This is a genomic window from Pedobacter sp. GW821-FHT01D05, from assembly GCF_059422505.1.
Genome location: NZ_JBWKXA010000002.1, coordinates 378456 through 493798, shown reverse-complemented (window position 1 = coordinate 493798; position 115343 = coordinate 378456). Strand labels below are relative to the sequence as shown.

The 115343-nt window shown below is 38.5% G+C and carries 94 protein-coding genes, 3 tRNA genes and 1 pseudogene (2 of these 98 cut by a window edge); 35 read left to right on the top strand and 63 right to left on the bottom strand.

Translation table 11 applies throughout. The features are described from left to right. Nucleotides 1-702 carry the 5' portion of a prephenate dehydrogenase/arogenate dehydrogenase family protein gene (locus AC07VK_RS10200; RefSeq protein WP_492960237.1) on the bottom strand. It extends 555 nt beyond the left edge of the window, so 702 of the gene's 1257 nt are visible here — the first part of the coding sequence; it begins with the start codon at nucleotides 700-702; its stop codon lies beyond the left edge, outside the window. 171 nt (nucleotides 703-873) lie between these two features. Here AC07VK_RS10200 and AC07VK_RS10195 point away from each other — a divergent pair, with 171 nt between their 5' ends. After that, a complete protein-coding gene (locus AC07VK_RS10195) occupies nucleotides 874-1485 on the top strand; it encodes a hypothetical protein (RefSeq protein WP_478359262.1) in 612 nt (203 codons plus the stop codon). Nucleotides 1486-1855: 370 nt separating this feature from the next. Here AC07VK_RS10195 and AC07VK_RS10190 read toward each other — a convergent pair whose 3' ends face one another. From AC07VK_RS10190 to dgt, 4 genes are all read right to left on the bottom strand, one after another. Continuing rightward, nucleotides 1856-2734, bottom strand: a complete 879-nt coding sequence (locus tag AC07VK_RS10190) for a PorP/SprF family type IX secretion system membrane protein (protein WP_492960726.1) — start codon at nucleotides 2732-2734, stop codon at nucleotides 1856-1858. Nucleotides 2735-2747: 13 nt separating this feature from the next. Then, nucleotides 2748-3251 (bottom strand): T9SS type B sorting domain-containing protein, encoded by a 504-nt coding sequence (locus AC07VK_RS10185; protein WP_492960235.1) that lies wholly within the window; start codon nucleotides 3249-3251, stop codon nucleotides 2748-2750. Nucleotides 3252-3256: 5 nt separating this feature from the next. Continuing rightward, the gene (locus AC07VK_RS10180) at nucleotides 3257-5575 is read right to left on the bottom strand and encodes a beta strand repeat-containing protein (protein ID WP_492960233.1); all 2319 of its coding nucleotides are present in this window, start codon (nucleotides 5573-5575) and stop codon (nucleotides 3257-3259) included. Between the two features lie 280 nt (nucleotides 5576-5855). Next, complete coding sequence (gene dgt / locus AC07VK_RS10175; RefSeq protein WP_492960231.1) at nucleotides 5856-7199, bottom strand: dGTP triphosphohydrolase; 1344 nt, start codon at nucleotides 7197-7199, stop codon at nucleotides 5856-5858. A gap of 137 nt (nucleotides 7200-7336) precedes the next feature. On the opposite strand from dgt, the gene AC07VK_RS10170 reads away from it, so the two are divergent. The 3 genes from AC07VK_RS10170 (at nucleotide 7337) to AC07VK_RS10160 (ending at nucleotide 8661) form a co-directional block, all read left to right on the top strand. Further along, entirely contained in the window at nucleotides 7337-7984 is a 648-nt protein-coding gene (locus tag AC07VK_RS10170) for a hypothetical protein (protein ID WP_492954079.1), read from the top strand. Nucleotides 7985-8093: 109 nt separating this feature from the next. Beyond that, a complete protein-coding gene (locus AC07VK_RS10165) occupies nucleotides 8094-8456 on the top strand; it encodes a hypothetical protein (protein WP_492954080.1) in 363 nt (120 codons plus the stop codon). Nucleotides 8457-8466: 10 nt separating this feature from the next. Beyond that, a complete protein-coding gene (locus AC07VK_RS10160) occupies nucleotides 8467-8661 on the top strand; it encodes a hypothetical protein (RefSeq protein WP_057932164.1) in 195 nt (64 codons plus the stop codon). Nucleotides 8662-8935: 274 nt separating this feature from the next. On the opposite strand, the gene AC07VK_RS10155 is transcribed toward AC07VK_RS10160, so the two are convergent. The 8 genes from AC07VK_RS10155 to AC07VK_RS10120 all read right to left on the bottom strand — a co-directional run bounded on the left by AC07VK_RS10155 (nucleotide 8936) and on the right by AC07VK_RS10120 (nucleotide 14257). Continuing rightward, nucleotides 8936-9205 carry a hypothetical protein gene (locus AC07VK_RS10155; protein ID WP_492954081.1) on the bottom strand — a complete coding sequence of 90 codons (270 nt, stop codon included), beginning with the start codon at nucleotides 9203-9205 and terminating at the stop codon, nucleotides 8936-8938. Nucleotides 9206-9332: 127 nt separating this feature from the next. After that, nucleotides 9333-9626: a hypothetical protein gene (locus AC07VK_RS10150; protein WP_492960227.1), complete on the bottom strand. Its 294-nt coding sequence runs from the start codon at nucleotides 9624-9626 to the stop codon at nucleotides 9333-9335. A gap of 51 nt (nucleotides 9627-9677) precedes the next feature. Then, nucleotides 9678-9983, bottom strand: a complete 306-nt coding sequence (rpsJ, locus tag AC07VK_RS10145) for a 30S ribosomal protein S10 (protein WP_008244591.1) — start codon at nucleotides 9981-9983, stop codon at nucleotides 9678-9680. Nucleotides 9984-10119: 136 nt separating this feature from the next. After that, nucleotides 10120-12234, bottom strand: coding sequence for an elongation factor G (fusA, locus tag AC07VK_RS10140; RefSeq protein WP_086547756.1), 2115 nt, complete (start codon nucleotides 12232-12234; stop codon nucleotides 10120-10122). A gap of 129 nt (nucleotides 12235-12363) precedes the next feature. After that, nucleotides 12364-12831 carry a 30S ribosomal protein S7 gene (gene rpsG, locus AC07VK_RS10135; RefSeq protein WP_029278632.1) on the bottom strand — a complete coding sequence of 156 codons (468 nt, stop codon included), beginning with the start codon at nucleotides 12829-12831 and terminating at the stop codon, nucleotides 12364-12366. Between the two features lie 17 nt (nucleotides 12832-12848). Continuing rightward, nucleotides 12849-13262, bottom strand: coding sequence for a 30S ribosomal protein S12 (rpsL, locus tag AC07VK_RS10130; RefSeq protein ID WP_029278631.1), 414 nt, complete (start codon nucleotides 13260-13262; stop codon nucleotides 12849-12851). Nucleotides 13263-13602: 340 nt separating this feature from the next. Next, on the bottom strand, nucleotides 13603-13962 hold the full coding sequence (locus AC07VK_RS10125) for a helix-turn-helix domain-containing protein (protein WP_492954083.1): 360 nt from the start codon (nucleotides 13960-13962) through the stop codon (nucleotides 13603-13605). Continuing rightward, nucleotides 13946-14257 (bottom strand): type II toxin-antitoxin system HigB family toxin, encoded by a 312-nt coding sequence (locus tag AC07VK_RS10120; protein ID WP_492960225.1) that lies wholly within the window; start codon nucleotides 14255-14257, stop codon nucleotides 13946-13948. Before AC07VK_RS10120 ends, AC07VK_RS10125 begins: the two co-directional genes overlap by 17 nt. A gap of 177 nt (nucleotides 14258-14434) precedes the next feature. Here AC07VK_RS10120 and AC07VK_RS10115 point away from each other — a divergent pair, with 177 nt between their 5' ends. Next, entirely contained in the window at nucleotides 14435-15340 is a 906-nt protein-coding gene (locus AC07VK_RS10115; RefSeq protein WP_492954085.1) for a prohibitin family protein, read from the top strand. A gap of 17 nt (nucleotides 15341-15357) precedes the next feature. Beyond that, complete coding sequence (locus AC07VK_RS10110) at nucleotides 15358-15930, top strand: rhodanese-like domain-containing protein (RefSeq protein ID WP_492960223.1); 573 nt, start codon at nucleotides 15358-15360, stop codon at nucleotides 15928-15930. Nucleotides 15931-15942: 12 nt separating this feature from the next. On the opposite strand, the gene AC07VK_RS10105 is transcribed toward AC07VK_RS10110, so the two are convergent. The 9 genes from AC07VK_RS10105 to AC07VK_RS10065 form a co-directional block, all read right to left on the bottom strand. Next, entirely contained in the window at nucleotides 15943-16401 is a 459-nt protein-coding gene (locus tag AC07VK_RS10105) for a hypothetical protein (protein WP_492954087.1), read from the bottom strand. 145 nt (nucleotides 16402-16546) lie between these two features. Next, a complete protein-coding gene (locus tag AC07VK_RS10100; protein WP_492960221.1) occupies nucleotides 16547-19363 on the bottom strand; it encodes a TonB-dependent receptor in 2817 nt (938 codons plus the stop codon). A 114-nt stretch (nucleotides 19364-19477) separates the two neighbouring features. Next, nucleotides 19478-19876: a hypothetical protein gene (locus AC07VK_RS10095; protein ID WP_492954089.1), complete on the bottom strand. Its 399-nt coding sequence runs from the start codon at nucleotides 19874-19876 to the stop codon at nucleotides 19478-19480. 177 nt (nucleotides 19877-20053) lie between these two features. Further along, on the bottom strand, nucleotides 20054-20275 hold the full coding sequence (locus AC07VK_RS10090) for a VF530 family protein (protein WP_492960218.1): 222 nt from the start codon (nucleotides 20273-20275) through the stop codon (nucleotides 20054-20056). A gap of 23 nt (nucleotides 20276-20298) precedes the next feature. Continuing rightward, nucleotides 20299-20943 carry a class I SAM-dependent methyltransferase gene (locus AC07VK_RS10085; protein ID WP_492960216.1) on the bottom strand — a complete coding sequence of 215 codons (645 nt, stop codon included), beginning with the start codon at nucleotides 20941-20943 and terminating at the stop codon, nucleotides 20299-20301. After that, on the bottom strand, nucleotides 20924-21331 hold the full coding sequence (locus tag AC07VK_RS10080) for a RidA family protein (protein ID WP_492960214.1): 408 nt from the start codon (nucleotides 21329-21331) through the stop codon (nucleotides 20924-20926). Before AC07VK_RS10080 ends, AC07VK_RS10085 begins: the two co-directional genes overlap by 20 nt. Before the next feature lie 120 nt (nucleotides 21332-21451). Beyond that, nucleotides 21452-23437 carry a M1 family metallopeptidase gene (locus tag AC07VK_RS10075; RefSeq protein WP_492960212.1) on the bottom strand — a complete coding sequence of 662 codons (1986 nt, stop codon included), beginning with the start codon at nucleotides 23435-23437 and terminating at the stop codon, nucleotides 21452-21454. Nucleotides 23438-23760: 323 nt separating this feature from the next. Continuing rightward, nucleotides 23761-24501 (bottom strand): carboxypeptidase-like regulatory domain-containing protein, encoded by a 741-nt coding sequence (locus AC07VK_RS10070; RefSeq protein ID WP_492960210.1) that lies wholly within the window; start codon nucleotides 24499-24501, stop codon nucleotides 23761-23763. A gap of 68 nt (nucleotides 24502-24569) precedes the next feature. After that, nucleotides 24570-24917: a Spx/MgsR family RNA polymerase-binding regulatory protein gene (locus AC07VK_RS10065; protein WP_492954094.1), complete on the bottom strand. Its 348-nt coding sequence runs from the start codon at nucleotides 24915-24917 to the stop codon at nucleotides 24570-24572. A 485-nt stretch (nucleotides 24918-25402) separates the two neighbouring features. On the opposite strand from AC07VK_RS10065, the gene AC07VK_RS10060 reads away from it, so the two are divergent. The 3 genes from AC07VK_RS10060 (at nucleotide 25403) to AC07VK_RS10050 (ending at nucleotide 28198) form a co-directional block, all read left to right on the top strand. Continuing rightward, on the top strand, nucleotides 25403-26938 hold the full coding sequence (locus tag AC07VK_RS10060; protein ID WP_492954095.1) for a sensor histidine kinase: 1536 nt from the start codon (nucleotides 25403-25405) through the stop codon (nucleotides 26936-26938). A gap of 224 nt (nucleotides 26939-27162) precedes the next feature. Then, nucleotides 27163-27501: a GIY-YIG nuclease family protein gene (locus AC07VK_RS10055; RefSeq protein WP_492960208.1), complete on the top strand. Its 339-nt coding sequence runs from the start codon at nucleotides 27163-27165 to the stop codon at nucleotides 27499-27501. A gap of 22 nt (nucleotides 27502-27523) precedes the next feature. Beyond that, nucleotides 27524-28198 carry a LytR/AlgR family response regulator transcription factor gene (locus AC07VK_RS10050; RefSeq protein ID WP_492954097.1) on the top strand — a complete coding sequence of 225 codons (675 nt, stop codon included), beginning with the start codon at nucleotides 27524-27526 and terminating at the stop codon, nucleotides 28196-28198. A gap of 243 nt (nucleotides 28199-28441) precedes the next feature. On the opposite strand, the pseudogene AC07VK_RS10045 reads toward AC07VK_RS10050, so the two are convergent. Then, a pseudogene (locus AC07VK_RS10045) lies at nucleotides 28442-33186 on the bottom strand (alpha-2-macroglobulin family protein). Nucleotides 33187-34991: 1805 nt separating this feature from the next. Here AC07VK_RS10045 and ribH point away from each other — a divergent pair. Both ribH and ytxJ read left to right on the top strand, forming a co-directional pair. Further along, nucleotides 34992-35483, top strand: coding sequence for a 6,7-dimethyl-8-ribityllumazine synthase (ribH, locus tag AC07VK_RS10040; RefSeq protein WP_492954099.1), 492 nt, complete (start codon nucleotides 34992-34994; stop codon nucleotides 35481-35483). 330 nt (nucleotides 35484-35813) lie between these two features. Next, nucleotides 35814-36146, top strand: a complete 333-nt coding sequence (ytxJ, locus tag AC07VK_RS10035) for a bacillithiol system redox-active protein YtxJ (RefSeq protein WP_492954100.1) — start codon at nucleotides 35814-35816, stop codon at nucleotides 36144-36146. Between the two features lie 540 nt (nucleotides 36147-36686). Here ytxJ and AC07VK_RS10030 read toward each other — a convergent pair. Next, nucleotides 36687-38204, bottom strand: coding sequence for a malate:quinone oxidoreductase (locus tag AC07VK_RS10030; RefSeq protein WP_492954101.1), 1518 nt, complete (start codon nucleotides 38202-38204; stop codon nucleotides 36687-36689). 385 nt (nucleotides 38205-38589) lie between these two features. Between AC07VK_RS10030 and AC07VK_RS10025 the strand changes: the two genes are divergently transcribed. Continuing rightward, nucleotides 38590-39891, top strand: coding sequence for a hypothetical protein (locus AC07VK_RS10025; protein ID WP_492960205.1), 1302 nt, complete (start codon nucleotides 38590-38592; stop codon nucleotides 39889-39891). A gap of 156 nt (nucleotides 39892-40047) precedes the next feature. On the opposite strand, the gene AC07VK_RS10020 is transcribed toward AC07VK_RS10025, so the two are convergent. Beyond that, nucleotides 40048-40398 carry a VOC family protein gene (locus tag AC07VK_RS10020; RefSeq protein ID WP_492960203.1) on the bottom strand — a complete coding sequence of 117 codons (351 nt, stop codon included), beginning with the start codon at nucleotides 40396-40398 and terminating at the stop codon, nucleotides 40048-40050. 193 nt (nucleotides 40399-40591) lie between these two features. Further along, a complete protein-coding gene (msrA, locus tag AC07VK_RS10015; RefSeq protein ID WP_029279958.1) occupies nucleotides 40592-41191 on the bottom strand; it encodes a peptide-methionine (S)-S-oxide reductase MsrA in 600 nt (199 codons plus the stop codon). A gap of 270 nt (nucleotides 41192-41461) precedes the next feature. Between msrA and AC07VK_RS10010 the strand changes: the two genes are divergently transcribed. The 3 genes from AC07VK_RS10010 (at nucleotide 41462) to AC07VK_RS10000 (ending at nucleotide 44887) form a co-directional block, all read left to right on the top strand. Then, nucleotides 41462-42424 carry an isopenicillin N synthase family dioxygenase gene (locus AC07VK_RS10010; protein ID WP_057932189.1) on the top strand — a complete coding sequence of 321 codons (963 nt, stop codon included), beginning with the start codon at nucleotides 41462-41464 and terminating at the stop codon, nucleotides 42422-42424. A 111-nt stretch (nucleotides 42425-42535) separates the two neighbouring features. Beyond that, the gene (locus AC07VK_RS10005; protein WP_492960201.1) at nucleotides 42536-43378 is read left to right on the top strand and encodes a DUF6929 family protein; all 843 of its coding nucleotides are present in this window, start codon (nucleotides 42536-42538) and stop codon (nucleotides 43376-43378) included. A gap of 90 nt (nucleotides 43379-43468) precedes the next feature. Beyond that, nucleotides 43469-44887 (top strand): FAD-binding oxidoreductase, encoded by a 1419-nt coding sequence (locus AC07VK_RS10000; RefSeq protein WP_492960199.1) that lies wholly within the window; start codon nucleotides 43469-43471, stop codon nucleotides 44885-44887. Nucleotides 44888-44947: 60 nt separating this feature from the next. Here the strand turns inward: AC07VK_RS10000 and AC07VK_RS09995 are convergent, their stop codons facing one another. The 3 genes from AC07VK_RS09995 to AC07VK_RS09985 all read right to left on the bottom strand — a co-directional run bounded on the left by AC07VK_RS09995 (nucleotide 44948) and on the right by AC07VK_RS09985 (nucleotide 48983). Continuing rightward, nucleotides 44948-45469, bottom strand: a complete 522-nt coding sequence (locus tag AC07VK_RS09995; protein ID WP_492960197.1) for a hypothetical protein — start codon at nucleotides 45467-45469, stop codon at nucleotides 44948-44950. Between the two features lie 75 nt (nucleotides 45470-45544). Then, entirely contained in the window at nucleotides 45545-47302 is a 1758-nt protein-coding gene (locus AC07VK_RS09990) for a serine hydrolase domain-containing protein (protein ID WP_492960195.1), read from the bottom strand. A gap of 46 nt (nucleotides 47303-47348) precedes the next feature. Beyond that, nucleotides 47349-48983, bottom strand: a complete 1635-nt coding sequence (locus tag AC07VK_RS09985) for an amidohydrolase (RefSeq protein ID WP_492960193.1) — start codon at nucleotides 48981-48983, stop codon at nucleotides 47349-47351. Nucleotides 48984-49688: 705 nt separating this feature from the next. Between AC07VK_RS09985 and mutL the strand changes: the two genes are divergently transcribed. The 6 genes from mutL (at nucleotide 49689) to AC07VK_RS09955 (ending at nucleotide 58649) form a co-directional block, all read left to right on the top strand. Continuing rightward, nucleotides 49689-51527 carry a DNA mismatch repair endonuclease MutL gene (gene mutL, locus AC07VK_RS09980; RefSeq protein ID WP_492954109.1) on the top strand — a complete coding sequence of 613 codons (1839 nt, stop codon included), beginning with the start codon at nucleotides 49689-49691 and terminating at the stop codon, nucleotides 51525-51527. A gap of 191 nt (nucleotides 51528-51718) precedes the next feature. Further along, nucleotides 51719-52450, top strand: coding sequence for a rhomboid family intramembrane serine protease (locus AC07VK_RS09975; protein WP_492954110.1), 732 nt, complete (start codon nucleotides 51719-51721; stop codon nucleotides 52448-52450). Continuing rightward, nucleotides 52443-53297, top strand: a complete 855-nt coding sequence (locus tag AC07VK_RS09970; RefSeq protein WP_492960190.1) for a rhomboid family intramembrane serine protease — start codon at nucleotides 52443-52445, stop codon at nucleotides 53295-53297. The genes AC07VK_RS09975 and AC07VK_RS09970 overlap by 8 nt, the downstream gene beginning before the upstream one ends. Continuing rightward, nucleotides 53297-54409: an endonuclease/exonuclease/phosphatase family protein gene (locus tag AC07VK_RS09965; protein WP_492954112.1), complete on the top strand. Its 1113-nt coding sequence runs from the start codon at nucleotides 53297-53299 to the stop codon at nucleotides 54407-54409. Before AC07VK_RS09970 ends, AC07VK_RS09965 begins: the two co-directional genes overlap by 1 nt. Before the next feature lie 519 nt (nucleotides 54410-54928). After that, entirely contained in the window at nucleotides 54929-55561 is a 633-nt protein-coding gene (locus AC07VK_RS09960; protein WP_492954113.1) for a nitroreductase family protein, read from the top strand. A 361-nt stretch (nucleotides 55562-55922) separates the two neighbouring features. Continuing rightward, a complete protein-coding gene (locus AC07VK_RS09955; RefSeq protein WP_492960188.1) occupies nucleotides 55923-58649 on the top strand; it encodes a carboxypeptidase regulatory-like domain-containing protein in 2727 nt (908 codons plus the stop codon). 272 nt (nucleotides 58650-58921) lie between these two features. Here AC07VK_RS09955 and AC07VK_RS09950 read toward each other — a convergent pair whose 3' ends face one another. The 12 genes from AC07VK_RS09950 to AC07VK_RS09895 all read right to left on the bottom strand — a co-directional run bounded on the left by AC07VK_RS09950 (nucleotide 58922) and on the right by AC07VK_RS09895 (nucleotide 81049). Beyond that, complete coding sequence (locus tag AC07VK_RS09950) at nucleotides 58922-59881, bottom strand: 2-hydroxyacid dehydrogenase (protein ID WP_492960186.1); 960 nt, start codon at nucleotides 59879-59881, stop codon at nucleotides 58922-58924. 60 nt (nucleotides 59882-59941) lie between these two features. Then, nucleotides 59942-60751, bottom strand: coding sequence for a DUF4249 domain-containing protein (locus AC07VK_RS09945; protein WP_492960184.1), 810 nt, complete (start codon nucleotides 60749-60751; stop codon nucleotides 59942-59944). 4 nt (nucleotides 60752-60755) lie between these two features. Continuing rightward, a complete protein-coding gene (locus AC07VK_RS09940) occupies nucleotides 60756-63080 on the bottom strand; it encodes a TonB-dependent receptor (protein ID WP_492960182.1) in 2325 nt (774 codons plus the stop codon). A gap of 95 nt (nucleotides 63081-63175) precedes the next feature. Continuing rightward, on the bottom strand, nucleotides 63176-64375 hold the full coding sequence (locus AC07VK_RS09935) for a multiheme c-type cytochrome (protein WP_492954118.1): 1200 nt from the start codon (nucleotides 64373-64375) through the stop codon (nucleotides 63176-63178). Nucleotides 64376-64390: 15 nt separating this feature from the next. Beyond that, nucleotides 64391-66142, bottom strand: coding sequence for a cellulase family glycosylhydrolase (locus AC07VK_RS09930; RefSeq protein ID WP_492960180.1), 1752 nt, complete (start codon nucleotides 66140-66142; stop codon nucleotides 64391-64393). A 25-nt stretch (nucleotides 66143-66167) separates the two neighbouring features. After that, entirely contained in the window at nucleotides 66168-67574 is a 1407-nt protein-coding gene (locus AC07VK_RS09925; protein ID WP_492960178.1) for a glycoside hydrolase family 30 protein, read from the bottom strand. 94 nt (nucleotides 67575-67668) lie between these two features. Next, complete coding sequence (locus tag AC07VK_RS09920; RefSeq protein ID WP_492954121.1) at nucleotides 67669-69198, bottom strand: RagB/SusD family nutrient uptake outer membrane protein; 1530 nt, start codon at nucleotides 69196-69198, stop codon at nucleotides 67669-67671. Between the two features lie 13 nt (nucleotides 69199-69211). Further along, the gene (locus AC07VK_RS09915; RefSeq protein ID WP_492960176.1) at nucleotides 69212-72382 is read right to left on the bottom strand and encodes a SusC/RagA family TonB-linked outer membrane protein; all 3171 of its coding nucleotides are present in this window, start codon (nucleotides 72380-72382) and stop codon (nucleotides 69212-69214) included. Between the two features lie 259 nt (nucleotides 72383-72641). Further along, entirely contained in the window at nucleotides 72642-75560 is a 2919-nt protein-coding gene (locus AC07VK_RS09910; protein ID WP_492960174.1) for a ligand-binding sensor domain-containing protein, read from the bottom strand. A 609-nt stretch (nucleotides 75561-76169) separates the two neighbouring features. Then, a complete protein-coding gene (locus AC07VK_RS09905; protein ID WP_492960172.1) occupies nucleotides 76170-76829 on the bottom strand; it encodes a GDSL-type esterase/lipase family protein in 660 nt (219 codons plus the stop codon). Between the two features lie 1061 nt (nucleotides 76830-77890). Beyond that, entirely contained in the window at nucleotides 77891-79972 is a 2082-nt protein-coding gene (locus tag AC07VK_RS09900; RefSeq protein WP_492960170.1) for an FUSC family protein, read from the bottom strand. 630 nt (nucleotides 79973-80602) lie between these two features. Further along, entirely contained in the window at nucleotides 80603-81049 is a 447-nt protein-coding gene (locus AC07VK_RS09895) for a hypothetical protein (RefSeq protein ID WP_492960168.1), read from the bottom strand. Nucleotides 81050-81604: 555 nt separating this feature from the next. Here AC07VK_RS09895 and AC07VK_RS09890 point away from each other — a divergent pair. The 4 genes from AC07VK_RS09890 (at nucleotide 81605) to AC07VK_RS09875 (ending at nucleotide 83878) form a co-directional block, all read left to right on the top strand. Then, nucleotides 81605-81982 carry a nuclear transport factor 2 family protein gene (locus AC07VK_RS09890; protein WP_492960166.1) on the top strand — a complete coding sequence of 126 codons (378 nt, stop codon included), beginning with the start codon at nucleotides 81605-81607 and terminating at the stop codon, nucleotides 81980-81982. 524 nt (nucleotides 81983-82506) lie between these two features. Next, entirely contained in the window at nucleotides 82507-82698 is a 192-nt protein-coding gene (locus tag AC07VK_RS09885; RefSeq protein WP_492960164.1) for a hypothetical protein, read from the top strand. 199 nt (nucleotides 82699-82897) lie between these two features. Beyond that, entirely contained in the window at nucleotides 82898-83398 is a 501-nt protein-coding gene (locus tag AC07VK_RS09880) for a GNAT family N-acetyltransferase (protein WP_492960162.1), read from the top strand. Between the two features lie 18 nt (nucleotides 83399-83416). Continuing rightward, the gene (locus tag AC07VK_RS09875) at nucleotides 83417-83878 is read left to right on the top strand and encodes a MarR family winged helix-turn-helix transcriptional regulator (protein ID WP_492960160.1); all 462 of its coding nucleotides are present in this window, start codon (nucleotides 83417-83419) and stop codon (nucleotides 83876-83878) included. 53 nt (nucleotides 83879-83931) lie between these two features. Here AC07VK_RS09875 and AC07VK_RS09870 read toward each other — a convergent pair. Beyond that, nucleotides 83932-84004: transfer RNA gene (locus AC07VK_RS09870), tRNA-Lys, on the bottom strand. Nucleotides 84005-84148: 144 nt separating this feature from the next. Here AC07VK_RS09870 and AC07VK_RS09865 point away from each other — a divergent pair. The 4 genes from AC07VK_RS09865 to AC07VK_RS09850 all read left to right on the top strand — a co-directional run bounded on the left by AC07VK_RS09865 (nucleotide 84149) and on the right by AC07VK_RS09850 (nucleotide 89335). Further along, nucleotides 84149-84592 carry a DUF3805 domain-containing protein gene (locus AC07VK_RS09865; protein ID WP_492960158.1) on the top strand — a complete coding sequence of 148 codons (444 nt, stop codon included), beginning with the start codon at nucleotides 84149-84151 and terminating at the stop codon, nucleotides 84590-84592. A 57-nt stretch (nucleotides 84593-84649) separates the two neighbouring features. Continuing rightward, nucleotides 84650-85417 carry a DUF2310 family Zn-ribbon-containing protein gene (locus AC07VK_RS09860; RefSeq protein ID WP_492960156.1) on the top strand — a complete coding sequence of 256 codons (768 nt, stop codon included), beginning with the start codon at nucleotides 84650-84652 and terminating at the stop codon, nucleotides 85415-85417. A 733-nt stretch (nucleotides 85418-86150) separates the two neighbouring features. Continuing rightward, on the top strand, nucleotides 86151-87758 hold the full coding sequence (locus tag AC07VK_RS09855; RefSeq protein ID WP_492960154.1) for a hypothetical protein: 1608 nt from the start codon (nucleotides 86151-86153) through the stop codon (nucleotides 87756-87758). Between the two features lie 500 nt (nucleotides 87759-88258). Further along, nucleotides 88259-89335: an FISUMP domain-containing protein gene (locus AC07VK_RS09850; RefSeq protein ID WP_492960152.1), complete on the top strand. Its 1077-nt coding sequence runs from the start codon at nucleotides 88259-88261 to the stop codon at nucleotides 89333-89335. Nucleotides 89336-89561: 226 nt separating this feature from the next. On the opposite strand, the gene AC07VK_RS09845 is transcribed toward AC07VK_RS09850, so the two are convergent. Continuing rightward, on the bottom strand, nucleotides 89562-90137 hold the full coding sequence (locus tag AC07VK_RS09845) for a dihydrofolate reductase family protein (RefSeq protein ID WP_492960150.1): 576 nt from the start codon (nucleotides 90135-90137) through the stop codon (nucleotides 89562-89564). A gap of 449 nt (nucleotides 90138-90586) precedes the next feature. Here AC07VK_RS09845 and AC07VK_RS09840 point away from each other — a divergent pair, with 449 nt between their 5' ends. Further along, nucleotides 90587-91261: a hypothetical protein gene (locus AC07VK_RS09840; protein ID WP_493053015.1), complete on the top strand. Its 675-nt coding sequence runs from the start codon at nucleotides 90587-90589 to the stop codon at nucleotides 91259-91261. A gap of 135 nt (nucleotides 91262-91396) precedes the next feature. Here AC07VK_RS09840 and AC07VK_RS09835 read toward each other — a convergent pair whose 3' ends face one another. From AC07VK_RS09835 to AC07VK_RS09820, 4 genes are all read right to left on the bottom strand, one after another. Next, nucleotides 91397-91759: a hypothetical protein gene (locus AC07VK_RS09835; protein ID WP_492960148.1), complete on the bottom strand. Its 363-nt coding sequence runs from the start codon at nucleotides 91757-91759 to the stop codon at nucleotides 91397-91399. Between the two features lie 148 nt (nucleotides 91760-91907). Continuing rightward, complete coding sequence (locus AC07VK_RS09830; RefSeq protein ID WP_492960146.1) at nucleotides 91908-94355, bottom strand: TonB-dependent receptor domain-containing protein; 2448 nt, start codon at nucleotides 94353-94355, stop codon at nucleotides 91908-91910. Between the two features lie 180 nt (nucleotides 94356-94535). Continuing rightward, a complete protein-coding gene (locus AC07VK_RS09825; protein ID WP_492960144.1) occupies nucleotides 94536-96275 on the bottom strand; it encodes a PspC domain-containing protein in 1740 nt (579 codons plus the stop codon). Between the two features lie 14 nt (nucleotides 96276-96289). After that, nucleotides 96290-96625: a PadR family transcriptional regulator gene (locus tag AC07VK_RS09820; protein WP_492960142.1), complete on the bottom strand. Its 336-nt coding sequence runs from the start codon at nucleotides 96623-96625 to the stop codon at nucleotides 96290-96292. A gap of 1158 nt (nucleotides 96626-97783) precedes the next feature. Between AC07VK_RS09820 and AC07VK_RS09815 the strand changes: the two genes are divergently transcribed. Together AC07VK_RS09815 and AC07VK_RS09810 are read left to right on the top strand one after the other, a co-directional pair. Beyond that, the gene (locus AC07VK_RS09815; protein ID WP_492960140.1) at nucleotides 97784-99235 is read left to right on the top strand and encodes an amino acid permease; all 1452 of its coding nucleotides are present in this window, start codon (nucleotides 97784-97786) and stop codon (nucleotides 99233-99235) included. Nucleotides 99236-99444: 209 nt separating this feature from the next. Further along, the gene (locus AC07VK_RS09810; RefSeq protein WP_492954143.1) at nucleotides 99445-99609 is read left to right on the top strand and encodes a hypothetical protein; all 165 of its coding nucleotides are present in this window, start codon (nucleotides 99445-99447) and stop codon (nucleotides 99607-99609) included. Between the two features lie 15 nt (nucleotides 99610-99624). Here the strand turns inward: AC07VK_RS09810 and AC07VK_RS09805 are convergent, their stop codons facing one another. From AC07VK_RS09805 to AC07VK_RS09795, 3 genes are all read right to left on the bottom strand, one after another. Beyond that, complete coding sequence (locus tag AC07VK_RS09805) at nucleotides 99625-100521, bottom strand: NAD(P)/FAD-dependent oxidoreductase (protein WP_492960138.1); 897 nt, start codon at nucleotides 100519-100521, stop codon at nucleotides 99625-99627. Nucleotides 100522-100589: 68 nt separating this feature from the next. Continuing rightward, the gene (locus AC07VK_RS09800) at nucleotides 100590-101222 is read right to left on the bottom strand and encodes a class I SAM-dependent methyltransferase (protein WP_492960136.1); all 633 of its coding nucleotides are present in this window, start codon (nucleotides 101220-101222) and stop codon (nucleotides 100590-100592) included. 85 nt (nucleotides 101223-101307) lie between these two features. After that, on the bottom strand, nucleotides 101308-102219 hold the full coding sequence (locus AC07VK_RS09795; RefSeq protein WP_492954146.1) for a UbiA prenyltransferase family protein: 912 nt from the start codon (nucleotides 102217-102219) through the stop codon (nucleotides 101308-101310). Nucleotides 102220-102428: 209 nt separating this feature from the next. Here AC07VK_RS09795 and AC07VK_RS09790 point away from each other — a divergent pair, with 209 nt between their 5' ends. Next, on the top strand, nucleotides 102429-102848 hold the full coding sequence (locus AC07VK_RS09790) for a VOC family protein (protein WP_492954147.1): 420 nt from the start codon (nucleotides 102429-102431) through the stop codon (nucleotides 102846-102848). 306 nt (nucleotides 102849-103154) lie between these two features. Here AC07VK_RS09790 and AC07VK_RS09785 read toward each other — a convergent pair whose 3' ends face one another. From AC07VK_RS09785 to recO, 5 genes are all read right to left on the bottom strand, one after another. Further along, nucleotides 103155-103406, bottom strand: coding sequence for a GIY-YIG nuclease family protein (locus AC07VK_RS09785; protein ID WP_492960134.1), 252 nt, complete (start codon nucleotides 103404-103406; stop codon nucleotides 103155-103157). Between the two features lie 168 nt (nucleotides 103407-103574). Continuing rightward, the gene (locus AC07VK_RS09780; RefSeq protein WP_492960132.1) at nucleotides 103575-103826 is read right to left on the bottom strand and encodes a GIY-YIG nuclease family protein; all 252 of its coding nucleotides are present in this window, start codon (nucleotides 103824-103826) and stop codon (nucleotides 103575-103577) included. A 116-nt stretch (nucleotides 103827-103942) separates the two neighbouring features. Then, nucleotides 103943-104017 (bottom strand) — tRNA-Val (locus AC07VK_RS09775). 149 nt (nucleotides 104018-104166) lie between these two features. Beyond that, nucleotides 104167-104244: transfer RNA gene (locus AC07VK_RS09770), tRNA-Val, on the bottom strand. Nucleotides 104245-104337: 93 nt separating this feature from the next. Further along, nucleotides 104338-105063: a DNA repair protein RecO gene (gene recO / locus AC07VK_RS09765; RefSeq protein ID WP_492954148.1), complete on the bottom strand. Its 726-nt coding sequence runs from the start codon at nucleotides 105061-105063 to the stop codon at nucleotides 104338-104340. Between the two features lie 121 nt (nucleotides 105064-105184). On the opposite strand from recO, the gene AC07VK_RS09760 reads away from it, so the two are divergent. Further along, entirely contained in the window at nucleotides 105185-107536 is a 2352-nt protein-coding gene (locus AC07VK_RS09760) for an efflux RND transporter permease subunit (RefSeq protein ID WP_492954149.1), read from the top strand. A 102-nt stretch (nucleotides 107537-107638) separates the two neighbouring features. Here the strand turns inward: AC07VK_RS09760 and AC07VK_RS09755 are convergent, their stop codons facing one another. The 8 genes from AC07VK_RS09755 to AC07VK_RS09720 form a co-directional block, all read right to left on the bottom strand. Further along, nucleotides 107639-109495: an STN and carboxypeptidase regulatory-like domain-containing protein gene (locus AC07VK_RS09755; protein ID WP_492960130.1), complete on the bottom strand. Its 1857-nt coding sequence runs from the start codon at nucleotides 109493-109495 to the stop codon at nucleotides 107639-107641. 6 nt (nucleotides 109496-109501) lie between these two features. Continuing rightward, entirely contained in the window at nucleotides 109502-110452 is a 951-nt protein-coding gene (locus AC07VK_RS09750) for a FecR domain-containing protein (protein WP_492960128.1), read from the bottom strand. A gap of 4 nt (nucleotides 110453-110456) precedes the next feature. After that, nucleotides 110457-111056 carry an RNA polymerase sigma-70 factor gene (locus AC07VK_RS09745; protein WP_494939799.1) on the bottom strand — a complete coding sequence of 200 codons (600 nt, stop codon included), beginning with the start codon at nucleotides 111054-111056 and terminating at the stop codon, nucleotides 110457-110459. 157 nt (nucleotides 111057-111213) lie between these two features. Next, nucleotides 111214-112005: an SDR family NAD(P)-dependent oxidoreductase gene (locus tag AC07VK_RS09740; protein WP_492960124.1), complete on the bottom strand. Its 792-nt coding sequence runs from the start codon at nucleotides 112003-112005 to the stop codon at nucleotides 111214-111216. Between the two features lie 105 nt (nucleotides 112006-112110). Further along, nucleotides 112111-113115: an SDR family NAD(P)-dependent oxidoreductase gene (locus AC07VK_RS09735; protein WP_492954154.1), complete on the bottom strand. Its 1005-nt coding sequence runs from the start codon at nucleotides 113113-113115 to the stop codon at nucleotides 112111-112113. Nucleotide 113116: 1 nt separating this feature from the next. Then, a complete protein-coding gene (locus tag AC07VK_RS09730; RefSeq protein ID WP_492960122.1) occupies nucleotides 113117-113782 on the bottom strand; it encodes a DUF6134 family protein in 666 nt (221 codons plus the stop codon). A gap of 114 nt (nucleotides 113783-113896) precedes the next feature. Further along, nucleotides 113897-114169, bottom strand: a complete 273-nt coding sequence (locus tag AC07VK_RS09725) for an isoleucyl-tRNA synthetase (RefSeq protein ID WP_492954156.1) — start codon at nucleotides 114167-114169, stop codon at nucleotides 113897-113899. Further along, nucleotides 114166-114354 carry a hypothetical protein gene (locus AC07VK_RS09720; protein WP_131031924.1) on the bottom strand — a complete coding sequence of 63 codons (189 nt, stop codon included), beginning with the start codon at nucleotides 114352-114354 and terminating at the stop codon, nucleotides 114166-114168. Before AC07VK_RS09720 ends, AC07VK_RS09725 begins: the two co-directional genes overlap by 4 nt. Before the next feature lie 84 nt (nucleotides 114355-114438). Between AC07VK_RS09720 and ileS the strand changes: the two genes are divergently transcribed. Further along, nucleotides 114439-115343, top strand: the 5' portion of a protein-coding gene (gene ileS, locus AC07VK_RS09715) for an isoleucine--tRNA ligase (protein ID WP_492954157.1). Its footprint extends 2497 nt past the window's final position; the window shows 905 of its 3402 coding nt (coding positions 1-905); the start codon lies at nucleotides 114439-114441; the stop codon falls past the right edge of the window.

The following is a 115343-nucleotide window of genomic DNA, read 5'->3' as shown; positions in this document are numbered from 1 at the left end:
GGCATAAGGATTTAAAATAGCCAAACCCGCATAAATGTGCGATTTATAGCTAAAAATCCTCAGCGTGGTCAAAATTTTCACGTTGTCGATTCCACCCGCATATGCCGGATTATCCCAGGGAAAGAACCCTGCATTTTTCCATGCCGAGCCCATGCTTTCGAAACCCATATGTGTTACCGCCTGTGTATCGGCCACAATGCGATCATGTTCTCTATAATCGTCCATTTCAATAATGTTCGATTTTAAAGATTTATAAACTTCTAAAGCTTTGGCATAAACAGCATCGGTAGCACGGTGACGCACTACTACGAGCGTTTGCCCCTCCGGACTAAATGCCGGACCGTGCAAAGAATGGCAGGTTACAATCTGGGTATCTTCCGGAAGGTGTTTTTCGAAAGCAGCAATTTCAGGATGTTTAACCGAAGTTTGTCCGGCAACTATGGCGCCATATTTAGTTGAGCGTGCAAAAGTAGCCACCACTTCATCAATTTTTTCGGCTTCAACGCAATAGATAATAAAGTCTGATTTACGGGCAACCTCATGACCATCGATTAAAACCTCGATTCCTTTAGGTTCCAGCTCTTTTTTTAAATCTGTAAAACGTAAGGGCATATCTGCCCCACATACCTTATAACCAGTGTTTAAGAACGATAGCGCATACAATTTGCCCATATCGCCCAAACCAATAATTCCTATTTGCATGAAACAAATGTAACCTATCGCAAATAAATTTATAATAAAACTTAGATAAAATTGTTATTTAGAATGTTAAACCAGCACAATTTTATCGATTTACCAAAACCTTAAACAAATTTTATTAACCGGAAAATGGATAAAAATGTAGTTTTACATTCTAACACCTATATTTAAACTATGCAGAAAATTAAACACACCCTATTGTTTTTAGGCGCTATGCTATTTTTAAACGTTGCCTTTGGGCAAACTTTACCTGACACTACCAAAAATACCGACCCATCTCTAAATGGCCAGTATCAGTTCATGTTAAAGAAATCTAAAAGCTTCAACGGCGCAAGGCTGATCAATCCATCACGGTTATCATCTTTATGGAAAAGTGTTAGTGATACGCTAAGAAAAGAACGTAAACAGTTGCAGGAAGCCCGTCAGGAAATTAAAGCACAGGCCGATAACATTTCGAGCTTAAAAGGCGAAGTAAATGGAAAAGAAAGTTCGCTGGCCAATGCCAATGCAGCCGTTAACGAAATTAAATTTTTAGGCATATCTTTTAATAAAGGCACCTATAATACCATTGTTTGGGCCATTATTATTGTACTTGGGGTAGGTTTGGCCTTTGTCATTTTCCAATCGGGTAAATTAAGGCACGAAGCAAAATATAGAACAGAACTTTATCAGGAAGTGGCTGATGAATTTCAGGCGCACAAGGTAAAGGCAAAAGATAAGGAAATGAAACTTGCCCGTGAACTGCAAGACGAGCGTAATAAATGGGACGACGGCCGGGGAAGGTAGTCGAAGACCTTTTAATTAATTGAAAAAACTTACTTTTTTTTTAGAAAGCAGGGCTAGTTGTGCTTCGGTTCCGCTAGCCCCGCCATTCGCTTTACCTCACTGCGTTCAGTGTCCGCTACTGTCGGGTTTATTTGAATATGGGCTTGTACTTGATAGAAAATACCACACGCCTACAACACGAAACGTTCCTACGGAACGAAAAAAATAAAATACTTTTTTTTCTACCCACGAGTCGTCCCGACTGGACGAATAATCCATCAAAAGCTACTGGAACTGCTTTCCAAAAAAATAACTGTTTAAAAAACAAAGGTACACTTAACAATAGGTTTCTCCATTCCGTTATACTTCAGTCGAAATGACGATAACACGTTTAATTCTTAATACTATATTTCAAGCCCACTTCAAATTCGCCATTGCTATAACTCTGCATTTTTGAAGTATTGGTGGTGTACTGGAACAAAACCGAAAACTGGTTTTTGTAGTTTGCGCCAAAACCCGCGGTAAAACTATTGGTGCTATGATATATACCGTTCAACATCAATTTATTCTCTAAAAACTGAAGGTTTACGCCTGCATCAAAAATACCATCATAATTCTGTACGCCTCTATACACCAATTTTGGTTCAATACTGTTAATTACCTTATCCGTGTTAAATTTATAACCTGCGGCAATAAAATAAATCGATCGGTCTACGACGTTTCTCAGTACATCTCTTTTAAAAAACCGTTTAAGATTAGGTAAAGCTCCCTGCAATGTTAATTTATCGGTGCGGTAAGCTACCCCAAAATCGCCATCCAGATATAACCTGCGATCGTTAAAACTATTCAGCACATCGTCGTCTAAATCGCCTTTGGCTTTACCAAAGTCAATCCATTCATTCATTAGGCCAGCCGACAAACCAAAATCCAAAAAGTTATTCACGCCGTTTAAAGGTAAATGATAAGCATAAGTTACAGTTGCCCTTGTACGGTTAATGGCTCCAGCACCTTCATTGTAAAAAAGCACACCCAAACCTATTTTATTACCGGCCAAACCGTAATCACCAGTTAAATATTGAATCTTTGGCGCTCCGTCTACCCCGGTCCACTGTGTTTTAAATGCCGCATTTAAATTTAGTCCGGTTTCTAAACCAGCCATTGCCGGGTTGGCCAAAAACTGGTTCTGATAGTAGATGCTCCCCATGGGATTAAGTTGAGCAAACGCTGGTGCAACAAACAAAAACAACAGCCCCGCCATATAACATTTCATTTTTTTCACGCTGTTATTTTTTATATAAGATTGATATAAAACCTTTAATAGAACCATCTGCTCCCAAATCGAGCATATAATAATAGGTATCCTCTGTAAGTGGCTTTCCGTTAAAGTAGCCATCCCAGTTATTTTGATAACCTAGGGCAGTATAAATCAACCTTCCTCCCCTATCAAAAATGGATAATTTGTTGTTCGGATACTTTTCCAAGCCCTTAACTACAAAAAAATCATTTTTCCCGTCTCCGTTTGGGGTAAGGATATTATTTACAATGGCTAGGTCGGCTGTGGTCTGTATAATCAGAAAAGGCTGTAAAAACCCTTGGGTCAATGTAATGTTGGCAACCTGAAAAGTTTGTACCAGGGCCATTTCTCCAATACTGAAATCATATAATTGATTGTTAATCTTGCCGCTGCCACTCGCCGAATTAACTGCATAAGGCAAGCTTTGTGCGCTTACGCTTGTCCCGAAAAACATCAATAGCAAGAGAACAAACAAATAGGATATTTTTCTCATCGTGTTTAGTTTAAAGAAATCCATGCCGAACCATCGCTTTGAATAGTAAAAGTTTTTGCCCCGGTAATGGTGGTTACATTAGAATCATCATTCAACAAAATAGGATTGTTTAACGTAACATCACCTGATGATAAAGCCTTTACAATTACATAAATTCTTCCTTTACAGCTCGAGGCTGCTGGAAGATTAACATTTATCGCCGTACCAGCATTTTTTATCCGTACCGTGTAATGGCTGGCATCGAGCGTTAATGTGCCTGTAGCCGTATAGGTTAAAACACTTGCTGCAACAGAACCATTAATATTTAAAGTACTGGCATTTGCCGGGGCATAAACTACAGAAGATGCAGCGGCAGTTCCATTAATGGTTAATGCGCCACCATTCGCTGCAAAATCGCCAGCAATTAAAGGGTATGAGGTATTGGAGTTAGCAACCACCAGGGTATTATTTGCATTTGTGCTATTAGCGGCGGCATTGCTTCCGATAAAAACATTCCCTGACCCGTTGTTTTTCGAACCGGCGGCATAACCCAATGCTGTATTATTGTCGCTATTACTGGCTTCAAGTGCCAAACTTCCGATAGCCGTATTTGAGATACCAGTTCTATTCGCCATTAGGGTATGTGTACCAATTGCAGTGTTATTAGAGCCTACCGTATTAATGGCTAAGGCCTGCGAGCCAAAGCCGCTGTTGTTAATAGCACTAAAACTCCGCTGTAATACGAGGTAACCAAAAGCACTATTTTCGTAACCTGAAATGTTAACAGATAGTGCTTCGCGGCCAAATGCACTGTTGTAAAAGCCGGATACATTAGCAGTAAGTGTTTTATAACCATAAGAAATATTGCTTTCGGATGAGTTGCCTAAACGGCCAGATTTTAAACCGTTAACCAAAAAGTTAATGGCTACGTCATCAGTATTGCCCAGGAAATTATTATTTTGATCGGTACTACCCGTATTCCCTTTTAATGCCCAGGCATTGGCATTTGCAAATAATGTCCTGCTGATTAATTCGGGTTTACCGGTTGTTGCATTGGTGATATACACTTTGTTTGCATCGCTTACCCCATCAGTAGTTAATTTAGCCACTGTAACTGAAGCATCAGCAAGCTTTGGTGTAGTTACCGATCCATCGGCCAGTTGAAGCGTATTTACCGCCAAATCATCGATATTAATATTTTTAACTTCTTTGTTCCCGATTTTTATAGAGGTTACTGCAGCATCTGCAAGCTGTAGTGTATTAACAGCTGCATCGTTTATATTGATATTTTTAACTTCTTTGTTTCCAATTTTTACAGAGCTTACTGCAGCATCGGCTAATTTTGCCGTTGTTACTGCCCCATCTGCCAGTTTAAGCGTGCTAACCGCCCCTGCGTTGATATCAATTACTACATCTTTCAATAAAGCAGTAGCGCCATTAGCACTAATACTCAAATCAGTTGAAGTTAACGCCTTGGCGCCAGACAGTTGGCTTACATCCAATGTTACTGGTTTCCATGCAGCTCCATCGAATAGGAGCACCTGGTTATTGGCTGGCGAAGTGGCATTTAATGTTTTTCCCTGAAGATTAGCTAATGTAGGATTTGGATAATTCCCTGTTAAATCACCGCCAGCTACGCCTGTTGAAGGACCAACCGGGCCTACGTCACCTTTATCCCCCTTATCGCCTTTTACGCCAGGTATACCCTGCAAACCTTGTAATCCGGTAGCTCCTGTTGCACCTATATCTCCTTTCGCTCCCTGTGGACCTGTTGCACCCACTGCGCCTTGTGCACCTGCAGCACCAGTTAAGCCTATTGGCCCCTGAGGACCAGTTGCTCCTGTAGCTCCCGCCGGGCCCTGCGGACCTGCAATGCCTGCAATACCTTGTGCACCAGCAGGACCAGCTACACCCGGATCGCCTTTGGCTCCGGTTGGCCCATTAGCGGCGTAAAGTGCGTATGGAACACTTAGTAATTGTGCTGTACCAGCCAAACTAAAATTTGTACCGTTATCAGGATCAATTTCAACCTTAACAAACTTTAATCCACTTGCCCAGGTTACTCCAGCTATTGTGCCGTTAACCGAGCCTGCACCAGTAGCCCCAATTGCCAATGCGTATAAACCTAACGCATTGGTTGTTACATTTCTTACCTCCGAATATTGAACGGTTCCGGTTGAAGATCCATCTAAAATGCTAATCCGCAGGGCTATATTTTTATTGGCCAGTGGGGTACCATTGGCATTTCTTGCCGCTCCTTGATAGTTAAATTGTTGTGGGGCTTGCGCTTTAACAGCCAAGGTGAAGCCCATGCTTAACAAAGCAATTAGTAAAAGTTTTTTCATGAATCGGGATGAGATGTAAAGCGTTAGACTTAAAAAATAAGAGAGCCTAACGATCAAATCTAACAATTAGTGCAAGCCGCTCCATTCGCTTTACACGAAATACTAATTACAAATACTAAAACGATTTTAAAGAACTACAAATCAACTACTTAAATAAAATTTAATTTCATAATTTTACACAAACACCCAATTTAAGGCCGATTTAACCCTCAAAATCAGAAGAAAACAGGGGTGAACCAGCAATTAATCGAACATAAATAGTAAAAACCAGAATTTATCTTTAGGTTTCCGAAGGGAAGGATATACCCTTAATATTACGGTATAGATCAACTGCGTACAGATCGGTCATACCCGAAACGAAATCTAATACACTCTGTATGATAGAATATATATCAGTTAAATCGGTATGATATTGTTTAGGAATAAGTTTAACCAGTTTTTTGTAATAGTGTGTATTGTTGTGGATTAATGCAGGAACAAACTCTTCCAATAAACCGGCCATGATTTTATATCCAGCCACTTCTTTTTGTATTACCGATGAGAAATTGTAGATACGCTCAACAGAAATTTTTTCTACGGCTTTCCAGGCAGAAATATAAGGCTCGGGCAATAAACCAGTTAAACTTTGATTAAGCTCACCTTTCAATAATTTTTCTTGCTCCCTAAAAAATATACCTGCGCATTGGTTGGTTAATGTGTTAATTGCTTTTGCCCTTAGCAGACCGATTTTTGCATCGTCGTCTTCATAATCATTTTTTAGACGTTCTTCTATAGTGGTAGAGTTGGCAAAAGGCAACAGATAACTTTTTACTTCTTCGTAGGAAAGAATCTTTAAACGGTGTGCATCTTCCAAATCAATGATGCTGTAACAGATATCATCGGCAGCCTCCACCAGATAAACCAAGGGGTGGCGTTTGTAAATGAGGTATTCGCCTTCTTCTTTGTCCAAATTGAGTTCGGCCGCTATCTTTTTAAAAGTTTCTTCTTCTGATTGAAAGAAACCGTATTTCTTACGGTGTAGCACTCCCTTTTGTTTACCCGCAATTGAGGCGCAAGGGTATTTTGCAATCGAAGCCAAGGTAGAATAGGTTAACGCATAAGCATCATTACCTTTTCCTTTTAGCGGATGGGTAAGAATCCGGATGGCGTTTGCATTACCTTCAAAATTAATTAAATCGTGCCACTGCGATGCGTTCATTTCTTTCTGATAAACTTTCCCATCGCCATCGGTAAAATACCGTGAAATAGCGGCTTCACCTGAGTGCCCAAAAGCTGGGTTTCCCAGATCATGCGCCAGTGCAGCAGCAGCCACAATATTACCTACTTCATTAATTAATGGAACATCTTTAATCAGTTGCGGTTGTTGCTCTTCTACACTTTTTAAAAAAATATTAGCCATAGAGCGGGCTACACTGGCCACCTCTAAACTATGCGTTAACCGGTTATGTACAAAAACACTTCCTGGCAATGGGAAAACCTGGGTTTTATTCTGCAATCTTCTAAAAGGAGACGAAAAAATCAACCGATCATAATCACGCTGAAAATCTGACCGTGCCCGATCTGTGCTGGCACCATATTGTTCTTGTCCGTATCTCTTATTCGAAAGTAAATATTTCCACTCCATTTATCCCTTTGGCATTTAAAATTTGGCGCAAGTTAAACAAAACGCGAAAATGGTTAAGCATAAAGCCTCAGGTAAAATTTATATTATATCAATTAAAAGATATTTTTATATTCGCTACTAAATTAAACAAACAAATAATGAAGAAAATCTTATTAACGCTCGCTATCTTGTGCTGCTTTACGGTTTTAACCAAAGCGCAATTTGAAGGCTCGAAGCAAATTTTTGAAAGTCCAAAACTAAAGGAAACAATCAAAACACAAAAAACTGTAGCCATTTTACCTTTCGAGGTAAAAATTTCTTACCGGAAACAACCAAAAAACTTCAGTGCAGAAGGAAACAAAAGCCAGGAAGAGTCGATGGCAAGATCGATACAGGCCAGTATGTACACCTTTTTGTTAAGGAAAGCGTCTGACTATACCGTAACTTTCCAGGATGTTGACAAAACAAACATCTTATTAAAAAAAGCAGGCGTTTTAGGTAAGTTAGACGAAACAACTAAAGATGAATTGGCCAAAATACTTGGTGTTGATGCCGTTATCGGTGGACGTTTTGAAACTGAACAAACCAAATCTGAAGCTGGTGCAATCGCCTCAGCTGTTTTATTTGGTGGCTTTGGAGGAAAATCTGGAACAGGCACCATGTTCTTAACCATAAACAATGGAGCGGACGGAGAATTATTATGGCGTTTCTTTAAAACGATGGACGATTCCATTATGAGCTCTACTGATGATATGGTAGAACGGATGATGCGAAAAATATCACGGAATTTCCCATATAAAAGTTAAAACGAAGGCAGATAGAAATATCTGCCTTTTTTGTTATTACCTATTTTTTGATTTATCCCGATTCAAACTATTTAGTCTGCGTTCTGTTTATTCATAAAGCAATAATACTATGAAAACGAACATATATAACAAGGAAGAGCATATTGAAGGTTATGTAGGATCAGGTGATGAGCAATCAGAAAAATCTGATGTACAAAAAGCTTACGAAGAAGGTAACAACACCGACGTAGTAACCAGTTATGGCAAAGAACCGAGCGAACTGATTAAGGGAAATCCTTTAGCCAAAGATGGCAGGGATAATTCTGGCACACAAGGTAAAGATTCTCTCAGCGACGATGCCTACAACAGTTCAGATAAAAACCCAACCGTACAGAGCGCTGCAAGCCATACCGGAAGTTCTTCCGACGATTTTAAAACGAATACCAGCATTAATGAGGCTGATGAAAACCATGCTTTAAATACAGGAATATAAACAGATAATTATGGGACTATTAAAATATGCCATTTTAAGTGCAGCAGCAGTATATGGTTTTAAGTATGCCACAAAAAAGCGGGTAACTGACGGTAAATCGTTGATTGATGACTTTAAGGAAAAAGCTCCAGAATACGTAGATAAGATTAAGAATTATTCTGAAAAAATAAGACAGGATTATCGGCAAACAAGTGATTTATACTGACAATTAATCAAGTGTAGAAATACACATTAAATTGACATATATCAATATATTAATATCGAAAGTGTTGTAAATTGGCGATAAGTTCTTGAAATTTGCAGCCCTGTAGGATTCGCGACAAAGATTAACTAAAAAAATCAGAGACTAAAGATTTAAGGGCATTTGCTTCTTGATTAACGCATTTCAGTTGTGGAATCCTAATTAATTTCCATCTACCGGAAAATGCATAAATTTTATAAAGGGACTATTCTATATGGATAGTCTCTTTATAATTAGATCATAAATCTTTTCCGCTCAAACCTTTCTCGTTATTCTTGTTTCTGTTTCCAATGTCTTCACCCTGACTTAAATTCGAATTATTTAAATTTTCATTTACGGCATGTGTAGGATCATTTTCTGTTTTCAATAAATGCGCCTCATCTGGCTGATCTTTACGCTTAAAATCAGCTCGTTTATGCCCGTAAGTAGCCTCTCCATTATCCCATTCAATATCTTCCTCACTGCGGTTAATCTCCGAATTAGGATCGATATTTTTATTTTCATTCATTTCCATAGCATTATATTTTTTATAGATACTTCTTATTTAACAACAATTGGTACAATAAAAAAGTTTAATCGGGCATTGCTATATAAATCGCAGCCTTTTGCTTTTTTAACCAAATCCCACCATCAATTTACTTTACGCCTTTACTTTGGTCTATCGCTGTACTACTATCCAAATCATCTTTAGATGATCCATTTTCATCACGATGCTTTGGTGGATTTTCCATTCTACTTTCTTCCAGTTCAGAAAAATCACTATCTTTTTGATTGGCCACTTCGCCATGTGAGGAAGGTTTTTCTTTCAGTGCTTCTTTAGGATCTGCAAAATCCTGTCCTTCAACTGGTAATCCTTCGTGCTTTTTATCTTCCTTAGTCATATCAGTACAACCAGCCAGCGCTGCTTTTGTTTTAGGATTTGAAAGCATAAAAAAAGGCCCCGATTTGCATCGGGGCCTTTTCTGTTCTTTTAAAATCAATTAAACTTTGATTTCAACTTCAACACCGCTAGGTAATTCAAGTTTCATTAAAGCATCAACTGTTTTAGAGTTAGAGCTATAAATATCCAATAAACGTTTGTAAGCGCATAATTGGAACTGCTCTCTAGCTTTTTTGTTTACGTGTGGAGAACGTAAAACAGTAAAGATTTTTTTCTCTGTAGGAAGTGGAATTGGTCCACTTACAACTGCACCCGTAGGCTTAACAGTTTTTACGATTTTCTCAGCAGATTTATCTACTAAGTTGTAATCGTAAGATTTTAATTTAATTCTGATTCTTTGGCTCATCTTATTTTTAATTATGGTTTCCCGTTAGAGCTATTAACAACAGAAACCGGATTTATCTTTTTAGTAGCAAGTATTAGTATCGAGTATCAAGACTGATAATCGATCTTGATACTTGATACCTTTATCTTAATACTAATTAATCTTCAGATTTTACTCTTCCTTTAGATTTAGCAACTACTTCATCCTGTACGTTTTTAGGCGCAGCTTCATAGTGGTCAAATTCCATTGTAGAAGTTGCACGGCCTGAAGTGATTGTACGTAACTGCGTTACATAACCAAACATTTCAGAAAGCGGTACAGTAGCTTTAATTACTTGAGATCCATTACGGGTATCCATACCTAATAATTGACCACGACGACGGTTCATATCACCGATCACATCACCCATGTTTTCTTCAGGGGTTAAGATTTCGATTTTCATGATTGGCTCCATCAAAGTAGGTTTACATTTAGGTAAAGCTTCACGATATGCCATACGGGCAGCAAGCTCGAATGATAAAGCATCTGAATCGACTGCGTGGAATGAACCATCAATCAAACGTACTTTCATATCAGGAAGCGGATAACCAGCTAATACACCGTTAGCCATTGCAGCAGCAAATCCTTTTTCTACTGAAGGAATAAATTCACGTGGAATTGAACCTCCTGTAATTTCGTTTACGAACTGTAAACCACCTTTTTCGAAATCTGCATCAATTGGTGAAATAACAACCTGGATATCGGCAAATTTACCACGACCACCAGATTGTTTTTTATATGTTTCACGGTGTTGAGTACTACCAAAAATTGCTTCTTTGTAAGCTACTTGTGGCGCACCTTGGTTAACCTCTACTTTAAATTCGCGTTTTAAACGGTCAATTAAAATATCTAAGTGTAACTCACCCATACCAGAGATAACAGTTTGACCAGTTTCCTGATCAGTCTGAACCCTGAATGTAGGATCTTCTTCAGCTAATTTAGCTAAGCCCATACCTAATTTATCAACATCAGCTTGAGTTTTAGGCTCAATAGCTAAACCGATAACTGGCTCAGGGAAGTTCATAGACTCAAGAACGATTGGGTTTTTCTCTTCACAAAGTGTATCACCAGTTTTGATATCTTTAAATCCTACTACCGCAGCAATATCACCAGCAGCCACATTAGGCACAGGGTTTTGCTTGTTAGCGTGCATTTGGAAGATACGAGAAATACGCTCTTTACTTTCTGAACGTGTGTTATACACGTAAGAACCAGCTTCTAAGTTACCCGAATAAACGCGGATAAAACATAAACGGCCTACGAATGGGTCAGTTGCAATTTTAAATGCTAAAGCTGCAAATGGCTCATTGATACTTGGTTTTAATAAAACTTCAGCCCCTGTATCTGGGTTAGTACCTGTAACACCTTCTGAATCAAGAGGTGAAGGCAATAATTCCATCACATAATCCAACATGGTTTGAACACCTTTGTTTTTGAAAGATGAACCACAAACCATAGGAACGATTTTAGCATCTAAAACAGCTGCACGTAAAGCATCTAAAATTTCGCGTTCGGTGATTGAATTTGGATCTTCGAAGAATTTCTCCATTAAAGACTCATCATAATCAGCAACTGATTCTAGTAATTTCTCTCTCCACTCAGCAACTTCGTCCAACATATCTTCTGGAATTGGCACTTCAGTAAAGGTCATACCTTTATCATGCTCATTCCAAACGATACCACGGTTGTTGATCAAATCAACCACACCTTTAAAGTTATCTTCAGAACCGATAGGTAATTGTAATGGAACTGCATTACTACCTAACATATCTTTAACTTGTTTAACAACTTTTAAGAAGTCAGCTCCAGAACGGTCCATTTTGTTAACGAAACCGATACGGGCAACATTATAGTTGTTAGCCAACCGCCAGTTGGTTTCTGATTGAGGCTCAACACCATCAACTGCAGAAAACAAGAACACTAAACCATCTAATACACGTAACGAACGGTTTACCTCAACGGTAAAATCCACGTGTCCTGGTGTATCGATAATGTTCATGTGGTAAGCCTGACCTCTGTATTTCCACTCAACCGTAGTTGCAGCAGAAGTGATCGTGATACCACGCTCTTGCTCTTGTGCCATCCAGTCCATTGTTGCAGCACCTTCGTGCACTTCACCAATTTTATGACTTACACCAGCATAATAAAGAATACGCTCAGTTGTTGTAGTTTTACCCGCATCAATGTGAGCCGCGATTCCAATATTTCTTGTAAATTTTAAATCTCTTGCCATGTTATGTTTTTGATTTATCTGATTTTAAATGATTACACCGATTATGTTAAAACAAATCGGTGTAATTTATCTAATCAGTATAATCTTCTAATTAAATCTGTGTAATCTTACTAATCTGTTAATCCTAAATTAGAATCTGAAGTGAGAGAACGCTTTGTTAGCCTCAGCCATTTTGTGCGTATCTTCTTTCTTCTTAACAGCAGCCCCTTCACCTTTAGCAGCAGCTACGATTTCACCAGCTAATTTCTCTTTCATGGTTTTTTCGCCACGTTTACGAGCGTATAAAATTAACCATTTCATACCTAAAGCTGTTTTACGCTCTGGTCTAACCTCAGTTGGAACCTGGAAGTTAGCACCACCAACACGACGAGATTTAACCTCTACAGCTGGCATAATGTTAGTTAAAGCACGTTTAAAGATCTCTAAACCGTTTTCACCTGCTTTTTTCTCAGCAATTTCAACAGCATCGTAAAAAATTGAATAAGCGATAGATTTTTTTCCATCGTACATCATATTGTTTACAAAACGAGTTACCTGAACATCATTAAATTTTGGATCAGGAAGAATAATTCTCTTTTTTGGTTTTGACTTTCTCATTTCTTATTTCCTCCCGATTATTTCTTTTTACCTTTTGTTGGTGCTGCAACTACCTGTCCTGGTTTAGGACGTTTAGTACCATATTTAGAACGACGTTGGTTACGACCAGCTACACCTGATGTATCTAATGCACCACGGATGATGTGGTAACGTACACCTGGTAAATCTTTAACACGACCACCACGGATCAATACGATTGAGTGCTCCTGTAAGTTGTGACCTTCCCCAGGAATGTAAGCATTCACCTCTTTACCGTTCGTTAAACGAACACGGGCTACTTTACGCATTGCTGAGTTTGGTTTTTTAGGGGTAGTGGTGTACACACGTGTACATACACCTCTTCGCTGTGGACAGCTGTCCAACGCTGGAGACTTACTCTTGAACTCCAGTGCTACTCTACCTTTTCTAACTAATTGTTGAATGGTTGGCATTGTGCTTTTTTATGTTTTTTTATTAAAAAATTTACCGCTCCCCCGGCATCCTTGCAGATAGCCCATAAAACGGACTGCAAAAGTAGAACAATTCTTTTTAAAAATCAAGGGGTTAGCGTAAAAAGTTTTCAGTTGGCAATTATCAGTTTTCAATTGAAAATTAAGGAGTTGCAGTTCAGTTTGCAGTTTTGAGTTTTCAGCCAAAGGTTTTCTCCCCAAACTCTTTGGCGTGCTCGTCAAGCTGAACCTTTTTTAGTATCTAATTTAGGTGTTTAAATACTTTTTGGAAAGCAGTTGTAGCAATCTTGGCTTAGTTTGAGCGTTTTAGATAAAAAATAGCTTAATAAGCACTAATCAAACTACTGGCCGGAATATTCAAAATCTCATGTAATTTTCTAATCATACTTAAACTGAGTTTGCGCTTACCGCTCAATATTTCAGATTGGCGACTGCGGGCACCTAAAATTTTAGATAGCTCACTTGGCGCTTTACCCAATTGTTCTAACCTAAATTTGATGGCTTCAATTGGTGATGGAGGTGCAATTGGATAATGACTTTCTTCGTAATGTTCTATTAATAATGTTAACAAATCCAATTCATCAGCTTGCTCGGTATCTAAATCAAGATCTTTTTGCATCAACAAGTAGGCCCTTTCTAAAGCCAACTCATACTCATTCTCGGTTTTAATTACTTTTAACATATTTTACCTCCTCCACATTAATTTTATCATAATTAGCATGTGTGCCAATCCAAACTATAAAAACAATTTTTAATTTAAATTCTATATCGGCAACCAACCTATAATCGTTACCCTTAATGTTAAATACGAACCGTTTACCTGTTATTACATCTGCAGTTGCATACAACTTAATTACGTCTGCAGGCATATTCCAATCTTGCTCAACAACCTCACCGTACCAAGCCTCTAAACTAGCCTTGGCGGTGCTGTGTTTCTTGTAATATTCAACAAGTGTCTTTTTAGCAATAATCCGCATGCACAAATATATTACCAAAATGGTAACAAAAACAAATTTATTTCATTACCTCATAATTTCATGAGACTAATTAGACACTATCACAGAAGTTATATCTGTTAGTAATGGGTTAAATACATAACTGTTTTTTCACACCATTATATTAAATACTTTATCTTTAATAAAAATCTAAATTATATGTTCTTAAGTATCGTTGGAATTATTATCATTTTTATCGGCTATGCAGTATCAAGCCAAAATAATCTGGTTGGCCGTTACAGCAATATCACCAAAATTATCGGTGTAGTACTGGTCATCATCGGCTTATCTTTCTCTATGTTTAAAGTTATTGATGCTGGTGAAGTTGGCGTCAAAACCGTTTTCGGAAAGGTAGATAATGAAGTTTTATATAGCGGCCTAAATGTAATTAATCCTATAGCGGTAATTACCCCATTTGATGTTAAAACACAAAACTACACCATGTCTGGCGTGCATGATGAGGGCAATAAACAAACTGATGATGCTTTACGTGTTTTATCGGCAGATGGCCTGGAGGTCATTATCGATCTTTCGGTACTCTTCAGGGTAAAGGGGAGTGCCGCTCCAAATATCTTAAGGGAAATAGGCACCGACTATCTGGAAAAGATTGTACGCCCGGTTTCCCGTACTGCCATACGCGATAATGCTGTTGCTTACGATGCCGTTGCATTGTACTCGAGTAAACGGGATGAATTTCAATCGAAAATATTTAATACCATAGAGAAGAGTTTTGCCAAAAGAGGTTTAGAGTTAGAGCAGCTTTTGGTGCGTAACATTACCTTGCCAGCATCGGTAAAAGCAAGTATCGAATCTAAGATAAATGCAGAACAAGATGCACAAAAGATGACATTTGTACTCCAAAAAGAACGCCAGGAAGCAGAACGGAAAAGAGTAGAAGCGCAGGGAATTGCCGATTACCAACGCATTCTTTCTACAGGCTTAAGCGATCGCCAGCTCCAATACGAATCTATATTGGCTCAAAAAGAAATTGCAAAATCAGCCAACACCAAGGTTATTATTATGGGTAATGGCAAAAGTGCACCAATTATTTTAGGTGGAAATTAACATTCAATTGTTTAAAAATGAAAACAAAAATTATCACCATTATATGCTGTAGCGTTGCATACTTATGTAATGCACAAACTTCTTCAACTATTAAAAGAATGGCCAATGTAGATTTTGATGCTTACGAAAAACTTATTCCTGAGGTTAAAGCCCATCGTAAAGGTAGGCTAATAGATTTACCAACTTTTTTAAAAATGGCTGAAGAGAAAGGCACTATTATTTTAGATACACGTTCTGACAGTCTATTTAAACGCAAACATGTTAAGGGTGCCATTCATTTAAATTTTTCTGATTTCACACAACAAAATCTGTTAAGGATTATACCAAATGCGGATACCAAAATATTAATCTATTGCAATAATAATTTTATAGATGACCAGGCAAATTTTGCCAGTAAAGTAGTTGTGCCTGTTTTGATAAAGAAAAAAATAGCCCCAATTTCATTGGCCTTAAATATTCCTACTTATATTAATCTATATGGTTATGGTTATAGAAATGTATATGAGCTCTCCGAACTGGTAAGCACACGGGATAAACGAATAACATTTGAAGGAACCGAAATCAGAAGTGCTATTGTTAAGGCACGATGATAAAATTAAAACTTAATTACAATCCTTAAAACTATCTTTCAAAACCTTCAGCCGCGCAACTGCAGCTTCTAATTCTTTTGGTGCTTTACCATACTCGTAAGTAATTTTATATTGTTTGCCATCGGCATTAATGGCAATCCACTCTGCTCCTCCATCAGCACAATCAGGACAGCCAATTACTTCAGGCAGGGCAGAAATCTTCTCCAAATTCAATTCTTTTTTGATCGCATTTATATCAGCTTCAGAGATTGTTTTGCTACAGGTTTTGGTATCAGCTGTTTGCCCGTTTTTCGATTTAGAAAAAGTAAGTTTCAGGTCGCTAATGAGTAAATTATTGGAACAATAGCCTACACACATCCCAAACGACGATCCATAACCAATACTGTTTAGGGTTTTAATGTCGCCTTTTTTACATGCCGAAAAGGACAGGGTTATCAAAATTGCAAAAATGAGTGGTAAAGTTCTTTTCATATGTTGAGGTTTACAAACAAGCCTATTCTATCCCGAAGATACAAATATCGTACTACATAGAGCTAAACTAATCTCCGCAACAAACAACTATTTCAACACCAGGTATAGATGGACTGTATACTAGGGATAAGATATTTTTAGGCACCTAATTAACGGTATTACGCGGGTTGCTCCGTTGGTTGTTTGCGCCAACTTTGGTTAACTTGTAATTTAGTGATAAATAAAAGTACCTGGTGATGTTGTTATACCTTACATCTTCAATCCGGCTGCTGTTTACAATTCTATCAATGCTGGTATTCTGGTTTAAAATATCAAAACCTTTTAAACCCAGTGTTACCCTGCGTTTCATTAAATATTTGTTTATGCCTGCGTTAAGCAAAAAGTAATTGTTATTAAACCCATCAGCGCGGCCTGCTGAACCGATGTGATCCAAATCAGCTTCTATCCGTAAGTCTTTAATGAACTCGTAACTCAGATTTAAAGTGTTATTTAGCGTAAAATATTTATTGTCGATCGCTGATTCTGCCGTATTATTAACTTTGGTATAGGCAACATAAGCATAAATACCGGCATTAAATTTATCATCTATATCATAACTCCAGTTAATGTTCGGACCGATTTCGAACCTGTTGGTGATGTTTTTAGCGCCGCTGATGAAGTTTGTTCTATGTTCAGTAAAGAAATTTGCACCATAATTCATCCTTAAACCTTTAAGTTTTGATGGCATTCCAAAAAATGTTCCGGCACGCAGGTAATAATTACCATTTACATTGATCGGCTTTACCGTTTGGATACCATTGTTATAAGTAATATCATTTCCGGTATCATCAAAAGATAAGTTGTAGAGGAAATATCCATTCCAATAGCGGTTATTATCAGGACTAAAGGTATTGAAGTTTACCGATAGGCGATGGTTTTTCCGAGCTTCGAGATCAGGGTTCCCTATTCTTTGATATAATGGATTGGTATTGTTCTGTACAGGCTGCAGATCGGTAACGGAAGGCAGATTAACGCTTGCCCGATAATTGATCGCAATGGTTTGATTCGCTTTATTTTTAAAATTGACCGTTAAACGCGGCAATAAGTTGTAATACGATTTTTCAATATTGCCGATGTTGGCACCTACGTTATTAAATACATTGGCATTTAACAAACTTTCCTGTGCATTGAATCCGAAATTATAGGTCCAATCCTTTCCGGTGTAGATAAAACCCAAACCAGCAACTTGTTGGCTGTTATGATTATCGAAAGTATTGGTTAAGGATGGCACAATGGTTTCGTAGCGATCGGTAGTCGGGTTATAATCAAAGGTAATCTGCTGTGCATCAACAATGCTTCTTGTATAACCGTAAGCAAGATTAGCACTCCACTTTTGATTTAACTGCCTGGCATAATTTCCGTTGATGGTATAGGTTTTTGAGGCGTTTTCCTGATTCGCCTGCTGATTGATATTGGTAACGGTCGTACCACCATTTACATATTGATGAAGCAGTGATTGATTTAACCAGTCGGAATTAAAGGTATTCTGTGTACCATTTAACCGGAGCGAAACCGAGCCTTTTTTATTGGCCAATCTCCTCAGCACGGTAAACTCGCCAAATAAGGACGGGGTGAAATTATGCTGATTGTAATACTGGCTTCCATCATTTGCTTTTCCTGAAGCATCAAAATTAGCATTAAATGTACGGTTGTTGATGTTGGTGGTACTGTTGAGGATCACATTCGGACGGAATACCATATCTGTTAACGAATCGGGATGGTATTCTGCTTTAAAATTAAAGCGGTGTGCTTGATTGTTGCTATTGCGGTCGGTATTATCCAATGTGCGCAAAATATCACCTGAGCTTAAGTCTTGAATATTGGATAATTTATTACCTAAACCAGAAGAAAAATAAGTAAAATAACTTCCGCTAATTGCTAACTTATTATTCTTGCCCCAAGAATTACTGTAGTTTACTCCGCCACTATGTGTGGTGTAGAGCCCAATGGCATTGTTATCAAAAACACCGCTGCCGCCAATAGTGGTTTTACCATTATTGTTACTGATAGAGAAACTTCCCCCAGCAGGTGGGGCAAAAATATTTCCGATATTTCCACCGCTGAAACTACTCAGATCATCGTAGCCAAAACTGGCATCATTGGTATTATTGCTCATCCCCAAAACAGCAAATTGCAGGTTTTTATTAAAATGGTTGGCACTTAAATAGCTTCCATATTTATCTGTTGTCCCCCCCGCAAGATTAGCGTTACCGAACCAGCCCTTTTTCTTATCTTCTTTAATGGTGAGGTTCAATACTTTTTCGCGCTGACCGTCGTCAATACCAGTAGCTTTCGCTTCCAAAGTTTTGCTGTCAATCAACTGTACTTTGGCGATGGCATCTGCAGGGAGGTTTTTTGTTGCCGTTTTAGGGTCAGTGCCAAAAAAGTCTTTTCCATCAACGGTTAGACGGGTAACTTTCTGCCCCTGTACCAAAATACTTCCGTCTTTATCAACAGTTACGCCCGGGAGCTTCTTCAATAAATCTTCAACCGCAGCATTTGGCCTGGTTTTATACGCATCGGCATTAAATTCTACGGTATCTTTTTTTACTGATGCTATTGCATAGCGGCCATTTACAGCAACATCCTTTAAGGCAATGGCATCCTCTTTCAATTTTAAGGTGCCAATGTTAACAGTCTTTCCGTTCAAATTGATCTCTTTAGTGATGGAATTGTAACCCAAGGCCGAAATTCTGATTTTGTAATCACCATTGGCAACCGCATTAAAAGAAAATTCTCCGCCTTTGTTGGTTACCATACCTACTTTTTTGGTCGAATCAGTTTTACCCGATAAAATAATGCCCACATATTCAATGGGCTGGTTTGTTTTCCCATCAATAATTTTTCCATTTATATTACCCGCTTGTTGTGCGAAGACTTTCGTAGATAATATGCACAGCAACATCCATAAATAGGTTTTCATAGTTAAAATTGTCTTTTTTGTTGGTTGGTTTGATTAACCCTTTTTTAAGGTTTCAACTATAAGACACCAAAAAAATTAAAATGTGACAAGAAAAAATATTTTTTTGCTCATGAATCAGGGCAAGTCGAAAGCGAAGGTATATTTTAACTTTTTTCCACTCAGCACATATTCAGATACTACCTTTCCGTCAACAAGGATTTTATACTCACCTTTAGATTTTTGCTTAGCAGTGGCAAAAGTTGTAAGCTGAACATGTGTTCCTGATTTTAGGGTAACACTTTTTTCCCAGATGCCACTTACCTCGCTTAGTTCAGTCTCCTTTCCATTTTCATCGGTGTAAGCTACATCAGCTTTTAAACCATCGCCAAAGCTGGCCTGATAAACTACATGGTAACTTTCTTTTTTAGGGGTATCTATTTTGCCTTTCGACATGGAATAGAACGTTGTCATGGTTGAAATAGCGCAACTGCCCAGTACAAGCATCAGCAAAAAACAATAAAAAATATTTTTCATTAGACAAGGTTTAGATCAAGATGACGAGTATACGCGGATAAAGGTTGCAAGGTGAGATAATTATTGAATGAGAGAATGACAGGATGATTGAATGAAGAAATTACTGGATGGCTGATTGAAGGAATGTTGGATTTGATCACTAGCACATTCGCTCATTCAAAATTCACTCATTAGATCTCATTTATGAAACGTATCAAAATATAATTCTTCTACCTTTTTACGGGCCCAGGGCATTCTTCTTAAAAATTTTAAGCTCGATTTTATAGTTTGGTTGTTGTTAAAACAATCAATCCTAATTAGTGACCCCAGTTTTTCCCAGCCGTAATGTAGCTGAAGATCGGTTACAATTTTTTCTAAGGTGATACCGTGTAAGGGATTGTTTTTTTGCTGTTCGGCCATGCTGTAAAGTTAAGGCAAAATTATCAGGGTTTATATTGCGCCATCCAAACATTTGCGCCCCCACAGTCGGGGTCGTTTATTTTATGTGTAAGCACCTCAAATTGATTCGATTCGAGCAACGATTGATATTCCTCTGTATCCAAAGAAGCATGAAATAAGTTTTCACCACCGTTCATCGCCCAAACCTCTCCGCTATCCGTTCCCGAGGTAAACAACAAAATGCCATTTGGTTTAAGGTGACGCTTAAAAATACCGAACATACCAGGCTGATCGGCTGCTGGAAGATGAAAAAAACTGTGCCAGGCAATTATTGCATCGAATTTTTCACCCAAATCAAGTTTACGCATATCTTTTAGCATAAACTGTGTGTCGGGAAAATTTAGTCTGGCCAACTCTAGCATCTGCTCACTGGCATCGATTCCGAGAACGTTTATATTTTGGCTGATCAGGTATTCCAATATAGGTTTTCCGCTACCACAGCCCAAATCTAAAATGCTTGCATTTGGAGGCATCCGCTTAAGTAAACCGTCTAAATAGGCTTTCTCCTCTAAACCAGCATAACGGTTTTGGGCAAACCACTTACCCATTTTATTGTAAGCCTTATAAACGTTTTTGCGTTCTCCTTTTTCCATCTTAAAGTCTTTGAATTTATCCAATGGCTGTGGCATCAATTTCAATTAACATGCCATTTAAGGCCAATCTTTGTACCGGAATAAGCGTGTTTACAGGAAATTTCTGATCAGGCCATATTTTGTTTGATTCTTCGATCAGGATTTCGTGTTTCTCCTCATCATAATCTACCACCAATGTAGTGAGCTTTGCAATATTGGCCATACCTAAATTCTTACTTTTTAAGGCTAAAGCGATATTCTCGAAGACAATACTTACCTGCGTCCTGAAATCATCACTCAGTACGCCATCGGTTCTGCTACCACCCTGGCCCGCCACAAATACAAGTGAGGAATTGGCCGAAACCGAAGCGACGTGGGAATATCCATGCGAACGGGGATCGTATATGCCTGCGGGGTTGGTAATTTCTAAATTAGTTTTTTCCATTCGCTGTAAATTAACTGGTGCTAAATTATTTGATAAGAATTAGTAAACCGTCGGTTGTTTGCAATAAAAAACCTCCTGATCTTTTAAAATCAGGAGGCTATAATAATTATTCAGGCTAAATTAGTTACCTGTGGCTGTCCAGGTATTATTATCCGTATTCGAATCTGGTAATACTTTATTAGGATCTAAAGTAACTGATTCAATCTCTTCAGTTGTTGGATAACGTACCAACCAAGTTGCGTTTTTCATCCAAACATCAACAGGAATTTTTACGATATCCGTTTTACCGCTTTTGGTTTTAACCTGCAGGATAATCGGCATTGGCATTTTCTCCAGGTTTACAACTTTAATTGCGTAGCCCACCAATTTACCGTCTTGCTTAACGGCCTCAACACTGGCAATACCCTGATCCATTTTCCAGTTGTTTAACCACCAGCTTCTCCAGAACCAGGCTAAATCTTCGCCTGCGCCATTCTCCATCGATCGAAAGAAATCAAATGGGGTTGGATGTTTAAATGCCCAGTTTTTAATGTACTGGCGGAAAGCATAATCAAAACGGTCTTCGCCTAAAATTTGCGTTCTTAAAATATCCAGGCCCCATCCCGGTTTACTGTACAGGTTAACCCCGATATTTCTTTCGGCCATACCATCTGGCATCTGCATAATGTTTTCGTAAATTGGGTTACCAATAACGGCTTTACCGATCCTGTTTAAATCAGCAGGAGGACTAGCGTACTCGCCATTATTGAAATTTTTCTCAGAAATACCGTTGATGAAAGTATTAAAACCTTCGTCCATCCAGCCATATTTACGCTCGTTAGACCCCACAATCATCGGGAACCAGGTATGACCAAATTCGTGATCGATTACACCCCAGGCACCTGCTTTTTTAGCTTTCCAACCACAAAACACAATACCAGGATATTCCATACCGCCAATATTGGTTGCTACATTAACCGCCATTGGATATGGATATTCGAACCATTTGGTTGAATAGTGCTCAATGGTAGATTTTACATATTCTACACCACGGCCATATGCATCAACACCGTTGCTTTCTACAGGTTGTGCAGAAACAGCCAGAGATTTTTTACCGCTTGGCAGATTGATTCTTGCTGCATCTAACACAAAAGATTTAGATGAAGCCCAAGCCGCATCGCGTGCATTTAAGATTTTAAATCTCCAGGTTAATTTATCTTTCGCCGGACGGGATTTTGGATCTGTTACCTCCTCTTCTGTACGGATGTGAACGGTAGCATCGCTTAGTTTAGCGGCATTCCACCTTTTTAATTGTTCTGGGGTAAAAACTTCTGCAGGATTTAACAACTCGCCCGAGCCCATTACAATATGGCTTGCCGGTGCGGTAATGGCAAAATTAATATCGCCATACTCGCAATAAAATTCACCGCCGCCCCAATACGGCAAAGTATTCCATCCAATTACATCATCATATACACACATGCGTGGAAACCACTGTGCAATGGCAAAAATTTCACCGTTTTTTGTAGTTAAATGTCCTGTTCTGTCCGATCCCTCTTTTGGTACAACAAAAGAATAATCCATTTTAATCGTTACAATATCGCCATTGGCTGCCATTGGTTGGTCTAAACGGATCTGCATGCGCGTATCTTCTACCAAAGAAGTAAATTTTACAGCAGCAGCTTTTTGCGATACACTGATGTTCTGGATTTTATAACCACCATCAAATTTTTCCCCTTGTGCACCATAACGGCTACGCGCTGGCGTAATAGCATAGCCACGTGAAGTTTCTTTAAAAGTATTCTGGTCTAATTGCAGCCATAAATAAGGCAATTTATCGGGACTGTTATTTTTGTAAGTAATGGTAACGGTACCTGTAACCATGTTCTTTGTTTCATCGAGGCTAGCGGTAATGTTGTAATCAACGCGGTTCTGCCAATATTTTGGGCCGGGTGCCCCAATTGCAGAGCGGAATTCATTCCCGTTTTGTGTATAAAATAATGGTCCAAAGGCTTCAGCAGGGTTATAATTGGTAGCTGGTGCTGGTGTTGTAGCTTGTTGGGCAGATGCAGAAAAGGCAAAAACGCAACAAACTAAACAGAAAGTTATTAGTTTAGTCAATTTCATGATAATAATAAGGTTGTAATCAGGCGGTAAATATAAAAAATAACCACATATAGATTGATATGTGGTTATAATGTTACCAATAATGGCTATAATGTAGTTAAAAAGGCTTTTTAAACTTTAATTCGGTTAATATTTACTCGTATTTGTTAATTTTAATTTCCTTTCCTAACGATAGCCGACATGCTGACCTGTAACGAAGTGGAAAGCTACGAAGTAAATTTATTTACAAGTAGAAATAGTGTTTTCAATTGTCTTTTAGCTACTACGTAGTCAGCGCCTTTCATGTAAAGAGACCCTGAAATGAATTCAGGGACGAGTATTTATTAATTCGCTTTTAATTTGGGCAAATCCTGCAGTTTTCTTTCTTGCGGGGTTAATTTTTTCCATGCGACAAAGGCACGGGATATATAATAAGCATAACGGTATGGCCTTTCTGCCTTTACTGTCTCTACCGAAGGGCGATAAATAATCATGAAGTTTTTAAGTTCCTCCCCCTCTAGCTTGGTCATATCAGTAATGGCCTTTGCGGTAAAATTCTCATCAATTTCCTGGAGATACATTTCCTTTTCCTCTAAATCGGCCTCTTTTCGTTGTTGTCTTCTGTATTTACCATAGCCAAGGTTTAGGTTTAAGCCACCAACCTTGTCGGTCATCCGCTTACGGTTTAGGTTTCCACCTGTACTCAATAGCGTATATTTTTCGGCCAATGGATCTTTCGCATCTGTAACCTGACTATTCATCCGCACTGCTGTAATATCTACATCTTTTAAACTGTTCGATTTAACCGGAAGATATATTGTTCTATTTAACAGGTTGGTTAAGTACAGTGTATCGGTATGGTAGCCTACGGCAGAAAACTCTAAAAGATCGCCAATATTGGCACTAATGGTATACTTACCTTCATTATTTGTACTGGTTGATTTTTTACTGTTCAGATTTCTGATGCTAACACCAGGAAGAGAGAGCGTTTTTTTCGAGTAATCGAAAACCGTACCTGTGGTTACCGTTTGTGCAAAAACACCAACTGGCAAGGCAAGCAATAGAAAAATGATCAGTTTGTACATATTCAAAAGTAACTTAGTTCGACATTTAAAAGCTGCATTTAACAAACTTTAACATTAAAACAATTGAATTAGGCTAGTGTTTTTAAATAATTCTCATCATCAAACCCAATTAATATGGCTTTGTTGTTCTGCTCAATAATCGGGCGTTTTATGGCGCTGGTATTTTCTTTTAAATAAGCTATTGCCAAATCCTGGTTATCAATTTTAGCCTGCTCCTCTTTAGTGAGTTTTTTCCAGGTTAAACCTTTGCGGTTTAATACCGTTTCCCAACCGAAAGTATTACACCATTCATTTAATTTTTCAGTTGTAATGCCTTTTTTCTTGAAATCATGAAATTCAAAATCAACCTGATGTGCTTTTAACCAATCGAGCGATTTTTTAACTGTATTGCAATTTGGAATTCCGTAAACGGTCATATTGAATGAATGAATTTTGAATGAGTGAATATTTGATGATGAATGAATGTAAAAGCAAAGTTAATAAACTGTTTAGCTTTATGCTTAATATTTTGAAGATCCTTGTTTTATTGTGGCGATGGATGTGGTGTCCAATATTTCTATCTGACACAAATCGTGATTATTCATTTGGGTATCAATTCAGTCACCAGTCAGATGGTAACATCTGACTGCACAACGAACGGGAAACTTGATCTTAAAATCAAATGATCTTTCCCATGGTGTCGGATATTTCTATCCGACACAAAACTCAACTGTTAATCAATTTTCTGGATCCAACAAACTGTCAGATGGCAACATCTGACAGCACAACGAACAAGAAACTTAATCTTAAAATCAAATAATCCTAAAAATCCTGTTCATTCATCACATTTTTTAGCTCATCCATCACATTTTAAATATAGATGTAAATTCTCTTCGTAAAATTGTGGTATAAACTAAAACAAATGGTAATTCTTTCAGGCAACCCGTCAATAAAAACCAAAAACATCAACCAGCTTGAGTTTTGGATTTCTACAACACTATATATTCTGGCATTGATCAGTATTTGTTCGTCTACCGTTTATAACAGGGGTAATTCGTATCGTTTTGAAGAAAGCCAAATCGATTATAGTGTAATATCAAATTTCTTTGTACCCGAAGTATTTAAGATCAGCATTTTATATATCAGTTTTTTATTGTTCAATTTTTGCTTCATGCCTCAACTGGCAAACAGGAAAAACATCGCACTCAATCTTATTCTTAGCATTTTGGTAACATCGTTTTCTGTTGTTGCATGGATGGTTTTTAACACCTATTCTCAAGCTTACCGACTGTTAGAATATGATAACATCGAAAATGCCTACGGTATCTTTTTTGGAGAGGCTTTTACATATATCTTTTTTCTTTACCTGCTTTTTAATGCCTACGCATATTTTAATGAGCGGGGTTTAGAACTACTAAAAAGAATTCCCTTTTTAAAGCATTACAATAACAACATCATCCCAGAAATTTTTATTTCAACTAAAGTCTGGTTGATTTCGCTCATGGTATTTGCCGCAATACTTTCTTTAAAGATCGATCACGAAATATTGATTATCTGGCTAATTGTACCACCCGTAAATATTTTCTTTGCCTTTTGTGCTATTTATTACATCATTCCAAATCTCAGAAAGAATTTTAAAGGTTTTGGTCGGTATTTTTGGGGAAATGTAGGTTTAACCATTATCATTTCGCTGCTACTGCTCATGATCTTAATCCCCTTTATGCACAATGGCGAAGCCGTACCCATTACTTTAATTTTCAATGCAATATGTTTAATGTGTATTACTACGCCATCTGCCTGGTATGTTTACAAGCATAAATTTGAAAAACTCAGCGAAATCCAGATGCTTAAAACGGAGTTGGGTAAATCGGATGCGAACCTTAATTTCTTAAAATCGCAGATCAATCCGCACTTCTTGTTCAATGCTTTAAATACACTGTTTGGAACAGCTTTGCAGGAAAATGCAGAAAGAACAGGCGAAGGGATCCAGAAACTGGGTGATATGATGCGTTTTATGCTCCATGAAAATACCCAGGATAAAATTTCATTAACCCGCGAGGTAGAATACCTGAACAATTATATTGATTTGCAAAAGCTCCGTACCTCCCGCTCTGCAGATATCAGGATTGATACACATATTGAAGAGCAGTTGAATAACCTGCAGATTACGCCGATGCTGTTGATTCCATTTATAGAAAATGCATTTAAACATGGTATCAGCCTGCAACAGCCTTCGTACATTAAGATTACACTGCAAACCAAAGAAAAAACTTTATATTTTGATGTAAGCAATAGCATTTACATCAAGGCAGATAACGATCCGGAAAAATTAAAAAGTGGTATCGGACTAGAAAATGTTAAACAACGCTTATCATTACTTTATCATGGAAAACACGAATTGATTATCCGTGAAAGTGCAAATGAGTTTTTTGTTCATTTAACTTTGACGTTGGATTAGTCCTTCGACTTTGCTTATGGCAACCCATAATTTGTCATGTCAATATAAATGATAATTTATCTGCGACTGTCACCCTGAGCGTAGTCGAAGGGCAGTAGATCAAAAATATCTGTTGGGATTAATCTTGATTTTATTATATTTAAAATGTCCTTCGACTCCGCTCAGGATGACACCACGCGTTAGTATAAAGCAAAGACGAAGTACCGACAAGTCAAAATAAAAATATGAATACCTACACCGTTTATATTCTAAAATGTGCTGATAATTCATATTACACAGGGGTTACCAATGATATTAATAGACGGTTATATGAACATCATAATGCTATAAATCCAACTTGCTATACTTCAACAAAAAGACCGCTAGTTTTAGTATTTTGCGAGCACTTTGAAGATATTAATGAAGCGATTAGCTTTGAAAAGCAAGTTAAAGGCTGGTCCAGAAAAAAGAAAGAGGCCATTATAAACGATAACTGGGATAAACTTAAAGAACTATCCATTTGTAAAAACATTACGAGCATACAAATTTTACCAGATAATTGGCTTCGACTACACTCCGCCTGATATCCACCAACACAAATACAAAATGATTGCCATTGCTATAGATGATGAACCGATTGCTTTAGAGATTATACAATCACACGCCTCAAAAGTTCCATTTGTAACGTTGCAACAAACTTTTACCGATGCCTTTGCTGCCATCAGCTATCTTCAGCAAAACAAGGTTGATTTAATTTTTCTGGATATCAAAATGCCAGATATCAGTGGTATTGATTTTTTAAAGAGTTTGAACAAGCCCCCAATGGTTATCTTTACAACGGCCTATACGGAGCATGCTGTGCAGAGTTTTGAGCTCGATGCTGTCGATTATCTGTTAAAACCTTTTTCACTTTCTCGTTTTTTAAAGGCTTGCAATAAAGCCCAGGAACTATTTAACCTGCGCAACCAGAAGCAGGGAACAAAAACAGAATATATTTTCGTAAAAGACGGTTACGAGCAGATTAAAGTGGAGTTGGACGAAATTCTTTATGTGGAGGCCTCAGGCAACTATACCCAGATCCAGCTAAAAAACAAACTTTTAAGCTCAAGGATTACCATTAACGATTTGGCTGAACTGTTGCCAAAAGCAGATTTTATCCGCTGTCACCGGGCTTTTATTGTAGCTAAAAATAAAATATCCAAATTTGACCGCAGCCAAATTTGGATTGGAGAAAAAATTATCCCTATCGGGGCAACCTATACCAATATTAAACTTACTTAATGTAATTTAAGAGGTTGTATCATAAAGGCGATTTCACCTCAGATGAGGTCATGTTGAGCCTGTCGAAACACCCTAAATCGTATTTAAGCAGGTCCTTCGACAAGCTCAGGATGAAAAATCTATATTTATGATACAACCACTTGTGCTTCGTTGGTTAGCCCCTGAAATAAATTACCTTCGGTGAACTCGCTTAAAGCTCGGTTTACTCTGTAGCTTTCCGCTTCGCTCTAGGCGGCCAACCTCTTAAGGTTTTACATTTACCCTTATCCCTGCAGAATGTGTTGTAAACTCAGGTGCATACATGCTTTGCAAAGAGGTAATTCCATTTGAAAAATTTCCGGCATGCGTAACCCGCAGGGGATATTCAAATACGTAGGTTCCTTTAGGCATGTAACTGATAAAGAAATTGGTTGAAGCATCTTTTGTACTTTCATAATAACCCAAACCATCCTGATATTTATACCTAGAGTTACGTTTACAGGTTCAAAACCCGATGAGCGCATATCTTTCAAATGAATATATTCCATATCCCGATCACAATAAATTTCAATACGCACTTTCAATAAATCGCCAGGGGCCAAAATATTGGTTGCCGTAAGCGGAATTAAAACATCGCCTTTTGCGCTAGCTTTTTGGACAAATAATTGCTTGTTGATTTTAACACCTGTATTGGCCGGGGTAATTTTATCCAGTTGCTCAAAATATTGCCAGTACAATGCGCCCCAGGCTATGGTTTGGTTATTGTTTTTAACCTGTACTTTCCCCATTTCTGGTTTTACATTAGCCGCTGCAATAGTTAATTTTTGATAACCCGTTCCGGCTTCTTTTGTGGCATTTGGCTGTTGTAAATCGGCTAGTTTTTGATTTCCGATCATAATTTCAGGATCATTACTTTCACTTAATAAGTCGGTACCTTTCATTAACAATGCATAACAGGCAGCAGCAGTAGCTTTGGTTGTTTTCCAATCGTTGGTCTGTTTGTTTTTAAGCAACCAGATTTTCATTTCCTCCACCGATCTGGCATCTTTAGTCACCTCGTCGAAAGCCTCTATTAATAAAGCCTGTGTTTCTATCGGGCTTTGGTACCACCACCAGCCAGCTTTATTGGTAGCCCAATACATGCCGAGTTCATCATTTTGCTGAGCCGTTTGATTTAATAACGTAATGATTTTTTTGGCTTCTACCTCATTGCTGTTTCTATTTAAAACCAAGGCGGTTTGTGCCAACTGGTACGTATCAAATGTTTTCCAGTTCGCTATTAATTTTTTTAGATAGAAATCTTTGGCCTTTAAAAAATCTGCATTGTTGTTTTTTTGATTGGTGTAGCTTCTGGCGAATAGGTAGTGCAAAGGTAAATAGGCAAAACGTTTTCCTTTCACTTCATCTTTATAATCTTTAACCAGCTGTGCATCTAAATAAATAATGGCTTTGTTAAGCATTACATTAAAATTAGGATAAGCTTTTTCGTCAATCAGTTTTAGTTTTTTTAACTGGCCCATGCCTAAAACAATGTGCTGTGTGATGTACCGATCTTCCTGCATGCCATTAAACCAAGGAAAGGCACCATTATTAAATTGCATTTTCTCTAACTTTTCGAAGTTGTTTTTCAACTCGTAAGTCATTCTATTTAAATCGAAAAGTATGGCTAAACGTTTTTTACGCTCGTTTTCATTATCGGCATTACGTACCCAAGGTGTTTCTTCTAACAAAATTGATTTGAGCTCCTGGTTTTTTTCCAGGTTAGATAAGAGGGCTTCGCCATTATTTGTGTTTTGCCATTGTTCGAAAACGGTTTTAATTTTAGGTGACGAATTAATAATACCTGTTGCAAAACTATTGGCATAAAACCGGCTAAAAGTTTGCTCAGCGCACTCATAGGGATATTCCATCAAATAAGGCAATGCCTGCACAGCGTACCAGATGGGATTTGAGGTAAACTCGAAAGTTAAACTTTGGTTACGCAAGGTTTTTGAAGCTCCTGATTTCTCCAGCTTCTCAAAATCGAAAGTTTTAGTTGTATTACCGCGTACGTTTATGGGCATACTTTCGGTAACCAACATGGCATTTGCCAAAACCGGAATGGTATTTTCTTCACCATCGCTAAACTTGCCACTTTGGGCCAAAACTTTATAGGTTATGGCACTAATACCAGATGGAATAATTAATGTCCATTTTAAAACGGTGTTGCCTGCATCATCAACTTCGAAAGTTTTTTCGGTTTTTTCGTTTGCCTCAAAAATCTGGATCGGTTTAGCTGTTAAGGCATCGGTAAGTACTAAACTGGCATTGCCGATAAGTTTTTTGCCCGCCAGGTTATTTAGTTTGGCGCTTAATAAAATGGTATCCCCTTCGCGGAAAAAACGTGGGGCATTAATGGCAATGGCCAACTGTTTTTGGGTAACCAATTCGTTGATGATCGATGCCGTTTTTAAATCTTTGGTATGTGCAAACCCCATCATTTTATAGCGTGTTAAACTTTGCGGGATGGTAAACTCGATCTTGATTTCGCCTTTGGCATCGGTTATCAATTGAGGATAAAAAAATGCGAGCTCGTTGAAATTGGTACGTGGCGCGATGTTAGGTTTTTTGATGACAGGCTTGCCATTTACGATTTCCAAACCTGTTTTAGGGTCGTAACTGTTAATGCTTACGAAATCATATGATCCCGCATCATCTACTGCAACTGCTTCCCCTTTTAACTTTTCGACTGTTGGTGGCGCTGCACTTAAACCTGCTGCCTTCCCTTGCAAGGTAGCTGAACCTCTGATCTGTACCGATGCACTTGCCACCTCCTTTTTCTGCGACCCATAGCCCACAACCACCACCTCATTTAAAGCATTTCCATCTTCCTTCAGGCTTACATCTATCCGTTTTTTAGCGCCTACTTTTATAGATTGGTTTTTAAAACCTACAAAAGCAAAACTCAAGGTTTCTCCTGCTTTAGCATCAATGGTATAAATACCAAAAACATTAGTAGTGGTTATTGTTTTGCCAGATTTCACCTGTACACCTGGTAATATTTCACCATGTTCATCGAATACCACACCGTGGGTTAATTTACCATTGGCCAACTCAGCTAATTTCTGAACAGCCTCAGGAGATAAACCTCTTTTTTTTGTCCTTTTCAGACTGTTTATGTAATTACGGTAACTATAGTTGTAACCACCATAGTAATTGTAACCGAATAAATTAAGACTTTCGTAACCACGTGTAATTACACCATGATTATTTTCAGATCGTAAAAACCATAAATAACCCGCGTTAGCGACATCATTTACATTGAAGTTCCAAGTGTAAAAATAGTAGTTAAAGCCTGTTGGTAACTGCGTATTCCAATCCATTCTTTTCAAGTCGTCCAAACTTGCGTCGTATAGCGTAGCTACCATTTCGGCCATCTGTTTCTCGCCATTTTTATTACTGATCTGCAGCTTCCAACTCTCCTTTTCTCCGGGCTGCAGTTTATTTCTAAAGGTTAAAAATTTAATATCTAACTCTTTTTTCGGATCTATAATTTTAACCTGTTGCATAGAACTGTAAATCATACCTTGATGTACCATGGTAAACTGTACGGCAAAACCATTCTCGTAATTACCTTTCGGTTTAATTTTAACAAAACTTTGCTTTGGCGATAGATTAAGCCATACCTTTTCGGCTATACTATCACGATAATAAACTTCATAATAAGCCCTGCTGTTATCTGCTAAGCCTGCCAAGCGAAAAACAGCACTTTCAGTCGGTTTTATTACACTTACTTCAGCGGCAATCCATTCGATATTAGATTGTATCGTTGCCGGCTCTTCCTTATAAATAACTAAATACTTATCTACGCTAATGGAATCGTTTTGCTCGTTTATGGCTATTAAATTGATTTTATAATAACCTGGTTTTAGATTTTTCTGATTGAAGGTTAAACTCCCCCGACCATTTTTGGCCGTCGGGTTTTGCTTTAATTCTACCGATTTTATGGGCCATTTGGCTACTTCGAGTTCGTTATTATAATCCTCATTAGGAAAACACTTAATAAACGCCTCTTTACTTAATGCATAGTTTTCGGCATAAAACGGACTCTTGTTCATTAACCTGGATGGTGCCTGCAACAAACTCCATTCGGCCTTAACATTCGCTTTAATGGGTTCGTTGTTTAAATTGGTTACCCAGAATTGGATACTATCGGTTTTATTGCTTACATAAATAACCTGTTCGGCACTGACACTAAGATTGATATCTTTTTGGCCCACATTTATAGCCATAGTTTTCGTTCGGGTTTCGCCATTTAAATCTGTTACCTCAGTTTCAATTTCGTAGCTATAATTCTGTTTGGTATTGGTGGCCTTTGCAAAAAAGGTAATATCGAATTTACCACCCGGTTTGGTACTTGTTCTGCCAATGGCAATTTGCTGCCTCTCGAAACCCCTTGAACCATAAATTGCTGCATGCTGTGCATAATTTGACCGATAATCGTAGATTGCCCTGCGGAAGATCTTATAATTTATTTTCGCATTGCTTACTGAATATCCAGAAAAAGCACTGGCTTTACCATGTACTTTAATACTATCGTTTAATTTGTATTTTTGGTTGGGCTTATCAAAAACGATTTCAAAAGTTGGGCGTTTATATTCTTCAACCTGCACATTAATACGTCCATAATCGGTTTCGATCTCCATGTTGCCGTTTAGTTTCCCCATTGGTATACTAAAGGAACCCTGAAAAGTACCATAATCATTACTGGTAACATTTTTTGTTGCTATTTCCTTACCATTGGCATCGTTAAAAAAAACCTCAATTACCTTATTTACCACAATTTTATTTTTGCCATCTTCCGATTGCAAGCATATACCCTTATAGTAAATGGTTTGACCCGGTCGATAAATAGGTCTATCAGTAAAAAGAATTACACGCTCTTTATCATCGTCATCCCGATAGCTGTTATAATTATTGATGTTTAATTTCAATTCGTCTTTCCCAAAAGTCGCCACCGCAAAAGACATATTCCTATCGGTTTCATTTGTCGTTGCATAACCATTTTCATCAGTGGTAATTAAATCGCCATTAATGTATTTCCGCTTGTTATAATCATATCGCTGTTGCTGGATTTTAACATTTTTTAATGGTGCACCGTTGCTCAGCTGGCTAACAAAATATTCATGTTTTTCAATATTGCGCCTGTTGATTACAGCCATTGCAGTAACCTTAAAATTAATATTGCTATAAACAGTATCTTTTTGTTCGCGGTTAACAGTTTGGGCAATCAAGGTATAATTACCAAAGGGTAAACTGTCTATTTTATCAATTAAGGTATGGCTTTGGTAATCACTGGTTTTCGGCACTATCACAAACCATTTTTTGATTATTTTATTTTGATTAAAAAAAGCTAAAAAGCCATCTTTGTTTTTAAACTGTTCGTAATCATTATGGGGTTCGGGTGCTTTAAACAGCCTAATATGTACTGTATCTGTATTTTTATATGATAAATATAACTGTGCAGGTTTATCCGGCTGGATATATCCTTTTATTTTAATTGACAATTCGCTGCTTTTAATCTGCCTGATTAAATTTTCTGCATTTTGAGCACCGATACTTTTAGGATAGGCCTCAACAGCCTTCTTAGCTAAAGCAACGGCTGTTAAAAGATTTTGTCTGTTGGTATCAACAGGCAATTGCGCATTTTTATGCATCAGTGCCTGTTCATATAAAATATCGGCATAAACTTCGGCCTGGGTGCTTTGTTCGGCTAAATTACGCAAAGCGTTATTGTATAATTCCTGATTATCGCCACTAAAATTTCGTTGTATAAATTTTAAGCGTTTTAAATCAACATCCGCCAATGCCGAAAAGTTATTGCTGTTTTGATGAAATCTGATCAGGTTTTTAAATAACAGTAAGGCTTGCGGTTTAAACAATGTACTGTCATCTGTGAGTTCCATCGCTAAAAAATCCTGTCTGTTGCCAAACCAAGCGGCATTGCTCATATCAATTGAGTCATCATCATATTGTGTAAGGTTAATCTGTGTGTTGCTAAAAACATCGATAGCCCGGTGTGCAAGCAGATCGTACAGCGTTGGCCTGTAATTCCGGTTATTTTTATCACCCGCCAAAACGGCATCCAAAACATCAACTTTAGTTTGTTGTAAAATTTTGGCTTCTTTTAACGATAACAGGTAGTACTTTATCGTTTCCTCATTTAGTTTTTTAATGCTCCAGGTTTTAATGTCATTGCCAATATCGCCCTGTACTTGTGTTCGCGATCCAATTTGCCACCTGTTTTGTTGCAAATAATTCCAATATGTTTCGGCTAGAAGCGACTGTAAAATGCTTTTTTCGGGTTGTTTGGCATTGTTGATGTCTGTGCACAGGTTAACCAAAATTTTATCAAAGGCATTTTCTTCCAAATAGCTTTGAAACATCATCCGGTAGATAACTGATTTGATCAATAATGGTGCATTGTTCTCTTTCTGTGCCGCTTGATTTATTTTTTCGATCAAAGTCAGGGCATCCTTGGGTTTGGCTTGGTTAGCAAGAGAGTCAACCCGATAAAAATCGGCCAGCGTATATTTATGCTGAGCAGAAACATCGAAGGAAAACAAAAAGGTAAAAAGAAATAAAGCGGAGATACGTAATGATATGTTCATAAGATGGCTTTGCGTTTTAATATAGATGGGCAGAACGTAAAAATTCCATAAGCGATTAAAATTTTATCTGATTATTATACTAAGCTAACCATAACTGAACTAAATGTTACAAGTAACAAACATTAAGGTTTTTAACATTCGAAGCATAACATTATCTTTGCCCCATGTCAACACAATTAAAAAATCTATCTGATTTCTCTCACACCACAGTTCCGAGTGGAGCTAACTACACATTCGGAATTATTGTAGCCGAGTGGAATGCCGAAATTACCGGTGCTTTGTACAATGGTGCATTAAAAACATTGTTAGCTAATGGTGTTGCTGAAGAAAATATAATTTCTTTACCTGTGCCGGGAAGTTTTGAATTAACAGGTGGTGCAGAAATTCTATTGAGCAAAAGAAGCGATATAGATGCCGTAATCTGTTTAGGGTGTGTGATTCAGGGCGACACAAAACATTTCGATTTTATTTGCGATGCAGTGGCACAGGGTATAACCAATGTTGGCATTAAGTATAGTAAACCGGTTATCTTCGGGGTTTTAACCACCAATAACCTAGAGCAGGCGCAAGACCGTGCTGGTGGCAAACATGGCAATAAAGGAGATGAGGCTGCAATTACTGCCATTAAAATGGCTGATTTTTCGGCTCAAATTTAAACTTGCGTTTTAATAATTATTTGTAACTTAGAAGTTTAAAAATTAACAGATCCCGATGAAACCATCATAACTCGTTCATGATCGCTTCATCACCATTGAAATAACAATATATATACGGATGAAAAAAGTAGCCATCTTACTATTGGCGGTGTTTTGCACCATTACCATTTTAGAATCTTGTTCTTCTAAACTTTGTCCTGCTTACGGATCTTATCCAGAAGGAAAACGCAGAAGGAATTAATCTATCTCATTTGTAATCTCATATTCAGGTCATTTACAGAACTTTATTTAACTGTAATTGTTGTCCTGTAAAACAATACGTATAATATCATGACTTGGGTTAACTTAACTTCAATAGAACAGCTTGACGAGATCAAGAATGCAAGCGGTTTTAGCCTTATTTTTAAGCACAGCACACGTTGCTCAATTAGTTTAATGGCCAAAAAGAACTTCGAATTTGATTGGGACATCATTCCTGCAGACACAAAACTTTACTTTTTAGATTTAATTAGTTATCGTGATATTTCCAATCAGATCGCCGAAGTGTTTCAGGTAGCACACCAATCGCCACAGATCTTATTAATTAAAGATGGCGAGTGTGTATTGGAAGCATCGCACAGTGATATTTCTGCCGATGAAGTTGCAGAAGTAATTGCGGCTTAACCATAAAGTATTTTTCACAAAAGAGGGTATTCAAGCAATTGGATACCCTCTTTTGCGTGGTAAGGATATGTCTCATTTTTTTGAAAAGCAAGGTCCGGTTTGCTATTGGTTACTGTAGTCCTGCTGTACACTGTAGTCCCGATGAACAATCGGGAGCTGCCGTTCCCATCAGGTTTATTGAGGTAAGGCCTGTGAAGAGAAAAACACCAAACGTTCCTACGGAACGAAAAAATATTTCTCCTCAAGTGTTACCTGTGAAACGTTCCTAACGGAACGAAAGAAAACCAATGTTACTCATGAACCATCCGTAAGAATATGATGACAGATAGCTATAACGTATCGGCCGTCCCTTCGGGACGAATGATAGGTAGCAAATAACATTTTGTTATTTGTGTTCGTTCCGTAGGAACGTTTGGTGATGCAAATGATCAATTACCTATCCCATTATGGTCTCTGTGCGGACACAGACCATGGAAATACCTAAAACAAAAAAGTCCCGATTTACACCGGGACTTTGTATAAGATATATCGTTGTTTCAATTAAGCTATTACAGCATTTTCAATTTTTAGCACTTTTGAGGTTCTGTTTCTGGTTTCTTTACAAAGATCCGCATCTTCCGCAAGTGATTTTCCATAAGTCGGAATCATTTCTTTGATTTTCGCCTGCCACTCGTCGGTAGCTAAATCTTCTGCAAAGCAACGGTTTAATAAATCGAGCATGATAGAAACAGCTGTTGATGCACCAGGAGAAGCGCCCAGCAAAGCTGCAATAGAACCATCAGCAGCACTTACCACCTCTGTACCAAACTCTAAAATACCGCCTTGTTTTTCGTCTTTTTTAATTACCTGAACACGCTGCCCGGCATATTCCAGTTCCCAATCTTTAAGTTCGGCAGTTGGTAAATATTCTTTCAACGCTTCCAATCTGTCTTCTGGCGACTGCCTAACCTGCTCTATTAAATACTTGGTTAAATCGAGGTTATGCAATCCGGCAGAGAGCATCGGACGGATGTTGTTAAATTTAATTGATTTTGGTAAATCCAGGAATGAGCCATTTTTAAGGAATTTGGTAGAGAAACCAGCATACGGGCCAAATAATAATGCCTGTTTGCCATTAATCATTCTGGTATCTAAGTGTGGAACCGACATTGGTGGCGCACCAACCGCTGCCTTACCATATACCTTTGCATGGTGTTTTTTGATAATTTCTTCATTGGTACATTTCAGCCATTGCCCACTAACAGGGAAACCGCCAAAACCTTTTCCCTCAGGAATATCCGATTTTTCCAATAATGGCAAAGAACCGCCACCGGCACCGATAAATACAAATTTAGCTACACGTTTACGTTTATCGCCGGTTTCTAAATCTTTAACTTTTACGATCCAATTGCCGTCTTTATTCTTTTTCAGGTCGCGGATTTCGTGATTGAAATGCAGATTAACATTGCTTTGTTCCTTTAAGTTGTTAAACATATCACGGGTTAAGGTTCCGAAATTAACATCGGTTCCCAGATCCATCTTTGTTGCTGCAACTTTTTCGCCCTTTTTACGGCCATCCATTATTAAGGGTGCCCAGTTTTTTACAAGCTCGGTATCCTCTGTATATTGCATGTCGCTAAACAGGTCGCATTGCGTTAATGCATCGTAGCGTTTTTTTAGGTATTCTACATTCTTTTTTCCCCAAACAAAACTCATGTGAGGAATATTGCGGATAAAATTACAAGGGTCAGAAACCAATCCCTTGTTCACTAAATATGACCAAAATTGTTTAGAAACTTCAAAATGTTCTGCAATCTGAACCGCCTTTTTTATTTCAACCGTACCATCCTTCTTTTCGGGCGTATAGTTTAATTCGCAAAAAGCAGAGTGTCCCGTTCCGGCATTATTCCAGGCATCAGAACTTTCTGCCGCCGCAATATCTAAACGTTCGTAAATTTCTATGCTTAAATTGGGCTCTAATTGTTTTAACAAAACACCCAGGGTTGCACTCATGATGCCAGCCCCTATTAAAATTACATCAGCGTCAGTTTTACCAACTGTCTTTTTCTTTTTTGTCATCTTAGCTTAAAGGAGTTACAAATTTAGAATGATTTTAAACATCCTACGAATTTTAGGCCATTAAATCTGAAAAAATTGCCAAAAAATTAGAAATACTTTCCTCTTTTTGACATGTTCTAATCAAATTTTAATCCAAAAATTAGTTTAGTCAATAACAAAACAAATAGAACATAAAACTGACCACAGAAACCGATTGTTAATTTGCTAATAGTACCATCTATTTCCTTTAAAAATTTATCATTTTACTTTTAAAAACTCAAAAAAATTTAAATTTCGATAATTAAGGAATGTCCTGAAAGGCTAAATTTAGAAGAATCTGCGTTTTTCATTTTTTTTCTTTCCTAAAATGTTAGTTTTAAACATCTATTCGTTTAAAACATGCCTCATGAAGAATTTAATTTTATTTTGCGTTGTCCTATTTTTAGCTTCCTGTTCTGGCGAAAAAACCGATCAGCTTTTACTCGAACTTGATAAAAAGAAACTGGTCGAAAACATCAATTACGATAAAATCATATTTTATAAATTTGCTAAAATAGCTGTCCGTTCAACCGCTGTTCAGGATACCACCCAGCCCGAGTATCAGAAATTCAGCAAACAGGCACAAAGTGTTGTTCGAACCTTAAATAAAGTGAACGGGCATGGAAATGAAAACATTTCTGTAATAGACGCCTTAAGGTTGTATAAAGAATATAGATCGGTTAAACAATTTGTAAAAGAAACCGATGAAGATGTTTTTCCTCTCCTAACAGCTGGTTTTATCGCGATGAAAACGGGCGTAAAAACGCCGCAACCATTTTTTAAGGATACAAACAAGGCCTACTATCAAAATATAGAACATGCCATTTTAAGCATGGCTGTACTGGCCACCAGAGATCTGGGGCAACCTTTTGCTTTATATGAATGTGCCAAAACTCAACCAGAACTGCTGGATGATAACGAAATTAAAACACTTTTAGAATTTGTGCGCGGTTTCTTGTTTTTTAGCAACAACCTGTTTTATTTATCTGAAGATGGCCTTTCGAGAAACATTAAATGGCTGGATAAAAACGAGAAAATCCCACTCCCCTACACCAAATCATTTTTTGGCTGGAGCCGTTTAAATGATGAGCAGACACATTTGTCTTTCCATAGCATGAACTATCTTTTTAGAGGTTTTGACAGAATGAGAATGGAGCGAAAAATTGATGAAGAAAGATCGCTTGAAGATTTTGAGGCTTTCTTAAACGACATGAACAAACTGGGCATTCAAAACGAACTGGTTTGGGGAATAACCGCTTATTTGAATTTAAAGAAAGAGCGACCCGAGAAATCACTTCCAGCATTGGAAAAGCTGAGCAAAAGCCCACTATTTTCTAACAGCGAACGCGAAGCACTACAACAAACTATCGTTTATGTAAAAGACCGCGACTCAGACAAGGCTTTAACCAGTGTGTACGACAAAGCATTTATCGGTAAAATCGCCACTAAATACATGGTTGCGGTACTCTCGAAAATAGACTGGGAAAAACTGATGAAACAGCAGGGTGTTCCTTATACCGAAGAAGTATTTGCTGGCATAGGCAAGTTTAAAGCGCTTTCTAATTCGGTGAGTGAGTATACACAGCCCTCAACCATAGAAAAGGGTAAAAAAGAAATTGGCAAAAAAGGTAGCGAACTGCTCGAAAAAGCTAAAGGTTTTTTGAATTAAAAGACGATTCGTCATCTCGATCCGATAGCTATCGGATGAAGCGCAGCGGAATGGAGAGATCTTTTAACATAGTTCAAAGATTTCTCCACTGCGGTCGAAATGACGCCCCACCTAAACCTGTCATCGTAACTCTAATGTTTTGTCAAAAATTAGCTCTCAATAATGACTTAAAATATTAATCAGTTTCCCAAATGGGTCTCTGGTATAAAAACGCCTAACACCCCATGGTTCATCAGCCGGACCATATTCGATCGGAAATCCGGCGGCTTTCACCTTTTCCAATATATCATCAACGTTTTCAACTTCGATGGATAGATCTGGTGTTGGCGTACCCGACCCACCTTCTGAAGCAAAGCTGATCTGTACATCCATTTTTTGCCCCGGAGTACCATAAGTTGCAATCCAACCGTGATCCATTAGCAGATCAAGCCCCAAAATATCTTTATAAAAACTTACTGCATCAGCAATTTTTTGGGTATTGATATTAAGCACGATTCTTTTTACCATAGATAGAAGTTTAAATTCCTAAAATAGGAAAAGAGGTTGTATCATAAAGGCGATTTCAGCTCTGATGCTGTCGTGTTGAGCCTGTCGAAACACCTTTAAGCGTATTTAAACATGTCCTTCAACAAGCTCTCCGTAGGAGTCCTTTGGACAGGATGATAGATATTTATGATACAACCTCAGTCAACCAAGTTTATCAGTTTTTAAGCTTCGCTTTAAATATTTTTTCCAGTTTTTCTATTTTGGGCTGAATTACCAATCTGCAATAGGGTTCACTTCCGTTTTTATTGAAATAGTTCTGGTGGTAATTTTCTGCAATATAAAATGGCTTGGCTGCTTCAATTGCTGTTACCACTTTTTTGCCATAAGCATTGGTTTTATTCAACTCTGCCTTATACTTTTCTGCCAAAGCTTTTTGCTCAGCCGTGTGATAAAAAACAACTGAACGGTATTGTGTACCGCTATCGGCACCCTGACGGTTTAATGTTGTAGGATCGTGGCTTTTCCAAAAAACTTCCAATAAATCATCATAAGAAATCACCATCGGGTTATAGGTAATCTCTAAAACCTCGGCATGCCCTGTCGCACCGGTACATACTTCCTCGTAAGTTGGATTGGTTAAAGTACCGCCTTCATAACCAGATTTAACCGATACAACGCCCTTTAAACGTTGAAAAATGGCTTCAGTGCACCAAAAACAGCCCATTCCGAATGTGGCTTTCTCTGTCTTTTTCCCTTGCGCATTTGCCTGATTTAAGGCCAATACCGATAAAAGAATTAAAATTATTTTTTTCATTTTGTGTGTGTTTAATTTATTAGTCGCAAATAACCAATTTACCTCACCGTTCATCAAGTTATTTTCCAGTTAATTATACGAAATTAAACAAAGCCTAGTTTGCGTTTAAATTATAATGGATTTAGTGTGACAATCGATCATTGCATTCATTTTCTGATTTTGTTAATAACTTAAAAAACTGTATATTAATTTATTAAATACTTAATACACAACCGAAACGCACTTATTAACAATTCTTTTTTAAATTCGTAAAACATTAAATATAAAATTATGTCTACACCGTATATTCCTTGTTTAGATTTAGGCTCTTACATCAATGGTTCTGCAGAAGACCGTAAAAAGTTTTCTGATGAATTGGGCAGGGCTTTTAACGATTCGGGTTTTGTTACCATTACCAACCATGGTTTAAGCCAGGAATTAATTGATAAGCTTTATGAAAATATTAAAGCTGCCTTTTCGCTTCCTGTTGAAACCAAAAGGAAATACGAGAAACCAGAATTAGCTGGTCAACGTGGTTACACCAGTGCAGGCAAAGAAACAGCTAAAGGGGCTAAAACTCCAGATTTGAAAGAGTTCTGGCAGATTGGCCAGGAAGTAACTGATGGTGACCCTGTTAAAAATGAGTATCCTGATAACGAGATTTTAGAGGAATTACCAGAGTTTAACAAAGTTACAGGCGATATTTATAAAAAGCTGGAAGAAAACGGGACACATCTGTTACGTGCCATTGCGACTTACTTGGAATTGCCAATCAATTATTTCGACAAACATGTTCATAACGGAAATTCTATTTTGAGGGGTATCCATTACTTCCCGATCGAAAATCCTGAAACCATTCCAGACGATGCGGTACGTGCAGGTGCGCATGAAGACATCAATTTGATCACCTTATTAATCGGTGCCAGTGCAGATGGTTTAGAAGTATTAACCCGCAGCAATGAGTGGTTGCCGATTAAAGCACATCATACCGATATTGTGGTGAATGTGGGTGATATGTTACAGCGTTTAACCAACAATAAATTAAAATCGACTACACATAGAGTGGTAAACCCACCCCGTGAACTGATGAAAACATCGCGCTTCTCTGTTCCTTTTTTCTTACATCCACGCAGCGACATGGATTTAACAAGCTTGCCATCAACCATTGATGCGGAACACCCTAAAGCTTATAGCGATATGACTGCCGGAGAATATTTGGATGAGAGATTAAGAGAAATTGGATTGAAAAAATAAAAAAAGATCGTCATTGCTGAGAGACTCGATTTTTCATCGAGACGCTGCAATCTTATTCAAAAAAATACTAAGCATCGGCCAAAACCGGTGCTTTTTTTATTATTTTCAAACATGCATTCGACAACTTTAGACGTTTTTGCTGAGATTGATGGCATTGGTTCTGCTTCGGGTTTATTTCTTCACGAAGATTTACTGTATATCATTGGCGATAACAGTGGCTATTTGAATGAATACAATATCAAAACCAAAAAGCTACGCAAAATTCAGATCTTATTTGACAAAACACTTGATCAGTTAGAAAATATACCTAAATCCTTAAAACCCGATTTCGAAATCCTTTGTCAGCACGGCGATAAATTATACATTTTAGGTTCTGGCTCCACACCCAAAAGAAACCTGATGATCGAATTCGACCTGAAAACACAAAAAGTTTTTCAAAAAGACCTCACCGAAACTTATTCCTTACTTAAATCTATCTCCAAAACAGATGATCAGAACTTTAACCTGGAAGGTGCAATCTGTACAGGCAATAAGTGGCTACTTTTTAACCGTGGCAACGGGATCGATGCAAAGAACGGCATATTCAATATCCAGGGAGTAGACTTAGCTAAAGCTAAACAAGCTAAGTTCAACTCTTTTAAGCTTCCAAATATTGATCATGTTGAATCCTCTTTTACAGATGCTGTATTGGTAAAAAATGAAATATTTTTCATTGCTACCGCAGAAGATACCAAATCGACTTATGCAGATGGTGAAATTTTGGGCAGTTTTATTGGCAGCATTAACCTGCAAAGCCTAAAACTAGCTTTTAGCAATAAAATCTCAGGCAAGCATAAGTTCGAAGGCATTACTTTACTTAATCAAGGTGAGCATAGTACAACTTTCCTATTGTGCGAAGATCGTGATAGCGAAGAACTTAAAACGGTAATTTATAAGTTGGTTCTAAATCATTAACTTAACGGGCAGTTAACTTTCTATAAAACAACCTATTAGATTTAACAATTTTAATATCATTGTATATAAACCCAAAAGCATCTGATCACTATGAAACGCTCCCCTCTCAGCATTTTTCTAATCCTCACTACTTTACTTCTTGCGTGCCAGCCTGATAAACCGATTGTACAAAAGAACGTCGTAAACGATGTTACCGAGCTCAACCCCATAAAGGTTGCCAACATAATTACCCCGCGAACTTCTACTGAAATTATTAAAGCAGTTAAAGGCCACAACGGGCCAATCTCGATAGGTGGAGGCCGGTTTAGTCAAGGTGGACAAACGGCTACAGAAAATGCCCTGCAAATTGATATGAGAATGTTTAACAGGATTTTAAGCTTCTCCAAAGAACGGAAGGAAGTTACAGTTCAGGCGGGTATAAGGTGGCGAGAGCTGATCCAGTTTATTGACCTATATGATTTATCTGTTAAAATTATGCAGACTTATGCGAATTTCACCGTTGGTGGTTCACTTAGCGTTAATGTTCATGGGCGTTACGTTGGGCAGGGACCAATTATCTTATCGGTTAAAAGTTTTAAGATCGTTTTGGCTGACGGAAGTTTCATCACTGCAAGCCCAACGGTTAATAATGAGGTTTTTTATGCAGCCATAGGTGGCTACGGTGGAATTGGCGTAATCACTGAAATAACCTTATCGCTAACAGAGAATTATAAAATAGAGAAAAACGATACGTTAATGAATATTGCGGGATACAAAAAATTCTTCTTTTCCAGCATTAGAAATAAACCTCGATTTGTATTTCATAACGCAGATATATACCCAAACAGCTACACCAAAGTTAGAGCGGTTACTTATGCCAGAACCGAAAATAAATTAACTGTAACCGAGCGTTTAAAACCAAATGACAAAAACTATTGGCTGAAAAAATTTGCCATGAAAGTAGTTGCTGGTTCTGATTTTGGAAAGTGGTTAAGGCAACACATTGCAGATCCATTACATTATACAGGTAAAGTTGTTGAATGGAGAAATTATGAAGCTACCTATGATGTAAAAGAGTTGGAACCCAACTCAAGAAAAAAAGCCACCTACGTTTTACAAGAATATTTTATCCCTGTAGATCGTTTTGATTCCTTTTATCCAAAAATGGTTAAAGTATTAAAAAGCAATGATGTAAATGTGATCAATATTTCAATCCGGCATGCAAATAAAGATACGGGATCGTATCTCGCCTGGGCGAAGGAGGAAGTTTTTGCTTTCGTAATTTATTACAAACAGGAAGTATCTGATACAGAAAAGGCAAAAGTAACCCAATGGACAAGGGCCCTGATTGATGCATCGCTTTCTGAAAAAGGTACTTACTATCTGCCTTACCAACTACAGGCTACTCAATCACAGTTTTCAAAAGCTTATCCAAATGCTGAATCATTTTTTAAACTGAAAAAGAAATACGATCCTAATTATAAATTCAGAAATAAGCTTTTTGATGCCTATTATAACTGTAAAAATTAATTATTTAAAGAATTGTCAACTTTAATAGCCAGTTTGCCAGAAAGTTGACAACTCCTAATTTTAATTTTTCAACAAGCTCCTTACGGTAACCTGTGGCGTTTCGCCTGCGGGAACAATAAAAATAGCATCGTTTTCGATTACCTGTCCTTCATCAAAGTAGTATCCGGCTGTAACCGGAAGAATCGCCGTGATTGATTTTCCGTCTTTGTCTTTTGTCGGATAGGTGACGTTAATTAAATGGCTTTTCATGCTCACCTGAACCTTTTTTGAGGTTAACCTTGCACCTGTGGCATTGATACAATCTAACTCTATAATTTTTGAATTAGAAATCCCAGTAAGATCCAATGAATTGGCCAAACGGATATTAAAAGATTTGCCAGTATTGTTTTTGATCGAAGCTAAAACTTTATAGCGGTCAAAATCCTGGTCTTTTATGGTCAACTTTTCTTTATTGGTAACAGAATAGGTTACGGCAATTCCGTTTACATCTACGGTTTCTCCATCTTTAATCTGCTGTGCATTTGCGATTGAAATCACTGCAAAAAAAAGCAGTAAAAAAGTTAATGTTTTAATTAATTTCATAGTATTAAGCTGTTTTTAGGTTTGTATTCTGAAATTACGAATAAAAATAAACTTGATCAATGATTATAGCTGATTCTATTTCTTCGATTCGTCGATGGCTTTGTTCACCACATCTTCTATCCTACCTCTAATTTTTAAGTTCGATAACTTATCGGTAACGGTGGGATTAACACGGTTAGATAAAAATACATATACCAAACCACGGGACGGATCTACCCACACACAAGTTCCGGTATAACCGGTATGACCATAAGTTTGTGGAGAAGCAAGCTCCGAGGGATAATGTTTAGTCGTATCCGGATCCCAACGATCGAAACCCAAACCCCTACGGCTAACATTCGATTGCTTCGAGGTAAACATATCTACTGTCGAATTTTTGAAATATTCTACACCACCATAAGTTCCGCGGTTTAAAAGCATCTGATAAATAATGGCCAGATCGTTGGCACTGGCAAATAAACCCGCATGCCCAGAAACTCCACCCGCCAAAGCCGCGCCCTGATCGTGCACATAGCCCACTAATAATGTCTTCCTGAAGTAGGTATCCATTTCTGTTGGGATAATCTGTTCTGGTTTAAAGCGGTTACGCGGCAAGAAACCTGCCGTTTGCATACCTAATGGTTTGTAAAAGTTTTCGTAGGTATATTGATTTAAAGGCTCTTCGCTAATATGCTCCACAATATCTTTCATTACATACATACTAATATCGCTGTACACATATTTGCCGCGTGTTTTAATTGGCGAATTGAGCATTTTAGGCCACATAAAATCTTTGAAAAAGCCTTTTTTGATATAATAATTATCGGCCACTTTGGTCGGATAAGCTGCCGAAGAATCCCTGCTATAATCACCTGTTTTCACATAATCGTGGAAAGGGATATAAGGAATGAAACCAGCCTGGTGCAACATCACCTCACGAACCTGGATATTGTTCATCGGCGTAGTACGCGCCTTTGGGATATAAGCACCGATGTTGGTATCTAATTTCAACTTTCCTTCTTCAAACAAACGCATTACGGCCGGTGTAGTTGCCGTTACCTTGGTTACAGAGGCCAGATCGAAAATATCGGTTACTTTATCAGGCACATTGGTATCATAAGTATGTGTGCCGTATGCTTTGTTAAAGATCACTTTACCATCTTTAGCTACTAAAACCACCAATCCTGGCGTTGCTTTCTGTGCAATCGCTTCAGCGGCAATGGCATCAATTTCTTTTAAGTTATTTGAGTTTAAGCCCGCATCTTCGGGTACGGTATATTTTAAACGGATGGCTGTTGTAGTAAAACCAGACCCCATGGTATAACGGGCAGAATATGCTGTTGTTAGTTTATTCGAAGCGGCAATGCCACCAAAAATATATTGCGGCACAATGGCAGCCGCATCTGCACTGTTTTGGGCAGTCCACACAATTGGCGATTTTAACTGATCGAATGATTTTAAACCTGGTCCGTTACCAAAAAAAGAAATAATTACTTGTTTATTTTTACTGATACTGTTAATGAAATTAATGTATTTCGCCTTGTTTACATTCTGATCATCGATACTGATTAAAATGGTATTAAAATATTTAAGATCATCTTCTAAATCGTTCAAATTCACGCTATCTTTATAAGAATCGGCAGAAAATGAGGTGATTTTGTCATATTTATTCGCCAAACTATCGAAAACGGTACTGTAAGCAAAGCTCAGGCTAACCGAAGCAATATTCTTTTTCTCCAACGATTTTAAAGGAATAACACCATCCTGATTATTTAATAACACGGTTGCATTAGCTATCGCGTTGGCAATAGCCAGTTTTTTCTCATTCGCTGTATGCTCCTGTGCGCAGGCCATTAAACATAAAATATTGCAGCAAAATGCTACAAACAGGATACACAATCTATTTCGCTTCATATACTTTTTCTCCGTTCAGGTAGGTTTTTAAAACTTTGGTTTTTAATATGTTTTGTGGTGTTGATTTCAAAATATCGTGATCGAGCATAACAAAATCGGCAAATTTACCTTTCTCCAAACTGCCCTTTTCATCTTCTTCAAAATTGGCTTTTGCGGCCCAGATGGTCATTCCGCGTAAAGCTTCTTCAGGCGTTAAGGCATTTTCCATTTGGAAGCCCCCTTTCGGAAAACCTTTTGCATCCTCTCTCACTGTTGCTGCATAAAACGTTAATAATGGATTAATGTTTTCGACCGGGAAATCGGTGCCCAAAGGAATCCAACCATTTTGTTTTAACAATTGTTTGTAAGCATAAGCACTTTTTAACCTTTCGGCACCTAAACGTTGTCCGGCCCAGTACATATCGGAAGTGGCATGTGTAGGCTGTACTGAAGGGACGATATTGGCTTTGCCGAACAGGTCAAAATCTTTAGCGTTAACTACCTGTGCATGTTCAATGCGCCAGCGCTGATCGTTTTTACCTTTTAAAATTTTATTGTAAATATTCAGGATTACGCGGTTGGCCGAATCGCCAATGGCATGGGTACACATCTGGAAATGATTGGCTGCGATCTTTTTGGCCACTTCTTCAAAGTGTTTTTGATCGCTCAATAGAAAACCTGTTTTTTCGGGCATATCGCTATATGGATGCAATAAGCAAGCCCCACGTGATCCCAAAGCACCATCGGCATAAACTTTAAATGATCTCACATTTAAACGGTCAGTTTTAATCGGGCCACGATTAAATAAATATTTATAATTATCAGACTCATCAGAAAGCATGACGTATAGCCTCATTTTAAGTTTTTTCTCTTTCTGCAGTTTTTCAATAAAATCAACAGCTAAATAACTTAAACCACAATCGTCAATAGTGGTTAAACCAGCAGCAAAACAATTTTTCTGTGCATCGATAAATATTTTTTCGGCCATTTTAGCGTCTGGTGATGGTATTTTACGCTCTACTAAAGCTACGGCATTATCGATTAAAACACCGGTTAACTTCCCGTTTTGGGTAAGCATATCGCCTCCTACCAGTTTCTGTTCTCCTTTAATACCAGCATCATCCAGTGCTTTTTGATTGGCGATAGCCGCATGGCCATCAATACGGTTTAAAAATACCGGGCGATCTGGAAAAAGTGTGGTTAACTTTTCATTAGTAGGGAAAGCTTTATTGTCCCAATCGTTTTGGTCCCAGCCATTACCAATTAACCAACCATCAGGATGCGTTTTAGCAAAGTCGGTTAAGCGCTTAAGTACTTCATCCCACGATTTTGTTTCTCGTAGATCAGCTGTCTGCAAACTTTGTCCGTAGCCATAAAAATGGGCATGAGCATCGATAAAACCTGGATAAACAGCTTTTCCATCGGCATTAATTTCTTCTTTGCCAGCGTATTTTGCTTTGATATCATCACTTTTGCCCAGGGCCAAGATTCTACCATTCTTTACAGCAAAGGCCTCAACTGTTTCGAACTTGTTGTTTACGGTATAAACTTTAGCATTATAAACAACTACATCAGCTTCTTCCTTCCTGGCACAAGAAGAGAAGAGTATAGCTAGAAAAAGGCTGTATAAGATGGATTTCATATCGATAAAGATAGAAAATTGAAATCATTTGGCTTTGTAAATTCGGTTTTACAGAGGGTAGTTTTTTTTGCCACGGAAACACAGAAAGCATGGATTTTATTTCTTAGTTTTTTGCCATATCCTGTCCGTAGAGTTAAGCGCAGCGTCTCTACGGATTGGCTAATAAGATTGAGTTTTCAAACTCAACAATTAAGAATGAGTCAGAGACTCTTTTTTATTCGTCATCCCGTAGAGCCCTTCGGAACTCTACGGACACCTAGGTTTTTATCCGTTCATAGATCCTGAAACAAATCCGATAGCTATCGGATCAGTAGGACGGCTCTTCGTAAAAATGGATGTTTATTTCTTCACGATGTTTGGATGAAGAGCCCTTTGTAAAATAAACCCGATGGAAGCGGTATACTTTTTGGCTGCCCTTCGACTCCGCTCAGGATGACAGCCAAAAAGATACAGCAGACAGCGGGACTACCCAAACCGACTGGAACAGGAACCTGCTTTTCAAAAAAACAAAAAATTTAAGCATAAAGAATTAATTCTTTCCAGCCATATCCTTCGACTCCGCTCAGGATGACAACTGGTGTAAATAAAACCAGTAGAAGCAATTCAATCCTATTTACCAACAGTCATTTACATGTTGAGTTTTAAACAAATCAGGTTCTTTAAGCTTATTTTGCATAATTTAGCAAATTCACTTTGCCTTAATACATGACTGATATTATTCACTTATTGCCTGATGCTGTTGCCAATCAAATTGCTGCCGGAGAAGTTGTTCAACGACCTGCTTCTGCGGTAAAAGAATTGCTCGAAAATTCGATAGATGCCGGCGCAGATAAAATTCAACTGGTAGTAAAAGATGCCGGAAAGGCATTGATTCAGATTATAGATAACGGCTGTGGAATGAGCGTTACCGACGCTAGAATGTGTTTCGAACGCCATGCCACTTCGAAGGTAAAAAAAGCGGAAGATTTATTCGCCATCCGTACCATGGGTTTCCGCGGCGAGGCCATGGCTTCTATTGCAGCAATTTCGCAGGTAGAAATGAAAACCCGCAGGCATGAGGATGAAATCGGTACCTGTATTTCTATCGAAGGTGCACAGGTAACCAATCAGGAACCCGTTGCCACCTCACCAGGGACACAGATTTCGATTAAAAACTTATTTTTCAATACGCCTGCCAGAAGGAATTTCCTTAAAAGTAATCCGGTAGAAATGCGCCATATCCTGGATGAATTTCAACGGGTAGCATTGGCGCACCCTGCTGTATTTTTTAGTCTGCACCATGATGGTACCGAGATTTTTAACCTGCCAAAAGGCAATTTAAAACAACGTATTGTCCACCTTTTTGGCAACAACTATAACGAACGTCTGGTTCCTGTTGAAGAGGAAACAACCATTATTAACCTAAAAGGTTATATCGGTAAACCTGCTTTTGCAAAGAAAACCAGGGGCGAGCAGTTCTTTTTTGTGAATAACCGTTTCATTAAAGATCCATATTTAAACCACGCGGTAAGCTCTGCTTTCGAAGATTTATTACCGGATGACAGTTATCCGCTCTATGTACTGTTTATAGAGATCGATCCATCAAAAATCGATGTAAACGTTCATCCCACTAAAACAGAGATTAAGTATCTGGATGAAAAATCCATTTATGCGATTATGAAATCGGCGGTAAAACGTTCAATTGGCCGTTATAATATTTCGCCTACTTTAGATTTCGATCAGGAAACAGGTTTTAGCAATATGATTACCCACAAAGCGGTTGAAGATATTGTGCCACCGAGCATTAATTTCAATCCTGATTTTAATCCATTTGCAAGCGACAGCAGTTCTACATCCGGTTACGCCTCATCGCCAAGAAATTATGAAGCCAAACCGAGTGCTAAAAACTGGGGTTCGCTTTACGAAATAACAGAACAGCCAATTGTAGAACAAACTTCTATTTATGCTGATGAGACTGTTTTAGAAACCAAACAAAAGCAGTACATGCAATTGCACAACCGCTACATTGTTTCGCAGATTAAGTCGGGCCTAATGGTGATCGATCAGCAAATGGCACATGAGCGGATCCTTTACGAGCGTTTTCTCGTACATCTGGATGACCGCAAAGGTGCATCGCAGCAGAGTTTATTTCCGCAAACCATTACGCTTAATGCCAATGATTTTGAACTGGCCAAAAGTTTACTGGATGATATAAAAAGTTTGGGCTTCGATGTACGGGAGTTTGGGAAAAATACGTTGGTAGTAGAAGGTGTTCCGGTTGATCTGGGCAGCAGCAACATTAACGAAACGCAATTATTTGAACAGTTGATTGAGGGCTTTAAAAACTCACAGCAGGAACTAAAATTAAGCAAACGCGATAGCCTTGCAAGGAGTTTAGCAAAAAATAGTGCCATTAAAGCGGGAACAAGCCTTGGTCAGGAAGAAATGAATACCTTGATTGATGAGCTTTTTGCCTGTAAAACACCTAACTTTAGCGTGAGTGGTAAACCGATTATCCAAACCATTACTTTGGCAGAGCTGGATAAGAAGTTTGAGAAAGGTTAGAAAGGTCGGAGGCCTGGAGTCGGAAGTCCGAAGATTAATGGCATAGCAAAACTTGAAGCCAAAGAGCAATACAAAACAGTTAACCGATTAACCAGTTTAAACAATTAACCAGGTTCGGCGTTTGGTGTTAGGCGTGTAGCGCCGATTAACTGATTAACCAGTTTAAACAATTAACCGATCTTTAAAATTAAATGAATAACATATATATTCCACCAGTAGTAAAAAACCTGCTGATTATTAACGTCTTATTTTTCGTGGCCAGCTACCTACTAACCACTCTTCACCTCGATGATCGGCTAGCGGTATATTATTTTGATTCTCCGAAGTTTGAGATATGGCAGCCGATTAGCTACATGTTTATGCATGGCGGGATAGCGCACATCTTTTTTAACATGTTTGCATTGTATTCTTTTGGAAGTTTATTAGAATCAAGATGGGGAGGCAAAAAGTTTATTATCTTTTATTTTATTACCGGACTAGGTGCGCTTGCATTGCAATGGGCCGTACAGGCTTACGAAGTACACCAGATTATAGGTAGTGCCACTAATAACGGAAAAATAAACCTTGCCGCATTATTTCAGGGGGAATTCAACACAAACCAACTATCGATGGCACAGGCGGTTACACTACGAAGCATCTATTTTGGCGGTATGGTTGGTGCTTCTGGTGCTATTTTTGGTTTATTGGTTGCTTTTGGTATGCTTTATCCAAATGCCGAATTACTGATTATGTTTATTCCTGTTCCGGTGAAAGCAAAATATATTATACCCATTTATATTTTAGTAGAGTTATCTTTGGGTGTTGCCCAGTTTGAAGGCGATTCTATAGCCCATTATGCTCACCTTGGGGGTGCTCTAATCGGCTTTATACTTGTTAAAATATGGAAAGACAAAAACGATACATTTTATACGCTTTATGAATAATACTTTCAAAGATTTAAAATACAAGGTTTTTCAATCGGGCAACCCATTGTTCTTTTACATCGGGATTAATGCAATGCTATTTTTAATTATCGCTGTTATCGGGGTAATTAGCAAGCTAAGTGGCCAAGGTGATATTATTGATATATTCGTAAGCGATTATTTAGCGTTGCCAGCAAATATTTCGAAACTGCCCGAACGCTTTTATACCCTGTTTACCTATATGTTTATTCATGACGGGATTCTTCATATCCTGTTTAACATGCTGGGCTTATTCTGGTTCGGCAATATATTCATGAATTTCCTAAAAAGCCGTCAATTTCACTTTGTATACCTGGCTGGGGGGCTATTTGGAGGTATATTTGCTGTTGCCGCGTTAAATGTATTTCCACTTTATGCCAGTGGATTAGCAGGCGTAACCATTGTGGGGGCATCTGCCGCTGTGATGGCCATTATTTTTGCCGCAGCAACACTGGTACCGAATTACACCATCATGCTGCTTTTCTTTGGCGAGGTTAAAATTAAATGGATTGCCATTGTCTATTTCATCCTCGATTTTATTGCCATCGGATCGGTAAATGCAGGTGGAAGTTTAGCGCATATTGGTGGTGCACTTTTAGGTTTCACCTTTATTAAAAGTTTGCAGAACGGAAGAGATTGGAGCAAGCTGTTCGAACGAAAACCAAAACTAAAGGTAGTCCGGAATGAGAAACCGGTTAAAAAACCCGAATTTAAAGGCGGTGTTTCCCAACAGGAAATAGATGCCATTTTAGATAAAATATCAACCTCAGGATACGATAAATTAACAGCAGTAGAAAAAGAAAAACTGTTTAAGGCAAGTAAAGATTAATGGCCACAAAAAAAAAGAAGTATAGTTTAGTGGATAAACTCCTTTTGCCCATTGCCGTTGCATTGGCAATTGCTTTACTATTGGGGGTTCTTGCCGGAAATATGGATCCAAGAAAACATGCCATTATTGCTTTTTTCGGTCTCGCCTATCCCTTTGTCCTGTTCATTAATATTATCTTCTTGGTTTGGTGGCTTTTAAGCAAAAAATGGATTTTTGCAATTGCTACCGTTCTGGTTATTGCACTTGGTGCTAAAACTTTAAAAGCAACCTTTGCCATTGGTGGCGATGAAGGTGGTACCGAAAAAGCAGACAATAGCATCCGGATGATGACCTACAATGTACATAGCTTTAAACTATACGGCGAAGACAATACCGAATCGGTAAAAGAAAAAATGCTTCAGGTGGTAAAAGATCAAAATCCCGATATCATCTGTTTCCAGGAATTTTTTACCCGTTACAAAGGTGCTTTTGATACGGTTGATAGCTTAAAAGCATTGTTAAATACAAAATATTACTATTTCGTACCCACCAATAAAAACGATTACGAAGCTACTGGCTTAGCCATATTTTCTAAATTCCCGATTAAGGATTCTGGTAAAATCCCCTTTGTTGAAGGTTTCCCCGGCAACATGAGCATTTATACCGATTTAAACATTAAAGGAAAAACCTTACGGGTTTATAACGTACACTTTCAATCTATCTCTTTCGAAAAGCAGGATTACGAATACTTAGATAAGGTAAAGGAAATGAATACCGAACTGCAGCCATCTAAACGGATTTTAAGGATGCTGAAAAGTGCCTTTTTGAAACGTAGCGGTCAGGTAGATATTATGAAAAAGGAAATGGCAACCTGTAAAACCCCTTACCTTATTGCCGGCGATTTTAACGATACCCCGGCTTCTTATGTGGTTACTCAGATCACCGCCGGATTAAACAATAGTTTTATTAAAAAGGGTAACGGTTTTGGAAAAACCTACAATGGTAAATTCCCTAATTTCCAGATCGATTATATTGCTACTTCTAAGGATCTTGAGGTATTAAACTATAAAATTACCCAGGCCAAGTTATCCGATCACTTTCCGGTACGCAGCGATTTGAGGTTTGTGCCTTAATATTACCGTTGACTTCAGTCAACGGCTAAGAAAACCCCGCTTTACCATCGGCTTTAGCCAACCGAGACCCAGCAAAAAATTTTCATCTGGAGCGCAAGGCCTGTCAAAACAATAATTTTCTTCCCGTTTTCCGCTTTTACGCTTCGCTTCCTCGTGCCTCGTTGCTGCAGGGTAACACTTCAACCGGGGCTAGGTGGCCAAAACAGTTTTCATTTTTGGGGTTGCAAGGTGCACAAACCCTTGTTCCTAAACCCGATAGAGCGGAATAGCCCGGAGCGCAGTGAGGACTATAAGCGAAAGCGGGGCCGAAGACCGCCAAGAACCACCAGCCAATCATTTCCTAAATCCATTTCACATCTTATTCCGTTGACTAAAGTCAACGGCTAAGGAAAACCCCGCTTTACCGTTGGCTTTAGCCAACCGAGACCAGGCAAAAAATTTTCTTACCATACATCAACAATAGATTTATTCCTTATCTCCATATTTGCTTCTTAAAATTTAAAAAAAATCTTCAAAAATATGAGCTTAATAGATGCCCTAAACTGGCGTTATGCCGTTAAGAAAATGAATGGTCAACCTGTTGAACAAGAAAAGGTTGATAAAATTATTGCTGCAGCACACCTGGCGCCAACATCCTCTGGCTTACAGCCATTTAAAGTAATTGTGGTAACCAACCAGGAATTAAAAGAGAAAATTGCACCGATTGCCTATAACCAATCGCAGGTTATCGATTCTTCTCACCTGTTGATTTTCGCAGCCAACGAAAACTACACAGAAGAAGGTATTGATGCTGTTTTTAGCAGAATGAATGCGGAGCGTGGTTTACCGGAAAGCGGAACCGATGCTTACAAAGCGCAGTTAAAAGGCATGGTTTTATCCAGAACTGCTGAAGAAAACTTTAACCATGCAGCCCGTCAGGCTTATATTGGTTTCGGTATCGCCATTGCAGAAGCAGCTTTGTTAAAAGTAGATGCTACCCCAATGGAAGGTTTTAATGGCCCTGCTTTAGATGAACTTCTAGGTTTAGATAAAAAAGGCTTAAAAAGTGTTACGCTATTGCCATTAGGACACAGGGATGAAGCCGGCGATTGGTTGGTAAACCTTAAAAAGGTACGTTCACCTAAAGAAGAATTCTTAATCGAGCTTAAATAACAGGCAAACAACATCATAATTTAAAACAGGCCGCTACTTAGTGGCTTGTTTTGTTTTAGAACATATTGCGATTGCGCCTCCCAATGTATCGCACAGAATGAACCAACGTGCATCGAACCAGCCTGGGATTTGGAGACAATTAACCAATTTAAACGATTAATCAGTTAACCCTAAAAGTACCCACATATTAGATCCTGAAACAAGTTCAGAAGGACGGTATGCGGGGAAATGAATCAATGAACAGTGAACTAATGACCTATGAACTTAAATCTTTTGTAAAAAAATGTTAAACATCATCACATTTTATGTGCTCTATTTATAATTGGATATATTTACGGGCTTAGCATTTAATATCCATTCCATGAAGATTTTTAGATTATCGTTTATCATACTGTCACTTCTATCAACACTAAGTTTTTCTTCGTCGGCACAAACCGATACCATTAGCATAAACAGTATCATTGCCAAAACGAATAAGGTGTTGAGTGATTATCCTGCTGAAAAAATTTATCTTCATTTCGACAAACCCTATTACGCTGTTGCCGATACGGTTTGGTTTAAAGCTTATGTTACCGAAAACCAGAATTTCTTATCTGCAATTAGTAAGATCATTTATGTTGATGTGATCAATCAGAAAGATTCGCTTATCCAGACTTTAAAACTACCCATTACCGGTGGTTTTGCTTACGGCAGTTTCCCCTTAGATCAGATTAATTATAAACAAGGTAACTACCATATCAGGGCTTATACTTTATGGATGCTAAACAATGAAGATCCTGCTTATTTTAACAAGACTTTTTATGTAGGGGAAGCCATTGATAAAGAAGTAAAAACCCATATCACCTATAAAAATACATCTACTGATAAGTTAGAAAAAATTGACGCACGCGTACAATTTAAAGATGCCAATAATAAACCATATGCCAATAAAAATGTAAGCTGGCAAGTGGTTACGAGTTATACCGTTATTGCTAAAGGAAGGGGCACAACCGATGCCAATGGCTTTTTAACAATAGCCATGAGCAATGCACAAAAGGCAGAATATCAATTACAAAAAGGCGAACTGATTACCAGCATTAACACAACTGATAAAGATGTGGCAAGCAGTAGCTTTCAACTTAAAAATGCTATTGTAAGCAAAGATTTTCAATTTTTTCCTGAGGGTGGAAGTTTAATTGCCGGCTTAACCAACAGGGTAGCCTTTAAAGCCATTAAAAGTGATGGTTTGGGCATTAGCTCAAAAGGTACGGTAACCGATAATGATGGCAAAACAGTAGCTGCTTTTACTGCTCAGCATTTAGGAATGGGCAGTTTCAACTTATTGGCTGAAGCTGGAAAAACCTACAAAGCGGCAGTTACTTATGCTGATGGCACTACTCAAAATTATAATTTGCCTGCAGTTGCCGCAAATGGTGTAGCCATAAATATAGATAATAGCAGCGCCGATAATGTGGCCATAAAAATTGCAGCAAATGATGCTTTCTTTGAGCAAAACCAAGGCAAAAAGCTTTATTTAATTGCGCAGAGCAAAGGCGTAATCTGCTATGGTGCACAAACTGCATTATCAAACAAAGAATACAATACAACCGTACTTAAATCTAAATTCCCAAATGGAATTGCACAATTTACCTTATTTAATGAATTTGGTAAACCATTAAGCGAACGCTTGGTTTTTGTTCAGCATAAAAATACCATGGCCGTAACTTTAACCAGTGCTGCAACTACTTACGGAATCAAGAAAAAGGTTAAAATAAATGTGGCGGCTAAAAAAGACGGCGCCCCTGTAGAAGGTAGCTTCTCGGTAGCGGTTGTAGACGAATCGAAGGTTCCATCAAGTGAGGATGCAACCAGTACTATATTAACGGGGCTTTTATTAAGCAGCGATGTTAAGGGTTATATCGAAAAAGCAAATTATTACTTTAATGCACCCGACGCGAAGAAAAACGCAGACTTAGATGTATTGTTACTTACCCAGGGCTACCGCAGTTTCAAATACACTGATATTATTGCCAATAAATTACCTAAAATTGATTTCTTACCAGAACAAGGCATCGAAATTTCGGGTATTTTACGTCAGAACAATGGTATACCAGTTAGAAAAGGAGCCTTATTATTAACCATACCTGATAAACGTTTTAATTTAGAAAGTACTACGGATCCTGTTGGGAATTTTAAATTCCAAAACCTGGTATTTAACGACTCCTCTAAAGTGACCATTACTGCTAAGTACAATGTAAACTACAAAAACATGACCTTAAGCTTAAATGGTGCACCAGTACCTACACTAAGCAGAAACTTTAGCGCTGCTGAAGAAGTTTTAAATATAGATAGTGCTTTAACCAGTTACTTAGATAATAGCAAAAGGCAATACGCTTATTTACATACTTTAAAAGATGTAAACATTAAAGCAGCTGTTGTTCCAAAAGTAAGTCATAAGGATTATCCTGCACTGAGCGGACTAAGCCAAATGGCCGACCATGAAATAAGTGGAGATCGTTTAAAAGGCTGTGGGCTTTTAATCAACTGTTTACAGGGCATGTTGGCTGGTGTTACTTTTGCAGATAACAATTTCTACGTGAGCAGAGATTATAACCAGGGCAAAAAAATTCCGATGGGTATCTTTATCAATGGAATGAACGTGGATGTAAACCAGATCAATACACTTGATGCCAATCAGATCGAATCGGTTGAGGTGTTCTTAAGAGATGAGCTGGGACTGGTAAACCGTGCAAACAATGTAAACGGGGTGATTGTATTCAATCAAAAGAAAGCACCTAAAGGCACTAAAATATCTAAAGCGCAGCTGATGGATATGCTACCCAAATACTACGAACTTACTTTCTCACCACAAGGTTACAACAAAGAAAAACAGTTCTATTCTCCAAAATACGATGTTCCTGCAAGCATGAACCGCAATGATTTAAGAACTACCATTTACTGGAACCCTAAAGTGGTAACCGATGCTACAGGTAATACTTCTTTCGAATATTACAATGCAGATGGCAAAGGCCAGTATAAAGTAATTATTGAAGGTATAGATGCTAACGGAAATTTAGGAAGATCGGTGTTTAAGTATCTTGTTAAATAAGAAATGAGGAAAATGGGATTGCAAACTGGATGACAGGTTTCGCAAGGAATCGTCATCTCGACCGTAGTGGAGAGATCTTTTGGACTATATTAAAAGATCTCTCCGCTCCGCGTTGCTTCGGTCGAGATGACGACTTTCTTTTGGAGCCTGCCAATGGATAGCCTATCGAGGGGCAAATATTTTTTATTTTCGATTATAAAGGGTCTTTAACAACATATCATTAAGATTGCAGTAGGAAAGGTCGTAATTGCAAACTACCACTCTCATTTATCTTACATCACCTCAAACGGCAGCTTCTCTCCTTTCAATCCTGCTACAATATTCTTAACGATAATCTGTGCCATAGCTGCTCTGGTTTCTTCGGTAGCGGAGCCGATATGTGGTAAAACAGCTACGTTTTCCATAGCTAACAAGGGATTATTTTTATCCATTGGCTCGGGATTGGTTACATCCAAACCTGCTCCCCATATCATTTTCTCCTCTAAAGCTTTTATCAAATCCTTTTCATTATGGATACCACCTCTGGCGGTATTAATGAAAATCGAATTGGGTTTCATCTGCTTAAAAACATCAAGTGTAAATTTACCCTTAGTTTCGGGCGTTAGCGCAGTGTGTACTGATAACACATCACTTTGTGCCAAAAGTTCCTCGAACGAAACATATTTGGCTCCGATTTCTCTTTCAGCTTCTTCGTTACGCGATCTGTTGTGATAAATTACCTTCATCTGGTAGGCGGCCTTACATTTTTTTGCCATCTCCAATCCTATTTTCCCTAAGCCAAAAATGCCGAGGGTTTTGCCATTTACCTCAATTCCGAGTTCGGGTGATGGCTCATAGTTTTTCCATTCGCCTTTAATGATTTTTTTGTGCGAAAAAAAGGCCTTTCGTGATACGGCAAGCATCAATAAAAAAGCGGTATCGGCAGTTGCGCTGCTCAAAACACCAGGCGTATTCCCAATGGGGATATTTATTTTTTTTGCAGCAGCTACATCTACCTGATCGTAACCTACAGAATGTAGAGCAATAACCTTTAAATGGCTACAAGCCTTTAAAAATCCGGCATTAATTTTATTTGGCCCAACGCTGATCAAGGCATCCTGATCCTGGCAGGCTTCGATCAGTTCTTCGGCTGTAATCTGTCGGTTTTCTTTCCATTGGGTAATCGAAATATTGTTTTCTTCCAGTTCTTTTATGCCAACTGAAGCAATGTTGCCGCTTATAAATACTTTCATGTTTTATTTAACACTAAAAATTCTAAGGTGTTTTGGATAATACGAATTGACTTATGGGTACTATTTCACAGTTGCTGATAACACCTGGTAAGTATTGGCACTAAAATAGCCCAATGCCTGGTTAGAGATATTAGAAGTTGGATTGGCGGGAGTTGTACCCTGATTTGGCCCCCGGTTCGATTGCTGACTTAAAGCATACCAATAATCGAAAATATTCGAATCGATACACTCCATTTCTATTTTAATCTTGTCGTTCGAATTCAACTCATCACTGTCGTGGTCGTTAGTAGGTGGTTTAAAAAATAACTGGATCCTTAAGTCGTTTCCATTTGTTAAACGATCGTTATTTACATAGAAACGTTCCGATAAAATATCATTTACATAAAGGTTAAAATGATAAAAATTCGTTTCGTTAGCAGGATCTTTTAAAAATACAGCAGCGGTTTTACGTTCTCGGCCAAAGAAAAAGTTCTTAATCACCCCTATCGAATCCATTTTAACCACATTGGGCATTTTTGAACTGGCGGTGTAAGTTTGTCCTTCGGCAGTAACATTTAAATTATAGGTAACACCCGGCACGCCTTTCATTTTATTGATATAGGTTCCTGGTGTTGTACCTTCTTTAAAAACATAAGTATTCCCCTTATTATCGGTTACAGTTACGCTTGCTCCCGAAACTTTCGGAAAAATATTGGCTTCGGTATAACCGATGGTTTTGCTGATCTTAATCTGCTGATCGATCAGCGAATCGTTAATTACACCTTCAATTACCAGTTGAGGATCGGCATTTTCGGTTTCAATTTGAATAATTTTCTTGCAACCTGTAAAACAGAAAGTGAACAGCGAAAGGTATATAATCAGTTTTTTCATGCTTTTAAAATTTAAAGTTCCAGGTAATTGATGGAATAAGCCCGAAAAGTGAAGTCTGCTGAGCGGCAGTTTTACTCGGATCGTTCGGATCTGTAATAAACTCAATAGAGTAGGGATTTTTTCTAGCCAATAAATTATAAATCCCGAAATTCCAGCTCGACTGGTATTTCTTACCAGGTTTCCCCTCTAAAGTTGCACTTACATCCCAACGCATATTATAAGGCATTCTGCCTGCATTTCTTTGCGTATAATAATAAGCAGCCTGGCCACCAATATTATATTTCCCTGCCGGATAAGTAACGGCATTACCTGTGCTGTAAATAAAACTCGAAGAAAAAGTCCACCGCCTGGTCATGTTGTAAATGCCAACTAACGAAATATCATGCGTGCGATCTTGCCGTGCCGGAAAATATTTACCATCATTAAGTTCAGTAAATTTACGTTCAGTACGCGATAAGGTATAACCCACCCAGCCGTTCAGCTTGCCAAATTTCTTCTTAAAAAACAGCTCCAATCCATAAGCCCTGCCTACTCCGTATAAAAGTTCTGATTCTACATTGGAGTTAGCCAATAATTCGGCCGCATTTTTATAGTCGATCTGATTCTGAAGCCACTTATAATAAATCTCTCCCGAGAGTTCATAATTGTTATCCTGAATGTTTTTGAAATACCCCAAAGCCACCTGATCGGCTATTTCGGGTTTAATATTGGTACTGCTCAACACATACTGATCGGTTGGCGAGCTGGAAGTAGCGTTGGTTAAAATATGGACGTTCTGGGTATTCCGGTTATAAGAAGCCTTGATCGAATTTTCTTCGTTAAACAGATAACTCACCGAAAAACGTGGCTCCAGGTTAAAGTAGTTTTTATGGAATTTTCCCTTGGCTACATTTTCTGTCGACAGGGTATTCCCATCGGCATCATAGGTACTAAAATTACCAGGACCCATTAAAGAAAAAGCCGCCAAGCGCACGCCATATAAAAAGTTTAAATGTTCGTTTACGGCCCACTCATCAGAAATGTAAGCTGCTGATTCGATACCATAACGCCTTTCCTGCGTAAGCGAATTTACCTGCGATGCTTCATCGCTATCAATATCAATCGGCGAAATACGGTGCTGTGTGGCATTGATACCAAAACGAAGGGTATGTTTATTGCTGAAATACTGAAAATCTTCTTTAAAGTTAAAATCGCGCACCAATGAGGTGGCTTTAAAGTTGGTCGCATCATTTAATAAGCGAACGGTATAATTATAGTTGTTGTAAATTAAGGAGGTATTCGAAAACAAACGGTCGCTAAAAATATGGTTTAAGCGGATGGTAGTGGTTACGTTGCCCCAGTTGTTTTCGAACAAGTCTTTAACACCGATATTATCCTTGCCAAAATAGCCGGAAATATAAATGGTATTTTTATCATTGATTTTATAATTCGCCTTGGCATTAATATCGTAAAAATTTAAGGTACTGCCATTAACAGATGAATCTGGTGAAGCCCTTAAAAACAGATCGATATACGTTCTGCGGAAACTCACCATAAACGAACCCCGGTCTTTTACAATCGGCCCTTCTGCTTTTACACGCGAAGCAATTAAACCAATGCCGCCCTGAAATTTAAACTCTTTATTATTCCCATCATCCATTTTAACGTCTAAAACCGATGATAAACGGCCTCCATACTGTGCAGGCATACCGCCTTTGTATAAACTTACATCCTTAATCGCATCAGCATTAAAAGTAGAGAAAAAGCCAAGCAAATGAGAAGAATTGTATACCACCGCTTCATCCAGAATTATTAAATTCTGATCGGCAGCACCACCGCGCACATAGAAACCTGTGTTCCCCTCGCCGCCTGATTTTACGCCGGGCAACAGCTGGATGGTTTTTAAAATATCTTTTTCGCCTAGTAATACCGGTATAGAATTAAGCGATTTCATATCGATCCGCTCCAGGCCCATCTGCGCACTTTTAACGTTTTCGTTTTTACGGTTGTTGGCACTTACCGTCACTTCGTCTAAATCGTTTGCACTCTTTAATTCCTCATTTAACTTGGTATCTTTTGTTAGATTGATGGTTTTAACAATGGAGGCATACCCTGTATAACTTACGGCCACAGTGTAGGTACCTTCGGACTGTGTTAAAGCAAAATAACCATAATTATTGGTTAGGGTTGCTGCGGTAGAAGCTCCGGAAATCCGGATGGTGGCGCCTATTAAAGTTTCGCCTGTACCTGCATCGCGGATGGTGCCGCTAAGGGTAAATTTCTTTTGAGCAAAAATAGGGATGGAGAGAAAAAGGAGGAAGAATAAAGTTAAGTAGTGTTTTATGAGCATATCGGCTACTATCTAAATTTTTAAGTGGAAACCAAATGTACGAAATCCAAGTCCTATTAACGGATAGTGGGGAATTTCTTAATACAAGTTTGGGTTTACTTATTAATAACGGGATAAATGGCAATATGGTGTGAGCGTAACCGGTATGGGCTTAAATGATCTTTACCCGCCTGTTGAAAGGTGATCAGTTTTGAAGATTCTTTAGGCATATGGCAGTCGATACAATTGGTACTGAGCGATCCTTTTGCTAAAATGGCTTTGCTATGGCTGGTACTTTTGTGGCAATTGATGCAGCGCTGCGAATAAAGGCTTAAGTTCCCTTTAATATTTTCGTGTGTATTGTGGCACGATTGGCAAGTCATGGTTTCACTTTTCCGATAACAATTACTGCCCTTTAGCATGGCACTTTGGTTACCGTGCACATCAATATTACCACCACCGAAACCTGTAAAATCCTGCGAATAATAAGCCTCTAAATCGTCGCCGGGCTGGAAACCGAAAACAGATCGCTGTGCCACCAAAGTATTGCCCGAATGACAAACCGCGCAAACATCCATCTTTTGTTTTCGGGTAAGTGTTTTATACAATGTGATAAATTTTGCATTCTTCTCTTCAGGGTTTTCCATATGAAAAACAACATGCTGTTTACCTGGTCCGTGGCAACGTTCACAATCTATCCCATAAATAACAGCACCCTTTTCCATTTCCTCATCTTTGGAAAAAGTAGATTTTTGTGTGATTTTAATATCAACATAAGATGCGTGGCACTCTAAACAACGGCTTGTTATCGCCCGATCGTAATAAAAGCTTTCTTTTGGAAAACCAGGGCTGATGGCCCAATTCTTAATAGCAGCGAAGTAAGATAAAGGCAGTTCGTACATCTTTTTGCCTTGCCAATAGGTATAAGTATAGGCTTTTTCGCCTGAACCAAACTGCATGTCAAACTTTTCGGCACGCACAGCTTTGCCATCCTGATAAGCGACCTGAAATATACCGCTGTCTCTTTTTTCAATCACCACTTTTTGATGTTCGTTGTATAAAAAGTGATTCGAATCAGGGGCAAAAACCTTTAACAAAGCTGTATCTACCACAGGCTTAGAGGTTAAACCATGCGGACTATGGGCATAAGATTGCGATAAATCTTTATGGCATTTCGCGCAGGTAGCCGCTCCGGTATAGGCCTCGCCCCTCGCATCTGCGGGCAATTGACTGGCCACATTCATGCATCTCGAAAGAACAACAACCGCAATGGCAATTGCGCCCAAAATAAGCAGGATACGTTTTACGCCTTTCAAGATGATGTTTTGTTTTTATTTTACAAATTGAATATAACCAAAATTATAACCTCCAACAGCTGTTAAAATCTTAATCTTTTGTTTACCTGCTTTTAAAGCAAGCTTCTTAACCTCAAAATTTGCAAACTTCTTATTGTCTCCGGTATTTGGAACCACAATATCTTTAGCTACCACCTTGCCATCGATTATAATGGTCATCCTACCTCCAGCGTTATCTGCCGCAGCATTTATTTTTAAAGTGTAGCTTCCTTTTTGTGAAACATTTACGGTGTACTGCAACCATTCTTCTTTTTCGATATGGTTTACATAATACTTTTCGTACTGAGCAGAATCTTTTGCAATATCTACCCCATCATTCCGGTAAATCCGGCCACGGTTACCTGCACTTCTTTTTCCTGTTGAAGTATGGTAATCGGCTGTATCGGTATCGAAATAAGCTTTGCCGTTTTTACCTAAATCGTAATCTACAGCATACACAATGCCTTTATCTTTAATTAAATTGGGCTTAAACGGCTTGGTTTCATTACTAAAGGGCTGACGGATCATGGCATCTATTACATCTCTGTGAATGATGGTATTTTCTAATCTCGAATAAATAGCCAGCTCCATTAAACCGCTGTATACATTGCTGTCTTTGGGTTTATTGCCACCATTATTCAGGTACTTCACCAAAGCATCATAATTGGGATTCGATTTAATCTCCATAGGATTATTCGCCCCTATCTTTTTCAATGGCCACCAAGACCAGCCGATATTGTTTTTTTCTAAAAGGTGGATGGCATCCGTAAACCAAACATTAGAATTTTCACCAGTTTCGCCCAGCCAAACCGGAACATTCTGCTCATCCCTGGCCTTGATAATGTGTGCAATTGACGCCTGATCGTTATAATTCCAATATTTATGGTAACTCAAAACCATGTTTTTATCCCACAGTGGAAAAATGCCATTGTAATTATTGCCCCAGCCATTGCCTTCGATAATAATAATATGTTTTTGATCAACTTCGCGGATAGCCTTGGTAATTTCGACCATTAACTTTCTCAAAGGTGCATTCACTTTTTCTTTCGTCCCATTTTTATCTTCATCAGGGTTTAAGAAACCGTAGTTAGGTTCGTTCAAAATATCGTATGCGCCAATATAAGGTTCATCTTTATAACGTTCGGCCAGTTTTTTCCAGAGTGCAATGGTCTTCTCCTGATTGGCCTCACTATCCCATAGGGATGGTTTTGATGGATCGCGGTCGGCAATATTTAAATCGTTTCCTTGTCCACCAGGTGCAGCGTGTAAATCTAAAATTAAATACATTTTATTGGCCTTACACCAGGATAACAGGCTATCGGTTAAGGCAAAACCTTTCTCCAACCAGGTATTTTTGCCGGCAACGGGTTCTTTATCTATTGGCAAAGTGTATAAGTTGTAGTGCATAGGCAAACGGATGGAATTAAAGCCCCAGCGTTTCATCGAATCGACATCAATTTTACGCATATGGTTAGCCAGCCAGGCATCGTAAAACTCCTGAGTCTGTTTTGGCCCCATCAGCTCTTCTATGCGCTCGCGGATGCGGTATTGTTGTGCTTCTTTATTGATTTTGAGCATATAACCCTCTTGTAACATCCAACCGCCTAAACCAAAACCACGGAGCAAAACATTCTCGCCTTTTGCGTTGACTATTTTTTTACCCTCGGCTTTTAAAAACCCTTGGCAAAACGCTGTAAACGAAATGGTACTGAGCAGAAAAACGTATAATATCGATTTTGTGAAAGACATAAAAATAAGGTTAGGTTTTAGATAATTACCAGATATAAGTGGCTACAGATCCTTTATCGAGCCTTGCGACAAGTGTTTTGCCATTAAAGCTAATATTAAACGTAGGGGCATTTTTGCCGCTATTGGCTACGATTAAAACATGTTTCCCACCAGGTGTTTTAAAGGCAACATTTGGCAGATCGGTTAAATCGTTTGTAGCTACCCGAACAGCACCGGGCCGTACAAACTTAGAAGCATGCGCAATAGAATAATAAGCCAGGTTTCTGCTATAAGAATCTTTATCAATGGTTACTGCACCCTGGCACATGGAGCAACCACCCCTATCGGTATAAGGTTTATTCTCGGGATCGGCTGCCAGATTCCACTCCAATACATTTTTGCTCCAGTTTCTGGTAGCACCGATAACCAAACGCTTAACCGGATTAACAATTTTAATATCCACAGCATCTGGCTGCTCCACTACCATTTGCTCAGAAAAGTAAATGTTCTTATCAGGATGGGCATTGTGTACATCAGTTAAAGCTTCTATCTTTCCTCCGTACAGGTGAAAGGCGGATCCATCAATATATTTTTTGGCTTCCGGATCGTCTAAAATGCTAATCGGGTAATCTGGCCGATCGGCATTATGATCGTAAACAATAATTTTGGTCTTAATATTGGCTTTAGCAAAAGCAGGACCTAAAAATTTCTTTACAAAAAACGCCTGATCTGGTGCAACCATAAGCAAGCTGGGATTATTACCTGGGTGTAAAGGTTCATTCTGAACGGTAACCGCATCAATAGAAATCCCCTCTTTTCGCATTTCCTGTACATACCTTACAAAGTACTTGGCGTAAGCATCGTAATATTCGGGTTTTAACATCCCACCCCGGGCATCGTAGGTGGTTTTCATCCATAAGGGGGGAGACCATGGCGAACCCATAATTTTTAGCTTTGGGTTTATGGCCAGGATTTCCTTCATTACCGGAATCACATCCACTTTATCCGGGCCAAGATCAAATTTAGCCTGTGTTAAATCGGTTTGTCCTTCGGGAAGGTCGTTATAAGAAAATACTTTTTCATTCAAATCAGAGGCGCCAATGCTTAGTCTGATGTAGCTTACCCCAATATTATTTCCATCAGTAGCAAATAATTCTTTTAATAGGGCAGCTCTGGCCTGTGCCGACATTTTAACAATATGATGCGCACTTCCACCTGTTAAGGCATAACCGAAACCATCAATGGTTTGATAGGTTTCTTTGTCGTTTACGGTAATGGTTGGCAGATTGTTTTTAGCTACATTAAAACTTAATTTACTTACCTGTTTGGTAAATAAAACAGATCGATCGGCTTTGGTAAGCCAAACTTCAGGCTGGTTTTGAGCAATAACAGCAAGCGAAGAACAGGTAAAAACACAAATGATAAAAAGGCGAAGAAATTTGGTAGAAAGCATAGGGAAAAGATGAGCAGATTAAAAAAACAGGAAGAAAGATTTCGCTTCCTCCCTGTTAACAATTAAACATTAAGCGTGTATAATAGATGAGCAACTATTTTGTTCCGCCCCATTCTTTATTCTGTTCAATTTTGGTGTTGTTCAATTCACCTTGCGGAATTGGGAATACTTCGTGTCGACCAGCAATAAAACCTTTCGAAGCCAATGTTGCAGCAGCTTTGCCCCAACGTACAAGATCAGGAAAACGCTGGCCTTCGCCTGCTAGTTCCAATCTTCTTTCTTTTTCGATGTTGGCCTGTGTTACGGCAACAGGATTTAGTCCTACCCTTGCACGAACGGCATTAAGCAAAGTATAAGCCCTTGAGCCTACCCCAACTGCTGCACCAGCATTCATCAAAGCTTCAGCCTCCATTAGATAGGTATCGGCCAAACGGATTTCATATTCGTCTATTCCGAAATTTAACTCCGGTGTATTTGCGGCTGCCTGGGTAGTTAAGCCCATGTACTTAGCAAAGAAATACCCTGTGTTATTGTATCCGGCAGTGTACTTGGCAATGCCATTGGTTTGCAAACTATCTAGGTTGGCTACCGTGGCCGCATTTCTCGGATCGAAATGGATGAAATCAAAAAAGGCCTTTGTAAATACAAGGAAACTATAGCCGCTAAAATAATCAGGAGCAGTAGATACCGTTTTACTGTATCCACGCGGACCCGTTGTGATGGACAGTAAATTACCTTCGCTATTACCTGCAGCAGACCAGTTGCCATTAGATTTATTGCTGTGTACAAACTCTATAATGGATTCTGAATTGAATTTATTGCTTGGTTTCCATAAATCGCCAAAATTAGGAATTAACTTGTAGCCATAAACTGAAGGCGAAACCCCAGGTGCGGTACCGTTTACCACAGCAAACTGATCGGCAGCTGCCTGCCATTTTTTCTCATACAATAAAACCTTGCCCAACAATGCCTGTGCTGCTCCTTTTGTTAGGCGGCCACCTTCTGTAGCAGCAGGAACTGTATTTGGCAATCCTGGTATTGCATCAGCAAGATCTTTCTCTACATATGCATATACTGCAGCAGGTGCGGCTTGGGTAACATTGTATAAATCTTTTGGATCAACAGTGCCTTCTATAATCGGTACATTTTTAAAGAAAGTAACCAGATCGAAGTAAAATGCTGCACGCATAGCTTTCGCTTCTGCAATGTATCTTGCTTTTAATGTCGCATCCATCGGGATGTCTACAATTTTTTGCAGCAGTACATTTACTCTATAAATTCCACTATACCCTCTGCTCCAAAGGTAACCCTGAGGGCCTGTGCTGGCATTAAGTGTATAATTTTGCATTACCTGCAAATCGTTAATATCACTTGGCCCCCCACCACCTGCCAACTGATCGTCACCTGCAACACTCATTACCGCCGATTTATCGTACAAGCCACCTGATTGGTAAGCAAACCGATCATATATAGCCACCAATCCGGTAAAGGCATCAGCTTGAGTTTTATAATAATTATCTAAAGTTATACGGTCTTGCGGATTTACTTCCAAATCCTTTTTGCACGAACCCAACGTTACAGAAAGTACAATTGCTGTAAAGTATAAAAAATTCTTTTTCTTCATGATTTAAATTATATTAAAATCCAACATTTAAGCCAAACAAAAACGCCCTTGCCTGTGGATAAGCACCGCGGTCGATACCGTATTGTGCGCCACCACCAGAATCGGCAGTTACCCCTAATTCTGGATCGTAACCCGTGTATTTGGTTATGGTAAATAAATTTTCGGCAAGCACATAAACGCGGAGTTTTTTCATGCCCCATTTATTAATGATGCTGTTAGGCAATGAGTAACCTAGTTGCATTGTTCTTAATCTGAAAAAATTGCCACTTTCCAGGTACAGGTTAGTAAATTTAGAGTAGTTACCATTTGGGTCGCCATCAACAATGCGCGGAAGCGAGGCTCCGGTATTGCTTGGGGTCCATGCATCTAAATATTTGCTCTGGTAATTTGCAGTAGCAATATCTAACCTTCTTAAGCCCTGGAAAATCTGATTGCCACCTGAACCACTTCCAAAAGCGGTAAAATCGAAGTTTTTGTAACCCAAATTAATGGTAATACCATAACTTACGGTTGGGTTTGGATTGCCTAAATAGGTACGGTCATCAGGATTGATGATGTTATCATTAGTTAAGTTGGCAAATTTTAAATCGCCTGGTTTTGCATTTGGTTGTAATTTGGTTACACCATCGGCCCCTAAATAACTGTCTACCTCGGCCTGACTTTGGAAAATGCCCAACGATTGGTAGCCATAATATTGCTGGTAAGGTAAGTTTAAACCTGTTCTGGTAATGTTTCCGAAATTCTGGAAAGTTGCGCTGTTATCTTCTAAGAAAAGGTTTCCGGGAAGTAACTGTGTAACTTTATTTTTATAAAACGAAATGTTTCCGTTTACACCAAAATCTAATTGACCGATTTTCTTTCTGTATCCCAACTCAATCTCTAAACCCCTGTTTTGAATGTCTGCTACGTTTTGCGCAAAACTACCATAACCCGCATATCCTGGGATTGGTGGATTTTGTAAAATACCCGTGGTTTTCTTGTCATAAATATCAACCGTTAAGGTTAAATTCTGAAACAACGTTGCATCGATACCAATATCTGCCTGACGGGTTTCTTCCCACTTCAAATCAGGATTGGCTGGAGCACCAGGGCTATACCCTACATAAACGGTTTCGTTTGTAGAACCAAATACGTAATTACGATCTCCACCGGCGCCTACAATTGGGATATAAGGAAAATCGCCGATACCATCATTTCCGGTAACACCATAACTACCACGAATTTTCAGGAAAGTAAGTACATCATTTTTAGGGAAAAAGTTTTCTAAAGTAGGTACCCATCCTATTGACCCTGAAGGGAAGTAACCAAATTTATTATTGCCCCCAAACCTGGAAGATCCATCACGTCTGATCAAGGCAGAAAACAGGTATTTCTCCCCATAATTATATTGGATCCTCGAAAAAAGTGAATTGATTCTATGATCAGTACCATCGCCACCACTACTGTTTGTTCTATCCGCCGGCAATGCATTATACCTGAAAGATGCTTCATCGAAAGTTTTTGCTGGCACATTGTTGTACACTACAGTTGCCCTGCGCTGGTTGCCATCTTTATACTCACCATGGCCCAACAAGAAAGTGAAATTATGCTTATCTATCACCTTGTTGTACGAGATGGTGTTCTCCAGGTTCCAGTTAATTACATAGGTATTCTCTCTCGATAACGACGATTGGTTAATCGGCGTAGAGGTGTTGTAATACGCAATCGGGGTGAATGAATTACTTCCATAAAAGGCCATTTTGGTACCCAATGATGAACGGATGTGTAAACCTTTTATCGGTTCCAAATCAGCAAAAACGTTACCTACAATATTATGGTCGTAACCATAGTTTCCTAATCTGTTCTGGATCATAGCCAATGGATTCTTCATTTCCTGTAATACATACGGCGAAATCCCAAAAAGCTGGCCATCGCTATTTCTTGTTGCTGCAGCATTTTGTACCGGATTACCCGTAGCAGAAGGGAAAAAAGCCGATTGTGAAGAAGGGTCTGTAATAATCGAAGGCGTAATCGGATCTAAATTAATTGCCGAGCTTAGTACACCACCAAACTCACGGTTGGTTTCACCAATACCGCTATTTACACCATGGCTATAACCTAAATTTTCGCCAAATGTTACGCCTTTAATAGGTTTAAATGAGGTATTGATACGCACATTAGCCCTGTTAAATTTAGAAATAGGCGTAGCTACAATACCTTTGATATCGGTATAGCCAAAAGAGGTAAAATAAGATGCTTTATCACTTCCTCCAGATACACTAAATTCGTGGCTTTGCTTTGGAGCACTATCATTAAAAATCAAATCCTGCCAATCTGTCCCTGCACCTAATGCTGCAGGGTTGGCAAATGCCGGGGCTTTGCCTGCACTAACAAGTGCCTGGTTACGCAAGGTTGCATATTGAGTAGCATCCAACAAGTCTAATTTTTTAGCTGGTGCCTGAGTACCATAATAACCACTATAATTAATGTTCAACGTTCCTGCCTTACCTTTTTTAGTGGTTACCAAAATAACACCCGCAGCAGCACGTGTTCCATAAATTGCAGCAGAAGCACCATCTTTAAGTACCTCAATTGATTCGATATCGTCTTGATTTAAATAACCAATGCCACCTGCATCAATCACCACTCCATCGATTACCCAAAGCGGATCGTTCTTGCTGTTGCCAAAAGAAGTAAAACCTCTTAAACGCACGGTAGAGCTTGAACCTGGCTGACCAGAAGTAGCCGCAATAGTTAACCCCGAGGTTCTACCTTGTAAAGATTGTTCAATACGGACAACTGGCTGATTTTCGAGGTCGGAAGCCTTAACGCTTGAAATGGCTCCTGTTACTACACTTTTTTTCTGTGTACCATAACCCACTACAACCACTTCCGTTAAATCTTTCGAATCGGCAGTAAGCGAAACATTAATACGGCCGCCTGCCGGAACCGTTACCGTTTGCGTTGCCATACCAATTAAACTGATGGTTAATTTACCGCCAATAGGCGCCTGAATACTAAAAACACCATTGGCATCAGTAGATGCAGCTTTGGTCGTTCCATCAAGCTTAACTGTTACGCCAGGTAAAGGGGCACCATTTTGTTCTGTTACTTTTCCTGTAACGGGAATGTCTTGTGCCAATAAGGCCAGCGGCAATGCCATGATACAGTAAATGAAGAATACGAATGTAAATCTTCCTCTCATAGAAATTAGTTTTAAGTTAATATTTGGTTATTTAATGACCGGGCTCTTGGTCGCCCGTTTCATAAATCAAATCTAGAGAGGTGCAATGCATTAGCACAATTTAGCGCTACTACACAAACCATACAGCAGCACTCTATTAACCCAAAAAGAAGATTTTGAGGCCTACATAAGCCCTACAAGGCAAACTCAATTAAACTGAATATCAGATACTTAAACCGTTTTAACTAAAAATGTTCTTATTTGTAACGAAAACATTGTTTTAAGGCGTTTTTTGGCGGGCGATGCCGATCAGAAACTCATATAAATTAGTCTCGGGTTTAAGCTGAAGCTTTTTTCTTAAGCGATATCTGCCCACTTCGATGGCTTTAATGGTTACATTCATCAACTGCGCCATTTCTTTTGACGACAGGTTCATCGATAAGTAGGCACAAAATTTTAAATCGTTCTGACTTAAATCAGGATAAAGGTCTTTGAGTTTATTAAAAAATTCGGTGTTTACATGATTAAAGTGAACGCTCATATGATCCAGCTCCTGATCCTTCTTTTCCACATCTCTGATCAGTCTGATGAGGTGCCTGAAACTTGGCGAACTCTCATTAATATCGTGGTTTTTAATTACAGCCGATATCACTTCTTTAATCTTGGCCAATACCTTACCGCGTTGCACCAGGTGCATGGTCATGGTAGAAAGCTCTTTATTCTTATAATTTACATCGGCTTCTAACTTCTCGTTCTGCAGCCTAACAATTTCCTTTTCGTTACGATCCAGTTCCAGCTGATGCAGGTAACTCATCCGCTCCTGCTCTTTAATGTGTTTTCGCTTCTGCCATCTAATAATCAACCTAATTAACAGCACAATCAAAATCAGGTAAAAAATCCTCATCCATATGGTATTGTACCAGGCGGGCAGTACCACAAAAGTATAGCCTATCACTTCCGATTCATTACCTATATCTGTTCTTGCTTTAATATTGAAAGTATATTTGCCGGCAGGTAAATTGGTATAGTCCTTTTCGCTTTTCGTATTCCATGCCGACCACTCCTTATCGAAACCAACCAGCTGATAACTGAATTTAATATTTTTATCATGCTCGAACAATGTAGAGGAATATTCGAAATGCATTGAATTTAAATGATTGGTGTATTCTGGTATCTCGTTCTGATCCTGTTTGGCAGAAATTATGCCTTTGGTTGTAAAATAGCCTCCAAAAACCAAACTATCTTTTTTACCAAGCAGTTTAATCTGTCCCAGCACTACAATTGGTTTAGTTATGTTTTCGATGTATTTTTCATAGTTAATATGATAGGCTCCCTTATTGGCCCCAATAAATATGTTCTTACTATCCAAGGGGTAAATAGATTCGAAGCCGCCTACTACTTTCCCATCTAACTCGGGCAGATAAAAAATACTAAAAGGATTCGATCCCGATGGCCGGCTAAAATCGATTACGCCTACCTTTTTATTGCTTACAAACCAAATGTTGCCGTCGTTATCCTCCTTCATATACTGCACCGAAATACCCTTTATGGCATTGGCCAGTAATTTTAGGCGGACAAATTTTTTCTTCGCGTTATCATATTCATAAACGCCATCAACAGTTGCAATTACCACCCTATTTTTAATGTGGAACACGTAATTGTACAATTTAGAAGGCAATCCATCACGGTCGGTGTACATGGTGGTACGCAACACACGTTTATGATCGGGCTGTAATTCTATTTTATACACCCCATGATAGGGGTGCGATGCCCAGATATGATCAGGGTTGTTATTATCTGCCACGATAAAGCGCAGCGGCTCATTTATACCTTCAACTCTTCCGCCATTGTTAAACAGCCCATCCTTATAGGTTAAACGTTGTAAACCCCAGTAAGTGCCTGCAATAACTTCGCTGCTTGGGTAAACCCGATCTAAGCTCTGGTACAACCAGGTACCTGGTAAATTGTAAAGCGGCTTAGCTACATTGTTCTGCACCAAAAGTGTACCCTCCTCGTGTGCTAACAACAGCTGGTTATTAATCTCATCGAGCCCCCAAACCTGTCCTTTGGTATTTTTTACCTCTTCAAAATTCGCAGTAGCATAACTTAAATCTTTGGCAGCGGGATTAACTTTTGTTCTATATAAACCGTTCGATGTACCGATGTAAACCGATTCGTCAAATTTTCTGAAGGCATAACTCGTAATCTGTTTATTACGGTCGGGGAAAATACTTTTAATGGCACTATTTATGGCCACATAAGCAATTCCATCGTCTAAAGCCAGCCACATGTTTTTATCCCTGTCCTGCAGAATCCCCCTTACATTGTTGTTCTGCAGTCCTTCCCTGTAATTGTATTTCTGAATCAGTTCTCCACCTTTATTCATAATATATACCCCGCCAGAGGTAGTACCTACTGCATATAGATTTTGATTGATCCTGTCGGCGAAATAAATCCGGTCGTTAAAAAACACATGATCAAGATTGGTTTTTAAGGGTTTAAGCTGATGGTTAATCAATAGAAAAAAACCACCCTTTAAGGTAGAAACCATCAAAGTATCGCCACTATAAGGCAAAATAGCGGTAACAGACGATTTCTTGAAAACCGGATCAGTACAAAAAGGTTTCCAAATTTCCTGCTCGTAAACCATTAAAACCGATTCTTCCGACTGGGCAAACACTTTGTTATTGGCTGTGCCCATAAATAACCAGGCCTTACTGGGTTTATAGTTTTTAATCACCCCATCCTTATAATGCAGGATGGCATTGTTCGACCTGAAAAAAACTTCATCATGAATAATCGAAATGTCCCATATATCAGCAAGTTTACGCAGGTTTTCGGGCAGCAAACCTAAAAGCGAAGTATATTTTAAAACGCCTTTCTCATTGGGGTAATAAAAACCAAATTCATCCTGTCCTCCTACATAAATCCGGTTTTTAGAGTCGATCCCGATGGAGCGTACAGAGGTATAATTAGGTAAGCGGAACAGGTTCCAATACCGGCCGTTAAAAGTAAGCAGCCCCTCATTGTTCCCAAAATAAAGAATCCCGTTTTTATCCTGTTTAACATCCCAGTTCTGCATACCCGCGTTATACTGCTCGTTATTGTAATTTACAATCTGCGGAATGCCCAAAAGATCCTGTGCTGATGCATAATAGCCCATCAGAAGAAAAGTAACAGCAAGCAGAAGTTTGTACATATGGTTAGGGGATGATTAGCACGCAATAATAAATATATAATTTTAATTCCGGTTAACATTACATACAACTATGCGCTGTTGTTAAACCAGGTCGCCCATTTCTTGGGGCGGGTAATGAAAAGCATAAAGCCAAATGTTTAGGTGCGCTAAGGTGACTAAGGTGGTAAACAATGATGTTTATTTTTTGAAGCGCAGTTCCTGTAGTGCTTCGGTGTGTTCCAGTCCCGCTTTCACTACAAGTCCTCACTCCTGCCTCGCTCCGGGCTTACCGTTCAATCGGGGCTAGTTTATTGGGGGCAGCATAATAAAAATATAAACCCAAATCCTGAGGTGCCCTCAGCTGACTAAGGTGGTAAAACAATGATGCTTATTTTTTGAAGCGCAGTTCCTGTAGTGCTTCGGTGTGTTCCAGTCCCGCTTTCACTACAAGTCCTCACTCGTGCCTCGCTCCGGGCTTACCGTTCAATCGGGGCTATGGTTTAAGGTTGCAACTAATATCAAAGATGTGCAAAGGCGGTTAATAGGAGTGGTAGGCCATTGCATTAAGATTAGCTTCGCTGAGCACTCCGTGGTTCCTGCCTGCGCAGGAATGACGAACTGAGCGCGAAATTACTTCAATAAGTGTCGCTCAACTGCTTTTCGCCAGATGGCATAACCCGCAGCATTCATGTGCAACATATCATCCACAAAAAGTTCTGGCCTAAGTTGTCCGTCTTTGGTTAGCATCAGCGGATATATATTAACGAATTTCGTATTGGCCTCTCCGGCTAAAAATTTCGCGATCAATGCGTTAGAAGCTACTGCCTTTTCTTTAAATTTATCCCTGCTCGGACTTGGTTTAATAGAAATATAAACAATAGGCACCGTTGGTAACTTTGCCCTAATGGCCTGGTACAAACGGATGGTACGGTTTAAAACGGTATCTGGTGTAACCGTTTCGCTTGGTAAATCGTTCTCCCCCACATACAGTACAATCTGTTTTGGCTGGTAAGGAAAAACAACATCATTTAAATAATAGGTGATATCGTTTATTACAGCACCACCAATACCACGGTTTAAAGCATTGTATTTAGCAAAAATCTGTGTACAGTCGTCCCATTTCCTGATGGATGAACTTCCTACAAACAACACGGGATGAACGGGTGGTTTGTACATTTGATCGTACTTTTTAATGGTTTGCACATCATCCCAAAAATTAGGTTTCTTTTGGGCAAAAGCAGTTACAGTTAAAAAAGAAATCAAAAGAAAGCTTAAAAATGATCTTTTCATGCGGATAAGGATGTTTAAAGGCACACAATATACCAATATCCTGTTTTTTACAATCAATTCAATCAAATTTATTACGGTATGTGTGTAAAAAAATGAATTGAAGTTTTCTGTAGCGTAGTGCCTGATTCGCCTGCATTGAGTAATGCAGGCAAACAGGTCTTGTTATCATCAACTAACCAAACATATAATGATGAACAAATATAAACCTTTATTTAGAATTATTCTAAATAATTAACATTTATTAACTAAAAGAATAGTAACACATTAATAATCAATTTATTTAATTTTAAAGAATTGCTTCACTACAAGACCTAATCAGTTTAAATGGTAAACTATAAGCTTCTCCACGCTGAGTTTCTTTAGGACTATTAACGAATAATCCGTGATCATTAGTACAATATCATCTTTTCTTTAACCATTTAAGGCATATAGCTCAAGAGCTAATGTATCGCTTGAAAATTGATAACTTGATTTTCTGCGCCGATCATCTTAAATCTGCGGGAGCGAATAAGCATAAGGGTTTCCCGCCGATTTCGCGAATTTACGCAGCTTTAGTTCAAAGACCTTTCTGTCTCAGATCGGATGACGATGTGATAGCGTTATAATTGCCTTGAGTTGCTTCCATGCGGTTGGTCAACCTGAGGAGTAATTTATTTTATAAAAATTAATATAAATGAAAGGAAATATTAATGGAGATAAATTGCTCAAAGCATCGTCATTGCGAGAAGGCTTTTTCAGCCGACGAAGCAATCTTTCTAGCAAGTATGGTTAGCAAAAAAGATTGCTTCGTCGTTCCTTCTCGCAATGACGACCGCTCCACTAGACACTGTCAAAGATAGCGGAGTCGAAGGATCTTTTCCAATTAGTTAAGCTTAAAGAAATTACCCACTCTGTCCTTAGAGTTAAGCGTAGCGTCTCTAAGGATACAAGAATAAAATTGAGTTTATAAACTCAATTGAACGAGTCACAGACTCTTTTCTATTATTAATCCGTAGAGCCCTTCGGAACTCTACGGACAGACAAGGGGTCTTCGACTCCGCTCAGACTGACAAACAATTAAATTAACCCCTAAATGCAGCACTAAACCTCCTGAAATCGAACGATAAAGCAGCAATATGCGCCAGTTTTTGCCTGGTAGAATGGTCATCATGATCAACATCTATTATATTAACATGAGGCACAGCATCATTTTTTAGCACCTCTCCGGTACTGAGGTTGCTTACAATCTGGCTAAGCAACAATGGGTCGGCCTGTTCGGGTTTATGGTTAAGTGAAAGGTATATAGAAGTAATAATTGCATTGATCTGGTAAATGGTCGACTGTATGCCATACAAACCATTAAAATCGATATGTTTCCGCATCGGCTCCTGGCTGGCCGACTCAATTGCTTCGCTTAATGCCGATAAACTCAGGTTGGCATTTTTCCTGGCCATGCGCGATATATTCTCGTCCAGGTTTTCCTTCCTTTCTATCGCCACCTCCAAATAGTGCAAACTATCTTTTGTGGCTTTGCTTATTTTCGCTTTCAACTGGCGGCTGTCCCAAATGGGGAAAAGATAAGTGGCAAAAATGGCGATTACACAGCCCAGCACCGTAAATATAATCCTGTCGTGTACAATATGATCGAAATGGCCCTGGTAACTGCCCAGCGTTAAAATTACAGCAGGGGTAATAAACAATACACTTACGGTATAATTTAAACGGTTAAAGGCATAAAAACCCAATAAAAAAATTACCGAGAACGAAAGCAGCACCGCCGGGCTCTTTACAAAATAGATGATGATCAATCCGATTACAACCCCGCCAAGGCTTCCTTTTAAACGCTGTAAATTGCGTTTCCAGGTAATTGAAAATTTGGGCCGCGCCACAATAACCAGCGTAAGAAAAAGCCAGTAACTGTATTTACTCGGTTCTAATTGCCAAATGAGCAGGAAACCAAACAGGAAACAGATGGCCAAACGCAGCGAAAACCTAAAAATTGGCGACTTTAAAGTCAGGTGCTCCTTAATCGAAAAGCGATCGCCGGTAACAAACAAGGGATAAGAAATAGATCCGCTCAATTCTTGTAAGTGTTTCTCAGGCATCCGCTCGTTGCCCCTGATCATTTCAATAATACGCACAATATCGTTCATGTTCGAAACCACCTTCAGCACAATTTTACGCTGGCTTTCGTTTAAATTTTCCATCTCCTGCAACAGCATGACCCGTTTCTGGTAATATTCGATATTGGTGGCCACTTCTCCTTTATAAGCCTTGGCCGACCGAACGTGCCTGCCCAGTTGCTCGAGCTCTTTGGCCAGCAATTCAATTAAGCTGGCAATCAGTTTCAGGCTCGGGCCGGTTGCCAAAGTTTTGCGTACCAAAGCATAATCGTAATGTACGGCATTCAACTGTTCATACAAATCGATCAGTAACCGCGCCCTTTCCAACAGCAGCTGACCTTTGGGGTTATCGGGGTTCATAGCGTACTTATCGGTAAGCAACAGATTGCGGATCAGCTCATGCTTCTGGTTCACCTTAATGTGCAGTTTTATGGCTTCCTTTTGTTGCAGATCAAGCGGAACGTCCACATCGTAATTCTTCGCTTTGGCATTCAAAAATACCGCACTGCTCATCAGGCATTCGAAAATGGCATGGTGAAGCGAGCGGTAAGGGCGGATTAAAATCTGGATTAAACTGATGATATAATACCAAACCCCACCAAGCAGGATATAACTGCTAAAATACAGCGGTCGTTCAGGGTGAAGGCCCATTACAAAAGTACATACAATCAGCGCCATGGTGCCGATCAGTGAGAGTTTCTGCCCATATACCGCAAACATCGAAAAGCTGAAAGCGGCGATGACCACAACCACCGCCGTAAGGTAAACATGATCTAAAACCGATGAAACCACCAGCGTAGTGGCAAAAAAGACGATTATACTCGATAACGCTGTTTTCAGTTTGTTCAGGCGGTTATCGGGCAAATCGGTCAGACTGATTAACAAAGCACCAACCCCTATTCCCTTGGCCGCCTCCGAATTGCCCAGGTAAAAGAATAAAATAATGGGCAATACCACAGTAATGGTGGTGCGCAGGGCATCAGAAAAGTATTCACCTAAAAAGAAATACGAAATGGTAGAGCCGATGCTGTTTTTGCCCATGTATATGTTAACGAATACTAATAATTGATAAAAGCTGCAAAGATAATAGATTTATAATGCATGCATAGCAAATATTGCACAAAACCAGATACCGATTTGTTCTTTGGGTTTTAGAAGCGTAATTGCGTGTTCATAACTTAATGTTATGTATTACTCCGTAGTGACGCTGCGCTGAACAAACGGAGAGGAGGATGGGAAGGGTGGCTAATTGGAGTAAAACTCAATTACGGAAAACCGTAATTTAAACTTAAATGTCATGATTATCTTGTTCAAAAATTTCAAAGAATTATGGGAACAACAATTGGAAACGTATTAATATCATATGATATTAATAAATCACATTCGCAAGTTAAAGCTAGCTTAGAGCTTTTAGGTTATTAGATCATTTTACTAATACTGGTGAATCAAGGAAATATTTACCCAATACTACATTATGGCATCCAACCAAATCTTCAAATCAAGCAGTTAGTGATTTAAAAACAGTTTGTAGTAGTTTAGGAGTGATATTAGAAAAAGCTGTTGCGGTCAAAGCATCTGAATTTGTGGGAATCTAACAGGAGAAGTGGCCGCCGAATAACTATAAAACAGACTTACATTCACTGGGCTGTCTTTCAACAGCCCAGTTGTATTTTAATCCCTGTACCCATCCCTAAAACTATAATGCGTTTGTGCATTACAGATTACATAATCAATAATTTCGATGTTTAGCTTTGCGCAGGTATTAAAACAGGTAGTTACAAAAAGTTCATCGAATGGGTTAACCTTAATGCTTTTCACATCGCAATAGTTTAACACCAGTACGCCATAAGCATTGCAGGCAACAGCCAAACCCGCCAGTTGCTGTATGCAGTTAATCGGTTTTGCCTGCCGCTTTAGTTTGTACCAGCAAAAAACCTCGTGGTTTTGGTTTACAAACAGCACGTACCAATCGCAGGCTTTACCAGATGATGGTTTGCCGCGGAGCTGTTTTAAAAATTGAATTGAATTTTGCGCCAGGTTTACATTAACAGGCCTTTTGAGTGTGCGATAACTAAACTCCAGTTTAGCTAAAGTAATTTGATTTTTTGTTAGGTGCATTTTAAAAAAATTAAATACATGCCCAACTGTGTTCGCGATATGAATATAGCAAAAATTTATAATTAAGCTGCTAAAAAAATGAAAGAAATATCATCATGGAAGAGATGCTGAGATAAATTACCTTCGGTGAACTCGCATAAGGCCCGGTTTACTGCGTAGCTCCCGCTACGCTACAGGTCAGCATGACGATCGCCTTCAATATTCTGCTTCTGCGCATGCTTAAGCATATGTTTGCCACGGAAGCACGAAGAACACGGAAAAACTTTAATTTCCTCCGTGATTTCTGTGTTTCCGTGGCTAATTAATTTTTGCACATGTTATAAAAGCGCACTGCCCTGCCACCATAACTGCCCTGCCCTTCAGTTCGCAATAACGAAATTTGGATAATCAACCCTTGTCCCTCTAACGCAACACTTCTGTTTTCATTGATTAATAAATATCATTGCAAACCAGTTATCACTTGCACGAATAACCGAATACTTATATCTTTAATTCAACATCCAATTTAATACGATGCATACATTATAGCATTTTACAGATTGATAACCTGATCCTATGCCTTTAAAAGAAGAAATCGTTAGAAACTATATTGAAGCCTATAACAACTTCGATGTAGACAATATGGTTATAAACTTTGATGAAAACGTAGTTTTTGAAAATGTTGAGAACAATGAAACCAATATGTCCTTAACGGGTATAGCCGCTTTTAAAGAGCAGGCAGAACAGGCAAAAGCATATTTTAAAACAAGGGAACAACGTATTAAATCAATCAAACATGCTGCACAACAGGTAGAAATAGAAATTGATTATTATGCTGTATTGGCTATAGATCTTCCCAATGCTCTTAAAGCAGGCGAAGCACTAAACCTTTCGGGTAGGTCTGTCTTCTTATTCGAAAGCGGTAAGGTTATTAAATTAACGGATATAAGTTAGGTATTAAATTGATGATAATTTAAAAATATGGAGGCTATTTTCACTATCTTATTTGAACTCATTATCAATCAATTATTATTGAAGTGGACGTTAAAAAGAGAGCAACGCAAAAGACTATAACTATGGGAGTTCCAATTTAGCGTAAGCCTTAGCTTGATTTAGATTTAGGGTATAAATACTTAACTACAAAGATTGCTTCACGCCACTACAGCAGCCCTGCCCTTCTGTTCGCAATGACGAAATTTTTCAGACTGATTTCTTCGTTCTATTGGAGGTAAAACACAACACCAAATAAAATTCCCGCATGCGCGAGATCCGATAACTATCGGATGACGAGCGAGTGGAGCTTAACAGAAGATCAACCTAACTTTGTGCCCTTTGCGCTTTTCACTTTGCGACCTTTGCGGTTAAAAGAAATGCATCCAAACTTCCGACCTCGGTCACCCAACACCCGACTAATTAAACAATTCCCAAAACAATTGCCTTTTAAAAAGAATTATATAAGCACACCTATAACAATTGATATGAAAACGAAATTAATAATCTTAGTAACCGCCTTTGGTTTAGCATTGTCAGCATGTAATGGTAAAAAAGCCGATCAGGAAAATGCGGATAGTACGTATAAATACACGGACACCAACAAGGTGATTGACAGTGCCAGTACTGATTCTACAGCAGATTCGACCACCAATGCCCCTGCTGATGTAAAAAATTAAAGAAAATGAACAAACAAAAGCGCTCATACTGAAAAGTGTGGGCGTTTTTTATGCCTGAACGTATTTTATAATAGCCATGAAAATGAAAAGCAGAGCATATCTTCCGTTAAAAACACGAATATAGTTGACTATTTCAACTATATTTAGTTATTTTGCAATAGTTGATCTTATCAACTATATAACACGTAAAATATAAATTATGACACCAGTTTCATTTGCAGACATCAGGATCAGAACAACACTGCATCCGGGAGACTTAGGCTATATCGCCTATATCCATGGGCACTTATATGCCAAAGAATGTGGTTACGGCCTTAGTTTCGAAGGATATGTGCTCGACGGCCTGAAAGATTTTGCTAAGGAATACGACCAGGAAAAAGATAGGATTTGGATATGCGAACACGACGATAAAATAGTGGGTTGCCTTATTGCACATCGCCGCAACGAAGCATTACAGTTCCGATACTTTATTTTCCTTCCCGAATATCGTGGACTTGGCCTAGGCAAACATCTGATGCAACAGTTCATTGCTTTCATGAAGGAAAAGGAAATAAAACATGCTTTTTTATGGACTACTGAAGAGCAACTTACTGCCGTATCTTTATATACGAAGTATGGATTTCAATTAACTGAAGAAAAAACATCTAATAGTTTTGATAAGCCGCTTAGAGAATTCCGATACGACCTTTTATTCAATTAATTGCCAAATCAGTTTATTATGGAAGACAAATTAAAAATTGTAGACGAAATCAGAAGTTTTAACCGGTATTACACAAAATTGCTGGGCCTTCTAAATAATCATTTGCTCAATAGCAAATATTCTCTTACTGAAGCACGGATCCTTTATGAAATACATGCTCACGAAAAAATTACCGCAACACAGATCGTATCTGCGCTTGGAATTGATAAAGGGCAGTTAAGCAAGGTCATGAGGCACCTTGAAAAGTACGGGCTAATCACCCGGAAGGCTTCTGAAACTGATGGAAGAGTGATATTCATTTCACTCTCATCCTCAGGCAAAAAAGTGTATAACGAACTCGATGCCGCATCTAACCAACAAATTAATGATATGATTTCGCTTATACCAGAAGGTAATCAAAAGCAATTAACCGCATGTATGCAGGAGATCAAAAAGATACTGACCAATTCGTCTACAGAAGACGTTAGAAAGCAATCTTAATTTCAGTGCAAACAATTGGACAAACTCATCTCTTTTAGATTTGTCGCCACAAGTGACCCCTCAGGGGTTCGAACCCTGGACCCACAGATTAAGAGTCTGTTGCTCTACCAACTGAGCTAAGAAGTCTGGTTTAATAAATATAAGATTTGATGGGGACATTAGAAAGATTTAACCAAAGTTATTTATACCAATAAGATCATACTGAAGCTACAGTTATGTTGGGCCTTTTTTACTTAATTTAGCTTTTAACAAAGTAGGATAAACAACACTATGAGTAATTATATTTCTAGGAGTGGGTGGTTTAGCTTCACACTAACTAATGGTTGGACAGCATACGATGATGCGGAAAATTCTACGGATGCTTTCTGGAATGAAGCGGAAGCCTCATGGACTGGTAATTTTAGGATTACAGCTTTCCAGTGGCCAAATGTAACTGACTCAAATGTGGATAAAGCTAGTGAATATATTACTACTGAGGTTTTGGAAAATACAGGTGCACAGAAAATTATCTTAGGTGAATACAACTGCGCGCATTACAAGAGAGAATTTCAACAAGAGGGAGACCACCAAATTATTTATTATTGGATAACAGGAAAGCAAAATGATATATTTATCTGCACATTCTCAATTGATAAGGAACAGGAGGCAATGCCGATTAATACAAGGGAACTAACATCTGTTCAAAATATGATCGCCAGTATCAAAATCATTTAGAACGATTGATTTTATTTATTTACCAATTTGCCAACTTATTAGCAAGACAAAGACAGCATGTACATTCAAGAAATATCAATTGATATAAAGACAAAATTGGATAAAGACGAGCTCATTGATGAATTTGGTATACTAATGTCTTTTTATCGTGGAAATGGACAGACACAAGGAAGAATAGAATCACAGTATATTAAAAACGACAAAATAGTTTGTTTGCCTTTCACGCTTGAGAAAAATTCTCTTGACAAGAAATTCAATAACTTCTATGTAAATAGACAAACAAAAAAAATTGAAGATCTGTGTAACTCCAGGCTGAGCTATAAAACTATCGGCAAGTCGTATGACAGTTACAAATCTCCTTGCAAATGTAAAAAGTCTCACTTCTATATTCTGATTACAAATTATATCACCATTGAATCTCCATTAACTTGTGGGACTTGTAACCAATCAGTACCACTTTATAGATTACCAATTTATTACGATCATGGCTATATGCCAATTTTAAGCTGGGAAACGAATTATATTTCCTGCGACAGTTTACAAATGAATTGTGAAGTTGGAGAACGTTGGGCGCTAAATCAGATGCAAGAAATTAAATCCCAACTATCCAGGCAAGGACTTGAAATTTGCAGAAAAATCGAAGAACTGACTTCAATTCCAACTTTTTATTATTTACATAATTACAAGAAATATAAAGGAGATCAGCTGACAAGGCCTTGTCCGGGTTGCAACAAGAAATGGAATTTAAAAACACAACTAAACGATCAGTATGATTTTAAATGTGACGAGTGTAAAATAATATCAACAATATCGCCAAACGTTTAAAATGCTTTTAATAAATTGATACGCGAATCTCACTAATGGCTTAACGAATTGTGTACGATAAATACACAAGTCATCACCCCCAAGCGCCTGCACGCTAAGACCTGCGCCAGTAAGGCTTATGCTTTTGATACATTAATCTCACTAAAAATCTTAACGGGTTAGCTGCGGTATATACACGAGCCGTTCATCACTCTGCCTTGTACACGAACACTCCCGACGCTAAAGAGGTTAATAATTAGGAGGTAATATTTACAGATTTACTTCGGGCTTTGTTCGGCTACAATTGTAACAACGCTGTCAGAAGTCCGAACCAACTCCGAACCAAGCCCGTCTCAACCCTCAATCGGAGACAACGATTTTACCTTTATTTCTCTCCGCCTTTACACTGAAAGTAACTCGATAAATGATTACCACATTTATGATAGGATAGAAAACGTAATCACATTAACAAATTCATTTCCCAAATTTCTTGATACATTTTTAATCGGTGGTGTTTGATGGGCTGTACACCTGGAGAAAAAACGTTGAAAGATTGACAAAATAAAATTGGCTTTAGCTAGATTTACGTCAAACTCATTAAAAAAAAATTAATCACAGAAATAATATTTAAATTAACCCTTATGCTCAATTTATCAGTTCTAAATATACACTTACTCATTAAAGGGATTTCGCGCCATTCAAATCGAAAATTTGACAAAAGAAGAGTTGTTTAAATTAGTTTGCGCATAATTATATGAAGACCCTTTTTAATGTATTAACCCTACTCATTTTGGCAGCAAATTTAGCCAGTGCACAAACCATGGATGTTTACGAAAAACTCATCGCACACAATCTGATCGATAAAACCCAGATAAAAGAATTTGATGAGTTTTACAAGAGTAGTAACATAAAATCTAATCCAGGCTATTTATATGCGCTCTTTCAGATCGAATACAAGAAATTAAAAGGAGAAAAGTATTCTGAATTTAGCACATACCTGAACTTTAGTGAAGAAAAAATCAAACCGGAAGAACAAATAAAAATCAACAAAGATTTAACGGTTTACCTTTCAAAACTGAAATCATGTAGTATCATTAATAAAATTGAATATCAACAGTTTAGAACCGAAATCAGTAATAACAAATTTGCGCACTTCCTCGAGCTCTTGCTGGCTATTACCGCACAACTTGCCTTACAGGAATATATGAACCCTGAAAAATTAAAAGTATTTGCCAACAAACTAAAAAGCAAAGAAATTGTAAGTGTTAAATACGACCAGCTTATTTCAGCTATCAACAAAGGGCAATTGCAAAACCCTATCGATTTCCTGAATTATTGCAACAAGGCTGTCATTATAAACGACCACGACTATGCAAACGAACCAGAAAAATATCTTGAACAAATCCATAAAAAAACAGCAAGCATTTTTCCAGAACTGGCTTTTACAGACTTTCAGTTCCAGATTGTACTAGACAGTACATTATCTGATGATGAAAGTAAATTTTACAACTTTATTGTTTCATTAAAATCGAACGGCAAGAAGTATAAACAAAAAAGTCTTTATCGTTTGTACAGCCAAACTAAAGACCAATATTTTGGAGACAAAATAGACCAACAAGAATATTATAAAATCTTCAATAAAATTTTGGCAGATCTGCAATCGCCTTACCGGCTACACGAAGTAAAAGCCGATCAGGGAAATGCCGTTACCTGGAAAGTATTTGGAATAATCGCATTATCCAAAGAACAGGCAGACGCATTGCGTAGTGGAGATGATTATTATTCGCCCAGTTACGAAAGTTTTAAGAACACTTTAACCAGTAAAAATATAGCTAAAGCAATCGAAGAATATGAGAAAATAGGATTGCTTTCTCATTTAACTGCTGCCCAAATTGAAAAGGCTAAAGAAACAGTTTCTGAACAGGAGAATATTAATCTGAACGATGTACTTTTGGCTTTTCCCGAAATTATACATCAGTTCGATACGGAGTTGGCGAACCTCGAAGCGCCATATGATGAATTAATAAAAGAATATCAGAAAATTTCGCATCAGGATTTTAAACCAACAGAAGTTTCAGACAATTTTGACTTAGAAAAAAACAAAGAAGTTGTACTCAGATTTAAACTAGGAGAAAAATTATATAACGGAAAATTTAAAATTGAGAACGATTGGATTGATCCAAAGTTTTTCGATTTTATTAAGGCGGTAGTGACAGAAAACAAACTCAAAGGACAGTTTTACGAACTTTATACAGGCGGGCAGGAAGCAAGCATTATCTATCTAACAAAAGACCAATACGAATATTTAAGAGCAAATAAACTCCTAATATTTGGCGACGAGTGGCAGGAAGAAGAGGAATAATGCTCTCGCTCGGCAATAGTATCAGGTAAAAACGATTGGCTTTAGTCCAGTTTCCATTGGCTTAGTTTTATTGAAGTAACTATTTGTTTACTAGGTCAACCTTCGAACCTCCGACACCGGACTAACCGATCAAACAGATTAAGTCATCCATTCCTACGCTTTCGGGGTACAAGCTATTGTTAAATAGCCCTGATGGAAGTGGAGCGGACAGCAGGACCGAAGCCAACCTAAGGGTTACAGCCCTTGCGCTCCAAAAAACCTTTCAACTCCAAACCTTAACATCCCCATTATGGAAGATTATCGTCTTCAAACAGATTGCTTCACGCTCCCTCACCAATCTACCCTTACAGCAATGACGAATCGGTTCTCTTTTTAGAAACCCAAACTTCACCACTTCGTCTCCTAACTTCTCAAACCCTCATCAAAATATACCCAATAAATGGTATTGACGCCCAGTAGGGTGATTGGGAAATTTGCCAATAACAAACAAACTATAAAGCATGAAAATAAACAAACTACTATTAATGGCAGTGCTTGTGCAATTGGTTACGATATCCAATTTAATTGCGCAGGTAAAGAAATCGCCAGCCAAAGCAGCTGTTCCCGTTAAAACCAAATATGGTGCATTGGCTATAGACCGATCCAATGGTTTTTATTATGGTTTTTCATTCGATCAGCCAAACCGGGCAGAAGCTGAAAAGAGAGCGGTTGACGAATGCAACAAACGCGGTGGATCTTGTAGCATTGTGCTCACCTATTCGGGTACAGGTTGTGCAGCATACCGCACCATAAACGGCAATGTGGGTACCGCATTTGGCTGGGGCATAGCAAAAACCAAAGAAGAGGCCGATGCAATAGCAACTAAAGAATGTTTAAAAAGAAGCGGCGGCATACAACCTACTAACTTTGTTTGGAGCTGTAATTCAGCGCAAGCGGCGCAGTTAAAAGAATTATACAATGCCTCGCCAGAAATTACAGGGCCGGTAAAAATTGGCAACCAGGTGTGGACAAGCACCAATTTAAACGTGAGCACCTATAGAAACGGCGAGCAGATTTATTATGCGGCCAACCAAAAAGAATGGGAAAAGGTAAGCAGGGAAAAAATTCCGGCTTATTGTTACCTTAATTTCGACAGCAGTAATGAAAAAAAATATGGTAAGCTGTACAATTTTTATGCAGTTACCGATCGCCGCGGCTTAGCGCCTGCCGGTTGGCATGTGCCCAGCAGTAATGAATTTTTAACGCTTATTTCGGCTTTAGGTGGAGAAAAGGTAGCTGGTAAAAAAATGCGTGGTACCACCGGCTGGGACGTAAAAGATTCGTACAAATTTGCACATGGAAATGGTGATAACTCGTCAGGTCTCAATTTATTGACCAATGGCAGTGCTGGTGGTGATGAATATGGTGGCGGCCAATCTTTCAAGTACGGGGTATGGTTAAGCTACTGGTGGTCGAGCACGACCAAATCAAGCGGCGACAGCTTTGCCTACTACCTTGACTTTAACAAATACAGCGAACCGCGTGTAACCGACTACAGTAAGACCACAGGTGCCGCGGTAAGGTTAGTGAAAGATTAATTTCCCGTATCGCACCAATGCATATTTCGAAACCTAAAGGTTAGAAATCACTTAATCAACTGGGAATGACGAAAGTTCCCGGTTGATTTTGTTTAACGGCCTAACAAACCACACACCTTAAAAGTGACGTTTGACTACATAAGGAATTGAAGGAATATAAGCCAACAGGCTTCTGTTCGCAATGACGTTCCAGTCCCCAAACGCCAAACGCTCAACTCCAAACTAATTAACTTCCCAGCTCCCCAACATAGCGATAAGTATTCAGCTGCACCCCTGTTGGCGTAGTTTTCGTGCTTACAAAAGCCAGTTCGCGCGCATCAGCAGTGTCCGGAAAGAAACGTTTGCCCATGCCCAACAATACCGGGTATACCATCAGCACAACCTCGTCAACAAGTCCATGCGCTAACAGCACAGCTACCACTGTTGAACTTCCATACACGATCAGATCAGGACCCGCTGTTGCTTTGAGTTCGCGAATACGCGTTACGATATCTGTGCCTAAATCTTCAACCGGTCCCCATTCGAGGCTGTCGGGCCTATGCGTGGCCACATATTTTTTGCCATTATTTAAACTGTTCGCCATTGGATTATCGCCAGCCTTTGGCCAGTACTGGGTCCAGCTATCGTAGGTTTTGCGGCCAAGCAGCAGATCAATGTTAGTGCCCTGTGCCTCCAGTACGGCGGCCAAACCCTCCGGGCTCCGGTAAGGTGTTGTCCATCCGCCATGTGCGAAATCCTCGCTGTTTTCGTGCTGCATCACGCCATCAAGCGAGATGTGTTCCATTATTCTGATCTTTCTCATCTAATTTCCTATTGATTTGATGATGATAAAGTTACAACGGAAGAGCCATGCAAATGAGGGGTAATCGTGACAATATCAAGGCGTTTTTATGACTATTTGAATTTAATTTATGGGTTAATGGTTTAACTGAAAAGGCTAGCTGGAAATAGTAAAGAATTTAGAAACGATGGGTGCTGTGTTTTTCGGGCAACACAGCCCCACCATTCGCTACAATCTTTTTGTTACTGTTATCCTGAATCTATGGAAGAGGCAACAAAAAGGATTTCCGCTGCTGTCGGGTTTAGTGAGGAGGACCTGTAACTTTTGGGAGAGGTTAAATAGCGATTGTTATATTCATATGGCCTTACCGTTTCGATTGATGAATACTGGTATGGATAAAGTTGACTGTAAACTGTCAATTTAAAACTGTAAACTAAAACCCCTAACTTGTGTCAACTAAATTGCCAACCATGCTCATAGATTTGATACCAGTAATTGAAATCGGATATAACAATGAGGAACTAACGGCACCAGACAAATTTCCCTATTGGGAACATCCTGAAATCTGGAACGCTTATCATCAAGAATGCTTTCGAAAAGCGGGCTTTAAAGATAAACTGACACCTTATTTAAACGGTTTTCCATTCTATAAGCTCTCAGAAATTACTGATAACAACTTAACCAAACTCATCATTGACCATACGCAAGAAATGAGAGATGGAAAATATGAACGACAACAGTCTGCAACATTTTTTGGCGGTTATGTTTTGAATGTTGATGGGCAAGACAAATATTTTCCTCAATGTTGCGGAGGCCTAAGTGATATCATTTATTGGGACAGACTTTCAACGTTACAAAATACTTATTATGAAGGACACCCTGCCCCACAGATCAAATTTGATTGCGACAATATCGTATTTGATTTTTCGGTTGGCGAATTTGATGAACCCTTTCAACCTACACCACGAGAAAGTATACTATCAATTGACCGACATGAGCTCAAAAAAGCGGTTAAAAAAGTTAAAATAACACTTAAATCTTTTGAAAAACGTCTTGATGAAATAAACGATGTCGAAAAATTAAACATTGAAAACATTGGCGGACTTTTAATTTGGAACGATCAAAACTATGGAATAAGATATTAAATAGTTAAATACCCCACAGATCAAATCGTTCGCAGATTTTCCCTTACCAATTGTCAGTCAGAACACATAGTCGCAGACCGCCCAACTTTGCGCCCTCTGCGCCTTCTCTCTGTGATCTTTGCGGTTAAAACCCGATTATTCCGTTAACTTCTGCTTAATCCCTTCAGTAAGCTTTTTCACTTTCATATAGCCTGCTAAAGAGCTGTTCCGTTTATCAAAGTCGATTACTAACCAGCCTTTTTTGGCTTTAAGGTTAAACTTATCGCTGCCATTTAGGTTCACAAACAGATCGATATTCTGATCTAATGGAAGTTCATTATTCAAGGCGCTATCCAGGTATTTTTCCAGTTTCGCAGTTTTATCTTCGGCATACTTTGCCTCAAATTTAAAATCGCCATTGGTATCTGAAGCACTTATTGATAAATAACCACCACTATTATGGCATCCGTAACCTAAAGCGGTAAATAAAATCGCGATACTGTATATTATATTTTTCATGTTATTATTAATTTGTAATTGTTAAAAATTGTCATCCTGAGCTTGTCGAAGGACAAATGTTTTTTTGTTTTCACCAATTAAAGGTCTTCGACAGGCTCAGACTGACATTTTGGACTCTGGACTGATTACTCTAGACTTAGGACTAAAACTATCCTCCCGCTCTTCCCTTAATATCATCGGTAGCAGTATTTCTAGACCGGGCCGATTTCACATTCTGGTTTCCGAAATTGTAGCTGACGCTGAAATTTGCCCTTCGGCTGGTGTAGCGGTTCACTACGTTCATATTGATGTTCTGATAAACCAATTTCCCCTCCCAATGGTTGGTAAGTAAAATATCATCCATATTTAAACGTAGTTTAAGCTTTTTATCCATCAAAGTTTTCTGGATTCCGGCATTTAAGGCGCCCTGATAAATGGTGGTTTGTTCTACACCCGAAACCCGTGGGGAGTTCAGCCATGCACTAATTTCGAGACTAAAGTTTTGAGGTAAGGTAAACGAATTGGAAGTAAAAACATTTACCGCAGCCTTTCCTGCACTGTATGCAGCACCTTCAATATTCCCATCATTAAATTTGCTGTAATAAACACTAACATTATTTTGAATATTCCACCATTTCGTAACCTTAACAGGAACATATAAATCGGCAGAGTAATTCTGGAAACGGCCTAAGTTCTGGCGGATTACACTGATCACCCGGGTAGCATCGTCCTGTTTACTAATTTGCGTAATCATATCGCGGGTATTCGAATAACTTAGCGAGAAAGAAGCCTGTTTATAACTATAGCTGATCTGGTAATTATCAGTAAACTGAGGTTTCAGATAAGGATTTCCCTGATCAACCGCTAAAGGATCCATATAAAATACAAATGGATTTAGCTGTTGGTAATTCGGACGGTCTACCCTTCTGCCATAAGAATAACGGATGTTATGGTTTTCACTGATCTTCTGGTTTACAAAAACGGTTGGAAAAACAGATAGATAGTTGCGGTCTACTTCTTTCTGGTCGGTTACAGAAGTGCCATTAGAATGTGTGTGCTCAGCCCTTAAACCCAGCTGAATCTGCCACACCTTCCATTCTTTAGCGAAACTTCCATAAATGGCGTTAATATTTTCTTTGTACACAAAATTGTTCGATTTACCCAAATCATTTTGCCACACCCCTCCAATCAACTGTTCTGAAATAAAGTCGTTATGGGTAACTACATAGCTGCTTTTTAAACCGGTTTCCAGTTTCATGGTTTTCGAAATCGGTAAGGTAAAATCCGTTCTGGCGGCATACACATTAATCTCCGCATCTGTATTGTTCCGTAAAGTAGTTTGGCTGGTCGGGCTACCGCTGCTGTTTAAATAATTGGCCAGAAAATTTTCATCTTTTTTATTGCTGAAACCCGAGTAATCCATATCGAAAGTGATACTTTTCCCCTTTTTATCAAAATCATGTTTGATATTGAAGTTGGCAGTTAAATTGCCTACAGGCGAATTCGAATTGGCATCCTGTAAAATGTAATTCAGAACTGATGCGCCATTTTGTACCGCATTAATATTGGTATTGCTAAAATTGGTGAGCTTAGTGGTTACTGTATTGGCATCCAACATCACCCCAAAAACTGTTTTCTCAGAAGCATAATAGTCTGCCCCCAGTTTCCCTTGAAAACCAACACCTTTATTTTTACGGTCGAAATTTTGCGTAAGCGAACTTGCCAATCCCTCCGACAAAGTGGTGCGGGTTAAAAACGTATTGTTAAATTGGGCTTTGCGTACTATAGCACCATTTCCAAAAATGTTCCATTTACCTTGTCTATGGTTTAAGTTCAGGTTTACACCCGCACGGAACAAATCACTTGGTGAATCCGGCATAATACCTTGCCCAGTATTTAATGTAACTGTACCATTAGTGCCATAAGCCTTATTACGTTTTAGTTTGATGTTGATGATCCCTGCATTTCCGGCGGCATCGTATTTGGCAGATGGATTGGTAATGAGTTCGATGGTAGAAATCTGATCACTGCTCATATTGCTCAGCAATGTGGTAACATCAGCACCCGATAGGAAATTTGATTTCCCGTCGATCATCACCATCACACCGCTTTTATTATTCAGTTTAATCTGGTCGTTTTGGCGGTCGATCTGCACGCCCGGGGCTTTTTCTAACACTTCTAAAGCCGTGCCCCCAGTTGCAATAATACTATTTTCAACATTCAGCACCGTTTTATCGATCTGGTGTTCAATAAAAGGTTTTTTGCCCTGCACGCTCACTTCTTTTAATTGTTTGCTTAAGCTTTCGATCGTGATGGCAGGTAATTTCAAGTCTTCATTAAGCGAAAAATGGCTGGTCTTTTTACTTTTAAAACCCACTATAGAAACCGATAATACATACTCACCGCTTTTTAGCTCATCAATTGCAAACTCGCCTTCAATATTGGTCGATACGCTTTTAACTACGGTGGTATCAGGATAATGCAGTACCCTAACAACAGCAAATGATACGGGAACAGTCTTTTCATCAACAATTTTCCCTGTAAGTTTATTTAATTTTTGGGCAAAAGAAGCCCCACATGCCATTAAGCATGCAACTAGCGTAAATAATGTTTTCATGGCTTTTCTTTTAGGCGTTATATTTTTATTGCTGAGATAAATCCGTCATTGCAAGGCACGAAGCAATCCTACAACTATGGGTTTGTAATTATTGAATAGCTAAAAGTGAGCTATTGCATTAAGATTGCTTCGTGCCTCGCAATGACGAACCAGCCTAGCCCCCTCGAAATGACGGAACTATTATTCAGGTGTTATACCCAACTCTTCTTTAACTTCCTTAATCCGGTTTGATACGGAATCCTGGTAAAGGGTATCATTAGGTTTATCTTGCTTCAAATGGTCTAAATCACGTAGCTCCTGCTCTAACTTTTCCTTTTTTAACGCCTCTTCTTTTAATTTCGCAACGCATTTCAAACCATCATCCGTCATAATCCATATGCTGGAATCGTTATGATCATTTTCGCTGTCGTTACATTCCCAAGTCCAGTAATTATTAACATAGCGGTAAGCATCCTGCTTTAAAATTAATTTTGTACCCACCGGGATTTCAAGATTTAACCTTACTTCCTGGTTTCTCCAAATGGTTCCCTTTCTCAATTGAAACCGCGGACTAAAAATCAGTTCAGCATCTTTCACTACATAATTGTAGCTAATGTTCTGCGCATTTTGCAAGGCACTTTGAAAAGTTTTACCCTGCGATTCGTACTTCTGTGTTAAACGGGTAACACCAGTTTCACTTTTGTTAATATCAATGCGGATATGGTTCGGTGAAACAAAAGGTCCGTCTTCAAAATCATCAACTACAATCTGATGGCCGTTGTTCGCATCAATGTGGTAAGCCACGCTATCTTCTTTGCTGAAATATTTACTTTTATCGATATTGATGGTATATACCGGATAAGCTTTCAAGTCGGTTGTTTGTGTTAACTCCGCATGCTGCTTAAATTCTGACGAAATCTTGGCTGCCTGATAACCCGTTACCGCTACACCAGCCAACCAGATAATTAACAAAGCGAAAGAAAGTGTTTTATTAATGGCCTGTTTGTTAAAAGCTACCCTGATCGAGAATAATACAAGGGCTAAAACCGGTACAAAGCAAACAATAAATGCACCAAATAAAATTGCCCCCCTATTGCCTTCATTAATAATAGAGAAGGGAAAATATTCGTAAATGCTGGCATCCCAAAATCCCTGAAAAGCGGCCGTACCTATAATTAAAGTAATTAAAAAGAGTACACCAAACACCACGATGAAACCCGCAATTACTTTAAAAATAATCTTTCCGGTGCCCGATATAAACCGGCCAAGCCATTCGAAAAACTCTCCGATAAAATTCCCTAAACGGGCAAATATTGGCTGAGCATGTTTATTTACTTCGCCCAAACGTTCTTTAACTGCTTGTAATTCTTCATCAAGGTTCTTTTGGAAACCCTGAAGGTTTGCAGGCTCACCTTTCATCTCCATGCGTTCGATCCGGGATTTTGCTTTCGGCATAATAATCCAGAGTATGGCATATACCAGTATTCCAAATCCACCGGCAAAACTGATCAGCAATGTTGCAAGCCTGATCCATTTAGGATCTGCGTTTACGTAATGTGCAATACCTGCACAAACACCTGCTACCACGCGGTCGTCCATATCGCGGTACAGTTTTTTCTCCGTGTACTGGTATTGATAGTTGTTATTGATTGCAGGCGCTTCTTCACCTTCCTCTACCGTATCAAAATCCTGCACCTTGCCCATTTGCGCAATCACCGAATTTACGTTGGCCGAATCTACCACTTGTTTTTTCTGCTCTTCCAATTGCTCGGTTAACAGTTCGGCAATCCGGTTTTCGATATCCGTTACAATTTCAAGGTCATCTGCATGGTTGGCAAAATACTGTTTTACTTCGTTCAGGTAGGCCTTTAAGAGTTCGTAAGCACTTTCTTCAATATGAATAATCGTGTTTCCTATGTTTATGATGATGGTCTTTTCCATTTCCTTTTTAATATTTATGAATTGGCTCCTTTTTGTGAAATACCTACAGCATAAGCCAGCTCCTGCCAGGTTTGATCTAGTTGTGATAAAATAGCCCGACCGTCTTCGGTTAAGGTATAATATTTACGCGGTGGACCTGAGGTAGACTCTACCCAGTTGTAGCTTAACAAACCGTTGTTTTTAAGCCTCGTTAATAATGGATATAATGTACCCTCAACCACCAATAGCTTTGCCGTCCTTAATTCGGCAATAATATCCGAAGCATATATTTCGCCCCGTGAGATGATTGATAAAACACAGTACTCCAGAATTCCCTTCCGCATTTGTGTTTGCGTATTTTCTGCTATCATAATACAAAGATATATGTTTTATATACTACCATGCAATACATAGTACTAAAATAAATTAAAGTAAAATCATAAAATACTGATTATCAATTAAATAATTTTAAATAAAATTTTGTGTTTTGGAAATAATTCTGTAAAAGGTGGAAATTTTTAATACTTTTTAGAAAAGCAAGGCCTTGTAATGCTTCGGTTTATGCAGTCCTGCTGTTGCCCATAGTCCCGATTTATAATGCTTTAAAAACAAATATTTTGATAAAATCGGGAGCTATTTGGCGCCATCAGGTTTAAGGTGCAGAGGGCTGGTGTTACTATTAACAGTTTTTGGAATAATGCCAGAACAGTCCCTTGTAAATAAACCCGACAGAGCGGGTAGCCCGCATCCCGATTTTCATCGGGAGAGGATTACAAGCGATGGCGGGACTGCAGCTCCCATGAAAAACCTATCGTGTGGGCACATCTTTTTTTTAAGAATAGTTTAGGCATAATGCTAACCAACTTTAATAAAAGCACGGATTTTAACCAAGTACGCCGTCAATCCCAAGAGCGGGAAAAATCAAAAGAACAGTTGCTGTCTAGGGCAATTGGCACTAACAAACCTGAAACGCAGTGGTTTTGTGTTCATAAACGATGATTTAATTTAAAACAATATCGAACACAAAACGAAGTGCCGCTGTTTTTTTGATGTGCATGGGATTGTGCAAAAAGCTCATTGCCGGATTGACCAAGCGCTTTGGGTACTTTGGCGCTCCAAAATGCGCCAGCATTCTTGAGCACAAATAAAAACAACTTCATCTGCGAAAAACTACCATGCCACCGCGGCATAGAGCGGAAAAATAAATAAATATTTGTGTCGACACCTGACAGTTTTTTAGGATCAGGCTACTCTCAATAGCAAGAAAGGTGCTGAAATAAATTCAGCATGACGATCGCCTTTGGAATATGTGCAAAAACAATACAGGCTAACAAAAATGTGTCCATACGATAGATGAAAAACAGGACGCAAATTTTCCAAAAGAAGAAATTCATTCTAACTGCTTTAGTTTCCCAAAGTCTGCCCGTATACCTGCCCTTTTAAACTTCGTAGGCCACACACGAATAATATATATAAATACTATAGATTTAATATATTTTAATAATTTTGCAGCGTCTTAACTTATTTTCATGAAAAAATCTATTGCCAGCATTGTTGCTGAGGCAAACGAAAGCGGCGAAGGAACGCTCAAAAGGACCTTAGGCCCGATAAACCTTATTTTAATTGGTGTTGGCTTAACGCTTGGTGCAGGTTTATTTTCCATTACAGGTTTGGCCGCAGCCAATCACTCCGGTCCGGCAGTTACCTTATCTTTTGTTATTGCGGCATTGGGCTGTGGTTTTGCAGCTTTGTGTTATGCGGAGTTTGCCTCGATGATTCCGGTTGCAGGTAGTGCTTATACCTATTCTTATGCCACCATGGGCGAACTTTTCGCCTGGATTATAGGCTGGGATCTGGTATTGGAATATTCTGTGGGTTGTGCTACCGTAGCCATCAGCTGGTCGCAGTATTTAACCAGGTTTTTGGCCAGCCTGCATATTTATCTCCCTCCGCAGCTAACCTTATCTCCTTTCGAAACCGCTAAACTTGCAGATGGCTCAACGGTTAATGGCATTATTAACATTCCCGCAGCATTGGTGGTGGTATTAATGACGGCCATATTAATCCGCGGTACCAAAGGCTCAGCCATTGTAAATGGAATTATTGTATTTCTTAAAGTTGGTGTAGTATTGGTTTTTATTGCGCTGGGCTGGCAATATATCGATCCTGCAAACTACCATCCATACATCCCCGAAAATACCGGAACATTTGGTCAGTTTGGCTGGAGCGGTGTTTTACGTGGTGCTGGTTTAGTGTTTTTTGTATTTATCGGCTTCGATGCTGTAGCAGCTTCGGCACAGGAAACAAAAAATCCTGCCCGCGATTTACCAATCGGTATTATTGGATCGTTGGTGGTTTGTACGGTTCTATTCGGTTTGTTCGGACATGTGATGACTGGCCTGGCCAATTATAAAGAATTTGCCAACAGCGGTGCCCCGGTAGCCATTGCCATCGAAAAAACACCTTACGCCTGGTTAAGCCAGGCGATTATTTTAGCTATTTTAATCGGTTATACTTCCGTAATTTTAATCGACTTAATGGCTCAATCGAGAATGTTTTACTCCATTAGTAAGGATGGGTTATTGCCAAAGATGTTTTCTGATGTACATGCTAAATTTAAAACGCCGTACAAATCGAACATTATACTCTGTGTATTTATCGGACTTTTTGCGGCATTTGTCCCCATGAATGTGGTTGGCGAAATGACAAGCATTGGTACCTTATTGGCCTTTTTAATGGTTTGTGTTGGCATATTGATCTTAAGAAAAACAAATCCCGAAGCTAAACGTCCATTTAAAGTTCCTTTTGTACCCTTAATCCCTATTTTAGGCATTTTAACCTGCATTGCCATGATGGTATTTTTACCTTGGGAAACCTGGTTGAGGTTAGCCGTATGGTTAATTATTGGCTTAGCCATTTACTTCTGGTACGGTAAAAAGAATAGCAAATTAAAAGCGCAGGAAGACAAGGCGATGCAATAGCTAATAAACTCATTACTATACAAATGCCGCGATAAAGCTGTTTGATTTTCTATACAGCTTTATCGCCTATTTATCACCCAATTGTATTTAAAAAAAAATAAATATCAGTCGAAAAACAAAAAAGCATAAGTTATTAACAATTCAACATTTTTTTAGGCTTTTGGCTTGGGATTTGTCTTAAGAAAATTAACCCTTTTAAACTTATCCCTATGCTTATTAAATTAGACACCACGGTTTTCAGGCTTTCCAGGCATAAAGCAGAAACTGCAAAAAAAATTGTTACACCACTTACAAGAGCGCAATGGATTGCCGCCGATAGAATCGTAATAGCAGCGATATTTATTGCAACAATTGTTGGTGCAATCTTATTTTAAATTTCAGATGATTGATCAAAAATCTTCAGAAATCATTTCCTTATTCATCACCACAGCGGCCATTGTTCCGGCAGCTGTAATGATAGACAGCGACCTGAACAGGGTTGCACAATCTCCTGCGGCATAAACGCCTTTGGCAGTGCTTTGCTGCTGCTCATCTACTTTTATTGTTTTTAAATCTGTTAATTCAAACCCGAGCTGTTCGTTGAAGTTGCCATGTTGTTCAACATCCGATTTGAGGTATATCGCCTTTAAGGCTATTTTTTCGCCATTTTTAAAAACAACATCTTCGAGATAACCATTATTGTGGAGCAGTTCAGCAACTTCATCTTCTATAATGGTGATTGATTTGGATTTCAGTTTTTCAGTCTGCTCCGCGCTTAGCTGCGATTTACCGTTGGTTAAAATCGTTAAATCTTTATTCCAATGACTTAGGGTTTTTGCCATCTCAAATGCATGCTCGCCGTTCATCAACAAGCCTATTTTTTCATTCTTCACCTCATAACCATGGCAATAAGGGCAATGTATAGCAGAAATGGCCCAGCACTCAGCCAAACCTTTAATATCAGGCAGTTCATCTTTTAAACCTGTGGCCAATAATATTTTCCGTGCAGTAAAATTTTCGCTGTTTTCTAAGCTTATACTAAAACCTCCATCTATTTGCCTGGCCGAAATCGCTTGCCCCTCTAAAAATCGAACTGTTGAATATTTCAGTACTTCTGCTTTAGCAGCTTTAGCAATATCGGCAGGCTTATCGCCATCGTGCGTTAAAAAATTATGCGAATGTGGGGTTTGCCTGTTGCATGGCTTACCAGCGTCGATTACCAAAACATTTCTGGTCGCCCTGCCCAAAGTTAATGCGGCAGATAAACCAGCATAACTTCCTCCTATTATAATTACATCAAAATCCATATCTAAATCTTTTAATACAAAGATCTGAAAGGAATTATTAAACGCAACAACATTGCATTAAATAAATGTCATTTTATTTTTCGGAAGATTGTTGCCTTAATAAAGCCTCCATAATATAGCCGTTCCTCAACAATCAGGTAATTGGCATTGACAAAGTAAGGATTCATATCGATAAGCTGATTTGCTTCTACTATGCCCAATAATTTAAAAAATCCGTACATCGATCTGAGCAACAACCATTTCCACCAATTTCCGTTGGTTTTATTTAACGAAAAATCGACCAGGAGCCATAATCCATCTTTCTTTAAATACTCGTTTAATTGGTCGAATACTTTTACCGCGCGTTGTTCCGCAAAGTTATCAAACAGAAAAGGCGTTAAAATTACATCAAATAATACATCAGTTTTAAAATCTTCAATACCAATATTTACGAATTCTACCTGGTTGTCTTTATAGTTTCGTTTTTGAGAAAGTGCAATCATTTTAGCAGATATTTCTACGTAAACGATTTTTAATCCACCTGTATAAATCTTCGAGAGTTCTTCCAGGATCCATCCGGTTCCACCGCCAACAATTAATACATGGCTATTCCCCTGAATATGTCTAAGTTGATTAATCTGCGCATTAACCTGCGATTTAAAAAACACCAAGCGGCTTAAAGTATCGTAGTAACCGGCTATTTTATCGTAGTTGTTAAGCATAGTATCAAGTAACGAGGTTCAGGTATCAAGATTGAACTTTTCAAATATAACATTGGCTTTAGACTTTATGCTTTGGTCTTTTAGCTTAATGCACAAACTGCATTCCGATTATTCCGCATATTGCCTTAAATAAGATCAGGCCATCAATTACCATCAGGTAATAGAGAATGTTTTTTCTGCGGTGCATGGAATAGGCCACGTAAATGGTCAGGATAAAAGGTAACACATTAAATAAAACCTGTGGCAATCCAAAACCTTTGTAACTGGCAAATATGCCTAAAGAAACTAAACCTATAATCAGCAATGGAATCAGGATACTGAAAATTGTTCTGCGCAGGCCATAACGTACTACGAATGTTCTTAAATGTTTATTGGCATCTGTTGGGTAATCTTTAATATCAAAAATGATTGCGTTTACCGTGCAGAACATCCAGTTTTTAATAAATAGCCAGGTCCACAGTACAGAATCATGGTAGCCAACCCCAGTTTCAATTTTAAGCATAATCAACGGCAGCACATTGGCACAACAGGCCCACACAAAACCGATTACAAAAGCTTTTAACCAGCCTGTATTGCGCAGATTAAATTTGAGGAAAGACCGGGGTAATAAACCATAATATAAGCCACCTGCAGTAATGATGATTAATATTGCTACCCAATAACTGATCGGCAAAGCCATAATATGCTGAAAGTTTCGGTAAAGCAGGTTTATGGCCAACAACATACAAATAATAAAAAGCATAGCCTGACTCCAGTTAATAAACTGTTTATGTTTGAAGTACCACTGGTTACGCGGATTAGTTGTTGATGGCCTGGTTGAAACCTTATTGTAAGCGTAGGTATAATAGATGGTTGGCGCCAGAAACAATAGCAGGTAATAATTTAAAGAGTTAAGCGGCAGCCTTAACTGGAAAGTAGCTTCGAGCGTTAGGGCAACAGCCAAAATGCCTACAAAGTAATTTCCAAAAAAAATGAACCTGATAACTTTACCGAACATCTGCCGCAATTTTTCAGCTGGCAATTTCGGATATATAATTGAATAAGGTAAATAAATAAAACATAAATTATATTCTGTTTAAACTCATTTCTGTGGAAAAAAACATACTTGAGGAGAAGTAATTTTCTGCTATCTTGAAACCAATAAGAAAGACCAACAAGAATGATATAGGTTGCAACAGTACTTGTAATCAGCTAACTAAAAACAATATGGAAGAACCAAAAGACAACTTAACTTCAGCTGCAGACAATACTCCAAAGGTGACAGGAATTGGCGGCATTTTCTTTTTTTCCGATAATCCTCAGGAAACGAAAGACTGGTATGCTAAAAATCTAGGATTTGAAATGAGCGCCTGGGGCACCTCAAGTTTTGAATCCAGAAACCTCAATAATCCTGATGAGATCGAATCACTTCAATGGAGTCCGTTCAAAAAAGGGGATGAATATTTTTCGCCATCCAAAAAAGATTTCATGATTAACTATCGTGTACAGCATATCGAAGGTCTTGTTGAGAAACTCAAAGAAAACGGCGTAACCATACTCGACGAGATTGCAACTTACGATTATGGGAAGTTCATCCATATTATGGACGGAGAAGGCAATAAGATTGAGTTGTGGGAGCCTAAATAGCTGCTTTTGTCATTCTGAACGCAGTGAAGAATCTTTTTAAGATACTCAGGATCAAACATGATCAGTGCGCTATATTAGGGATTCTTCACTGCGTTCAGCATTATAGAGCTCAATAGGTGGTTCTTATAGCAGATGCTGAAATAAATTCAGCATGACGACCGTATTATAGAAAGATTCTAAGAAGTCTTTATATTTCAGGTAATTTGAATTTGATTTACAACAAAAAAGCCTCTCAATAAATTGAAAGGCTTGGTGGGAAATGATCCCGATCTGAATCGGGACGACGCTCTCGGTATAAAGGAGTTGCTATAAACCCGTTGATGCAATCAATTTTTCTATCATAACCCTACTTTTCCATTTTTTAATCTGGCTTTCCTTAGTCCTTGCATCTCTTAAGTTATCGAAAATTTCGAACCATACAATAAACCAATCACCGGTATGTCCGGTAAAACCGGAATGTTTGGTATTGTGCTTTTTTAACCGTTCCGTTAGGTTAACAGTAGAACCGATGTAATATTTATCTCGGATTTTGGAATATAAAATATAGGCGTAAAACATCTCTAACAATTGTTTAATTATTTTGGGATGTTTATTATTTTTAGAAATCTTAATAGGACGGTGATTTCTGTATGAATTAAAAAAGGTCTTCAATATTATCGAAGACCTTTAGTTGTGGGAAATGATCCCGATCCGAATCGGGACGACCCTCTCGGTATAAAGGAGGTACTATAAACCAGTTGATGCAATCAATTTTTTTATCATAACCCTACTTTTCCATTTTTTGATCTGGCTTTCCTTAATCCTTGCATCTCTTAAGTTATCGAAAATCTCGAACCAGACAATATGCCAATCACCGGTATGCCCGGTAAACCCCGAATGATTTGTATTGTGTTTCTTTAACCGTTCCGTTAGGTTAACAGTAGAACCGATGTAATATTTATCTCGGATTTTGGAATATAGAATATAGGCGTAAAACATCTTTAACAATTGTTTAATTATTTTGGGATGTTTATTATTTTTAGAAATCTTAATAGGACGGTGATTTCTATATGAATTAAAAAAAGGTCTTCAATATTATCGAAGACCTTTAGTTGTGGGAAATGAGGGGTTCGAACCCCCGACCCCCTCGGTGTAAACGAGGTGCTCTGAACCAGCTGAGCTAATTTCCCTTTGGTTTTGTTATCAAACTCACTCATATTATTAGATCCGACCCTCCCGACTGATAACGTCGGGATGCTCTGAACCAGCTGAGCTAATTTCCCTTTTTTGGGTGTATTCAAAGTTTTATAAAAAAGCCTTCCAGTTGTACTGAAAGGCTTGGTGGGAAATGAGGGGTTCGAACCCCCGACCCCCTCGGTGTAAACGAGGTGCTCTGAACCAGCTGAGCTAATTTCCCTTTTTAATTTGTCAAACTTAATGTCCCATCCTCCGTTTGGGAATGCAAATATAGCGCTATAAAACTGTTCTGCAAATCTTTTTTTCTTTTTTTTCAACTTAGCAAAGTTTCGAGGATTTTGTGCGATTGTACCACCCCAAACGACGCTGTATGTAAGGTATAGAAAACCAATATCTTATCTAACAAAAAACGTCGCTGTGCATTGCTCATTTTTATTTCAGAAATTTTTTCGAGCGGCGTATTAAAAAGCAAAATAAACCCGATAGCATCTTCTAACAGGAGATAATTAGAGTGGATTGGCAGTCTGGAGGTAAACTCTCCCTCCTGCAGATCGAAATAAATCTGATCATTTCTTCTTTTCTCATTAGGCGAAAAACCTAAAAAACGGGTAAGTTTTAATAAAAACGACAAATGAAAATTAGGATTAATCTCTTCAATTTCATCAAACCAGGCAATCGAATTAAAAATATAATCGAATAAACTCTCATCCGCCGATTGCTGCCTGATACTTTTATACAGCACCTCATTTAAAAAAATAACGATACTGGTTTTAATCATATCGTAGGGGATGCTTTTAAAAACAGGCGTTTGCCGAACTTCCGATACCCTTTGAATATTGGTGTTTGCTTTATGATAAACCACCATATCCAACAAATGAAGCGACTGCAACATGTTCATCTTAATCTTCGCCTTCGGCTTTTTAACACCATTAATAAGGTAAGACTGCATGCCGAATTTATCGGTAAGCACCTGCACCACCACACTGCTTTCGCTGTAATTGGTGGTCTTTAAAACAATGCCCCTAACTTTGTGCAACATCCGATTAAAACAATTTTTTCAAAAGTATGTTATTTGTGCAAATTTAATTGCGCAAAAAGTAATCACGTTTTACAAATAAGATTAGTTTTGCCGTTAATATTATTATTAAACTAAGCTGCACATGTGGGTTAAGCTATCGAGATTTATTCTTCAGAACCGTATCGCAATCATCGTATTTTTTTTATTAGGCACAATTTTCATGGCTTATCAGGCCAAAAATGTAAAACTCTCCTACACTGGAAGTAAAATCCTGCCTGTTACCGATAGTGCATTCGTAAAATACAACGCCTTTAAAAAGACCTTCGGAGAAGATGGAAGTGTGATGGTGGTAGGTATACAATCTCCTGATATTTTTAAAAAAGAAGTTTACAACCAATGGGTCCAGCTTTCTAACGACATTCAGAAATTAAAAGGCATTAAACAGGTTTTATCTTCAGGAAGGATTTTTCAACTGGAAAAAGATACTGTAAACCAAAAATTTGTGCTAAAACCGCTTCCTGGTGGTTTGGTTAAAACCGACGCTGAGATGGATTCGATCAAAAATACCATTTATAGCAATCCTTTTTTCGAAGGACTGGTTTACAACCGTCAGAATGCCACTTTAATGGCCATTACTTTTGACACCAAAATCTTAAATACTGCTGAGCGTAACCCTATTTTAAAAGAAATTGAAGCAAAAGCCAAAGCTTTCCAGGCCGCAACAAAGATACAAGTGCATATTTCGGGCTTACCTTATATCCGCACAGCGGTAAGTAAATTGGTGAGCAATGAATTTGTATTGTTCTTAGGCTTATCGATACTTGTTTCTGCATTAATCCTATTGTTTTTCTTCAAGAAATTTTACGCCGTGTTCTTCCCTATTTTAGTGGTTGTGATGGGTGTGATCTGGAGTATCGGCACGTTGGTACTCTTCGGTTTCGAGCTTACTATTTTAACAGGACTGATTCCACCACTTATTGTAATTATCGGTATTCCAAACAGTATTTTATTGTTAAACAAATACCAGAATGAACTTAGAAAAGATGGCGATAAACAGCGTGCTTTAAGCGTAACCATAGAGAGAATTGCAATTACCACGCTAATTGCGAACATTACCGCGGCCATTGGTTTTGGGGTACTTTATTTTACCGGAAGTGAGCTTTTGATGCAATTTGGCAGTGTAGCTTCTATAAACGTAATGATTACCTGGTTAATGTGTTTATGTTTAATCCCAATTATCTTCAGTTATTTGCCAGCGCCTAAACTTAAGGCACAAAACCACGTTGAAGAAGGATTTTTGCATAAATTATTGGTCAAAACCGATACACTAGTGCAGCACAAAAGTGGACTGATTTACATCGGAACGATTATCATATCCATCATTGCCTTTATCGGTGTGATGAAAATTAATGTGAATGGTTATGTGGTTGATGACCTGCCCAAAAACTCTGAAATTTTAACCGATTTAAAGTTTTTCGAGAAAAATTTCGAGGGTATTTTACCTTTGGAAGTAAGCGTAGATACCAAGAAAAAGAATGGGGTCTTCAACTTAACCAATCTGAAAAGAATGGAAAAACTGGAAAAAATGATTTCTTCCTATCCGGAGTTTTCGCGTTCCATTTCGGTTAACATGGGCTTAAAGTATGCTACTCAAGCCTTTTATAATAACGATTCTACGTTTTTTCGTTTACCAGATAATTTAGAAAAGAACTTTATCCTGGCCTACATCGCCAATGGCGGCAAGGGAAATGCAAGTTTGTTAACCAACTTTATCAGCAAGGGCAATCAAAGTACGAGGATCAGTTTTCAAATGGCTGATGTTGGCTCAAAACGTTTAGACGCCATTATGGCTGAATTAAAACCGCGGATCGACAGTATTTTGCCTCCGTCTAAATTTGATGTAGAACTTACGGGATCGAGCATTATTTTTTCTAAAGGGACGGATTATATGTTAAAACATTTGGTAGAAAGTATTGCACTCGCCATCGTATTGATCTCCCTTTTAAGGTTGGCACAGTTTAAGAGTTTGGGCATTATGTTTATTTCGCTGTTGCCCAACATTGTTCCTTTAATTATTACCGCAGGAATTATGGGTTATTTTGGAATTTCCTTAAAACCCTCAACCATATTAATTTTTACGATAGCCTTTGGTTTAGCTTCCGACCAGACCATTTATTTCTTAACCCGCTATCAACAGGAATTAAATCTGACCAATTTTAGTGTACCTAAAGTGATTACCGATACCATTACAGAAACAGGCGTGAGCATGACGCACATCGCTTTAATCTTATTCTTCGGCTTCGGAATTTTTACGGCATCTACTTTCGGAGGAACGGTAGTGCTTGGACTGCTCCTATCCATAACCTTATTAGTAGCTTTAATTTTCAATTTAACTTTATTACCAGCGCTGGTATTATGGTTAGATAAAAAGAAAGTAAGGAAACTGGTATCTGATGAAGAATCGGCGAAAAATATTGGTGAGTTTGACCATTAATCAGTTGGGAGTTTTCAGTTGGCCGTTTGGAGTTCTGAACACCTAAACCTGAAACAAAATAAATATCATTCTATAGCCTTGGGTTTAAACTCAAGGCTATTTTTATAAAATCACCAAGCCCACATTCCAACCTAACCAACCTGTATATCTCGAATTATTAAAAGAGAAATCTTTATGTTTTTCCTGCAACAATCCAAATTCACCAATTTTGGTGTTTTGTTCGGTATAATACACATTAACCGATGGACCGCCCTGTATGGCCAGCCATTTATTTATCCTGATATTTATTGGCAGCTCAAATTTGTTCAGCAGGTTGAGGTAATCCCAGCTCCCTTGATATACATATTGGCTACTTATTTCAGGATTTAGAGAAACGCTTTTAAACAATTTCATTTCCTTTCCAAAACCCAGTCCACCGGTATATATTTTTTCAGCTGATTTTTTGTTCGTGCCAAACATTAACATATTGTATAAACGTTTGCTGCCACCTTTATAAGCCACATTAAAATTAGTGCTTTCATTGATGCTGAAACTAAATTTATGATAACCTTTTAATGCAATATTGATCAGCCCGATTGAATAGCCATCATTTTCATTTGAAACATTTAATATCCCAATTTGGGCGCCTTTTAGGTTTTTGGCATAATTAATTGCGCCAATCTGCAATCCACTAGCCGTTTGTCCGGTAAAATTGGTAAGCACCGCCAGATTTATCCCACTGCTTTCTTTGTTGATATTGGCAATCCCTCCCACCTGTATTCCGCTTGTTCTACCAGCTACTATGTTACCACCAATTCCAATCTGAACACCCTTCGTCTCTTTATTAACCAGATTTAACGCACCTGTTTGCCAACCCTTTAAGGTTCCACCTATTGTATTAAGTCCTAATGAAAGTTGAATACCTTTCACATCTTGATTAACATGATTATAAATTCCACCTACTTGAAAACCCTCGAAACTCTTACCTACCCGGTTATAAGCCAAGGCAACCTGGGCCGCACGAACATCGCCGATTACATCATTAAAAAAACCAGCAATCTGCACTCCGCGAACATTTCCACCAACCAGATTGAAACCTCCGGCAAACTGAAAATACTGCACATTACTTTTGTTAATATTAAAAACAAAACCAATTTCTCCTCCATCTACCCCTGCACTATAAGCGCCAATAACATTAAGCGAAAATTTATTCACCACCTGACCGCTCAATGAGCCATGAGAATTTAAACCTGGAATAAGCGAAAATTGAAACGGAGCTTTTGAAATAAAACCACCGATATTGATCGATTGGATTTTTTGTTGTGCAGTAACCAAAGCATTACCAAGCCAGGTATTTTCTACATCGCCCAAATTGCCACTGATAAACCTTTCGCCTGGATTTTCTTTTCTATTGGTAATATTCACCTCTGCCAGAAAATGGGTAACGGTAGACTTATAATTTTCTTTACTTACCGTTAACGATATAGGCTGCGTAATATTTTTTAACCGCATCGAAAAATAACCGTTCCCATCCGATATTTCAGAAACCAACAAGTTTCGTTCGTAAATACTGGCATCCTGGATTGGTTTATTGGTCTGTTTATCTACCACCTGACCCGTAATGGTATATAGCTCAGGGGTACCGACCGATTCGTTAATCAACAAAATCAGTTCGAGCGGTGCATACCTGATAATCACAAAATTACCTGATTGGCGGTATTCGAACCTATGATTTAATATTTTATCCAGTGTTTCGGCAATATTCAGGTTGTTTTCGTGGATACTGATCAAACTGTCAACCGGCAATATATTGCTGTTGTAAGAAAACCTGAATCCACCCTTCTCTTCTATCATCGCCAATACTGAACTTAGTTTTTGCTGCTCGATATTGAGTGAGATATTTCTGGATAAATTCGATTGTGCTTTTATTGAGCGACTAAAAAAAAGAAAAAAAATAACAGTTATCGTGAGCGTACGCATTGGTTTTTATTTAAGTTTAATTATCCCCTGCCCATACTCCACTTTTATTTTAAAAGTTTCAGCAATCACATTCAAGGTTTCTTTAAGCGATTCGTTTTTAAAGATTGTACTAATTGGAAGCGCCTTTAATGCAGGATTTACAATAACAATATTGGATTTAAACTTTTGATTAAGTACGGCAACTAATTCGTTAAGCGGTGTGCCATCACAAACCAATTCATTCGAATAATAATAATTATACAATTTGCCCTGATTTTCTCCTTTAGATAAATGCCGCTGATTTTGACTTACTTCTACTTTCTCTCCAGCAGTTAAACGCACACTATCATTTCGATTGTTCACCTTAACGATTCCACTTTCTACAATTACCACAACAGCTTTCCCATCGCTTTTCACATTAAATGCAGTGCCTACAACAGTTACCTGAACATCATTAACACTAATGATAAATGGTTTCGACCTATCGGCGCTAACTTTAAAAAAAGCTTCGCCCTTTAGTTTAACATCGCGGGTTTTATTAAAAAATCCTCCCACGAAAGAAAGTTCAGATTGTTTATTCAGTATAGCGGTAGATCCGTCAGGCAATACCTGCGTTAAAGTATTTTCGCCACTATTAACATTTATTTTATTGCCGATTAAATTATTGTAGAAAAATAAGCCGGCACTAAAAAATATAAATACCACAGCTACCCATCGTAAAATAAATGTATAGCTGATCGTTTTTTTTTCGGTTTCTAAACGGGCATTTAACCGATCTAAAGCCTGACGCTCGTCAATTTCGGGATCAATCTGCACTTTGCTTTTCTCTAGTATCATCCTAAAATCTTCTAGCTGTTTCAAGTGATCGGGATTTGATGCTGCCCATGCTTCAACCCGCTCGCTTTCGGGCGCAGTAGCTTCCCCAAGCAAGTATTTTACTAGCAAATCATCGTTAATATGTGTATAGTTTTTATCCATAAGCTTATTTCAATAAGATAAAAATGAGGACCAAAAAATCTACTACCCTAAGGCGCAAAATCTTTAAGGCCTTCCCCATTTGGTTTTCTACGGTTTTGATAGAAATATTCAGGGTATCGGCAATTTCCTGATATTTCATCTGGTCGAACCTGCTCAACTGAAATATATTTCTGCATTTTTCGGGCAGTTCATTTATTGCCGAATGAATATTCCTTTGCAGTTCTGTTGCCATGATTTCTGTATTTAAGTTTCCGGCATCGTTTTTTACAGCCTCAGCATAATGAACGTTAAAATTCGATCTCACTTTTTGATGTTTCAAATAGTTTAAACTTTCGTTGTGCACTGACCGATAAAGAAATGGTTTTAAAAACCCATCTGTTTTAAGTTGCTCCCTTTTCGTCCAGATGCGTACAAACACATTCTGAACAATTTCTTCGGCATCATCTTTTTCTTTAATTATCGCAAAAGCATAGGCATGCAGGCTTTTGAAATGTTTTAAAAACACTTCGTCGAAAGCCTGTTTATTACCGCTTTTAATTAATCCGATAAGATTGGTGTCGTTACTTTCCAAGCCCGTTAATGATGTTTCTATTTTATTAACCACAGATGGACACTGATAAACACGGATGCAGATTAGTCATTACATAACTCAGCGAAAGCGTCTTCGACTACGCTGAGACTGACCAACGCTTTGTTTAAGCCAACATTTTTTTTAGACAAAACGCTGTGTCTATCCTTTTTATCTGTAGTTATGATTAACTCTATGTTGTTAAAATTGATTTCAATTTACGCCTAATTATAATTTCTTTTAAAAAGCCTGGTATAATTTTATCTAACATCACCAAAAAACGGTTAGCTAAACCAGGTATAATTTCTTTTTTCCCTTTCAACATCCCGTCCATTGCTGTTTTGGCAACATAATCGGCCTCTAAGATGGTGGCCTTGGCGAAACCTTTTAACTCATTATTCATTACCAATAATTCCGGTTTGGTATTAATACCGCCAGGACTAAGTAAACTAATATGCACATTTGTACCGTTCAATTCGAGCTGCAAACAACGGGTAAAATAACCGATAAAAGATTTGGTTGCCCCATAAACCTGTTTTTTTGGAACGATAAAATGTCCGCCCAAACTGCCAACATTTAAAATATAGCTGGCCTTACTTTTATCGATATGGTTTAAAAATAACCGCGTAAGCAAAACCGTATTGGTAATGTTGAGCTCGATCTGTGTTCTGTAAAAATCGACATTTTTATCTTCAAACCAACTCCAGTTCCCTAAACCAGCATTATTGATCAAAACATTTACCTCGATCTTATTCGTCATTAATTTTTCGAAAATTTCGCATGCGGAGGTTTTTTTGGTCAAATCTATTTCGATACAGAATACCTTACTGTTAAAGTTTACACGCAGGTAGTTTGCTAAATGTTCCAGTCCACTATTAGATAGCGAAACCAATACCAAACCTAAACCACGTTTGGCTGATTCGATAGCGAAAGATTTCCCCAAACCTTCACTTGCTCCTGTAATTAATACGCTTAGTTCTTTCATGTATTAGTTGTTTTTAGCCACAGATTTACACAGATGAACACGGATTTGGGTGCAAAGCCTCAAAATCCTATCTGTGTGCATCCTCTTTATCTGTGGTTAATGCATTTAATTAGATTTAAAGTGACTAATGGTTTTACCTAAACCTATTGCAAAAGGCGTTATGCGATAATTTAGTTCGGCAATGGCTTTATTGCTCGAATATTGCTGATTACATTTCAACCTATCGGCAAACTCTGGCAGAAAAAATGGGGTGAGGTTAAAAAGTTTCGATTTCAAAGACTCCAGCAAACTGTAAGCTTTAATAATGCCGACCGGAATTTTATACAAACTTCTTTTTTCACCTGTGATCTGCCTTAAAGTGCCGAAAAAACCGTTAAAAGAAACATCAACACCGCCCAAAATATACCGTTCGCCATTCCTCCCATTCTGCATGGCTGCAATATGCCCATCTACCACATCATCTACAAAAGCATAGTTGGCAATTGCGTTTCCATCGCCAGGAATAAAATGCCATGTGCCCTTTATATAACCTGTAACCATTTTACTCACCGTATTACTATCCGTAATTGGCCCATCGCCATATACTCTTGATGGGTTTACTATTACCACTTCCAATCCCTTTTTTACAAATTCTTTCACCTCTAATTCAGCGAGGTATTTTGTGCGTTCATAGCTGATCGGGAAGCCGACTGCCCTTGGGTCGTTTTCTGAAACCGGCAGATTTAATGTTGGTCCCCACACCCCGCAAGTTGAGGTATGTACAACTTTTTCTACACCCAATTTTAATGCACAGCTGAGCACATTTCTTGTCCCGATTACATTCACATCGTAAAAATCCTGCTCATTCCGGCACCACATTTTGGCCATGGCTGCAGTATGGTAAACCTGATAACAATCTTTCATTGCGTTTTCTAAACTTTCAGGATCCAAAACATCGCCTTTTACAAACTGGATATTTCGGTGCTGAATAAGAAAGGGATGCTTAACATTTCTGCAAAGTGCCACTACATCGTAGCCCATTTCTGCAAGGGTAAAGCTTAACTTCCGGCCGATAAAACCTGATGCACCCGTAACCAAAACCCTCAGGTATTTATTTGCAACTGTTTCCATATTAAACCCTTTCCATTCTGATGGTGTACAAGGAGTGATTGACAACTACCAGTTTACATATTCCGTTTTCGAAATGGTAGTCGTTATAATTCCCATCGGGAAGATTGATCCGGTACTGATGTGCCCCGTTTTTCTGAACGGGAATAAAACACTGAAAGTTATCAGAGTAAATTTCGGGGATATTAACAGGCTCTTTGGTATACAAGAGCATCATATTATAACTGATGGGCTGATTTATTGTACTGATTTTATCGCCTGTTTTAAGCTGATAAACATTATTTACCCAACTTGTTTTCTTAGCCTCTTTTGCATTGCCATTTACAACCCGATTTACATTTGAGCTAAGGAGTTTGCCATTTTTAAAATGTGCTACATCTTCTGTTTCCACATCAATATTGAAAACGAAACGGGTTTGTACTTTCGAAGTTATTTTGAGATAAACATTATCGCCATCGTCTTTCTGCTGGAAATACATCTGGCCGATTACTTCGCCATTACGCTTGATGTTAAATTTACTTTGCTGTGCAAAAGCCGATGAAAATGAACAGATAAAAAAGAGCAGCGAAGCAACACTTTTTGGATGGACTGGGTTTTTGGAAGAGAATGTTTTATAGGTTTTGGGAGCAAAATATTTCTTGCAGAGCCAAATAATTAATGCAGGAATCATAGTTATCTCTATTTGTTATTTAGAGCTAATACAATTCACAATAGATTTACCCCTACGTGGATTTTATTTTTTTCATGGCTTTGGGTTTAAACCCAAAGGCTATGAGGGTAAGGTTTATTCGGATGCAGGCTTTTGATCCTCTTCATCTACCGGAACTTCGACCGTTGGATCGGTAATGATTTCGGCATTACCATCATTATCCTTTTTGGCAAATAAAATGGGATATAACAGCCACAGCGCACCAATAATAACCAGCACCCCTGCCAGCATCTGTAAATAGATACTTCCTTTTACCTCATTTGCATCCAAAATTTTATAAGCGATAAAAGAAAGTATGCCAGCTATGAGGATGAAAACGGCTTTTTGCAATTTTAAGAGCTTAATCATGGGTTCTTTCTTTTTAGTGTTACAATATGGATTAAAACAAAAATAAGCCCAATTAGTTCGAGCAAGCCGCAGAAATAAAAAGCATAAAGTACAAAATCCCGGTCTGAGGGGTTTATTACCGCAACAATTGGCAAGGCAATTACGGCAACAATCATCAGTGTAAGCCCGATATTAAATAATTTCACGTTAAAAGTATTTACATCAAAACTACCAAAATTCAGTCAATTCTGTTAACTTTGCAACCTTTAATTTTTTGAGGTACTTGATTGATGTATAGCGAATTTAAACAATTGGAACTTGCCAAAATAGGGCAAGAAATACTGGATTTTTGGAAAAAGGAAAATATCTTTGAAAAAAGTATTTCTTCCCGCCCGAAATCTAATCCGTTTACTTTTTACGAAGGCCCACCGTCTGCCAATGGCATGCCGGGAATCCACCACGTAATGGCCCGTGCAATTAAGGATATTTTTTGCCGCTATAAAACAATTAAGGGTTACCAGGTGAAAAGAAAAGCTGGCTGGGATACGCATGGCCTACCTGTTGAACTTGGAACTGAAAAGGAATTAGGAATTACTAAAGAGGATATTGGTAAAACTATTTCTATTGAAGACTATAACGAAGCTTGTAAAAAAACAGTAATGCGCTACACTGATGTGTGGAACGACTTGACCGAAAAAATGGGCTATTGGGTAGATATGGATGATCCATACATTACCTATAAGTCGAAATACATGGAATCGGTGTGGTGGCTTTTGAAGCAGATTTACGATAAAGGATTAATCTACAAAGGTTATACAATCCAACCTTATTCTCCAAAAGCCGGAACAGGATTGAGTTCGCATGAGGTAAATCAGCCTGGCGCTTACCGGGATGTTACAGACACAACGATTGTTGCTCAATTTAAAGCAATAGCGGATACGTTACCTTCGTTTTTACAAGCATTTGGAGATATTTACCTGATGGCGTGGACCACTACTCCATGGACTTTACCATCAAACACTGCTTTAACAGTTGGACCAAAAATCGACTATGTTTTAATCAAAACGTTTAACCAATATACCTTTTTGCCAACAAATGTAATTTTGGCAAAAAATCTGGTTGGCAAACAATTCAGTAAAATTTTCTTTGAAAGCAATGAAGCTGAAGATTTTACAAATTTTAAAGCTGGCGATAA

Bases quoted from the DNA above. Each gene is read 5' to 3' on its own strand.
- AC07VK_RS10195 (WP_478359262.1), top strand. From the start codon at position 874: ATGCAGAAAATTAAACACACCCTATTGTTTTTAGGCGCTATGCTATTT.
- AC07VK_RS10190 (WP_492960726.1), bottom strand. From the start codon at position 2,734: ATGAAATGTTATATGGCGGGGCTGTTGTTTTTGTTTGTTGCACCAGCG.
- AC07VK_RS10185 (WP_492960235.1), bottom strand. From the start codon at position 3,251: ATGAGAAAAATATCCTATTTGTTTGTTCTCTTGCTATTGATGTTTTTC.
- AC07VK_RS10180 (WP_492960233.1), bottom strand. From the start codon at position 5,575: ATGAAAAAACTTTTACTAATTGCTTTGTTAAGCATGGGCTTCACCTTG.
- dgt (WP_492960231.1), bottom strand. From the start codon at position 7,199: ATGGAGTGGAAATATTTACTTTCGAATAAGAGATACGGACAAGAACAA.
- AC07VK_RS10170 (WP_492954079.1), top strand. From the start codon at position 7,337: ATGAAGAAAATCTTATTAACGCTCGCTATCTTGTGCTGCTTTACGGTT.
- AC07VK_RS10165 (WP_492954080.1), top strand. From the start codon at position 8,094: ATGAAAACGAACATATATAACAAGGAAGAGCATATTGAAGGTTATGTA.
- AC07VK_RS10160 (WP_057932164.1), top strand. From the start codon at position 8,467: ATGGGACTATTAAAATATGCCATTTTAAGTGCAGCAGCAGTATATGGT.
- AC07VK_RS10155 (WP_492954081.1), bottom strand. From the start codon at position 9,205: ATGAATGAAAATAAAAATATCGATCCTAATTCGGAGATTAACCGCAGT.
- AC07VK_RS10150 (WP_492960227.1), bottom strand. From the start codon at position 9,626: ATGCTTTCAAATCCTAAAACAAAAGCAGCGCTGGCTGGTTGTACTGAT.
- rpsJ (WP_008244591.1), bottom strand. From the start codon at position 9,983: ATGAGCCAAAGAATCAGAATTAAATTAAAATCTTACGATTACAACTTA.
- fusA (WP_086547756.1), bottom strand. From the start codon at position 12,234: ATGGCAAGAGATTTAAAATTTACAAGAAATATTGGAATCGCGGCTCAC.
- rpsG (WP_029278632.1), bottom strand. From the start codon at position 12,831: ATGAGAAAGTCAAAACCAAAAAAGAGAATTATTCTTCCTGATCCAAAA.
- rpsL (WP_029278631.1), bottom strand. From the start codon at position 13,262: ATGCCAACCATTCAACAATTAGTTAGAAAAGGTAGAGTAGCACTGGAG.
- AC07VK_RS10125 (WP_492954083.1), bottom strand. From the start codon at position 13,962: ATGTTAAAAGTAATTAAAACCGAGAATGAGTATGAGTTGGCTTTAGAA.
- AC07VK_RS10120 (WP_492960225.1), bottom strand. From the start codon at position 14,257: ATGCGGATTATTGCTAAAAAGACACTTGTTGAATATTACAAGAAACAC.
- AC07VK_RS10115 (WP_492954085.1), top strand. From the start codon at position 14,435: ATGTTCTTAAGTATCGTTGGAATTATTATCATTTTTATCGGCTATGCA.
- AC07VK_RS10110 (WP_492960223.1), top strand. From the start codon at position 15,358: ATGAAAACAAAAATTATCACCATTATATGCTGTAGCGTTGCATACTTA.
- AC07VK_RS10105 (WP_492954087.1), bottom strand. From the start codon at position 16,401: ATGAAAAGAACTTTACCACTCATTTTTGCAATTTTGATAACCCTGTCC.
- AC07VK_RS10100 (WP_492960221.1), bottom strand. From the start codon at position 19,363: ATGAAAACCTATTTATGGATGTTGCTGTGCATATTATCTACGAAAGTC.
- AC07VK_RS10095 (WP_492954089.1), bottom strand. From the start codon at position 19,876: ATGAAAAATATTTTTTATTGTTTTTTGCTGATGCTTGTACTGGGCAGT.
- AC07VK_RS10090 (WP_492960218.1), bottom strand. From the start codon at position 20,275: ATGGCCGAACAGCAAAAAAACAATCCCTTACACGGTATCACCTTAGAA.
- AC07VK_RS10085 (WP_492960216.1), bottom strand. From the start codon at position 20,943: ATGCCACAGCCATTGGATAAATTCAAAGACTTTAAGATGGAAAAAGGA.
- AC07VK_RS10080 (WP_492960214.1), bottom strand. From the start codon at position 21,331: ATGGAAAAAACTAATTTAGAAATTACCAACCCCGCAGGCATATACGAT.
- AC07VK_RS10075 (WP_492960212.1), bottom strand. From the start codon at position 23,437: ATGAAATTGACTAAACTAATAACTTTCTGTTTAGTTTGTTGCGTTTTT.
- AC07VK_RS10070 (WP_492960210.1), bottom strand. From the start codon at position 24,501: ATGTACAAACTGATCATTTTTCTATTGCTTGCCTTGCCAGTTGGTGTT.
- AC07VK_RS10065 (WP_492954094.1), bottom strand. From the start codon at position 24,917: ATGACCGTTTACGGAATTCCAAATTGCAATACAGTTAAAAAATCGCTC.
- AC07VK_RS10060 (WP_492954095.1), top strand. From the start codon at position 25,403: ATGGTAATTCTTTCAGGCAACCCGTCAATAAAAACCAAAAACATCAAC.
- AC07VK_RS10055 (WP_492960208.1), top strand. From the start codon at position 27,163: ATGAATACCTACACCGTTTATATTCTAAAATGTGCTGATAATTCATAT.
- AC07VK_RS10050 (WP_492954097.1), top strand. From the start codon at position 27,524: ATGATTGCCATTGCTATAGATGATGAACCGATTGCTTTAGAGATTATA.
- ribH (WP_492954099.1), top strand. From the start codon at position 34,992: ATGTCAACACAATTAAAAAATCTATCTGATTTCTCTCACACCACAGTT.
- ytxJ (WP_492954100.1), top strand. From the start codon at position 35,814: ATGACTTGGGTTAACTTAACTTCAATAGAACAGCTTGACGAGATCAAG.
- AC07VK_RS10030 (WP_492954101.1), bottom strand. From the start codon at position 38,204: ATGACAAAAAAGAAAAAGACAGTTGGTAAAACTGACGCTGATGTAATT.
- AC07VK_RS10025 (WP_492960205.1), top strand. From the start codon at position 38,590: ATGAAGAATTTAATTTTATTTTGCGTTGTCCTATTTTTAGCTTCCTGT.
- AC07VK_RS10020 (WP_492960203.1), bottom strand. From the start codon at position 40,398: ATGGTAAAAAGAATCGTGCTTAATATCAATACCCAAAAAATTGCTGAT.
- msrA (WP_029279958.1), bottom strand. From the start codon at position 41,191: ATGAAAAAAATAATTTTAATTCTTTTATCGGTATTGGCCTTAAATCAG.
- AC07VK_RS10010 (WP_057932189.1), top strand. From the start codon at position 41,462: ATGTCTACACCGTATATTCCTTGTTTAGATTTAGGCTCTTACATCAAT.
- AC07VK_RS10005 (WP_492960201.1), top strand. From the start codon at position 42,536: ATGCATTCGACAACTTTAGACGTTTTTGCTGAGATTGATGGCATTGGT.
- AC07VK_RS10000 (WP_492960199.1), top strand. From the start codon at position 43,469: ATGAAACGCTCCCCTCTCAGCATTTTTCTAATCCTCACTACTTTACTT.
- AC07VK_RS09995 (WP_492960197.1), bottom strand. From the start codon at position 45,469: ATGAAATTAATTAAAACATTAACTTTTTTACTGCTTTTTTTTGCAGTG.
- AC07VK_RS09990 (WP_492960195.1), bottom strand. From the start codon at position 47,302: ATGGCCTGCGCACAGGAGCATACAGCGAATGAGAAAAAACTGGCTATT.
- AC07VK_RS09985 (WP_492960193.1), bottom strand. From the start codon at position 48,983: ATGAAATCCATCTTATACAGCCTTTTTCTAGCTATACTCTTCTCTTCT.
- mutL (WP_492954109.1), top strand. From the start codon at position 49,689: ATGACTGATATTATTCACTTATTGCCTGATGCTGTTGCCAATCAAATT.
- AC07VK_RS09975 (WP_492954110.1), top strand. From the start codon at position 51,719: ATGAATAACATATATATTCCACCAGTAGTAAAAAACCTGCTGATTATT.
- AC07VK_RS09970 (WP_492960190.1), top strand. From the start codon at position 52,443: ATGAATAATACTTTCAAAGATTTAAAATACAAGGTTTTTCAATCGGGC.
- AC07VK_RS09965 (WP_492954112.1), top strand. From the start codon at position 53,297: ATGGCCACAAAAAAAAAGAAGTATAGTTTAGTGGATAAACTCCTTTTG.
- AC07VK_RS09960 (WP_492954113.1), top strand. From the start codon at position 54,929: ATGAGCTTAATAGATGCCCTAAACTGGCGTTATGCCGTTAAGAAAATG.
- AC07VK_RS09955 (WP_492960188.1), top strand. From the start codon at position 55,923: ATGAAGATTTTTAGATTATCGTTTATCATACTGTCACTTCTATCAACA.
- AC07VK_RS09950 (WP_492960186.1), bottom strand. From the start codon at position 59,881: ATGAAAGTATTTATAAGCGGCAACATTGCTTCAGTTGGCATAAAAGAA.
- AC07VK_RS09945 (WP_492960184.1), bottom strand. From the start codon at position 60,751: ATGAAAAAACTGATTATATACCTTTCGCTGTTCACTTTCTGTTTTACA.
- AC07VK_RS09940 (WP_492960182.1), bottom strand. From the start codon at position 63,080: ATGCTCATAAAACACTACTTAACTTTATTCTTCCTCCTTTTTCTCTCC.
- AC07VK_RS09930 (WP_492960180.1), bottom strand. From the start codon at position 66,142: ATGTCTTTCACAAAATCGATATTATACGTTTTTCTGCTCAGTACCATT.
- AC07VK_RS09925 (WP_492960178.1), bottom strand. From the start codon at position 67,574: ATGCTTTCTACCAAATTTCTTCGCCTTTTTATCATTTGTGTTTTTACC.
- AC07VK_RS09920 (WP_492954121.1), bottom strand. From the start codon at position 69,198: ATGAAGAAAAAGAATTTTTTATACTTTACAGCAATTGTACTTTCTGTA.
- AC07VK_RS09915 (WP_492960176.1), bottom strand. From the start codon at position 72,382: ATGAGAGGAAGATTTACATTCGTATTCTTCATTTACTGTATCATGGCA.
- AC07VK_RS09910 (WP_492960174.1), bottom strand. From the start codon at position 75,560: ATGTACAAACTTCTGCTTGCTGTTACTTTTCTTCTGATGGGCTATTAT.
- AC07VK_RS09905 (WP_492960172.1), bottom strand. From the start codon at position 76,829: ATGAAAAGATCATTTTTAAGCTTTCTTTTGATTTCTTTTTTAACTGTA.
- AC07VK_RS09900 (WP_492960170.1), bottom strand. From the start codon at position 79,972: ATGGGCAAAAACAGCATCGGCTCTACCATTTCGTATTTCTTTTTAGGT.
- AC07VK_RS09895 (WP_492960168.1), bottom strand. From the start codon at position 81,049: ATGCACCTAACAAAAAATCAAATTACTTTAGCTAAACTGGAGTTTAGT.
- AC07VK_RS09890 (WP_492960166.1), top strand. From the start codon at position 81,605: ATGCCTTTAAAAGAAGAAATCGTTAGAAACTATATTGAAGCCTATAAC.
- AC07VK_RS09885 (WP_492960164.1), top strand. From the start codon at position 82,507: ATGAAAACGAAATTAATAATCTTAGTAACCGCCTTTGGTTTAGCATTG.
- AC07VK_RS09880 (WP_492960162.1), top strand. From the start codon at position 82,898: ATGACACCAGTTTCATTTGCAGACATCAGGATCAGAACAACACTGCAT.
- AC07VK_RS09875 (WP_492960160.1), top strand. From the start codon at position 83,417: ATGGAAGACAAATTAAAAATTGTAGACGAAATCAGAAGTTTTAACCGG.
- AC07VK_RS09865 (WP_492960158.1), top strand. From the start codon at position 84,149: ATGAGTAATTATATTTCTAGGAGTGGGTGGTTTAGCTTCACACTAACT.
- AC07VK_RS09860 (WP_492960156.1), top strand. From the start codon at position 84,650: ATGTACATTCAAGAAATATCAATTGATATAAAGACAAAATTGGATAAA.
- AC07VK_RS09855 (WP_492960154.1), top strand. From the start codon at position 86,151: ATGAAGACCCTTTTTAATGTATTAACCCTACTCATTTTGGCAGCAAAT.
- AC07VK_RS09850 (WP_492960152.1), top strand. From the start codon at position 88,259: ATGAAAATAAACAAACTACTATTAATGGCAGTGCTTGTGCAATTGGTT.
- AC07VK_RS09845 (WP_492960150.1), bottom strand. From the start codon at position 90,137: ATGAGAAAGATCAGAATAATGGAACACATCTCGCTTGATGGCGTGATG.
- AC07VK_RS09840 (WP_493053015.1), top strand. From the start codon at position 90,587: ATGCTCATAGATTTGATACCAGTAATTGAAATCGGATATAACAATGAG.
- AC07VK_RS09835 (WP_492960148.1), bottom strand. From the start codon at position 91,759: ATGAAAAATATAATATACAGTATCGCGATTTTATTTACCGCTTTAGGT.
- AC07VK_RS09830 (WP_492960146.1), bottom strand. From the start codon at position 94,355: ATGAAAACATTATTTACGCTAGTTGCATGCTTAATGGCATGTGGGGCT.
- AC07VK_RS09825 (WP_492960144.1), bottom strand. From the start codon at position 96,275: ATGGAAAAGACCATCATCATAAACATAGGAAACACGATTATTCATATT.
- AC07VK_RS09820 (WP_492960142.1), bottom strand. From the start codon at position 96,625: ATGATAGCAGAAAATACGCAAACACAAATGCGGAAGGGAATTCTGGAG.
- AC07VK_RS09815 (WP_492960140.1), top strand. From the start codon at position 97,784: ATGAAAAAATCTATTGCCAGCATTGTTGCTGAGGCAAACGAAAGCGGC.
- AC07VK_RS09810 (WP_492954143.1), top strand. From the start codon at position 99,445: ATGCTTATTAAATTAGACACCACGGTTTTCAGGCTTTCCAGGCATAAA.
- AC07VK_RS09805 (WP_492960138.1), bottom strand. From the start codon at position 100,521: ATGGATTTTGATGTAATTATAATAGGAGGAAGTTATGCTGGTTTATCT.
- AC07VK_RS09800 (WP_492960136.1), bottom strand. From the start codon at position 101,222: ATGCTTAACAACTACGATAAAATAGCCGGTTACTACGATACTTTAAGC.
- AC07VK_RS09795 (WP_492954146.1), bottom strand. From the start codon at position 102,219: ATGTTCGGTAAAGTTATCAGGTTCATTTTTTTTGGAAATTACTTTGTA.
- AC07VK_RS09790 (WP_492954147.1), top strand. From the start codon at position 102,429: ATGGAAGAACCAAAAGACAACTTAACTTCAGCTGCAGACAATACTCCA.
- AC07VK_RS09785 (WP_492960134.1), bottom strand. From the start codon at position 103,406: ATGTTTTACGCCTATATTTTATATTCCAAAATCCGAGATAAATATTAC.
- AC07VK_RS09780 (WP_492960132.1), bottom strand. From the start codon at position 103,826: ATGTTTTACGCCTATATTCTATATTCCAAAATCCGAGATAAATATTAC.
- recO (WP_492954148.1), bottom strand. From the start codon at position 105,063: ATGTTGCACAAAGTTAGGGGCATTGTTTTAAAGACCACCAATTACAGC.
- AC07VK_RS09760 (WP_492954149.1), top strand. From the start codon at position 105,185: ATGTGGGTTAAGCTATCGAGATTTATTCTTCAGAACCGTATCGCAATC.
- AC07VK_RS09755 (WP_492960130.1), bottom strand. From the start codon at position 109,495: ATGCGTACGCTCACGATAACTGTTATTTTTTTTCTTTTTTTTAGTCGC.
- AC07VK_RS09750 (WP_492960128.1), bottom strand. From the start codon at position 110,452: ATGGATAAAAACTATACACATATTAACGATGATTTGCTAGTAAAATAC.
- AC07VK_RS09740 (WP_492960124.1), bottom strand. From the start codon at position 112,005: ATGAAAGAACTAAGCGTATTAATTACAGGAGCAAGTGAAGGTTTGGGG.
- AC07VK_RS09735 (WP_492954154.1), bottom strand. From the start codon at position 113,115: ATGGAAACAGTTGCAAATAAATACCTGAGGGTTTTGGTTACGGGTGCA.
- AC07VK_RS09730 (WP_492960122.1), bottom strand. From the start codon at position 113,782: ATGATTCCTGCATTAATTATTTGGCTCTGCAAGAAATATTTTGCTCCC.
- AC07VK_RS09725 (WP_492954156.1), bottom strand. From the start codon at position 114,169: ATGATTAAGCTCTTAAAATTGCAAAAAGCCGTTTTCATCCTCATAGCT.